The organism is Chelatococcus sp. KU-N122, from assembly GCF_055391085.1.
This window is the reverse complement of sequence record NZ_AP043981.1, coordinates 8,250,840-8,362,954: the sequence shown is the minus strand read 5'-3', so window position 1 is coordinate 8,362,954 and position 112,115 is coordinate 8,250,840. Positions and strand designations below refer to the sequence as shown.

Below are 112,115 nucleotides of genomic sequence, written 5' to 3'. Positions count from 1 at the left end.
TTGTCGTCCGCCCCAAAGCCCGGAGCGCCGGGCGGTCTGCCGGAGCATCGGAGCCAGGCGTGGGCGCCGGCCCTTGGAGCGGTCCAATGCCAGGACAAGGAGCTGGAACGGCTCCTCGCGTGGCATGGATGGTCGCGGGGGGCTGATGGGAACACGGCGACCAGCGGGCCGGCAGCAGTTCGCGTCGGGTCGACCAAGCCTCGCAACACCAGTGGAGAAAGAGATGTCGAACTTTCAGTCGCTCCTTTATGACGTGCCGGAGCCGGGAATTGCGCGCATCACCCTGAACAGGCCGAACACGGCCAATGCCCAGGACACGCAGCTCCTCTATGAGCTGAACGATGCGTTCGACCAGGCTGCGCACGACGACGACGTCCGCGTCATCGTTCTGGCCGCCAACGGCAAGCACTTTTCCGCCGGCCACGATCTTCAGGAGACCGATGGTCATGCAGCCATGCGGGAGCACAAGACCGTCGCGCCCGTCTGCGGCTTCGGTTGCGCTGGTGCCGAAGCGCAGATGACGCGAGAGGAGGAAATCTACTTGGGCTTCTCCGACCGCTGGCGCAACATCCCCAAGCCGACGATCGCCGCCGTGCAGGGCAAGTGCATCGCCGGCGGCCTCATGCTGGCCTGGCCGTGCGATCTCATCATTGCGGCCGATGATGCCGCGTTCGCAGACCCGGTCGTGAGTTTCGGCGTCTGCGGCCACGAGTACTTCACCCATGTCTGGGAGATGGGCCTGCGCAAAGCCAAGGAAATGCTCTTCACGTCCGACGAGATCGGAGCCGAGGAGGCGCTCCGGCTCGGCATGGTCAATCAGGTCGTTCCGCGGGCGGAGCTCATGGAGGCGACCATGACCATGGCGCGCAAGATCGCGAAGAAGTCACGCTTCGCCTTGAAGCTGACCAAGCTCGCGGCCAACGGCGTTCAGGACGCCCAGGGGCGCGAGATCGCGATGCGGAACGCCTTCCATCTTCACCAGCTCGCCCACACGCATAACCTGAAGGTATTCGACATGCTGATCGACCCGACTGGCCTACCTGAGGCCACGCGGAAGGCCTTGGGCTCTCGGCGGCCCTGAGCCGGGGGCGACGGATCGGGCCCGGAGCGGTCTTCAGCGGGTCGCGAGGACGAGCCGCTGGAGAAGGCCCGGACCGTCCCGCCATTGGCGAGGTAGCATGCGAGGGCAGGCGCCGGCGCAGCGCCGACGTGAGGTGATCGTCGCCCCGCGGCGCTCGTTGGACTTCGGTATGATTTATTCATACATTATGCCTTCGTCGTCGTCGCGAGATTTCATCATGTCCACGATCGAGAAGCGCACCGTCAGCCTTCCCGCTGAGCATGCCGCCTTTATCGACGCCAAGATCGCCGCTGGTGACTATGCCTCGACAAGCGAGGTGGTCCGGGCCGGGTTGCGGGCGCTGAAGGAGCGTGATGAGGCCATCGAGCGCTGGCTGCACGACGAAGTCGCCGCGACCTTCGATGCCATGGCGGCGGAGCCGACACGCGCCATTCCAGCGGACAGGGTCTTCGCCGACCTTCGCGCCCGCGACGCGGAGCGGTTCAAGGATCGGCGGTGATCCGCCGCGCGGTCGTCTTTGCGCCCGAGGCACACGCCGACCTGCGGCATCTCCATGACTGGATCAGCGAGGCGGCATCGCCGGCGATCGCATCGCGTTATCTTGAGCGCATCGAAGCTTATTTACGCGGCTTCGATATTGCCTCGGAACGGGGAACGGCGCGCGACGACATCAGGCGCGGCCTGCGCACCGTCGGATTCGAACGCAGGCTGACGGTCGCCTTTACCGTCGATGCCGAGCGCGTGACGATCCTGCGCATATTCTACGGCGGCCCGAATTGGTGATGACATTCGCGGCGGCAAGCGTGGCCCGCCGGCGACCTCAATAACGTGGCGTTGATGGTCGGCGGGAAAGCGGGCGAACGCTGGACTCGGAAGATATATTCTATATTCTTGATCCGTCCGTGAGCGAAGGACGAGCCATGAACGCCCATGCCGAGACGCCGGATCAGAAGCTGCGCGCCCGCGCCCGGCGCGTCATCCCCGGCGGCATGTACGGCCACATGCGCAGCGAGGGCCTGCCGGCGGGCTACCCGCAGTTTTTTGCCCGCGGGGAGGGCTGTTACGTCTGGGACGTGGACGGGCGCCGCTACGTCGATTTCATGTGCAGCTGGGGGCCGGTCGTGCTCGGCCACCAGCATCCCGCCGTGACCGAGGCCGTGCAGCGCCAGATGGCGGCCGGCGACTGCCTGAACGGCCCCTCCGAACGCATGGTGGAGCTGGCCGAGCGGCTGGTCGGCCTGATTCCCCACGCCGACTGGGCGCTCTTCGCCAAGAACGGCACCGACGCCACCACCACCTGCGTGACGCTGGCGCGTGCCGCCACCGGCCGCCGCAAGATCCTCGTCGCCAAGGGCGCCTATCACGGCGCGGTCCCCTGGTGCTCGCCCTATCCGCTGGGCGTCACCGCCGAGGATCGCGCCCACCTGCTGACCTTCACCTACAATGACGTGACGAGCCTGGAGGCGGCCGTCGAGGCGGCCGGCCAGGACCTCGCGGGCATCATCGTCTCGGCCTTCCGGCACGACTACGGCCTCGACCAGGAGCTCCCCGATCCGGCCTTCGCCCGCCGCGTGCGCGAGCTTTGCGATGCCACGGAGGCCGCGCTGATCCTCGACGACGTGCGTGCGGGCTTCCGGCTCACCCTGCGGGGCAGCTGGGACCTGCTCGGCGTCCAGCCGGATCTCAGCGCCTGGAGCAAGGCCATCGCCAATGGCTACGCGCTGGCCGCCGTGACCGGCAACGAGCGCTTCCGCGATGCTGCCTCACGCGTGTTCGTCACCGGCTCGTTCTGGTGCAGCGCCGTCTCCATGGCCGCCGCGCTCGCCACCATCGACGCGCTCGAGGCGATGGATGGACCCGGGCACATGCACGCGATGGGTCAGCGCCTGCGCGACGGCATCGCGGCGCAGGCGGCGGCCGCCGGCATCGGCGTGCGCCAGAGTGGGCCGCCGCAGATGCCGACCGTGCTGTTCGACGACGATCCGGACTGCGCCAAGGGCGACCGCTTCACCCTGGAGGCGCTGCGGCGCGGGGTCTACCTGCATCCGCGCCACAACATGTTCCTGTCGGCCGCGCACACCGCGGCCGACATCGATTTTGCCCTCGAAGCGACCCGGGAGGCCTTCGCCGCGCTGGCGACGGCATGAGCCAAGCCGGCGAGGTGGCACGCAACTTGTTTATGTATGATATATCGGTGCTCGGCCGGCCATAGGGCCTGCGGGCATCCTCACCGCAATCGACGCGGGGCGGCTCGAGCATCGATGCCGAGCTCCGCGCGCAGACGAGGGTGCGCGAGATGACCATGATCGGACGGCGGGACTTCTGTCGCAGCACGCTGGCGCTGGGCGCCCTGGCGACGCTGCCGCTCGGCAGCGGGCCGGCATGGGCGGACCCGAAGCGCGGCGGCACGCTGGTCTACGCCACCGTGTCCGGGCCGGGCACGCTCGATCCGCACGTGTCGTCGAGCGCGGTGGAGCTGGAGGTCATCCATAACCTGTTCGAGGGCCTCGTCGCCCTCGACAACCAGAACGCCACCAAGCCGATGCTGGCCGCCAAGGCGACGCCGTCGGACGACGCCAGGACCTACACCTTCGAGCTTCGGCGCGGCGTCAAGTTCCATACCGGCGAGGAGATGACCTCGGCCGACGTCAAGACCTCGCTGGAGCGCTACCAGCGCGTCAGCCCCAACGCCAAGAACCTGGCCGACGTCGAGGCTTATGAGACGCCCGATCCCTACACCTTCATCATCCGCCTCAAGACGCCGAACGTCGTCCTGCTCGACGTGCTCAAGACGCCGATCTTCCCGTTCATGGTCCTGCCGGCGGCGCAGAAGGACAAGGCGGCCCGCGAGATCGACGTCATCGGCACCGGCCCGTTCTCCCTCGGCGAGTGGGTGAAGGACAGCCACCTCGTCATCAAGCGCTTCGACGGCTACGTGCCGGACACGAGCTCACCCGAGCGTGACGGCTATGCCGGGCGCAAGACGGTCTATCTCGATGCGGTGCGCTACCGTTTCATCCCGGAAGCGACGACCCGTATCGCCGCCCTCCAGACGGGCGAGGTGCAGCTCGCCTCCACCATCCCGACCGAGCTGCGCGCTCGTGTCGAGGAGCGCGGCGATCTCGCCATCCGCCAGGTGTTCCCGGTCGGCGGCACTTACATCATCGTCAATTCGCAATACGGGCTGACAGCGAACGTGCTGATCCGCCAGGCCGTCGCCGCGGCGATCGATGTCGGCGAGATCACCGATGCGACCGGCGGCGTCAACAAGGCCAACCCGTGGATGTCGTTCCCCAACACGCCGTATTACCTTGGCGAGGCGGCCCCGACCCCGTGGTATGACCAGAAAAGCCCCGCCAAGGCTGCGGAGCTGCTGAAACAGGCCGGCTACAAGAACGAAAAGATCATCATCGAGACCAACAGCAACTACCAGTGGATGCGCACGACCATGCTGGTGGTAGCCGAGCAGCTCAAGGCGGCCGGCATGAACGTCGACGTCAAGGTGGTGGACTGGACCACCAACGCCGCGCACATGCAGCAGGGCACCGGCGAGTGGAACCTGTCGACGACACTGTTCGGGCCCGATCATGTGCTGGGACCGCAGCAATGGCGGCCGATGATCTATGCCTTCCCCAGCATCAAGGGCAACGACGCGCTCGACGCGGCCTACAAGGAGTTCTTCACGGCGCCCGACCTCGACCAGCGCCGGGCCGCCTGGCTGAAGATCCAGCAGCAGGTGCTGGGCAACGCCTACATGATCAAGATCGCCGATTCCGGGCGCCTCAGCGGCTATTCGAAGAAATTGAAAGGCCAGTCCGACTATCCCGGCATCCTTCAGCTGTGGGATCTGTATCTGGATTGATCCGATGCTCCGGCTGATCATGCTGAAGCTGCTGCAGGCGGCGCCGGTGATCCTCATCGTCTCGATCCTGGCGTTCCTGCTGATGAGCCTGCTGCCGGGGGATCCCGCCGTGGTGATCGCCGGCGACCAGGCCTCGCCCGAGGCGATCGAGGCGGTGCGCCACAGCCTCGGGCTCGACCGGCCGTTCCTCGAGCGGCTCGGCATCTGGCTGCTGCGCCTGGCACAGGGCGAGTTCGGTTCGTCCCTGATGCTGAACCAGAGCGTGCTGTCCGCCATGGGCGAGCGGTTGCCGGTCACCCTGTCGCTGGCCGGGCTGTCGATCGCCATCACCCTGCCGATCGGCATCCTGATCGGCTCCATCGCCGCCTACTACCGGCAGACCTGGGTCGATTCCCTGGTCATGACCGTGGCGCTCATCGGCGTCTCCATCCCGGGCTTCTGGATCGCCATCCTGGCCGTCATCCTGTTCAGCGTCATGCTCGGCTGGTTTCCCTCCAGCGGCTACGTGCCGTTGGCGCAGGATCCGGTGCAGTGGCTGCGCTCCCTCGTGCTGCCGGCCGGCATGCTGTCGCTGTTCCAGATCGGCTTCCTCGCCCGCATGACGCGCTCGGCCATGCTGGACGTGCTGAGCCAGGACTTCATCCGCACGGCCCGCTCCAAGGGCCTCGGCGAGTGGTCCACGGTGGGCAAGCACGCCTTCCGCAATGCGCTCATCCTCGTCATCACCGCCATGGGCATCCTGGTGTCGACGGCGCTGGGCGGCTCGGTCGTGATCGAGCAGGTGTTCGCCCTGCCGGGCATCGGCCGCCTGGTGGTGCAGGGCATCATGGCGCGCGACTACCCGCTGGTGCAGGGCGTCATGCTGATCTACGGCTTCGCCTTCGTCGCCATCAACCTCATGGTCGATCTGCTCTACACGCTCGCAGACCCGCGGGTGCGCTATGACTGAGCTGGCGCTGGCAGTCGTCCCGGCCGCCACCACCCTCGCGCCCCGCCGGCGTTTCATGCTGGTGCGCCGGCTGCTTCGCCATCGCTCCTTCCAGATCGGCCTCGTCCTGCTCGTGCTGCTGACGCTGGCCGCCATCCTGGCACCGCTCACCGGCATCGACCCGTCCAGCATGAAGGTGCGGCTCAGGTTCAAGCCGCCCTCGCAAGCCTTTCCGTTCGGCACCGACGCCTTCGGCCGCGACGTGCTGACCCGCGTCCTCTACGGCGCCCAGGTGTCGCTGTGGATCGGCTTCGTCGTCGCCCTCCTGTCCGGGGTGCTCGGCGCGCTCATCGGCGTCCTTGCCGCCCAGTTCCGCGGCCTCGACGCGCTGCTGATGCGCGTCATGGACGGGCTGATGTCGTTCCCCGCCATCCTGCTGGCCCTCGGCATCACGGCGGCGCTGGGGCCGCGCATGGAGAGCGTCATCATCGCGCTCACCGTCGCCTACGTGCCGGCCGGCGCCCGCATCGTGCGCGCCTCGGCCCTCGTCGTGCGCGAGCTCGACTACGTCCTGGCGGCACGCATCGCCGGCGCCGGCCCGCTCCGCATCATGCTGCGGCACATCCTGCCCAACAGCGTCAGCCCGCTGCTGGTGCACATGACCTTCGTCTTCGCCTACTCGATCCTGGCGGAAGCCGCGCTCAGCTTCCTCGGCGTCGGTGTGCAGCCGCCGACGCCGAGTTGGGGCAACATCATCGCCGAGGGGCGCGACTACGCCACCGAGGCGTGGTGGGTGATGCTGTTTCCCGGCCTCGCCATCAGCCTCGCCGCGCTCGGGCTCAACCTGCTCGGCGACGGCCTGCGCGATGTCCTGGATCCGCGGCTGAAGGGACCGGGCTAGCCATGGCCGCGCCACTCGTCTCGATCAACGACCTCACCGTCCAGTTCCGCACCGACCACGGCTGGACGACGGCGGTCGACGGCGTCTCCTTCGACGTCGGCGAGCGCGATTGCGTCGGTGTGGTCGGCGAGTCCGGTAGCGGCAAGAGCGTGACCGCGTTGTCGCTGCTGCGCCTGCATGCCCGCGGCACGTCGCGTTTCCCCCGCGGCCAGGTTCGCTTTGCCGGGCAGGACCTGCTGAAGGCGCCGGAGCGGGATCTGCGCCGCGTCCGGGGCCGCGATATCGCCATGGTGTTCCAGGACCCGATGTCGTCGCTGAACCCGGTGCTGTCGATCTGCGACCAGATCTCCGAGACGCTGCGCCTGCATCAGGGCATGGACCGCGCCGCAGCGCGGCGCCGCGCCATCGAGCTGCTCGACCTCGTCCGCATTCCCGACGCGTCCCGACGCGTCGACGACTATCCGCACCGCCTGTCCGGCGGCATGCGGCAGCGCGTGATGATCGCCATCGCCATCGCCTGCCGCCCCCGCCTGCTGATCGCGGACGAGCCCACCACGGCGCTGGACGTGACGATCCAGGCCCAGATCCTGGAGCTGCTGCGCGAGCTCAGGGCCGAGCTCGGCATGGCGGTGATGCTAATCTCGCACGACCTGGGCGTGATCGCCGAGTTCGCCGGCCGGGTCATCGTCATGTACGCCGGCCGCGTCGTCGAGGACGCGCCGGTCGATGTGCTGTTCCGCGCGCCGCGCCATCCCTACACCGAGGGACTGCTGGCCTCCATGCCGGCCCTGGAGGCCCCCGTCGCACGGCTCTACGCCATTCCCGGCCGCATCCCCGATCCGGACGAAGCCATCGCCGGCTGCCGCTTCGGTCCGCGCTGCCGCTATGCCGAACCGATCTGCCGGGCGGCGGTGCCGGAGCTGGTCGCGATCGAGGCGCGCCACCGCGTGCGCTGCGCGCCGCGCACCCGTGCCGCGGGGGTGGCGTGATGGACGCGCTGGTCGCGGTGCGCGATCTCGATATGGCGTTCCCGGCCGGGCGCGCGCACGGACAGCCGGTGCTGCTGCAGGTGCTGCACAAGCTCTCCTTCGACATCGGGCCTGGCGAGACCCTGGGGCTAGTGGGCGAATCCGGCTCGGGCAAGTCGACCACCGGCCGCATCCTGGTCGGCGTCACGGAGCCGACGGGCGGCTCCGTCAAGCTGTTCGGCCGTCTCATCACCGGCCCCGGGCGCCGCGCCAACCTGGCCGCCGTGCGGGCGCGCCTGCAGTTCGTCTTCCAGGACCCGCACGCAGCCCTCGATCCGCGCCTGCGGGTCGGCCATTCCATTGCCGAGCCGATCGACATCGCCGGCACCCATTCGCGGCGCGAGCGCAACGACCGGGTACGCGAGCTGCTCGAGCTGGTCGGACTGCCGCGCGACAGCTCCGATCGCTTCCCGCACGAATTCTCCGGCGGCCAGCGCCAGCGCATCGTCATCGCCCGCGCGCTGGCGCTGGCGCCGGACTTCGTGGTCTGCGACGAGCCGGTGTCGGCGCTCGACGTGTCGATGCAGGCGCAGATCGTCAACCTGCTGATGGACCTCCAGCAGCGCATGGGGCTGAGCTACTTGTTCATTGCCCATGATCTCGCCGTGGTGCGGGCCGTCGCGCAGCGTGTCGCGGTGATGTACGCCGGCGCGATCGTCGAGAGCGCACCGAGGGAGGCGCTCTACGCCGCGCCCCAGCATCCCTATACGCGGGCCCTGCTCGATGCGGTGCCGCGCCCCGATCCGGCCCGCCCCCGGCCGCCGGTGGTCGGCGGCGAGGTGCCAAGCCTGCTGGCGCCGCCACCCGGCTGCCGCTTCCATGCCCGCTGCCCGCACGTGATGCCGCGCTGCCGGGCGGAAATCCCGGTGCTGCGCGAGACGGCGCCGGGGCGGCAAACCGCCTGCCACCTCTACGATTCCGCGCAGGCTGCCTGAGATTTCCATCGACCCGTCGACGAGGCAACCGACATGGCGAGCACCGAACTCCTGTTCACCCCGGCCACCAGGATCGCCGCGCTGATCCGGCGCAAGCAGCTGTCGCCGGTCGACTATATCGATGCGGTGCTGGCGGCGGTCGAACGATTGCAGCCGGCGCTCAACTGCTTCGTCACCGTCACCGCCGAGCGGGCGCGCGCAGCGGCCCAGGAGGCGGAACGGGCGGTGACCTCGGGCCGGCCGCTCGGGCCCCTGCACGGTGTCGCCGTCAGCGTCAAGGACCTGATCCCCACCAAGGGCGTGCGCACCACCTTCGGCTCGGTCGCCTTCGCCGACAACGTGCCCGACCACGACGACGTGCTGGTGACCCGGCTTCAGGATGCCGGCGCCATCGTCATCGGCAAGTCGACGACGCCGGAGTTCGGCATCAAGGGCCAGACCAGCGCGCCGATCTTCGGTATCACCCGTAATCCGTGGGACCTGGAGCGGACGCCCGGCGGCTCCAGCGGCGGCGCGGCGGCCGCGGTGGCGGCGGGCCTCGGGCCGCTCGGCCTCGGCAGTGACGGGGCGGGCTCGACGCGCATTCCGGCCGCCTGTTGCGGTCTCGTCGGCCTCAAGGGCACCACCGGTGCGGTTCCCTACCAGGAGACGCGCGACGCCTTCGGCAACGTCATCGCGGCAGGCCCGCTGACGCGCACCATCGCCGACGCCGCGCTGATGCAATCGGTCATGGCCGGCGCCGATCCGCTCGACCCGTGGACGGTCAACGCGGCGCCCCTCGGCCACATCTCGCCGCGGCTGCTGTCGCAGGACCTGAGCGGCCTGCGGATCGGCTATCTGAGCCGCTCCGGCAGCAAGGCGGTGGCAGCCGATGTGGCGGCGAACACCCGCGCGTCGCTCGACGTGCTGGCGGACCTCGGCGCCGAGGTGGAGGAGGTGACGGCCGAGATCGACTGGATGGCCGAGGACCAGCGCGTGCTCTACCTGTGCTCGATCGCCAACAACCTGGCGTCCGTGGTCGAGCGCTTCGGCGAGCGCACCGATCCCGTGCTCCGCGCCTATGTGGCCGCCGGCAAGCGCTACGACGTCGCCGCCTACATCCGCGCCATCAACGCCCGCACGCGGCTGTTCCGCGCCGTGCAGGCGCTGTTCGACACGTATGATTTCCTGGTCTCGCCGACGCTGACGCGCACGGCCCTGGCCGCCGATTTCGACGGCGCCACCGGCATCGTGGAGATCGACGGCGAGGCGGTCGGGCCGGTGCAGCCCAACTGGACCGGCTTCGTCTACCCGTTCAATCTCACCGGGCATCCGGCGCTGTCGGTGCCGTCGGGCTGGGGGCGCGACGGGCTGCCCACCGGCGTCCAGATCGTCGGCCCCCGCCACGGCGACGGCAACGTGCTGCGCCTGGGGGCGCTGCTGGAGCAAGCGCGGCCCTGGGCCGACCGCAAGCCATCGGTCGCCGCCGGTTGACAGGGCAGCCGCAGCGCCGACGGAAGCGCATCCCGATCGCGTTGAGGGGCATGTGCGCTCTAGGCGCTATGATGCACCGCCACTATAGTTGATCATCCAATGCGTGGCGCCGACATTCGGTGAATGTCGCGCCTGGGCCGCAGCCGCGCTAGTGTGGCGAATCCGAAATTCGCACCACCTCGGGGCATCGTTCGGAGCGAATTTCGGATTCCTAAGCCACACTAGCAACTCTATGATTCTAGTGTGGTTTAATGGATCTGAAGGTCCTGAACATTGATGCCATGTGGGGAGCAGGAACTTCAGATCCACCACACTAGTTGGGTCGAAGACAGAGAATAAGCACGGGAGAGAGCGCGATGAAGATTGGCGTTTTTGGCATCAATATGGGCGCGATCGCCGTCAATCCCACGCTGCTCGCCGAAGTCGCCAAGGCGGCCGAGGACCTCGGCTATGACTCGGTCTGGACCGGCGAGCACATGTGCCTGCCTTCGCCCCGCGTGCCGCCGTCGCCGTTGGAGCCGACCGAGCCGCTGCTCGATCCGCTGCCGGCCCTGACATGGGCGGGTGCGTTCACCTCCAAGATTTTGCTGGGCACCGGCGTCCTGCTTCTACCCCAGCGCAATCCGGTGGCGCTCGCCAAGGAGGTCGCCAGCGTCGACGTGCTGACGGGCGGGCGGTTCCTGCTCGGCATCGGCGTCGGCTACCTCGAGCCCGAGTTCCGCGCCGTCGGCGTGCCGCTGGAGCACCGCGGCAAGCGCGCGGACGAATACTTGGCCGCCATGCAGGCGCTCTGGAGCATGGACGCGCCCGCCTATCACGGGGAGTTCGTCAGCTTCGAGGGCGTCGACGCCCATCCCCGGCCCACGCGGCGCGAGGGCCCGCCGGTGGTCATGGGCGGCCACTCCCCGGCCGCCTATCGCCGTACGGTCCGCTTCGCTGACGAATGGTTCGGGTTCGCGACCGACATCGAGCGCACGAGGGCCTCCCTTGCAGGCCTGGCGGAAGCCCAGCAACGCCATGGCCTGGGGCGCGCGAAGGGCCGCCTTGCGATCAGTGTCACGCCCCCGATGGCGGCCGACCCGCAGGTGGTGGCCGACTATGCGGCCATCGGCGTCGACCGGCTGAACCTCAACATGCGGGGCCGCGACCGCGACGGCTATCTTCGCTTTCTGGAGGACAACGCACCGGCGAAGCTGGTCCGCTGAGCGCCTCCTGATCCATTGCTCCGGGCTCAGACTCCGGCAGGCCTTGCGTAGCCAGTCGCTGGGAAAGACGAGAGCGGCAATGCTTCGGTGTCATCGAAGCATTTATGCACTACCTTGAGCTCGGAGCTATAAAATTGTTCCGTTGGTCATAATAACTTGTAATTTCTATGATAGACCACGGCGTGGTTGCTGAAGGTCAGCAGCATCGTGCGATGCGCCACCATTGCAGTTGACATTCACGCCATTGCCGGCCGGCCCTGAAGCACCCGGCCGATGCGGTCGACAGTCAGGGACGGCAGGAAATCCGGGTCAGCCACGATCGCCATCGCCTCGCCCTCGGTCAGCGCGCGCGGCCGGTCGATGGTGTCGTCGCCGTTGCCGGCAACCCAGGCGCTTTCCCAGAGCACGGCTACGAGATGGGTGCCGTCCTGCATGGCTTCGATCGTGTGGGTGCCAAATTGCGTCCACAGCGCCGCCGACGCCGCCTTGCCGGTGCCGCCGGCCGCAACGAAGGCATCGACGACGGCCTTGGGCGGGATCAGCGAGAATGTGCTGCGCATCAAGCCGATCGTCAGCCTCGCGGCCTCGAAGCCGCTCGTGACGAGTTCCTTGGCCTTCACCTTGGGTGTCTTCGCCAAGCCCTTCAGGATCGCATCCCGGTTGTCGAAGACCATGTCGTCCTCGTAGGCGGAGTGCACGCCCTTGCCGAGCGGACGCAGCTCGCTCTGGCCAGCCCTCTTGCCCCTGCTGAAGGTGTGGGTGACGGGGTGGGCGGGATCGCCGTCGTGCAGATACGAGATGTGCAGGGGCTGGCAGGCGTCGCCGACATAGTGGGTGAGCACGCCCGCGGCGCAGACGAATTGGGGCATGTGGCCGCCGGCGACGAAGGCAACCATGGCATCGAAGATCTGCCACACGCGGAAGGGCAGCAGGCCGCGGTGCTGCGGTGCGATCGGCTCGCCCGTCAGGATATCGGCGACCGTGTCGTAGAACGCCTGCCATCGATCCGGATCGATGAAGGCATCGTCGACGGTCAAGTCGAGCAAGGTCTGTCCGTCCGGATTGGGCTGATCCATATCGGCGAAATGGTTCGGCCCTTCCCGCGGGCGCGCGTGGTGCTGGTGGGCCACGCCCGGCTTCCAGAAGAAATCCGGCACGTCGGCCATGGGCACGAAGGCCGCGTTGCCCATGCCGGTGAACTCACCCGCCGCAAGATCGGCGTCGGGCCGGCTGACGATCTCCGCGTTGGCCTCCATGAGCTTGACCAGCTTCGGATGGCGGCTCGACAGCGCCACCCGGCCGCGGGCGGCAATGGAGAAATGCCCGAGCGCCCCCCAGGTGTCAGGTTGATCGAGGTTCCAGTCCCGGACGAGGTCCACGTCGAGTAGGGCGCAGGCGCGCGACAGCAGGGTCGCCAGCGCGAAGCCCTGCGGCTCCGCCTCGCCGGCGGAGTTGAGCATGTTGCGGCCCCACTGCACCGCGAGCGGAAGGTAATCCTGGGAATGGATCTCGGTCTTCTTCGCTTCGTCCGAAGCGGCAGATCGCGGCTCCAGCATCCACATCGTGCCGGAGTCGCCAGGAAGGGTGATGAACGGCGCAGTTGCCGGATAGGCGTCCCTGCCGCTGCCGGCGCGCGGGCCGATCAGCAGGTCGGCGACATATTCGAAGCCGCCCGACCTCTTGTAGCGATAGAAGAGGGCGAGGATCTCGCCTCGCATGTCGCCGCTCGCCGCACCGATGCCCCGCACCTGGCAACCGACCAGCGACAGCGAGAGATTGGCGTCGGAATAGTCCACCAAAGGGCCGACGACGCCGATGTCACGCACCTGCGTCGTCCACGCCGAGAGATCGTCGATGTCGATCAATCCGAGGTCGAGATTGACGAATGTTCCCCGCCCCGGAAACGATGGATACAGCTCGGAAAACGGCAGCCGGGTCAGCCGGTACGGCGCGCTCGTCCCGATGCGGTCCTCGCTGCCGCCGCGGCGGGCGAAGACGACCTCGCCGTCATCGCCCGCCACATGGCGATTGGTCAGCGCATAGATCTTGTGGCCGTCGCTCACCAGGCAGGCCACCGTCGCGACGTAGTCCCTGCCTTGCACCTTGGCGACGATCGGCCGCCCGGGGCCGATGTTGTTGACCGGGAAGACGACGTTGGGAGCCGTCATCTTCGTTCGATCCTGCCGAGGCGCCTCGACGACGCAGACCGGGATCTTGCGTCCGTCGGGCATGAAGAGGGTGGTGGGAACCATGTCGCCGGGCCGCTGCGCGAACTGCGCCGGGTCTTCCCACTGGGACACGAACACCAGGATGCAGGGCCACGAGTAGGGACGCACCGCGGAGTTCGTGAGCGTGCGGACGCCGGTGCCGTGACGCGCGGGCGTTTCGTTGGGCCAGCTGTCCTCGTGGCGAATGCGATAGCGGCCGATCGCGGTAGCCACGACGTTGGGGTGGCGCGCCAGATGCGCGTGATAGAGGTCCCGCGCCTCGAGCAGGTCCCGCAGGGACAGATGGGCGAAGGCGTTGTCGCTGTCCTGATAGCGCGACAGATCGACAGGTCGCTGGACGTCCTCGAGACTCGGCATGCCGCATCTCCCCCATGGACGCTCTAACTATGATTGTATGTCGGCAATCTGCAAGCGCGCGGATCCGGCTGTTTCCTGGGGGCGAGGCTCGTCGCGCTCCCCGACGATCGCAAGCCGCATCCGCGCAGGACGAGCCCGGGCTTGGGTCTGGAGGCAGCCGGGCGCTCCCGGTGGGCCGCGCATCCCGCTTCGGGCGGAATTTTCTCCTCAGCGGCGGGGTTGGTGAAAACCTATCTATAATTTTATTAAAATTTGTAAATTAAAACTCTAATAAAAATTCTACTGTCAGCCTCAACAAATCAGAGCGCGCGGTGGCGCCGCAGGCGGCTACCCCCGTTCTCCGGAGGCGGAACTCATGATCCCCAATACGACCCAGGTTCGCATGTCTCGACGGCGCGCCGTCACAGCGCTGGCCGCGGCGGCCGGCCTGCTGACCTCGACGACCATCGGCGCACTGGCCGATGACAAAGCCGCCAGCGGTCCCGGCTACACCGCCGACGAGATCCGCATCGGCAACTCGGGCCCCTACAGCGGCCATGGCTCGACCTATGGCGCCGTGGCCAAAGGAATAAAGGCGTACCTCGACTACGTGAACGAGCAGGGCGGCGTGAACGGCCGCAAGATCCGCTTCATCTCCTATGACGATGCGTTCAGCGCGCCCAAGACGGTCGAAAACGTACGCCGTCTCGTCGAGCAGGACGACGTGCTGGGCGTCGTCGGCATCGTCGGCACGCCGACGAATTCTGCGGTTCAGGGCTACCTCAACAAGAAGGGTATCCCGCAGCTGTTCGCCAGTACCGGCAGTTCCAAGTTTTCGCGGCCCAAGGAATATCCCTGGACGACCGGCTTCAATCCGACGTTCCGTACCGAAGGCCTGCTCTACGGCGACTACGTCCGTCAGCACTATCCGAACGCGAAGATCGCCATCCTCTACCAGCACGACGACTACGGGCGGGAGGTGTTGCAGGGGGCGCTCGACGGTCTCGGGGAGGCGGCCGCCAACGTGGTCGAGAAGATCTCCTATGAAGCGACCCAGCCGACCCTGGATTCGGAGGTCCTGAAGGCCCGGGCCTCGGGGGCCGAGGTGTTCATCAACATCTCCATGGCGCGCGCCGCCTCCCAGTCCATCCGCAAGGTGCACGAGCTCGGCTGGAAGCCGGTCCACATCATCAACGCCGTCGGCAACTCGGTCGGCGGCGTGCTGACCCCCGCCGGCCTCGAGGCCGCAGAAGGCCTGATCTCCAGCAACCACCTGCGCGATCCCGGCGACCCGGGGCAGGCCTCGCACCCCGAGGTGGTCCGCTACCTGGCCTTCCTCGACACGTATCTGCCCGGGACGGACAAGAACGATACGTCGTACCTCACGGGCTACGCCATCGCCCAGACGCTCGTTCAGGTGCTGAAGCAGGCCGGCAACGATCTCTCGCGCGAAAACGTCCTGCGCCAGGCAACGTCGCTGCGCGGCTTCCACCCCGAGATGGTGGTCGACGGCCTCACCGTGAATACCTCGCCCGAGGATTACCGCGCGCTCAAGCAGACCCGCCTGATGCAGTTCCGCGACGGACGGTGGAAGCCCTTCGGCGATCTGCGCTCCGGCCTCTGAGGCCGATCGCAAGGCGCTGAGCCGCCCGCACCCTTCCGCAGCAGCAACCGGATGATCCCCATGAGCACCAGCAGCACGCCCGTCGGCCTGATCAGCGCCGTCGACGCCATCGCGGCCCGCGCCGACCTGCGCTTCATCTTCGTCGGCGCAGGCGCCGAGGGCGAGCGCGAGAGCTTCGACCTGAAACACATCCCCGGCGCCGCCTTCGTCGGCGTCCGTGACGCGTTCGCCGGGCCCGCGTCACCGGAGACGGGCAGCTTCCCGTTGCCGTCCACAGGGCAGATCTCAGCCGCCCTCGGTGCCGCCGGCATCGGTGCCGGCGACCGCGTCGTGGTCTACGCGGCAGCCCCGGCCTGGGCGTCTCGCGCCTGGTGGGTGCTGCGCTGGGCCGGCGTCGAGGCGCGCATCCTCGACGGCGGCCTCGCCGCCTGGGAGCAGGCGTCCGGCCCGGTGGCCGGGCCGGACGACACGGGCCCTGCGTCCGTCGCCGCGCCGGCGCTGGCCGGCGGGCAGGGCGCGCAGATCGACATCGACGACCTCCTGGCGTCGCTGGGCAAGCGCTCCATTGTCGACACCCGCGATTCCGCCGCCTTTGCCGCCGGCCACATTCCCGGCGCGATCAACATCCCCGCGCCGGGGCTGTGGGACGGGCAGGGGCGCCTGAAGGACCGTGACGCGGTGCGCGCTGCGTTCGCCGCCGCCGGCGTCAAGGAAGGTGACGAGCTCGTCGTCAGCTGCGGTGGCGGCGTGCTCGCCACCTACGCGGCGCTCGCGCTCGAAACCGTCGGCGTGCGTCCGGTCGTCTACGTCGGCTCCTGGTCGCAATGGGCCGCCCGAGCCGATGCGCCGCGCCAGACCGGCCCCGCGAACTGACAGCCGCCGGCCAGACCATGACAGCATCGTCCACCGGTCAACAGGTCGCCACCGCCGACGTCGTGGTCGTCGGTGGCGGGCCTGTCGGGCTCGCCGCCGCCTTCCTGCTGGGACGCCAGGGCCTCAGTGTGCAGCTCGTCGAACGGCGCCGGACCACGACCCAGCTGCCGAAAGGCCAGTTTGTCCACGCCTCCTCCGCCGAGCTCTATCGGCAGTGGGGGATCATCGACAGCGTGCGCGCGGGCGGCTGGCCTTTCTCGCGCTCGAACGGGCAGGGCATGTACCTGTCGCTGCGCGAGGGGCCGGTGGGCTCGTCCCTGCTGTGGGATGGCGACGAGGCGGGTTTCCGCGACTGGTACCGGGCGTTCACGCCGGAATACCCGCAATTCGTCCCGGCATCGATCTACGAGGCGGCGCTGCATGAGGCGGCCGCCCGATGGCCGACCGTGACGATCGCCTTCGGCCACGAGGCGACGGAGATCGCCCAGGACGATGCCGGGGTGCAGATCGTCGCCCGCGGCGCGGACGGTGCCGAGCTCGCCGTCCGCGCCCGCTATCTGATCGCCGCCGACGGCAACACGTCGTTCGTGCGCCGCGCGCTCGGCATCGAGGAAGACCTCGGCGCAGATTTTGGCCAGCAGGTCGTCACCGAATTCTACGGACCGCTGGAGCAATACGTCGGCACGCATCCCTACTTCCAGTATTGGGTGGTGAATCCGCGCTGCGCCGGATGGTTCGGCAGCCGCCATCCCCAGACCGGCCAGTGGCGCTACAACTACGCCAATCCGGAAGGCGAGCCGTTTTCGCCCGAGACCGTTACCGCACGGATCCGTGCCGCCGTCGGCGATCCCGAGTTCCCGATCGACATCGTCGCCATCAACCAGTTCCGCTACAGCACGGCACTGACGCGGCAATGGCGGCGGGGACGGGTGTTCCTCGCCGGGGATTCGGCCCACCGCTTTGCCCCCTGGGGCGGCTTCGGCGCCAATCTCGGTCTGCAGGAGATCAACAACCTCGCCTGGAAGCTCGCCGCCGTCCTGAAGGGCGAGGCCGGGGAAGCCCTGCTGGACACCTACGAGGCCGAGCGCAAGGGCAAGGCCTCCGCAACCTTGAAGGTCGCCTCCTACAACACCTACGTCACCCAGGGCATGATCGCTGCGAGCCTTGCCATGGAGGGCCCGCATCTGGTCCGAGGGGGCTTGTCGGGCGAGGCCCTGACATTCCTCGAACAGACGCTTCCCCTCGGCCGGGAGGCGGGTTTCGCCCACGTCGGGCACCAGTTCGGCACCCTCTACGAGTCACCCGCGATCGTGGCCGACGGCACGACGCCGCCAAAATCAACGGTTGGCGCCTACCACGAATCCGCCTCGCCCGGCGCACGCGCCCCCCACCTCTGGCTGACGACCGCCGGCGGATCGGAGATCGCCGCGCAGGATCTCTACCAGGGCGCGTTCGTGCTGCTCGTTCACGGCGAGGCCGCCCGCTGGCGCGCCGCCGTCGCAAGGCTCGGGGCCGATGCGACGATCACGGTCCACGGCGTCGGCCGTGGCGGCGCACTGACGCCCGTCTCCGACCGGTGGGAACGGCTCTATGGCCTGGCTGAGGGCGGCGCCGTGCTGATCCGTCCCGACGGTTTCGTCGGCGCACGCTTCGTCGATCCGCCGGCCGACGTCACGGCGGCGCTCGGCCGGGTCATCGACACCATCCTGGCGCGCCGGCCCGCCGATGACGGCCAAGCGATCCATCCGGCGGACGTAGGAGAGGCAGCATGACCGGGCTTCTGGCCAGCAAGAGCATCGTCGTCACCGGCGCCGGTCGCGGCATCGGTGCCGCAGCGGCACGCCTGTTCGCCCGCGAAGGCGCCCGTGTGGTCCTTGCATCGCGCACCGGCGCCGAGATCGAGAGCGTCGCGGCAGCGATCCGGGCGGCCGGCGGCGTCGCGCTGGCACAGACCGCGGACGTGACCCGCGCGGCCGATCTCGACGCGCTGTTCGGCCACGCGACGCAGGCGCTCGGCCGGATCGACGGCGTCTTCGCCTGCGCCGGCATCGAGTCCGAGACCCCCAGCATCCTCGAGCTGGACGAGGCGGCTTACGACCGGATCATCGACGCCAACTTCAAGGCGACCTGGCTGACCATCCGCGCCGCGGCGGCGGTGCTGCCGCGGGGCGGCGCCATCGTCACCACCAGCAGCATCGCCTCGGTCATCACCAACACCCGCACCGGCGTCTACGCCGCGGCGAAGAGCGGCCTCAACCGGCTGACGGAGGTCGCGGCGCGCGAGCTCGGGCCGCGCGGCGTCCGGGTCAACGTGCTCGCCCCGGGCGCCACGCGCACGCAGATGCTCGACGAATGGGAGAAGCGCAAGCCGGGCATCGTCGCCCATTTTGCCGGAGTGACCCCGCTGGGGCGCCTCGCCGAGCCCGAGGAGATCGCCGAGGCGGCGGCCTGGCTGCTGAGCGATCGGGCCTCCTTCGTCACCGGCGCTTTCCTGCTGGTGGACGGCGGCATCACCGCCTGACCTGGGATCGACGGCAACAACGAGGCAGGAGCGGCACGAGCCGCCAGGGACGGGGAGGGGCGAGCCCATGACGACACCCATCGGGGATCAACGGCAAGAGAACGTCGACGTCATCATCGTCGGAGGCGGACCGGTCGGGCTCGCCACGGCCTACCTTCTCGGCCGCCAGGGCCTGCGTGTCGCCCTGGTGGAGCGCCGCTCGGAATCCCAGGTTCAGCCGAAGGGCCAGGGTGTCAATGCCGCCTCGATGGAGCTCTACGCCCAGTGGGGCGTCAAGGAGCGCATCCTCGAACACGCCTGGCCGTTCGAACGGTCCAACGGCCAGGGCCTGTTCGAGACGCTCGCCACGGGAGAGATCGCGGGCTTCAAGAAGTTCGACGGCGACTATGAGGCCTACCGGGCCTTCTACGGCCAGTTCAGCGCCCAGACCCCGCGCAGCATCCCCGCCTTCGCCTATGAGCGGGGCCTGCGCGAGGCGGCGCTGACCTGGCCGACGGTCCGGCTGCATTTCTCGCACGAGGTGACGGACGTCAGCCAGGACAACGACAGCGTCTCGATTCTGGCGCGTCAGGTCGAAGGTTCCGGTGTGCTTGCCTTCACCGGGCGGTACCTGGTCGCAGCGGACGGGGCGAGCAGCATCGTGCGCCGCGCGCTCGGCGTCCAGGAAATCAAAGGACCGGACTTCCACCAGCAGATCGTGACGGAGTTCCACGCCGATCTCGATCGCTACCTCGGCGACGTCTGCTACTTCCACATCTTCATCTCACATCCGAAGTATGTCGGCTGGTTCGGTGCGAAGCAGCCGCATACGGGGCTGTTCCGCTACAATTTCGCCAACCCGGACCAGCGCGCCTATACGCAGGACGAGATCGTCGCACGCATCCGCGGCGCCATCGGCGATCCGGACATGCCGATCGAGGTGGTCCGCTCGGTCGGCTACAGCTACTCCACCGCGATCACCAAGGACTGGCGCGTCGGGCGCGTGTTCTTCGTCGGCGACTCGGCGCACCGCCATTCGGTCTGGGGCGGCTACGGCGCCAATCTCGGCTTGCAGGAAGCCAACAACCTCGGCTGGAAGCTCGCCGCCGTGGTCAAGGGCGAGGCGGACGACCCTCTGCTCGATACCTACGTGGCCGAGCGGCGCAGCCGCGCGCTCTACATCATCAAGATGACCTCCTACAGCACCGTCAAGATCCAGAACGTGATGGAGGTCGAGCAGTTCTGCACCGACGATCGCAGCGCGGGCGGCGATTTCATCCGCGAGCAATGGGCCGAGATGCGGGCGCCCCTGCAGCGCGCCACCGGTATCGAGTTCGGCGCCGTCTACGGCTCCGCTGCGATCGTCAGCGACGGCACGACCCCGCCGATCTCCCCGGTCGGCGACTATCGCCCCTCCTCGTCGCCCGGCGCGCGCATGCCCCACGTCTGGCTCAGGACCAGCGACGGGCAGCGGCTCTCCAATCAGGAACTGCTGCGCGGCAACTTTCTCCTGCTCGTGGCCGGGGACCCCGAACCCTGGCGCGCCGCAGCCGGGGATGGCCCGCGGACCGACATTCACGGAATCGGCCCGGGCCAGTCCTTCGCACCCGCCGACGAGCGCTGGGAGGCGCTCTTTCCGCTCGCGCCCGGGGGCGCCGTGCTGGTCCGTCCCGACGGCTTCGTGGCCGCGCGCTTTCCCAGGCTACCCGTGGACGTCGGTGTGACGTTGCTCGAGACCTTCGATGTAATTCTGGCGCGACCCCAACAGGGCCTGCAAGTTGTTGCCGGTCAAAAGCCGCCGACGATCTCGGCCGTTCGGGCGGAGTTGCGCTCGTAGAGCGCGGCATGCGACGCTCCCGCCAGATCCAACACGGGCAGGCGCGACCTTCCAGGTCTAAACGTCACTCCAGGCGAGCCTTGCTCTGCGTCCCTTCCACAGTTCGGCCTTGAGCGTAGAGGCGCCGCGGCAACAACGGCGCCGGTCCGCTGTAGGAACTCGGCCTGTCTCACACGCCAGCCGAGGTGCTCACCGCGATTGCGACGCGGGGCGCCTAAGGTCCGACCACGAGCGGCAGGTCGGCGCGGGAAGACCATTCGGCGAGCGAGCCGTCGTATTCCATGGTCGGTTCGTAGCCCAGGACGGCGAGGGCCAACGCGCCGAGCACCGACGCGATGCCGCCCCCGCAATAGGTAACGATGAGGCTGCCATCCAGCCTGGCGCGCGCGGCGAACAGCGCCTCGAGCTCCGCGGCCGGCTTCAGCGTGTTGTACGTTTCGTCGACGAGCTGGTCGAACGGCAGGTTGGAGCTGCCGGGGATGTGGCCCGGCCGTGCGCGCACAGAAATGGTGCCGGCATAGTCGTCTTCCTTCAGGAAGCAGATGAGCTGGCCCTGCCGTTCGCCGCGAACGATGGCTTCCACATCGTCCAGCGAGGCGACGATGTGGCGCGAGGACGGCGTTCCATAGTCGACGGGCGCGTAAGGCGTCAGCCGATGTTCGATCGGTCGCCCCTCGTTCATGTGCTTGCGCAGTCCCCCATCGAGGACGCTCACCTTCTCGTGGCCGAACATGCGGAAGACCCACCACAGCCGCGCCGCCCACTGGTTGGCGAGGGTGTCGTAGATGACCACCTCCGTGTCCCTGGTGATGCCCAGACGGCCCGCCGCCGCGGCGAATTGTGCGGCGGTCGGCCGCGTGAACGGCAGCGGCGCGGTCGGGTCCGAGAACTGGGTGAACAGGTCGGCGAAGCGGGCGCCGGGTATGTGGCCGTTCTCCGCGTAGGCGTCGAGCCCGCTCCAGAACTCGAAACGTTCACCGCTCGCATCCGGCCTCATTTGTACACTGGCATCCAGGACGACGAGGCGCGGGTCTCCGAGGCGGCTGCCGAGCGCATCGGTGGCGATGAGTGGGGGGTGCTTTGCCATGTGCCTTAAGGACCCCCGGAGGCCAGCCCAAGCCGTGCGCAGGTGGCTTTACGAATCTGGTAATTATAATTTATATATATAAATCGACTGGAAGGGAGGCAAGCGCCTTGCGGATCGTGATATCCACACCAGGCGGCTAACCGGGACGCCGAATCGTGTTGTCGTTGGATGAGAGCGAACCCGATCCGACCGAGGGCGACGGCTCGACGTTGGTGCGCAGGTATTCGCGGGACCTCCGCGAGCGGGCCGTTGCGGCCGTCGACGAGCGCCGCCTCCGCAACCCGCGCGACCGGACGATCTACCGCGAGGTCGCCCAGGGTTTCGGCGTGGGAGAGCAGTCGCTGCGTCTCTGGGTCAAGAAGAACGACGCTGAGCGTATCGAGGACAAGAGGGGCCGGGAGGCGCAGGCCTCGCCGGAGCCGAACGGGGCCGGAGCCATCTCCCAGGCGGACATGGAGGCCGAGCTGGCGAGCCTGCGCAAGCAGATCCAGAAATTGCGGGCGGAGAACGATGTGCTGAAGCGCGCGTTCGTGGTGTTTTCGTCCGAGTGGGGACGGGACGAGACATAGCGCCGCTGTCTTCACGTGGGTGGATGGCCAGGCTTGACCCGCCCATCCGTCGTCGACCGGTTTATGCCACCGTCGGCACTGGTATACCCAGGTTTTCGCGCAGCGACCGGCCAGTGTAGTCTTCGCGAAACAGCTCGCGCCGTTGCAGCTCGGGCACGATGTGCCTGACGAAGTCATCGTAGCTGCCCGGGATCTGGCCCGCCGCGACGACGAAACCGTCACAGGCGCTGCCGTACCATTCCTCCATCTGGTCAGCGACCTGCTTGGGCGTCCCGAGGAAGACGGGAAATTCGGCGAGCGTGCCCCGCTGCGTGTACTGGACGAAATCGCGCGGCGTCGGGTCGGCGCGGCCGCTGAGCTTGACCACCCGGTCGCGGAACGCCTGCAGGCCGGAGATGCCGTCCATCTCCTCCGCCGTGAACGGCTCGTCGTAGCCCTTGGCGGCGAAGTCGAAGTTGAGCACCTCCGACAACAGCACCAGGCCGTCGATGGGCTTGGCGAGCTTGTCGAGGGCAGCCCGGCGGTCTTCCGCTTCCGCCTGCGTCTCGCCGGTGATGACGTAGACGGCGGGCGCGACCTTCACCGCGTCGCGACCGCGGCCTATGGCGTCGAGGTGGTCCTTGAACGCCTGGTAGGCCGGGCGGCCGATCGCCAGGCTCGGATAGATGACGAAGACCAGGTCGCCCCACTTGGCGGCGAACTCCCGGCCACGGCCGCTCTGGCCGGCCTGGATCAGCACCGGCTCGCCCTGGCGCGAGCGCGGCACCGTGAACGGCCCGCGCGACTTGAACCAGGTGCCCGCGTGATCGAGGCGGCGCACGCGGTCCGCGTCGGCGAACACGCCGCTCGTCTTGTCGATCAGCAGCGCGTCGTCGCCCCAGCTGCGCCAGTGGCCGCGGACCACCTCGATGAACTCGTCGGCGCGGTCGTAGCGGCGGTCGTGCTCGAGCACGACGTCGCTGCCGAAGTTTGCGGCCTCCGAGCCGTTGAGCGAGGTGACGACGTTCCAGGCGGCCCGGCCATCGGTGAGATGGTCGAGCGTCGCAAAGATGCGGGCGACATGGAACGGCTCGTAGTAGGTGGTCGAATAGGTGACGCCGACGCCGAGCCGGGTCGTCGCCAGCCCCATGGCCATGGCGCAGAGCATGGGATCGAGCTTGACGGCGCGGATGCCCTCCCTGACCGTCACCTTGAAGTCGTCTGAATAGACATCGGGAATGGCCAGGCGGTCATCGAAGAAGGCCAGATGAAACTTGCCGCTCTCCAGGGTTCGGCCAATGCCCCCGTAGTAGGAGGCGCTCATGAAGTCGGTCCTGGACTCGGGATGGCGCCAGGAGGCGGGCAGGTTCGAGCAGTTCTGGGCCTGGATGAACGCGATCAGCGCCATCTGTCTCTTGTCCGTCATTGTCGTGCTCCGGAGACCAATGCTCAGATGACCTTCTTGACGGCGAGCGCGTCCAACGCCTCCTCGTCGAGGCCCAGCAGCTCGGCCAGGACCGCGCGGCTGCTGCTGCCCAGCGCCGGGCCGGTGCTCCTGAGCTCCGGCGGTGTCCTCGACAGGCGCGGCAGGGCGGCGGGCAACACCAGCTCGCCGACACGCGGGTCATCGACGGTCTCGAGGTTGCCGCGCGCGGCATATTGCGGATCGCGAAAAATGTCGGCGATGCTGAGCAGCTTGCTGCAGGGCGCCTCGGCCCGCTCGCAGGCGGCCAGCACCTCGGCGAGCGGCAGGCTGCCGACCCACGTCGCGACGATGCCGTTGACCTCGGCGCGCCGGTCGGCGCGTGCCTTGGGCCTGGCGTAGCGCTCGTCATGGGCAAGCTCCGGCCGGCCCATGGCGGCGGTCAGCCGCTCCCACATGCGGTCGTTGGAGCAGGCGAGCGCCACCCAGGCGCCGTCCCTGGTCTCGTAATGGCTGTGGGGCACGACGTTGACGGTATCGGGCCCCATGCGCTCGCGCTGGTAGCCGAACTTGGCGTAGGCCGGGGCGATCTCGTCGAGGATGCGGAAGATGCTCTCGTAAAGCCCGATGTCGACGACCTGGCCCTCGCCGGTCCTCTCTGCGTGGCGCAGCGCGATCAGCACGCCGACGGCGCCGTAGAGGCCGCTCATGTAGTCGGCGAGCGAGGTCGAGCCGGGCACGACCGGCGTGCGGCCGGGCTCGCCGGAGAGATAGGCGAGGCCGCTGAAGGCATGGGCGATGCGGGCGAAGCCGGGCTTCTCGCGCATCGGCCCGGTCTGGCCGTAGGCGCTGACGCGCAGCATCACCAGCTTGGGGTTGATACGGGTGAGCTCGTCGTAGCCGAGGCCCCACTTCTCCAGCGTGCCCGGTCGAAAATTTTCCAGCACCACGTCGGACACGGCGACCAGGCGCCGGAACAGCTCGGCGCCTTCGGGCGTGCGCAGGTCGAGCGTGACGGACTGGCGGTTGCGCGCCTCGCTCAGCCATACCAGCGTGTCGCCGCACTCGGTCATGGTGCCGAAGCGGCGCAGCGAGTCGCCTTCGCCCGGCTGCTCGATCTTGATCACCTCGGCGCCGAAGTCGCTGAGGACGGTGCCGCAGAACGGGGCGGCGATGAAGGTCGCGATATCGAGGACGCGGATGTCCTTGAGCGGCGCGTCGGTCATGAGCGCGCCGCCCCCGCGAGCGCGGCCCGGCGGAGAATCTTGTCGGCGAGCTTGACGTGGGCGCGGTCGATCAGCACGCCGTCGAGGCCGATGGCGCCGCTGCCCTTCTCCGCTTCGGCCTCCATGCGGGCGCGGATGTGGGTGGCCCAGTCGATCTGCGCCTGCGTCGGCGAGAACACCTCGTTGGCGATCTCCACCTGGGAGGGGTGGATCGCCCACTTGCCCTCGAAGCCCAGCGCGCGGGCGCGCAGGCAGCTGGCGCGGAAGCCGTCCGGGTCGGCGTAGTTGGTGAACGGCCCGTCGATCGGCCGCCGGCCATAGGCCCGGCAGGCGTTGGCGATGCGCGCGAGCGCAAAGTGCCACTGGTCGTTCCAGTGGCGCGCGCTCGTGCCATCCGCCCGCGCCAGCACGGCATAGTCGGGGTTGGAGGCGCCGAACACGGTGTCGAAGTTCTCGAGCTCGATCGAATAGTCGCCGACGCCGAAGATGATGCCTTCGAGCCGCGCGGAGGTGGCGGCGATCGGCTCGACGTTGGCGAGGCCCTTGGTGGTCTCGATCAGGATCTCGATGCCGAGCGGGCGGGCGCGCGGCGTCTCGAGCTCGAGCCCGGTCAGCAGCCGGTCGACGAACTCGACGTCGCCAGCGGTCTCCACCTTGGGCAGCAGGATCATGTCGAGGCGCGGACAGCGCGCCACGGCGATGATGTCGGAGATCGCCCACGGGGTGGTCAGCCCGTTGACACGCACCGAGACCGTCTTGTCGCCCCAGTCGATCTCGTTCAGGGCGGCCACCGCATTGGCGCGCGCTTCGACGCGCCGGGACGGCGCCACCGCATCCTCCAGGTCGAGGAAGAGGGAGTCGGCGGGGCCGCGCGCCGCCTTGGCGAAGAACTGCGTCGACGTCGCCGGCACCGCCAGCTCCGACCGCTGAATGCGGCTGACGCCGCTGTCGACACTCCCTGGGATCAAATTCTCTCTCCGTTGGCTCCGGACGCGGGCCCAACAGCACCGTCGCGGCGCGATAGTGCCAGAGCGTCCCGTCCCCTGCAAGAATGGTTCATGATATGGATTTATAATTCATCATAATGAAATAAGAACAGGATCGGCGATCGCGACCACAGATGGACGGAGCCGGGCCTCAGCCTCCGCCAGCCAGCGGAATTCCATCGCTTGATCGCGCCGCTTGACAGCCGGCCACCGGCGTTCTGTAAGCGCCCCATGGATGTGAAAACCGCGGGCCGGACTGTCGATCTCTTCGAGATTTTCGCGAAGGCGAAAGCTCCGATGACATTATCCGAAATCGCCCGTGCGCTGAACGCACCGCAGTCGAGCTGCTTCAACTTGGTTCGTGCGCTGGAGGCGCGCGGTTATCTGTATTCCGTCGGGGGTAACAAGAGGATCTATCCCACGCGCAAGTTGCTCGACATCGCGGAGGCGACGGCGAGCTTCGAGCCGGTGGTTCCGCGCCTCGAGCCGCTGCTGGTCGAGCTGCGCGATGCGACCGACGAGACGATCATCTTCGGCGCCCGGCAAGGGGAGCGGGTCATTTACCTTGCGGTCATCGAAGGCCGGCAGACGATCCGCTACATCTCTCGCGCCGGCGAGTTGAAGCCGATGCATGCGAGCGCCGTCGGCAAGGCTTTGCTGATGGCGATGCCGGTCGGGCAGCGTGTCGACTTTGTCCGCAAGCTGCCGATCTACGTGATAACCGACAAGACCATTTCCAGTGTCGACGAACTGCTTCACGACATCGAGGAATCGGTGGTGCGCGGCTACGCCAGAACATGCGGCGAGAACGTGGCCGACGTCATGGCCGTCGCGTGCCCGCTGCGCATCGAGAGCGTGGCCTACGGCGTTGCCATCGCGGGGCCGATCGGGCGGATCATGCCGAAGCAGATCGAGTATGCGGACAAGATAAAGGCACTTGTCGAAAAGTTCGGATGAGTTGTTTTTGAGATGGATGGCCAGGTCAAGCCCGGCCATGACGTTACAACGAGACACCCTCGTCATGGCCGGCCTTGACCCGGCCATCCATCCACCAGTCAAAGCATACCGGAGCATTGTCACTCGACTGGTGAGACGGCAGGGCAGCCGCCACTGAGCGCCTCCGCGAATCCGCATTGACAAGATACTTCAGAATCGCGAAGTTTCCTTCTCCATTTTGAACCGAGGCCGATGATCTCCGATGGGGACGACAAAAGGCGGCTACGGCTCGAGCTCGGAGGAGACGGCGGATGGGACTGACCCGCAGAAGCGCGCTGGCCGGCTTGGCGGCGCCTGCCATTCTCAGCTTCAGCCGAGCGGCGCTGGCGGCGCCTCGCGTGCTGAAGATCTCGCATCAGTTCCCGGCGTCCAGCGGCAATCAGGGCGATTTTCGCGACCGGCTGTGCCGGCGCTTCGCCGCCGAGGTGGAGAAGCGCTCGAACGGCGAGCTGAAGTTCGAGATCTATCCGGGGTCTTCGCTGATGAAGACCTTCGCGCAGTTCGATGCGCTGCGCAAAGGCGCCCTCGATCTCAGCCTGTTCCCCACCACCTACGCCGGCGGGCAGATCCCGGAGCTCAACCTCACCTTCATGCCGGCCATCGTCACCAGCTACGATCAGGCCTACCGCTGGAAGACGGCGCCGGTCGGCCAGGAGCTGACCCGGCTGCTCGACGAACGGGGCGTGAAGATCATCACCTGGCTCTGGGAATCGGGCGGCGTCGGCTCCAGGGGCAAGCCGCTGATCAAGCCCACGGACGCCGCCGGCCTGAAGATCCGCGGCGGCAGCCGCGAGATGGACATGATGTTCAAGGCGGCCGGAGCGGCGACGGCGAACATGCCCTCCAACGAGATCTACATCAGCATGCAGACCGGCGCGATCGACGCCTGCGCCACGAGCTCGACCAGCCTCATCTCCTTCAAGCTGAATGAGCTCACCAAGTATCTGACGGCGCCCGGGCCGGCCGGCAGCTTCTTCTTCGTCTTCGAGCCGCTGTTGATGTCCAAGCAGATCTTCGACGGCCTGCCCGCGGATCAGCAGAGCCTGATCATGAGCGTCGGCGAGAGCATCGAAAAGGTCGGACGCGACGACTCGATGGACGACGACCGCCAGCTCGTGGAGATCTACAAGGCGGCCGGCAACACGGTGCAGGAGCTCGATGCACCCACCCTCAAGCTGTGGCAGGACCTGGCGCGCGACAGCGCCTGGAAGGATTTCGCCGCCCGCTCGGCCGGGACCGCCAACATCCTGAAGCTCGCCGAGGCCGCATGACGCGGGGAAGCGTCAGCAGCAAGGCGTCGTGACGCCGGTCAGGCCGCCATGACCCGATTCCTGAACGTGCTCGACAAAGTGCTCCTCGTCGTCTGCACGGCGGCGACGGTCGCCGCCGGCCTGGTGCTGACCTATTCGGTCATCGTGCGCCATTTTCTCCACTGGTCCACGGATTGGCAGGACGAGGCCGCGGTCTTCCTGCTCGTCGGCGCTACCTTCCTGTCGGCGCCCTTCGTGCAGGCGATGCGCGGCCATATCGCCATCGAAGCGCTGCACGGCTCGTTCCCGCCGGCGGTGGAGCGGGTCCGGCTGCTCCTGGTCGACCTCATCAGCGTCGCCTTCTGCGGCACCTTCGCCTGGCAGGCGGCCCTGCTGCTCAAGGACGCCATCGAGAGCGGCGAGGTCACCGATTCCTCCTGGGCGCCCCCGCTCTGGCTGCCCTACGGCCTGATGACCGCCGGCATGGTGCTGCTGACGATCCGGCTCGTCGCTCAGATCCTGCCGGCCGTCGCGGGCCTCATCAGCGCTAAGGCTTAGTTAGGGACGGGCACATGCTGGCCACGGGGCTGCTCTACGCGTTCGCCACCTTCCTGGCGCTGTTTGCCGGCGTTCCCATCGCCTTCGCCCTCGGCGCCGTGGCGCTGCTGTTCATGGTGACGCTGCTGCCGCCGGCGACGCTCGGGACGATGGCGCAGAACGTCTACCAGGAAATCGCCAACATCACCCTGCTGACCATCCCGCTGTTCATCCTCAAGGGGGCCGCCATCGGCCGCTCCAAGGCGGGCGCCGATCTCTATGGCGCGCTCTACATGTGGCTGCACCGGATCCCGGGCGGGCTCGGCGTTGCCAATGTCTTCGCCTGTGCGCTGTTCGCGGCCATGGCCGGATCGAGCCCGGCCACCTGCTCCGCCATCGGCAGCGCCGGCATTCCGGAGATGCGGCGGCGCGGCTACTCGCCGGGCCTCGCCGCCGGCATCATCGCCGCGGGCGGCACGCTCGGCATTCTGCTGCCGCCGTCGGTCACCATGATCCTCTATGCTGTCGCCGCCGAGCAGTCGCTCGGCCGCCTGTTCCTGGCCGGCATCGGGCCGGGCGTGCTGCTGACGGTCCTGTTCTCCGGCTATGCCGTGATGCGGTTCCGGACGGAATACCGGGCGGCGCTCGCCGCCGGCCAGCCCCACGCCATCCTCGCCAACGAGCAGTTCACCGCGCGAGACCGGCTGACGGCGCTGCCACGGGTGCTGCCCTTCGTCGTGCTGCTCACCGGCGTGATGGTCGCCCTCTATGGCGGCTACGCCACGCCGGGCGAGACCGCGGGCCTCGGCGCCGTGCTGGCGCTGGTCCTCATCATCGTGATCTACGGCACCTGGCGCCCGGCCCAGCTCAGCCCCGTGCTGGTGGCGTCGCTGCGCGAGTCGACGATGCTGATCATGATCGTCGGCATGTCGCTGCTCTACGCCATGGTGATGAGCTACCTGCACATCAGCCAGAGCGGGGCGGAGTGGATCGTCGGCCTGCACCTGCCGCCCTGGCTGCTGCTCGTCTGCGTGCTGCTGCTGGTGGTCGTCCTCGGCTTCTTCCTGCCGCCGGCGAGCATCATCCTGATGACCGCCCCGATCATCCTGCCGCCGCTGAAGGCGGCGGGCTATGACCTGATCTGGTTCGGCGTGGTCATGACCATCGTCATGGAGATGGGCCTGATCCACCCGCCGGTCGGACTGAACCTGTTCGTCATCAACAACATCGCGCCCGACATCAGCTTCCGCGAGATCATCTGGGGCACGCTGCCGTTCGTGCTGCTGATGGCGCTCGCGGTGCTCGCGCTCTGCGTCGCTCCGGGCATCGCCACCTGGCTGCCCGACCGCCTGATGGGGTGATCCCCCGTGGTCGTCACGGCTGGAGACATGGAGCGCGCAGGGCGATGTTGGCGTCGACGGCGGCGGTCCGCTATGAGTCCGCTGTGATCGAGGAGTTCGTTTCGCGCGCAAGGCGAGCCTGGCGGACGTAAGGCTCGTTCACGCGGCGAGGATGCGATGAAAGGCCAGTACGATGCGGCGCGGGCGCTCGAGCTCCTCCGCATTGGCGCAGGACGAGCGGATGCCGCCTTCAGGCCCGGCCAGGAGGAGGCTATTCGCCACCTTGTCGAAGCCCGGGGTCGCTTGCTCGTTGTGCAAAAGACCGGTTGGGGCAAGAGCTTCGTCTACTTCATCGCGACCAGGCTCCTCCGCGACGGCGGCGGCGGCCCGGCCTTGCTGGTTTCGCCGCTGCTGGCCCTCATGCGAAATCAGATCGCAGCAGCCGAGCGCATGGGCGTGCGCGCCGCCACGATCAATTCGGACAATCTGAGCGATTGGGCCGAGGTTGAAGCCCGGCTCGGGCGCAACGAGATCGACATTCTCCTGATCTCGCCTGAGCGGTTGGCGAACCAGCGGTTCCGGACCGAGGTCCTTGCCGGCATCGCCGCACAGATGTCGCTGCTGGTGATCGACGAAGCTCACTGTATTTCCGATTGGGGCCACGATTTCCGTCCCCACTATCGCTTGCTGGAGCGTATTGTCAGAACCCTGCCGGCCAATGTGCGGCTTCTGGCCACCACGGCGACCGCGAACAACCGGGTCATGGACGATCTCGCCGACGTCCTTGGGCCCGATCTCCAGGTGCTGCGCGGAGATCTGAATCGCACGTCGCTGTCGCTGCAAACCATCGTCTTGCCGAGCCAGGCGCAACGGCTGGCGTGGCTGGCGGAGCAACTCGCCACGCTTCAGGGCCACGGCATCATCTACACGCTGACGGTGCGCGATGCGTATCAAGTGGCCGACTGGCTCAAAAGTCGCGGCTTCCATGTCGAGGCCTACACGGGCGAAACAGGAGATCGCCGCGAAGAGCTGGAGCAGGCGTTGCTCCATAATCGGCTCAAGGCTCTCGTCGCCACCACCGCGCTGGGGATGGGCTACGACAAGCCCGATCTGGCATTCGTGATTCATTACCAGATGCCAGGCTCGGTGGTTGCCTATTACCAGCAGGTCGGCCGTGCAGGTCGCGCTCTGGACAGCGCCTACGGCGTCCTGCTGAGCGGCGCGGAAGACGACGACATCACGGACTGGTTCATCCGGAGCGCATTCCCCACGCCGCGGGACGTCGAGGATATCCTGAACGCGCTCGAGGAGGAGCCCGACGGTCTGTCCGTTCCCGAGCTTCTCGGCCGGGTGAATCTGAGTAAAGGGCGCGTCGACAAGACGATCCTGCTGCTGTCGCTCGAGACACCCGCGCCTATAGCCAAGCAAGGCACCAAGTGGCAGCTCACGGTCGCAGCGCTGAGCCAGGGGTTCTGGGCGCGTGCGGAGCGGCTGACCGCCCTGCGTCGCGACGAGCAGCAGCAGATGCGGGACTACGTCGGCCTGCCCTTCGGCGAGCATATGGGATTTCTCGTCCAGGCGCTGGATGGCGACCGGAGCTCGATCGGCTGGCCGGCATTGCCCCCTCTGCCGACTGAGCCCGACGCGACGCTCGTTCGGGAGGCCGTGGCCTTTCTGCGCCGGACCGATCTGCCGATCGAGCCGCGCAAGCGATGGCCGAATGGCGGAATGCCGCTCTACAAGGTCAATGGCAACATTGCCGGAGGGCGCCAGGCGCAATCCGGACGAGCCCTCTGCGTTTGGGGCGATGCCGGCTGGGGCGGCCTCGTCCGGCGCGGCAAGCACCAGGACGGCCACTTTGACGACGGCCTCGTCGGGGCGTGCGTCGAGATGTTGGAGCGGTGGCATCCCCAGCCCGCTCCCGTCTGGGTCACCTGTATCCCGTCGCTGCGTCATCCCGAACTGGTGCCGAATTTTGCGCAGCGCCTGGCCGTGGCGCTCGGCCTGCCGTTTCACATGGCGCTCGTCAGAACAGACGCCAGGCCCGAGCAGAAGACGCTGGCGAACAGCACCCAGCAGGCTCGCAACATCGATGGTTCGCTTGTCCTCGCCGGCCGGCCACTTCCCCATGGTCCCGTGCTGCTGGTCGACGATACGGTGGATTCGCGCTGGACGCTGACCGTGGCGGCCTGGCTCTTGCGCGCGGGCGGCGGCGGCGAGGTCTGGCCCATGGCGCTGTCGCTGACGGGGCATGACCAATGACGCCGGCTCTGTCGCCCAACACGCAGGCGATCCTGCTGGTGACTGCGCCGCTGATCGTCGGACGCGGTCATGCCTCGACGGACCTGCTGTCGCCGGGCGAGTACAAGCACCTGGCGCGGCGGCTGCGCGACATGCAGCGCCAACCGGCCGATCTCTTGTCGCCAGGCGCGGCAGAGTTGATCCACGACTGCCGACCGATCGTCGACGAAACCAGGCTGCAGCGTTTGCTGGGGCGCGGCTTTCTGTTGAGCCAGGTCGTCGAGCGCTGGCAATCCCGGGCGATCTGGGTGATCAGCCGAGCCGACGCCCCCTATCCCCGCCGGTTGAAGGCCCAGCTGAGGGAGGACGCTCCCCCGGTGCTGTACGGCTGCGGCGACACGGGCCTTCTGGACTCGGGCGGTCTCGCCGTCGTCGGATCTCGTGATGCGGATGACGCGCTGATGGCTTACACGACGAATGTCGGCCGACTTGCCGCCGATGCCGGGACGGCGATCGTCTCGGGTGGCGCGCGCGGCATCGATCAAGCGGCCATGTTCGGCGCCCTCGAACAGGGTGGACAAGCCATTGGGGTTCTTGCCGACAGCCTGGAAAAGGGCGCGATGAATCGGGAGAACCGACGCGCGCTCATGGACGGTCGGCTGGTGCTGATCTCATCCTGCGATCCCAGCGCGGGCTTCAATGTCGGCCATGCGATGCAGCGCAACAAGCTGATCTATGCTTTGGCTGACGCGGCGCTGGTCGTGAATGCCGATTTCAACAAGGGCGGCACGTGGGCCGGTGCGACCGAACAGCTCGATAAGCTTCGAATGGTTCCTGTCTACGTGCGGTCGACCGGGGCAGCCTCCGTGGGAAACGAGGCGCTGCGCAAGAAGGGCGCCGTTCCGTGGCCAGACCCTCGAGGGGTGGACGCGTTCAGGGACATCTTCGACAAGGCGGCGCTGGCCACGCAGGGCGCGTTGCAGTCCGAGCCCGGTCGACTTTTGATGGATCCGCCCGCAGAGCGGATTCTTGGTTCACGTTCCGAAGTTGGATCTGACGTGCAATCCGCGTCGGCGCCTGTGACGGAAATGCCGCCAGCGGTGTCCGTTGGTGGGGAAGCTCCTGATGCGGCCGAGCAGCCCGGCACACCCCTACAAACCAGCCCAGCCGATGCTTTGTTGGTGGCCGTGCGCAATGTGCTCCGGAGGCTTCTTATAACCCCCATGAAGGATGTCGAGGTTGCCGTAGCGCTGGACGTCTCGACAGCACAGGCCAAGATATGGCTGCAACGCTTCGTCGATGAAGGCGTATTGGAAATGCAGAAGAAGCCGAATGTCTACATTGCCAAGCAGGTTCGTCTATTCGAGTGACGGAGCGTGTCGGTAGATCTGGATTACTGACCGTCGACCATTCCGGCGCCGCTGCCGCGCCTGCCTATGTATCGCGTGACGTGAGAAGCTGAATTACGCGCTCCGCGGCTTGGTCGCCGCGGCGGCGCGGCGCCGGCCAGTCGCGGTGCGCGATGGACGGGGCTCGTTTCGCGGGCTCGGCGCAGCCTTTGCCGGGGCAGGGGAGGGCCGCGCCTTCGATCCCGGCGGCATATCGTCGGCCGCCGTGCGATCCGCGGGCAGCTCCGCCACCATGTCGATGAAGGAGACAGCGCCGGCGACGTGGTCGTGCATGGCTTTGGTCGCCGCTTCGTCGTTGCCGGCGACGATCGCTGCCGTCACCGCCTCGTGGCCGGCGAACGAGCGCTCCACACCGCCGGCGCGGGCGAACGGATAGCGGCGGTAGACCTGCAGGCGGCTGCGGATATCCTTTGCCTGGTTCGCGAGATAGTCGTTGCGGCAGCCGGCGTAGATCGCCTCGTGGAAGCGCTGGTTGGCATCGGCATAGGCCGCGATGTTGCCGTTGGTCAGCAGCGCGCGCGCGCCGTCGTGGATCTGCTTCAGCTGCTCCACCTCGGCCGGCGTCATGCGGCGGGCGGCCAGGCCGGCGCAATAGCCCTCCAGGCAGGTGAGGGCCTCCCACATCGCCACGATCTCGCGGACCGACATGCGGGCGACCATGGCGCCCTGCCGCGGCTGGAACGTCACCAGATTGATCGATGCCAGCTGCAGCAGCGCCTCGCGCACCGGCGTGCGCGAGACGCCGAACTGGAGGCAGATCTCCTGCTCGTCGAGGCGCTCGCCGGGCTGGAACACGCCGTCCCGGATCCGCTCCTCGATCCAGGCGCGAACGTCGCCCGGCCGCTCCCGTCCACCCGCCGACTTGGAACCCGTCATCCCTGCCATCTCGCAAATCACGCGGCGAACCTAGGGCGCGGGATCGGCGCGAGCAAGAGGCGGTGGCCCGTCACGATGCCTCATGCGTATACAGATGATCGATCATTTGCATACAGATACTGTGTATCCGTATTGACAAGGCCGGTCGATGCTCTAACGTCCGGCCTCCTCAGCGGCCGGAAGCCGCCTCGCAAACCCGCCCGAGGTCATGTCGAAATCGCCGATGACGAACCGTCTGCCGCTGTCGCGGATGCGGGTCCTGGACTTGAGCCGGGCCCTGTCCGGCCCCTTCTGCTCGACCATCCTGGGCGACCTGGGGGCGGACATCATCAAGGTCGAGCCGACGCCGGCGGGCGATATGATCCGCACCTGGGGGCCATTCGACCGCGACGAGAGCGCCTACTACCTGTCGGGAACGCGCAACAAGCGCAGCATCGGCGTCGACTTTCGCTCGGCCCGCGGCCAGCAGCTGCTGCGCCGGCTGGCGCTCCAGTGCGACGTCATCGTCGAGAACTTCAAGCCGGGAACGCTCGCCAAGATCGGCCTCGATCCCGACGAGCTGCGTTCGATCAAGCCCGATCTCATCATCGCCGGCATCAGCGGCTTCGGCGCCACCGGTCCGCTGAGCGAGCAGCCGGGCTTCGACCAGATCGCGCAAGGCTACTCCGGGTTCATGAGCTTCACCGGCACGGCGGAGACCGGGCCGACGCGCGTCGGCGTCGCCATCGGCGACATGACCGCCGGCATGTGGCTGGCGATCGGCGTGCTCGCCGCCTGGGTGCAGCGGCAGGACACCGGCTGCGGCCAGAGCGTGGAGACGTCGTTGCTGGCGAGCCTCGTCGGCCTGCTCAGCGTGCAGGGCCAGCGCTACCTCAGCCTGGGCCAGGTGGCGGCGCCCACCGGCAACGTGCATCCGGTGATCGCCCCCTACGGCGTCTTCCGCGCTGCCGACGGGGACATGAACATCGGCGCCGCCACGCAGGAGATGTGGCTGAAGCTCTGCGACGTGCTCGACCGCCCGGACCTGAAGACCGACGCCCGCTTCGTCGACAACGCGCATCGGATGGCGCGGCGCGACGAGCTGCGCGACATCATCGAGGGCGAGCTCGCCCGGGGAACACGAGCCGATTGGACGCCGCGCCTCGTCGCCGCCGGCATTCCGTCCGGTCCGATCAATTCCGTGCGCGATGCGCTCGAAAGCGAGCAGGTGGTGCATCTCGGCCTGGTCGAGACGAGCGAGCATCCGACCCTCGGGCCGCTCAGGCAGATCTCCAACCCGCTGCGGCTCGACGGCTCGGGGGCGCCGTGGGTGCGCTGCCCGCCGCCGCTGTTCGCCGAGCACACGCGCGACATTCTCGGCGAGTTCGGCCTGTCCGAAGCGGAAATCGACGAGCTTCAGTCGGACAACGTCATCGTCCAGCGAGCGGAGGCGTCAAGCCCGGCCTGACATGTAATCGAGGCCTTGCGGCGGCATTCGCTGCCGCAAGGCCTCGATTGTTCCGAGATCAACGTCAAGAAGTCCTGGAGGAAGCGATGGTTCTACTGACGAGGCGAGCCGTGAGCGCCGGGTTGCTGGCCATGCCGGCTCTGGTGCGAACGTCGAGCGCCGCCCGGGCCGCCCCGCGCCGGCTCAAGATCTCGCACCAGTTTCCCGGCACCACGGGCGACGAGGGCGATTTCCGCGACCGGCTGGTCCGGCGCTTCGCCGCCGAGGTGGAGCGGCGCTCCAACGGCGAGCTGGCCTTCGACATCTACCCGGGCTCGTCGCTGATGAAGACGAACGCGCAATTCTCCGCCCTGCGCAAGGGCGCGCTCGACCTGTCGCTGTTCCCGATCGCCTACGGCGGCGGCGAGGTGCCGGAGTGCAACATCGGCCAGCTGCCGGGCGTCATCACCTCCTACGAGCAAGGGCTGGCGTGGCGCACCAAGCCCGTCGGTCAGCAGCTCGAGGCTATTCTGGCCAGCAAGGGCATCGTGCTGCTCACCTGGGTGTGGCAGGCGGCCGGCTGCGTCAGCAAGGAGGCGCCGCTCGTCGCGCCGGCCGACGCCAAGGGCGTCAAGGCGCGGGGCGCCTCGCGCGAGATGGACGTGGTGCTGCAGAAGGCCGGCGCGACGGTGGTGTCGTTTCCGTCCAACGAGCTCTATGTCGCCATGCAGACCGGCGTGTGCCAGGCGGCGATCAGCTCGTCGACGAGCCTGCTGTCGTTCCGCATGGACGAGTTGGCCAAGCACCTGACCAGCGGCAGGGGCGAGGCGTACCTGTTCACCTTCCAGCCGCTGTTGATGTCGAAGGCCATTTTCGACGGCCTGCCGGAGGATCAGCGCCGCCTGCTGACGGAGGTCGGCCTCGCCATGCAGGATGTCGGCCTGAAGGGCGCGCAGGCGGACGACGAGAAGATCGAGACCGCCTTCAGGGCCGCCGGTGCCGAGGTCCACCCCCTCACCGACGACGTCGTCGCCCAGTGGCGCTCCCTCGCCAAGGAGACCGCCTGGGTCGACTATTCCGGCCGCAGCGCGGGCTGCGCCAAGCTCCTCGCCATGGCGGCGGAATCGTGAGCCACGTGGTTGCGGAGCAGCCGGCCGCGCCGCGAGAGGCGGCGGGCTCTGTCGGCGGCCGCCTCATGGAGGCCCTCAACCGGCTGATCGTGCTGGCGTCGTCGCTGGCGCTCGCTGCCGCGGCGCTGGTGCTGAGCTCGAGCGTCCTGCTGCGGCACTGGCTCGGCCAGGCCACCTATTGGCAGGACGAGTTCTCCGTGTTCCTGATCGTCGGCGCCACCTTCCTGTCGTGCGCCCACGTGCAGCAGCGGCGCGGCCATGTCGGCATCGAGGCCCTGGCGGAGCTGCTGCCGCCGCGGCTCAATCGCCTGCGCCTGTTGCTCGTCGACATGCTCAGCCTGGCGTTCTGCTGCTTCTTCGCCGCCAAGAGCTGGACGCTGCTGCACGAAGCCTGGGTTGACGGCCAGGTCTCGTCGTCGACCTGGGCACCGCCGCTGTGGATCCCCTACAGCCTGATGGCGGTCGGCATGAGCCTGCTCACCATCCAGATCGGGCTGCAGGTCGCGAGCGCGCTGACGGCGGCCCCGGCTACGAGGACGTCGACGTGAATACGCTGACCATCGCGCTCATGTACGGCGGCGCCACCTTCGCCGCCATGGCGTCCGGCATGCCGATCGCGTTCGCCCTCGGCGGCGTCGCGACGTTGTTCATGGCGATCTTCATGCCGGCCGCATCGCTCGATACGGTGACGCAGAACGTCTACGAAGAGCTCGCGTCGATCACGCTGCTGTCCATCCCCCTGTTCATTCTGAAGGGTGCGGCCATCGGCAAATCGCGAGCCGGGCAGGATCTCTATTCGGCCATGCACGCCTGGCTCCACCGCATCCCGGGTGGGCTCGGCATCGCCAACGTGTTTGCCTGCGCGCTGTTTGCGGCCATGGCCGGCTCGTCGCCTGCGACCTGCTCGGCCATCGGCTCGGCCGGCATTCCAGAGATGCAGCGCCGCGGCTATTCGGGCGGCTTCGCCGCCGGCATCATCGCCGCCGGCGGCACGCTCGGCATCCTGTTGCCGCCGTCGATCACCATGATCCTCTACGCGGTGGCCGCCGAACAATCCCTGGGCCGGCTGTTCCTCGCGGGCCTCGGGCCGGGCGCGCTGATGGTCGCCCTGTTCTCCGCCTATGCCGTGCTGCGCTTTCGACGCGAGCGTCGCCGGGCGCTCGCCGCGTACGCCAGCGACGGTACCCCGTCCGCGCTGCTGCTGCCGGACACGCTGACCTTGCGCGAGCGGCTGGGCACGCTGCCGCGCGTGCTGCCCTTCGTCGTCCTGCTGACGGGCGTCATGGTGGCGCTCTACGGCGGCTACGCCACGCCGTCGGAGACAGCCGGGCTCGGCGCCGTCTTCGCGGTGGCGCTCATCGCCCTGATCTACGGCGTCTGGCGGCCGCGCCAGCTCGGCCCGATCTTCTCGTCGACGCTGCGCGAATCCACCATGCTGATGATGATCATCGGCATGTCGCTCCTGTATTCCTACGTCATGAGCTACCTGCAGATCAGTCAATCCGCGGCGCAGGCGATCGTCGCCCTCAATCTGTCGCGCTGGGTGCTGCTGGCTGCCGTGCTCGGCCTGGTCGTCGTGCTAGGCTTCTTCCTGCCGCCGGTCTCCATCATCCTGATGACGGCGCCGATCATCCTGCCGCCGCTCAAGGCTGCCGGCTTCGACCTGATCTGGTTCGGTGTGGTGATGACCATCGTCATGGAGATGGGCCTGATTCACCCGCCGCTCGGCCTCAACATCTTCGTGATCCGCAACATTGCCCCGCAGATCTCGCTGGCCGAGGTGATGTGGGGAACGCTGCCGTTCGTCGTCCTGATGGTTGCCGCGGTGGTGCTGCTCTGCTTCATCCCGGGCATATCGACCTATGTTCCCGACCAGATCATGGGCGCGCAGCGCTGATGCGGACGAGTCCAAGCCAATTCGAGCAAAGTCAAGTCGAGCGAGATCATGTCGGGTGACATCACGTTGAGCCGCGACGGCGACGTCGCCTCGATCCTCATCAGCCACCCGCGCAGGCTCAACGCCATGACCATCGCCATGTGGCGGAGCCTGCGCGAGATCGTCACCCGCCTCGGTCGGGACGAGGAGCTGCGCTGCATCGTCATCGCCGGCGACGGCGACAGGGCCTTCTCGGCCGGGGCCGATATCTCGGAGTTCGCCGCCACGCGCGCCACGCGCGACCAGGTCACGGCGTTTCACGAGGAGTACGTCGGCGCCTGCCTCGCGGCCCTGCAGCAGTGCGACGTGCCGACGGTGGCGAAGATCCGCGGCATCTGCATGGGCGGCGGCCTCGAGATCGCGTCGGTGTGCGACATCCGCCTGGCCGACGATGCCGCCCGGTTCGGCGCGCCCGTGGGCAAGCTCGGGTTCCCGCTCGCCTTCGGCGAGACGCAGGCGCTGTACGGCCTCGTCGGTCCGGCCGTGGCCGCCGAGTTGCTGATCGAGGGGCGTGTCTTCACGGCCGTGGAGGCGCAGCAGCGCGGCCTGGTCACGCGCGTGTCGGCGCCCGCCGATCTCGACTGCGAGGTCGGCCGCGCCGTGGACGGTATCTGCCAGAGCGGCCGGCTGGCGGCGCGCTCCCACAAGCGCCAGCTGCGCCGGCTGCGGACCGACCCGTCGCCGGTGACGTTGGCGGAGCGGACCGAGGTCTACGGGTTCGCCGACACGGCGGAATACCATGAGGGCTACCGGCGATTTCTGGCGCGCTAGAGCGGGTTGATTTTTCTTCGAACCATCATCCCGCTCTATCTCATTCTTTAAGCATGATCTTTTCCAAAAGCCGGTATCCACTTTTTGGGATCATGCTCTAGAGCTGACCGTCGCCGCCCGGATGGCACAAGCGCCGCGGTCCGGGTGGATCGCGGCGCTCCGTTTGGCCGGTGGGTCCCTGGCGTCCGGCCGCTTACGCCGGGTCTGGAGCAGGGCGCTCAGTAGCAGCGGCGGCGGACGACGACATCGCCGAATTCGTTGACGTAGCGCTTGAGGACGCAGCCGTAGCCGTAGACGACGCGGGGACGGTAACCCCAGCCGTAGTAGCCATGGTGGCGATGGCCCCAGCCGCCCCAGTGCCCGCCGCCCCCATGGCCGCCGCCGTGGTGCCCCCAGCCGCCGTGACCGCCGTGCCCACCGCCGTGGCCGTGGCCGCCGAAGGCGGAGGCGCTGGTCGGGGCGAGGGCGAGAGCGCTGCCCGCGGCGATGGCGAGGCTCGCGGCCAGAACGAACTTGCGAATGGCGATCTTGCGAATGGATTTCGTGTTCATCGGCGTGTTCCTTCTCGGGAGAGAGGGCTGCCCGTCGCATCCCCCACACCCCGTTGGTCGCCGCGTCACGCGATCCGGTTCACGTGGTCGTTCGATTTTTTTTGCCGATGGCCTCCCACCCGTCTCAGGTGGCCGTCCCCGCCGCTTGCAGGCGCAGTCCGACGGATGTCACCTGCGCGCGCAAGGCGGCTCGGGTGAGCGCGATGTGGCGCGCTACCGTCCGCGCATGGGTGGCGATTTCCGGCGCGCCGGTGACCTCGCCCAGGCCGCTGCGCGCCGGTGCGCCGAGGACGAAGAGCGACCGGTTGCAGGTTCCGTCCGCGCCGAAGGCGCGGCCCAGCTCGTCGACATCGAGGCCGAGGCCCAGCGCGTCCGGCCGCACGGCGCCCGCCGCAGCGAGAGAGGCGAGGGCGCCGCTGCCCGTGATGGCGGTGCCATAGGCCGTGCCGGTGCAGTTGACCACGACGTCGAAGTCGAGGTGCTCGATCCGGCTGTCGCCGCGCGGACGAAATGCGATCGACAACGCCGTGCCGGCGCGCACGCCGAGGATCGACCCCGCGCGCACACCGAACTGGCCGTCACGCCGCGCCGCCTCGACGCTGGCCCCGATCTGTGGGGCCGCCTGGAAGCGGTGGGCATCCCAGTACGGGCGCAGATGGCGCAGGAAGCGCCGGCGCTCCGGCAGGCTCCAGCTCTGCCAGATGGCGCCGTTGCCCCGGCGCAGGGCTTCGAGCACATCCGCCCAGGGCAGGGGTTGCTCCGCGCGTAGCAGCGCCCGCAGCACGCGCAGGCCCTGGCTGAGCGGTAGCCCTTCCAGGCCGATCGTGAGCTCCGGCGCATTGATCGGGTCGCGTCGGCGCGGCAGCAACCCACGGCGGGATATGGCGGTGATCGGGCCCGCGTGACCCTGCGTCCGGAGGGACGCCACCGCGTCCGCCATCGTCAGGCCGGTGCCGACGATGAGGACGCGCGCGTGCCGATCGACCTGCGCGAGCGCATCGCCCGACCAGGGATCCACGATGACGCGGCGGTCGCCCGCGACGGCTGCGAGGGATGGGGGCAGGCCCGGTGGGGCATGGCCGGTGCACAGGGCCAGAACGTCCGCGCCGACAACGTGGCCTCGCTCGGTCTCGACGACAAATCCCGTCGGCCGCGATACCACGGCCGCGGCCCGGTCGCGCACGTGCTGAAAGTGAGCGAGAGATGTCGATCGCGCGGCGAGCTGAAGCCGTTCGTGCAGATAGCGTCCGAACAGCGACCGCCGCGGGAAGATGGAGCCGCCGGCGTCCCTGGCCTCGCCGTCGCCGATGAGCTCGGGCTGCGCCCGTAGCCAGCGATCGAAGTCCTCGGGCTCCTCTTCGATCACCGTCATGCGTGACGCGGCCACGTTGAGGCGATGTTCCGGGCGCGCCGCCGAATAGGCGACGCCCGCTCCCAGCGTGGCGGAGGGCTCGACGACGGTGATGCGGCCGCCGTGAAGGCCAGGCTGCCGCAGCAGGTTGAGCGCCAGCATCGCGCCCGCCGCCCCGCCGCCGACGATGGCGATCTCGATGCCGTCGCCGGACGTGGGCAGGCCCGATCCCAGCACGGCTCAGGCGCCGAGAAGTGCTGCGGCTCCGACCAGGAGCGTCATGAGGATGGCGGCGCCGATCAACAGCGCCGGGCTTGGCTCGTGCGGCAGATCGTGGTCCTCGATCGACCGGGCGCGCGCGTGCCGACCCCTCATCGCACCGGCTCCGCGTTCGCCGCGCCGCAGTGCCGGATCCCCTGATGCCGCGTGTGCGTCTCCAGGTGGAGGGCATCCCGATAGAAGCGGTCGTATTGGTCGAGGCCGCCGCGCCGGCCCTGCGCATAGCCCGCCACGGCGACGGAGGGCACCGTCACCGGAAAGCGCCCGAAGCGATCGTGGGCATCCTGTGCAACCGATCCGAGATAGGCGACGAAGCGCTCCGGATCCCGATCAGCCTGCGATTGGACTGCATGTTTGTCCCGGCGGGGGCCAGGCTGCTCCAGCCTGAAAACGCCTTGCGGACCGAACTTGCGTTCGGCGAAGCGCCAGGCCGCCGTCTCCAGGTCCGGCACATAGGGCGGCACCAGCGGCTCGAAGTGACCGTCGAGACCGACCGGGTCGAGCCCGTGCGGACCGGGCTCGAAGCGGAAGCCGAAGCCCGAGAGGCCCTCGTCGGCGAAGGCTCCGAGCAGGCTCTGCGGATGGATGCCGGAGAACAGCCAGCCGCCGAGGCCCATGGCCTGAAGCATCCGCTGGATGTTGGAGGCGGCGATGGTGAGCTCGCTGACCAGGTGCGCGCGGGCGTTCGCCTCGAAGACCGACAACGGTTGCGCCCGTTCGGGCCGCAGCGCCCCCGCCGCGATGAGCTCGGCCGGCCGGCCGAGCAGCCGGCCCTCGTCGTCGCTCACCGGCACACCTTCGCCGAAGGCGTTCCACAGGTGGTTGAACAGGCGGTCCACCTGGTCGCCTAAGGGCACGAACAGCGCGGTTCCGGGCTGGCTCGCGACCCCGCGGTCGTAGGCGTCGCCGTGCGGCACCTCGGCCGGAGCGTCGTCGATGCGGACAATCGACGGGCGCAGCCGCTCCACCAGGGCAAACAGGTCGCCTGGCCCGCGGTAGTCCTGGATGGCCTCCGAGGCGCCATCGCGCAGGCGAGTGATGTAGGAGCCGGTGTCGTCGGTGATCAGCAGCTCCGAGCCGAACGTGGCAGCGGCGCTGGGGAAGAGGTGCCCCGTCGATCGGACCGGATCGCTGCACACGGTGTCCGGCGTGCCGGGCATGCCGAGGTTGAGCCCACGCACGCCGGAGCTCGCCACGACGAGCAGCGTGCGTTCAAGATCGCTCAGCGGCCGCGGCGATGTCGTCGAGGTATACGCCAGCGGTCCGTCGGGGATCGCCATGCCGACGCCGACGCGTGGCGCATGCCGGCCGAGCAGTGCCTCGATCAGCGGAAAGGATTGCATATCCTGCGCCGCCGCGTGCTGATGGTGGTGCTTGGTCACGAAGGACCCCTGTCAAAGACCGACGGGTCGACGTAGGCGGACAGCAGAGCAAAGCCGTATTCGCTGCTGACGCATTGCTCCATTCGCGCCCGGCACAGATCGCGGCGCGCCCGGATCGCGCCGGACAGCAGCCCGCGAGCGGCGGCAAGGCCGCACGGGGGGCACGGGCGCGCACCGGAGCAGCGATGCGCGCCGCGTCGCGATCAGGCCGCGACGGCACGCTGAAGGAGCGGCGCATGGGTGACCAGGCTCGCCTCCTCGTTGACGTCAAAGTAGCGGATCGAGATGTTCGTCGCCCCGCGCGCCTTGAGCCGCTCGGGCAGGATATCGTCGCCCCACGCCTTGGCGCTCTTGAGATCGTCGAACAGATAGATGCCGCCGCGGGTCTGCGAGGCCTCGTCGTTGATCCAGACCTTCCAGCGCAGGCCAGGCTGTTGGGCGATCGCCTTGGCCGATTCGAGCTGCGCCTGCTGCGCGGGACGATCGGGGGTCACGAAATTCACCTGAAGAATAACCGGCATGGCAGTGCTCCTCTCAGCGGAACTCAAAGTCTAGACTTGAGAGGTGTGGCCAGCAATGAGATGGTTTGCCGTTTTACTATGCGGTCTTAGATTTGATTGCTTTATTCGATCGGCGAAATGGAATTGCGTGTGTTCTCGCGACGATGGCCGCGCGGATCAGGTCCGGCCATCGGCCGCAACAACGCTCGCGATCGGGCCGACTCACCCGATCGCGAGCGCTCCGGATGCAAGGGGCCGGAGCATGTCTCGGCAGTTGGCTGATGTGCGCCCAGCTGCGATATGCGCCGGGCGCACCTGCGTCACGAGGCGGCGCGCTGGCGCAGGTGCGAGGGCACCAGCGTGTTGCCGACGATCTCGCCGAACGGCCCCGGTGCGGCGTCGCCGGAGCGGGGCCGCGTGTCGTATCGCGCAGCGGCAGCAGCGGCAGCACCAACTCGGCGAAGCGGTAGGCCTCCTCCAGGTGCGGATAGCCGGACAGGATGAAGGTGTCGATGCCGATGGCCATGTATTCCTTCATGCGCTGCGCCACCGTCCCCGGGTCGCCCACCAGCGCCGTGCCGGCACCGCCGCGCACCAGGCCCACCCCGGCCCACAGATTGGGGCTCACCACCAGGTTGTCGCGGCTGCCGCGGTGCAGTGCCTGCATGCGCTGCTGGCCGACCGAATCCATCCGCGAGAACACCTTCTGCGCCGCCGCGATGGTGTCGTCGTCGGCGTATTGGATCAGTTCGTCGGCGGCCGCCCAGGCCTCCTTGTCGGTTTCGCGAACGATGACGTGCAGGCGGATGCCGAAGCTGATCTCGCGGCCCACCGCGGCGGCGCGGCGGCGCATGTCGGCGATCTTCTCCGCCACCTGCGCCGGGGGCTCGCCCCAGGTCAGGTACTTCTGCACGGTGCGGGCGGCGACGTCCTGGCCGGCTCCTGACGAGCCGCCGAAGTAGAGCGGCGGGTGCGGCTCCTGCACCGGCGGATAGAGCAGCTTGCCCTCCTTCACCTTCAGGTGCCTGCCCTCGAAATCGACGGTCTCGCCGCGCAGCAGGCGCGTGTAGATCTCGAGGAACTCGTCGGTGACCTCGTAGCGCTCGGTGTGGTCGAGGAAGAGCCCGTCGCCGGCATTCTCCACCGGGTCGCCACCGGTCACGATGTTGATCAGCAGGCGGCCGTTCGAGATGCGGTCGAGGGTCGCCGTCATGCGCGCCGCGACGGCGGGTGACATCAGGCCGGGCCGCGCCGCCACGAGAAAGCGCAGGCGCTCGGTGAGCGGCACCAGCGACGATGCCACCACCCAGGAATCCTCGCAGGAGCGCCCGGTGGGCAGCAGCACGCCGAAATAGCCCAGCTGGTCGGCGGCCTGGGCGATCTGGGCCAGGTAGCGCAGCGAGACGTCGCGGGCGCCGTGCGACGTGCCGAGGTAGCGCCCGTCGCCGTGGGTGGGCAGGAACCACAGCACATCGGCCTGGTCGGCGGAAGGATTGCTCATCGTCGGTCTCCTCTCCGGCGCCGCTCACGGGGGCTGCCGGTCGTCAGGGGTGGTCTCAGCCGCGGCCGCTGGCCTGCTTGAGCGGCGCTGCCGGCTGGCGTGCCCGCACGCGCGGCATCACCTCGGCGGCGAAGCGGCGCATCTCGCGCTCGAACGGCTGGAATTGCAGCATGAAAGTCTCGATGCCCAGTGCGTGGAACGCCAGGATACGGTCGGCCACGGTGTCGTAGCTGCCGACCAGGCCGGCGGCGGTGCCGCCGTTGGTGCCGACCCGCGGGCTCTTGGCCATGGTCTGCATCATGATCACCTTGGGATCGGTGTTGGCGGCCTGGATGGCCTTGAGTGGCGCGTCCTTGGCGGCCAGCTCGAGCAGGTGGCGGTGCGCCTCCTCGGCTTCCGTATCGGTCTCGCGGGCGATGACGAAGGCGGACAGGCCGAAGCGCAGCGGCCCTCCACTGCGGGCGCGGGCGGCGACATCGCCGATCAGGGCCTTCACGTCGGCGGGCGACTGGCCGTTGATGAACCAGACGTCGCCCTGGTCCGCGACCAGCCGGCGCGCCGGCTCGGACTCGCCGCCGACATAGACCTGCGGCCGGGCGCGGAACCGGCCAGCCGGCCGCAGCTGGTAGTCGTGCACATTGAAGTGGTGCCCCGCGTGGGTCACGCGCTCGCCGGCGAGCAGCCGGCGGACCACCGAAAGCCATTCGTAGCCGTAGGCGTAGCGCTCGTCGTGCTCGGCAAAGCCGATCCCCGCCTTCTCGAGCTCCGGGCGGTTCCAGGCGTTGACCAGGTTGATGCCGAAGCGGCCGCCGCTGATCTCCTCGATCTGCAACGCCATCTTGGCCAGCACCACCGGGTGGTAGAGGTAAGGCTTGATGGCCGTGATGATCTCGATCCGGCTGGTCAGCGCCGCAAGCGCCGCCGAGGCGGTCCAGGCTTCCAACTGGTCCAGGCGCTCGTCGTGCGGGTTGACCGTGTGCTGGGCGACGAGCGTGGAATCGTAGCCCAGGGCTTCGGCTTCCTGGATCAGCGCACGATTGCGCGCGAAGGAGGCGTCGTAGGGCTCATCGGGGTCCTGAAGCGCGGCGCGGTTGCCGTGAACGAGCGCCCAGATGCCAAACCGAATGGCGTGCGGCAGCAAAAAAATTCTCCCCGAGGCGAGTCAAACAGAATAATCACATTTCTAATCGTGATTAATTTTAATTTACACCACATGAGCGTTGAAGTCGATACGGGCGCGTGCTGTGATCGGTGCGACGTTCGTTCAGGAATACCGAGCTTATGCACCTTACACGCCGCCGTTTCGCTTCCGGACTGCTCAGCCTGCCGCTCATCGGATCGCTCGGGCGCTCCGCTTCGGCCGAGAGCCGCAAAATCCGCTTCAGCTATCAGCGCTCGTCGACGCTGCTGACCTTGCTGAGGAGCGACGAGGTGCTGGAGAAGCGGCTGGCGCCGCTGGGCTTCGAGGTGAGCTGGAACATGTTCACGGCGGTGATCCCGCCGATGAACGCGGGCGCCGTGGATTTCCATGCCGACGTGGCGGACGCCATCCCGATCTTCACCCAGGCGGCCGGCGCCAAGCTGACCTTCTATGCTACCGAAGCGCCGTCGCCCGCCGCCGAAGCCATCATCGTGCACGCCGATTCGCCGATCACCTCGGTGGCCGACCTCAAGGGCAAGAAGGTGGGCGTCTCCCGCGGCTCGGGCTGCCACTTCATCCTGGCCGCGGCCCTGGCCAAGGCCGGCCTCGCCTTCACGGACATCAACCCGGCCTACCTGGAGGCGCCGGACGGAGCGGCGGCCTTCAAGGGCCGCAGCCTCGACGCCTGGGTGATCTGGGATCCGTTCCTGGCCATCGCCCAGAGCCAGTATCCGATCCGGATCATCGCCGACGCCACGGGCTTCTCCGGCTACAGCCGCTACTATCTGGTCAACAACGACTTCGTCGCCGCCCACCCGCAGGCCGTCGCCATCGTCTTCGACGCGCTGGCCGAGCAGGGGCGCTGGGTCAAGAGCCATCCCGACGAGGCTGCCGCCAGGCTTGCGCCGATGTGGGGCGACATCCCGGTCGAGGTCGTCAAGCAGGTCAACAGCCGCCGCAGCTACAGCGTACGGCCGGTCCAGAAGGCGGAGCTCGGCGACCAGCAGAAGATCGCCGACGTGTTCTTCGACGCGGGTCTGATCCCCAAGCGCATCGACGCGACCGACGTGCCGATCTGGCGCCCGACCGCCTGAGTTCGCGGCATGCCGACAGCGAGGTGGACCGCTCGGCGTTGGTTCGCCCCGCGCCTGTTTCCAATACCAAGTCAGGCGGCACCGCCGCTCAGCGGGACGAGCACTGCGATGAACATGCCCTTGAAGGCCGATCTGGCCGAGCTGCGCGAGCGTCCCGTCGCGGCAGACAGCGGCAACGCCATGGTCCGGCTGGAGGCCGTGAGCAAGACGTTCGCCGCGCGCCGGGGCGGCGGCGCCGTCACCGCCCTCGACCACATCGATCTCACCGTCGCGCCGGGCTCGGTGCTGGGCGTCATCGGCCGGAGCGGCGCCGGCAAGTCGACGCTGATCCGCCTCGTCAACGGCCTGGAGCGGGCGACCGCGGGGCGTATCTGGGTCGACGGCACCGATATCGCAGGGCTCGGCGAACGCGACCTGCGCCAGGTCCGCCGCTCCATCGGCATGATCTTCCAGCACTTCAATCTGCTCTCCTCGCGCACGGCCTACGGCAACATCGCCCTGCCGCTGGAGATCGCCGGCGTCGGCCGGGCCGAGATCAAGGCGCGCGTCGAGCCGCTGCTGGAGCTCGTCGGGCTCGCCGACAAGCGCGACCGCTATCCGGCCGAGCTCTCCGGCGGCCAGAAACAGCGCGTCGGCATCGCTCGCGCCCTCGCCACCCGCCCCAAGGTGCTGCTGTCCGACGAGGCCACGTCGGCCCTCGATCCCGAGACCACCCAGGCCATCCTCGATCTGCTCGGCACCATCAACCGCGAGCTCGGGCTCACCATCCTGCTGATCACCCACGAGATGTCGGTGATCCGGCGCATCGCCAAGGAGGTCGCGGTCATCGACAGCGGCCGCATCGTCGAGCGCGGCGACGTCTACGACATCTTCACCCGTCCGGCCCATCCCACCACCCAATCCTTCCTCGGCGGAGCATCGGGCCGCGCGGTGCCAGCCGGGCTCGCGGCGCGGCTCGGGCCGGATCGGGCGGCGGGCGCGGAGGCGGTGGTCCGTGTCGTCTTCCGCGGGCCGTTCGCGGCGGGCGCGGTGGTCTCCAGCCTGTCGCGTGAGCTCCACCTCGACGTGAAGATCCTGTCCGGCGCCATCGACGAGGTCGCCGGGCGGCCCTTCGGCACGCTGCTGCTCGGCGTGCCGTCGTCCGACCGGGCGCTCGCGCCGGCGCTCGCCTATTTCGCCGAGCGCGGGCTCGATACGGAGGTGCTCGGCTATGTCGCCTGAGATCGTCCAGCTCATCGCCGAAGCGACGCTCGACACCCTGTGGATGGTGGCGGTGGCGACGGTGATTGCCACGCTGCTCGGCGTGCCGCTCGGGGTGTTCCTCGCCACCAGCGGGCGGGGCGAGCTGTTCGCGCTACCGGCGGTCAACCGCGTCGTCGGCCTGATCGTCAACGCCACGCGCTCGACGCCCTTCATCATCCTGGTGGTGGCGATCATCCCCTTCACGCGCCTCATCGCCGGCACCTCGATCGGCACCAAGGCGGCGATCGTGCCGCTCACCATTGCCGCCACCCCCTTCATCGCCCGCCTGGTGGAGACGGCCGTGCGCGAGGTGGACCAGGGCCTCGTCGAGGCTGCCCGGGCCATGGGGGCAAGCCCCATCCAGATCGTGCGCAAAGTGCTGCTGCCGGAGGCCGTGCCCGCCATCGCGCTGTCGCTGACGCTCGCGGTGGTCAGCATGATCGGCTACTCGGCCATGGTCGGCGCCGTCGGCGGCGGCGGCCTCGGCGACCTCGGCATCCGCTACGGCTATCAGCGTTTCATGCCCGATGTGATGGCGGCCGTCGTCATCGTGCTGATCGTGCTCGTGCAGGGCGTGCAGACCATCGGCGACACGCTGTCGCGGCGGCTGAACAAGCGCCTGCGCCACAACTGACCGTCCACTGTCCTTCGTGCTCCGGAGTTTCGCCATGGCGAGCCGCCGCCCTGTTGCCTTTGCCCTCGCCGTGCTGACCGCCGCGGGCTTCTTCGCCGCCGGTGCAGCCGCGGCGGACGATCCCAAGACCATTCGCGTCGGCGTCACCGCCGGTCCCCACGCGGAGATCCTCGACGTCGTGCGCAAGGTCGGCGCCGAGCGCGGCATCGACATCAGGCCGGTGGAGTTCACCGACTACGTCATCCCCAACCAGGCGCTCGCCGCCGGCGAGACCGAGGCGAACTCGTTCCAGCACGAGCCGTATCTGAAGAACCAGATCGCCAAGACTGGCTGGAAGCTGGTCAAGGTCGCCGACACCATCGCGTCGCCGATGGGCTTCTATTCGAAAAAGTACAAGACCTTCGCCGACCTGCCGGCGGGCGCGACGCTCGCCATCCAGAACGATCCGACCAACGGCGCCCGCTCGCTGCACATCCTGGCGGCCGGCGGCATCATCAAGCTGCGTGACCCGGCCAACGTCACCGCCAGCGTCGCCGACATCGTCGACAACCCCAAGCGCTTCAAGTTCATCGAGCTCGACGCGGCGCAGATCCCGCGGTCGCTGCCGGACGTCGACGCGGCCTCCATCAACAACAACTACGCGGTCCAGGCGGGACTCGATCCGGTCAAGGACACGCTGATCAAGGAGGCCGCCAACGGCCCCTGGGTCAACGTCATCGCCGTGCGCACCGAGGACAAGGACAAGCCGTGGGTCGCCCGGCTCGTCGAGGTCTATCATTCGGAGCCGGTGAAGCAGTTCGTGCTTGCCCGCTTCAAGGGCGCCTATATTCCGGCCTGGTGAACCGACGTCATTCATGCCGGCGGCGCCGCGGGAGGAAGGATTGGCCATGGCCAAGGAGATCAGGCTCAACGCCTTCGAGATGAATACGGTCGGCCATCAGGCGCCGGGCCTGTGGCGTCACCCGCGCGACCGCTCGGCCGACTACCGCAAGCTCTCCTATTGGACCGGCCTGGCGCAGACGCTGGAGCGCGGCCGCTTCGACGGCCTGTTCATCGCCGACGTGCTCGGCATCTACGACGTCTTCGGCGGCAGCCCCGACGCCGCTCTGCGTACGGCGTCGCAGGTGCCGGTGGACGATCCGCTGATGCTGGTCTCGGCCATGGCGGCGGTGACGCAGAACCTCGGCTTCGGCATCACCGTCAACCTCTCCTACGAGCCGCCGTATCCCTTCGCCCGGCGCATGACGACGCTCGACCACCTGACCGACGGGCGCATCGGCTGGAACATCGTCACCGGCTACCTCGACAGCGCCGCCAAGGCGATGGGGCTCGATCGCCAGCGTGCCCACGACGACCGCTACGATGTGGCCGAGGATTACCTGGAGCTGGTCTACAAGCTCTGGGAGGGCAGTTGGGACGACGATGCGGTCGTGGTCGATCGGGCGGCCGGCATCTTCACGCGGCCCGAGAAGGTGCATCGCATCCGGCACGACGGCCCGTTCTATCAGCTCGATGCCATCCACCTGAGCGAGCCTTCGCCCCAGCGCACGCCGGTGCTCTATCAGGCCGGCACCTCGCCCAAGGGGCGGGGCTTCGCCGGCCGCCATGCCGAATGCGTCTTCGTCTCGGGCCCGTCCACGCAGGTGATCGGGCCGCGCGTCGCCGATCTGCGCCGGGCGGCCGTCGCCGCCGGCCGGCTGGGCAGCGACCTCAAGGTCTTCTCGATGGCGACCGTCGTGCTCGGCGAGACCGACCAGGCGGCGCAAACCAAGCTCGACGAGTACCGCAGCTACGTGAGCCACGAGGGAGCGCTGACGCTCATGTCCGGCTGGACCGGCGTCGACTTTTCGAGGCTGGCGCTCGACCAGGAGGTGCGGCACGTGGAGAACGACGCCGGCCGCACCGCCATGGACAACATCACGCGCGCCGACCCGAGTCGGGTCTGGACCGTCCGCCAGGTGGCTGAGCACGTGGGCATCGGCGGCATCGGGCCGGTGTTCGTCGGCTCCCCCGCAACCGTCGCCGACGCGCTGATCCAATGGGTCGCCGCCACCGACGTCGACGGCTTCAACATGGCCTACGCCGTGGCACCCGAGACCTTCGAGGACATCGTCGATCTCCTGGTGCCCGAGCTCGAACGGCGTGGCCGCTACAAGCGCGCCTACGCGCCGGGACCGTTGCGCGAGAAGCTGTTCGGCCCGGGCCGTGCCCGCCTGGCGGCGCCCCACCCGGGCGCGCACTGGCGCGGCCGGCCCCTGGCGGATGCGGCCGAGTAGAGCGCGAGTCGGCTCGAGCGGCGGTCCACCGCGGCTTCGGGTTGGTCGTGTAGAGATTATTCTTTGAATTAAGTAGAACGTAGTTTTATTTGTTGCATGTCGATCGGGAAAGATAATTCTCAACTCGTTGCCTTAAATTATCTATGATGATTAATGAATTACGGGCATTCGGCTCGGTTCGATTGCTCATTTAAGCCAGGGAGCAGGCCGGATTGCTCGTCGTTAGCCGAGGCGCGGGCGTCCGCTCGGCCGAGCCGGCTTGCCGCTCCCTATAAGCCCGAGGGAAATTGGTCGATGATCATGAAATCCGTTATCCGCATCGCCGTTGCTGCGGCCATGGCGATGGTCGTCGGCGCGGCCGCAGCCGACCAGCCGCTGAAGGTCGGCGTCAGCGCCGGGCCGCTGGCCCAACTGCTGCAGCTCACCGCCACGGCGGCAAAGAAAAAGGGCATCGAGGTCCAGATCGTCGAGTTCACCGACTGGGTGACACCCAATGCCGCCGTCTTTGCCGGCGATCTCGATGCCAACTTCTTCCAGCACGTGACGTTCCTGGGTCAGCAGAACGCCGCTCGGGGCTTCAACCTGGTACCGGTGGATCCAGCCGGCGTGATCGTGCCGGTCGGCCTGTTCTCCAAGAAGATCAAGAGCATTGCCGAGGTGAAGGAGGGCGACAAGGTCGCCATTCCCAACGAACCGCTGAACGGCGCCCGCGCCCTGCAACTGCTCGAAAAGGCGGAGCTGATCAAGCTCAAGCCAGGCAAGGGCATCAATGTCACCAAGCAGGACGTGATCGAGAACCCGAAGAAACTCCAGATCATCGAGCTCGACGCGGCGCAGCTCTATCGCTCGCTCGACGACGTGACGCTGGCCTTCGTCAACCTGACCTATCTGATCCCGGCCGGCGGCGATCCGAACTCGGCGCTGATCAGCGACCGGACGCCCGATGAGCGTTTCGTGCTGCGCTTCGTCTCGCGGCCCGACAAGAAAGACGACCCACGCCTCAAGGCCTTCATCGAGGTCTTCAAGTCGCCTGAGAACAAGGAGTTCGTGGCCGCCAAGCTGCCGGCCTTCATCCCGGTCTGGTAAGCCCCGTGGCTGGAGCGCTTGCTCGTCGGGCGGATCCTCTGCCCTGCGAGAGGCGCACCAGAGCCAAGGACCCGGAGAATCGTTCGCCGGGTAGATGTGCACATCCGATCGCGTGGGAATGCGCTCGGGCGGTGGCGGGTCGCCGGTCTGTCGATTCCGGCATTGCATCGAACGGCAGGCGAGGATTAAACCGCGCGTTCTGGCAATCGCGCGAGCGGGGGCCATGTTCCCTGTAGCGTGGCCCAGGCAAAGCCGCGGGGGCCTTGGGGCCCATCCTCCTGTCCAACGTTGCAAGGCGTTCGCGATGGCCTTTCCCGTCACGCTGATCGATCTCGCCGGCGCCATCGCGCTGCTCCTGTGGGGCACGCACATGGTGCAGACGGGCATCCAGCGCGCCTTCGGCCCCGGCCTGCGCTCGTTTCTCGGCACGGCGCTGAGGAACCGCGTCCGGGCGCTCCTGGCGGGCGTCGGCGTTACCGCCGTCCTGCAGAGCAGCACGGCGACCGGCCTGATGACCGCAGGCTTTGCCGCCGGCGGCCTGGTCGACCTGGTTCCGGCGCTCGCGGTCATGCTCGGCGCCAACGTCGGCACGACGCTCATCGTGCAGGTGCTCTCGTTCGATGTGGCGGCGTTCTCGCCGGTGCTCATTCTGGTCGGCGTGCTCATGTTCCGCCGCGATTCCAGCACGCGGGCGCACGACCTCGGCCGCGTCTTCATCGGCCTCGGCCTGATGCTGCTGGCGCTGCACCAGCTGCTGCAGCTGATGACCGACTACGAGGACACGCCGAGCCTCCGCCTGCTGCTCGGCGCCATTTCGACCACGCCGCTGCTCGCCGTCCTGCTGGGGGCAGGGGTGACGTGGGCGGTCCATTCCAGCGTCGCCGTCGTCCTGCTGATCATGTCGCTGGCGAGCAAGGGCGCCGTGCCGCCGAACGCGGCCTTCGCGCTCGTGCTCGGTGCCAACCTCGGCACCGCCATCAATCCGGTGCTCGAAGGGCCGGCGGGCAACGACCCGGCCGCCAAGCGGCTCCCGGTGGGTAACCTGCTCACGCGCCTCGTCGGCGTGGCCGTCGCGGTTGCGCTGCTGGAGCCGATCGGCCGCTTCATGGTAACGGTAGAGCCGGACAACGCCCGCGCCGTCGCCAATTTTCACACGGCATTCAACGTCGTGATCGCGGTGATCTTCCTGCCGCTGCTCACACCCTATGCCACCCTGCTGAAGCGTTGGTTGCCCAAGCGCGTCGACCCGGCGGATCCCTCCAGGCCGCTCTACCTGGACGCGGCCGCCCGGGAGACGCCGATCGTGGCCCTCGGCGGCGCGACCCGCGAGGCGCTGCGGCTGGTGGATGCGCTGGAGGAGATGCTGGCCGGTGCGCGCGGCGCGCTGGCAGACGGCGACCGCCGCGTCATCGCCGAGACGAAGCGGCGCGACGACGTGCTCGACCGCCTGAACACGGCGATCAAGGCCTACCTGACGTCGCTCGACCCCGAGGAGCTCAGCGACAGCGACCATGCCCGCCTCGCCGCCATCCTGAACTTCACGATGAATCTGGAGCAGGCTGGCGATGTCGTTACCCGCAACCTGCTGCCCCATGCCGCCAAGCGGCTGAAGCGCGGCCTCGCCTTCTCCAAGACGGAGGAGACCGAGCTCATGGCCATGCTCGACCGGCTGAGCGCCAACCTGAAGACCGCGGCGTCCGTCTTCATGACCGACGACGGCCCCACGGCGCGCCTGCTGGCCGATGAGAAGATCGCCTTCCGTGAGGCGGAATCCCAGGCCACGATCCTGCACGTCGACCAGATGAGGACGGGTCGGCTGGAAGCCGCGCAGGCGAGCGCGCTCTATCTCGACCTCCTCAACGACATCAAGCTGATCAACAGCCACATCGTCGCGGCCGCCGCTTATCCGGTGCTGGAGCGCACCGGCGAGCTGCTGCAGAGCCGGATCGCGATCAATCGGTCCGGCGCATAGGCCGTAACGTTGCGCAGGCGTGCGGGCGGAGCCGCGCGGCTTCGTCGATTTAAATCACATAAATTCCGAGTTATAAAAATCTAATACGCATGCTGCACTGCAAAATTATTGACGGCGCGCCAGGGCGCTGTAGATCATGGAGCAGCGTCCCCATCGATCCGTCTGGAGCCACCCATGCAAGCCTTCCGTTCGCTCGTCGGCATCCGGCGGGTCGGCCTCGCCCTTCTGGCCGGCCTGAGCCTGGCGCTGCCCGCGCGCGCCGCCGAGGTGTCCGAGATCCGCATCGACTATGCCACCTACAACCCGGTCAGTCTGGTGCTGAAAGACAAGGGGATTCTGGAGAAGGCGCTGGCCAAGGACGGCATCAAGGTCCGCTGGGTGCAGTCGGCGGGCTCCAACAAGGCGCTGGAGTTCCTGAACGCGGGCTCCATCGACTTCGGCTCGACGGCCGGCTCGGCGGCGCTCGTCGCCCGGATCAACGGCAATCCGATCAAATCGATCTATGTCTACTCCCGCCCTGAGTGGACCGCGCTCGTCACCCGCAAGGACAGCGGCGTCGCGAGCGTGGCCGACCTCAAGGGCAAGCGCGTCGCGGTCACCCGCGGCACCGATCCGCATATCTTCCTCGTGCGCGCGCTCGCCGACGCCGGCTTGAGCGACAAGGACGTGAAATTCGTGCTGCTGCAGCATGCCGACGGCCGTCTCGCGCTCGATCGCGGCGACGTCGACGCCTGGGCCGGCCTCGATCCGATGATGGCCGCCGCCGAGATCGAGAACGGCGACGTGCTGTTCTTCCGCAAGCCGGAGGCGAACACCTGGGGCATCCTCAACGTGCGCGAGGAGTTCGCCAAAGAGCACCCGGATCTCGTCCGCAAGGTGCTGGCGGCCTACGAGGAGGCCCGGCAGTGGTCACTCGCCAACAAGCCGGCGCTCAAGGCGACCTTCGCCGAGGCGACCAAGCTGCCGCCGGCCGTCATCGATCGGCAGATCGACGAGCGCACCGACCTCAGCTTCAGCGTCATCGGCGACGCCCAGCGCCAGTCGATCGTCGCCGCCGGCAATGCGCTCAAGAATGCGGCCGTGCTGCCCGCCGACACCGACGTGACCGCGGCGGTCGACCAGCTGATCGATCCACAATACCTCGGCAAGTCGACGAACTGACCGCATGGCCTCCATCGACCTGATACCGGGGCGGACGCCCGCCGCCGACGCAGCCGGGACCACGGCACCGGCCGCGGCGGGCACGCGCGGGCCGGCCTCGGGGATCTGGCTCGTCGGCGTCGTCCTGCCCCTCGTCGTCGCCCTGGGTTGGGAGGCCGCGGTCCGCTTCGGGCTGGCGCAGGGCCGCCTGCTGCCGCCGCCGAGCCGCATCGCCGAGACCCTGGTCACGCTCGCCCGCTCCGGCGACCTGGCCACGCATGTGCTGGCGACGCTCTCGCGCATCGGCATCGGCTTTGCGCTCGGCGCCGCGGCGGGGACGCTCGTCGGCGCCCTCACCGGCGCATCGCGCCCGCTGCGCCGCGTCCTCGATCCGACGATCCAGGCGCTACGCGCCATTCCCTCGATCGCCTGGGTGCCGCTGTTCATCCTGTGGCTCGGCATCTTCGAAGCCTCGAAGGTGACCCTTATCGCCGTCGGCGTGTTCTTCCCGGTCTATCTGGGCGTGATGAGCGCCATCGCCTCGGTCGACCGCAAGCTCATCGAGGTGGGCCGCGTGTTTCGCCTGAGCCCCTTCGCGCTGGTGCGGCGGGTGCTGCTGCCGGCGGTGCTGCCCGCCTGGGTCACCGCGCTGCGCTCCGGCCTCGGCCTCGGCTTCATGTTCGTCGTCGCGGCCGAGTTCATGGGCGCCTCGGAAGGGCTCGGCTACCTGCTCGTCGACGGCCAGCAACTGGGCAAGCCCGATCAGATCCTCGCCGCCATCATCACCTTCGCCGTGCTCGGCAAGCTCTGCGATAGCTTGATCGTCGCGTTCACAGCGCCGTTGCTGGCCTGGCAGGACACGGCGCGGGACCGGCTCTGATGCTGTCGATCGAGGCGCTATCCAAGGTTTATGCGGACGGGACGCGGGCGCTGGAGGGCGTGTCGCTCGCCGTCGAGGCCGGCGAGATCGTCGCCATCGTCGGCGGCTCCGGCTGCGGCAAGACCACGCTGCTTCGGCTGATTGCGGGGCTCGACCACGCGACACACGGCGCGGTGCGCATCGACGGCGACGTCATCACCCGCCCGCATCCCGCCGTCGGCCTGGTGTTCCAGGAGGCGCGACTGCTGCCCTGGCTCAGGGTCCGCGACAACGTCGGCTTCGGCCTCGAGCACCTGCCGGCGCCGGTCCGCGGCCGCCGGGTCGACGAGGCGCTGGCGCGGGTGGGCCTGACGGCGCACGCCGATCGCTGGCCGCGGGAGCTGTCCGGCGGCCAGCAGCAGCGCGTGTCGATCGCCCGCGCCCTGGTGCCGGGTCCCAAGGCGCTGCTGCTCGACGAGCCGTTCTCGGCACTCGACGCCATGACCCGGGCGAGCCTGCATGAGCATCTGCTGGCGCTCTGGGATGAAAGCCGGCCGACCGTCGTCATCGTCACGCACGATGTCGAGGAGGCGGTCACCCTCGGCGACCGTGTCGTCGTCATGCAGCCCAACCCGGGCCGACTGTTCGAGACCGTCGCCGTTGACCTGCGGCGCCCGCGCCGGCCCCTCGACCCCGGCTTCGACAGCGCCAAGCACCGCGTGCTAAGGGCACTCGATGCGTCGCTCGGCGGACGCGAGCGCTTTCCGGCCGCTGCCGGCGACGATCCGGCCACGGCGGCGCCAGTCATAGGGAGACGACGATGGGGATGAACGCGCAGGAGCTCAGGGCCCTCCAGGCGCCGATCAAGGACCGCTACCGGGAGACGCCGGACGCGGCGGTGATCACGCTGAAGGCGGACGGCTCGATCGACCAGGACGGCATCGCCTGCAAGGTGGAGACCGGCCGCGCGCTCGCCATCGCCGGCCTGCATCCGGCGACCGGCGGCTCCGGGGCCGAGCTGTGCTCGGGCGATATGCTGCTGGAGGCCCTGGTGGCCTGCGCCGGCGTGACGCTCAAGTCGGTGGCGACGGCGCTCGAGGTGCCGCTCAAGGCGGGGCGCGTGCACGCGGAAGGCGACCTCGATTTCCGCGGCACCCTCGGCGTCGACAAGGAGGCACCGGTCGGCTTCCGGGCGATCCGCCTGCGCTTCGACGTCGACACCGACGCGCCGCAGGACAAGGTCGACCTGCTGATCAAGCTGACGGAGCGCTACTGCGTCGTCTTCCAGACGCTCAATCATCGTCCTGAGCTCTCGGTCGAGGTGCGGCGCTAGCCGGTAGTCGGCTGCTTCAGCTCATTTGCAATGCAATGTGCGTTCAGCAGCGACGGCCTGGGTTTTCAAGTCGACGGATGGCCGGGTCAAGCCCGGCCATCCATCCGCCCAAAGACTCAAAACCTCGGTGCAGGGCTCCTCGCAAATTGGCTGAAGCGGGCGACTAACCGACAGGACCATTCGCGACGGGAGCGTCAGCCTGCGGTCAGCATCGCCAGCAGCGGGACTATGACGACCGCCGTGCTGATCATGACGATGGTGTACAAGGCGATCTGAACATTCATCATGGCTTGCCCCCGAGCTGTTCGTTACAGGGGTAGAGCCGTCGTCGCCGGGCGGCGGTGTGTGCACGCACGCGTGGTGCCGGCGCGCGAGCCGTCGGACCATCTGTTCTGCGGCCATATCGGCAGCCTGGCTCGGCTTCACCGTCGTCGGTCCCGCCGTCAGTGAGGTGAGTCGCGTCGCTCCCACGTGCCGTTCCATCGACCGGGACCTGCTGGCGTCGCAGGCCTTTTACGAGGCCCCGGCCCCGGAGCAGCGGCAGGCGTTCGTATCGACGGGCCGCTTCGCGCTGCGCGGCGTCGGCCGCGCCCAGGACCTGTTCACCCTCGACCCGGACGTGCGGTGGCCGCAGCAGCCCGCCGAGAGCTGACCGCAGCCGATGACGGAACCCGGCGGCGAGGACTGCCGTTGCGCATAGGTCGAGGTCGGAGCGGGGTACCATGCGCAGGATTTTCATCGTCTTTTTCGTCATGGCCCAGGCGGGCGCGGGACTCGCCCAGAGCGGCGGAACGGGCGGGGCCGCCGGTGCGGGAGGTGCTGCCGGCGCGGCGCCGGGATCACCGGCCGGTGCCGGCGCCATGGGAACGGGCGCGCCCGGCGGCAGCGCGGCGCCGACCGGCCACCGCCAGCCGCGGCCGTCCGACATTCCCGGCAACACGGCAGAGGACCGGGCGCAGAAGCTGCAGGACCAGAAGAACGTCGAGGGCGACCGGACGACCAAGAGCATCTGCTCGAACTGCGGCGCCAAGTAACGACTCGCGAAGTAACGACTCGCGGAGTAACGACTCGCGGCGTAACGGCCCACGGACGCGAACGACAAATCGTCGCCGATCAAGGCCAAGCGCGTCGATGCGCTCTGCGGCGTTGGCGCGGTGCTCGCCCTCTCAGCTCATGGCACGACCGGGGCTGGCGCCGCGGAAAACCCCATTGACGCTGGCTAAGATCCTGCGAAAGCTGCCGTAAACCGAGGTGAACAGCCACGCTGACGCTGCGCCCGGGGGGTGGCAGCCACGCGCGAAGGCGCGCGGGGCCGTGCGGCGGCTCCACCTGGGGTCGGCGCGGGCCGGGGCTATCCGTCTTTCGGTGCGTTGACACTGAAAACTTTGTTGGTGCAATAATTTCAAGGGTAAGCGCGGCGATTGGCTCCGGGGGGCGTCGGCGCCGCGACTTCGGCGTGGATGGCGGGCGTCGCCCGAAAAGTTGTTGCTTCGGCGCAGCGGCGGTTCCGTGAGGGCCGTTCTGGGCGGGGAGGGCGTGCGTCGGTCGCTGTTCTCCTGTGCCTATGTTCCTAAGGGGTTTCGGATGGAAAGGGACCTCGCCCGCGAGGCCATCGAACGGCTCAAACGAGTCGACAATCAAGCCGGGCTTGCGGAGGAGATCGTGCGGGCGACGTCGTCGTACGGTCTGGACAACTTCACCATCAGCGGGCTGCCGGACGGCGACAATGTCCGCGAGCACGTGCTCGTCGCCGGCTGGCCGGAGTGGAGCGCGCGCTACGAGGCGGCTTCCCATTACCGGCGGGATCCGGTGGTGCGCAGCCTGAGGCAGACGTCCGAGCTGCTGTTGTGGCGCGCCGCCCCGGCCGACGCCGACGGCGCCTCGGTCATGGAGGAGGCCGCCGACTTCGGCCTGCGGGATGGTCTCTCGATCCCGATCTTCAATCTCAGCGGCTTCCAGTCGGCGGTCTCGTTCTCGGCGCAGCATCCGCTCGACCTGCCGCGCGAGCACCTGCTGTCGCTGCATCTGGTCGGCATTTTCGCCCACACCCAGGCCGTGCTGTTGACACGGCGGTCCGACCAGCCGTCGGGCGACGCGCTGACACCGCGGGAGACCGAGTGCCTGAAATGGGCTGCGGCCGGCAAGAGCGCCTGGGACACGTCAGTGATCCTGGGGCTCGCCAACAAGACGGTCGAGCACCATCTCGACCGTGCCATCCGCAAGCTCGGGGCAGTCAACAAGGTGCAGGCCGTCGCCAACGCCCTGCGCCGGGGCTACATCAACTAAAGCGCTTCACGATCGGGTGGGATCACCCGATCGTGAGAGAGCCCGGGATTCGAAAGCCCTCTTCTGAAAGCCTCCTCAGCCGGAGCACGCGAGGTACGCTCGCGCGCTCCGACCTCTCCCCGCAGGTGGGGCGAGGTACGCAGCTGCACCGCCGCATGTCTTTGCTGCGGCCGAGCAAAGCGTCAAAATCACTTTGCAGGGCGACGAGAGCATTGGACCCGAACGTGGGCTCCGGCTTCGGGATTGTTCCGGTGCCCGGACGACACGGCCGGTTGCGCGCATGTCGACGCGAGCGCGCGCAGGATGCCGGTGATGCGCGTCGCAGCACGGAAACGGCTGACCGGCACATGCCCCGGGTTGAGTTGCGCGCGCTAAAGCGGACGACTTGTATTCGGCCCGTTATTCCTTTATCCGGAGCTTCGCCTTTTTTGTGCCGCCGCCTGCCGCCACCGCTCTCCTGGCTGTGGGCGCGCCATGTCCTGGAGCATGATCCCGATCCGATGACCTCATCGCATCGGGCGGAAATACCATATCTATCTGAGTTTCCGGCGCTTTCTGTCCGAATGGCGCGGTTCGCCGGTCGCGCGAGGGACCACGGCGGGCTCCGGGTCAGCCCCCTCCTGACGGCGAACTGCGCCGACTCCGGATGTATTCCGCAGTCAAGAGGGAAATTTCCCCATTATCTGCCGGCGAGCATAATATCTAGATTGCTCCTCCGTACCTCAAGGGGGATGCAATGGCAATTATCTTGTCCGGCCAGAATAGCTCGCGGCCGAGCGAGTTGATGGACGACGTATATCGGTTTCGCCATAAGTATTTTGTAGAATATATGCGTTGGCACAAGCTCCGTAAGCCCGACGGTCGCGAGATCGACGAGTTCGATACGGAAGAGGCGGTGCACATCGTCGAGCACGCGCCGGACGGCTCGGTCGAGGCCTACGCGCGGCTGCTGCCCACGATGAAGCCGCACCTGCTCACCCATGTCTATCCGGAGATCCTTCAGGGCGCTCCAGCCCCGCAAGGACCTACCATCTGGGAACTGACGCGCTGCGCCGTGCCGGTGTCCAAGAGCGAAACCCGCGCCTTCGATCCGCGCACGCGCCGGATCATGCTCGCCATCGTCGAGACGTCCCTGCGCATGGGGATCACCGGCCTGGTGATGGAAGGGCGCCTGTGGTCGCTCCAGCGGCTCATGGAATACGGCTGGGATATCGTGCCGTTGGCCTCGCCGGTCATGTACGAGGGCTACGAGATCGCTCCTTTCTTCGCCTACGTCGACGAAGCCATGCTGGACAGCACGCGCAAGGCGCTCGGGATCTACGAGCCGGTGCTCGAGACCGTCCCATCGCTGCTGGTTGCTTGAGGACTATTATGACCGACCTTATTTCTCTGATTGAGCTGACGGAATCTTGCAATCGCTCGGTGCGCAAGGCCAAACTGCTTGGCTTGCCGATGCTCAGCTATCTTCTGGCCATGGCGACGGAGGAGGCGCGGCAGAACCTCGCCGATCTGCAGAACCACCTCGACGAAGAGGCCGACTGCGCCCTCGAGGAGACGGGCAAAGTGCACGCCGTCGCCTCCAACTGACTCTACGTCACGTCTGCACGCAGGCTTGATCAAGCGCCGCCCGGAGCCTTGCTCCGGGCGGCTTGTCGTCGTCATGGCGGGCTCAGTGGCCGCTCCCAGGCTCCCCCATCTGCTGCATCGGGCGGGGCAGGTCCGGCGGCAGGGGCGCGAGGTCCTGATTCAGCAGCCAAATGGTGCCCAGGAGCAGGGCGACCGTCGTGGCGATGGCAAGGGCGGCGCGCATGGCGTCACACCTGTTCTTCATCCGGAGGGGCATTCGGCCAAGAGGCGTCCGGCCAAGAGGCGTGCGAACCGCGTTTCACCTCGATCATGGCGCACGCCTCCGTGGGCGCGGGAAACCACCGTAGGTTTAACCAGCGAAGCTGCTTGTGGTTCCCAAACCGCGCCACGGGGCGAGGCGCGCACGATCGGCGGAACGAACAGCCGGGCGAACGGATTAGGCCGCGGAGGACGGTGATGATGCATCCTCGGCCTCTCATCGCGTTCCAAGATGCCGGTCGAGCACGATCTTCTCCGGGACTCGATAGCCATTTGGGAGGATCATGTGCGCAGCGCCGATCGGCACTGCCGACAAGTGGGCCGGCGCTGGTTGGGAGGCATTGATGAACACTGCAAATCTGCAGCTCGAAGGCGTGCTGTTGGCACTTGCCGCGCTCACCGATCTCTTGAAGCGCAAGGGACTGCTCACGCACGAAGAGATCGCGTTGGCGCTGTCGCAGGCGGAGCACGCCGCGGCTGACGACGTCCGCCAGCCGCCGGAGCTCAGCTTCGCCAACCACGAGGCGATGGTCTTTCCGATCCGCCTTCTCAAGCTCGCCAACGCGCACAAGGGCAGTGAGCTGCAGACGTTCTCGGCCCTTGCCGCCGCCGTGGGCCAGAGCAAGCCGCCGCGCTGAACCGGTCTGCGGCATCGCCGCGGGGCTTGGCTCGGCGATCGCGCGACCGCGATGCATGACACCGGCCGGCAAGTTGGGCCAGGTTGCCCGGCGGCCGATCGGCGCTGTCGGCGGATAGCGCTTCCCACCGATCCCGGTCCCGCTCTACAGTCCCGCTGGGCGCGCGAGCCGCGATGCGCCGTCGAAATCACTCGGGATGAAACACGGGGAGTGCCCATGGCAACGCAACGTCCGCTCGCCGCCGCCGCAACGAACGGCGCCTTCGGCGGCGCGCTCGCCCAGGCGGCGGGGCTGCTGACCGTCGGCGCCTTGTTCCGCGGGCAGGTCGCTCGCAGCCGCGACGAGGTCGCGCTGCAGCAGGGCGGCCGGCGCCTCACCTACGGAGAGCTCAACGCGCGCGTCAATCGCCTCGCCGCGGTCATCGCCGCGCACGGGGTCGTGCGCGGCGACCGCGTCGCCATCTTCTCGGAGAACCGCACGGAATACGCCGAGCTGCAGCTCGCCGCCGCCAAGCTCGGCGTCATCGTCGCCTGCCAGAACTGGCGCCTGGCGCCGGAGGAGCTGGTGCACTGCCTGACCCTGGTCGAGCCCAGGATGACGTTCGTCTCCGAGCGCCACGCCGGCATGCTGGCGAGCCTCAATTGCGATTGCGGCCCCGTGATCGTGCTGGGCGAGGCCTACGAGCGCGCGCTGGCGCGCGCCGACGAGCGCGAGCCGCCGGACGTGGCCCACCCGGAGGACGGCCTCGTCATCCTCTACACCAGCGGCACCACGGGCCTGCCCAAGGGCGCCGTCATCAGCCAGCGCGCGATGATCGCCCGCCGCGTCATCGGCGAGATCGACGGCACCTTCGCCCACGGCAAGACCTTCGTGGCCTGGGCGCCGATGTTCCATATGGTGTCGACCGACAACATGCTGGCCATGCTGATGCGCGGCGGCAAGGTGATCATCGTCGATGGTTTCGACGTTGAGACGATCGTCGCCGGCGCGGCCGGCGAAGAGGTCGGCTGGCTGCAGGTCATGCCCGGCACCGTCGAGCAGGTGATCGCCGAGCTCAAGCGCAGCGGGGCCCGGCCCAAGACCCTGGGCAGCGTCGGCTGCATGGCCGACCTGGTGCCGCGCCAGCAGATCGCCGAGCTCACCGAGATTTTGCAGGCGCCCTACATCAACAGCTTCGGCTCGACCGAGACGGGTAGCCCGCCCGCCAGCAAGAACCTCATCCCCATCGGCGTGGTGCGGGAGCGGCTGCCCAAGGAGCAAAACTCGCTCTGCGACATCCGCCTGGTCGACCCTGATGACAACGACGTGCCCGACGGCGAGCCCGGCGAGCTCGCCTTCCGCGGCCCCACCCTGTTCAGCGGCTATTGGAAGGTCCCCGACAGCAAGGACTTCCAGAACGGCTGGTTCCACATGGGCGACGTCTTCGTGCGCAATCCGGACCGCACGCTGGAGTTCGTCGATCGCCGCAAGTACCTGATCAAGTCGGGCGGCGAGAACATCTATCCGGCCGAGATCGAGCGCGTGCTGCTGGCCTCCGCGCGCATCGGCGAGGCGGTCGTGGTGCGCCAGGCGGACGCCCGCTGGGGCGAGGTGCCCGTGGCCTTCGTCGTGCGCAACGATCCCGCGCTGACGGCCGAGGAGGTCGTCGCGCTCTGCCGCGGCAAGATCGCCGGCTACAAGCTGCCCAAGGCGGTGCGCTTCGTCGCCGACGCGGAGCTGCCGCGCAGCACCACCGGCAAGATCAAGCGGCACGAGCTCGAGGACGTGCTGAAGAGCGACCAGGCGAGTGCCGGAAAGGCAGCGGGATGAGCGGCGAGGCAGTTCTTTACACGGTCGAGGATCGGGTCGCCTGGATCAGGCTCAACCGGCCCGATCAGCTCAATGCGCTCTCCCAGGAGATGGTCGGCGGGCTCACCCGGGCCATCGAGGCGGTCGAGGCGGACGCGGACGTGCGCGTGGTGGTGCTGACCGGGGAGGGCCGGGCGTTTTCGGCCGGCGGCGACCTCAAGGGCTTCCTGGGGCGCCTGGAGGGGGCCGAATACCGGGAATTCGCGCAGGACCTGCGTCGCTCCATGGACCTGTTCCTGCGGCTGGAACAATTGCCCAAGCCGGTGATCGCCGCGGTCAACGGCGTCGCCGTGGCCGGCGGGCTCGAGCTGATCCTGTGCTGCGACATCGTCATCGCCGCTGCCGGCGCACAGATCGGCGACGGCCACCTGAAGTACGGCGTGCTGCCGGGCTCGGGCTCCAGCGTGCGGCTGCCGCGCAAGCTGCCGGTCAACGTCGCCCGCCGGCTGCTGCTGACCGGCGAGCTGGTTCCGGCCGAGACGCTGATGCGCTGGGGCCTGGTCAACGAAGTGGTGCCGGCGGCCGATCTCATAGCGACCGTGACAGCCCTGGCGCAGCACATGGCCGGCTTGAGCCCGCTCGGCCTCGCCTGGGTCAAGGAGCTCGCGGCCGACGGCCTGGGCCAGCCCCTGGAGAGCGCGCTACGCAGCGAGATCACGACGTTCGAGGCTTACATCCGCAGCGAGGACTTCCTGGAGGGCATGCGGGCCTTCTCCGAGAAGCGCAAGCCGCGCTTCACCGGACGGTAGTCCGCAGGGCAGCCGTGTCGCGGGGGCTGCTGCGCAGCGTTGGTACGATGAGATCTGTCGCCGGTGCCAACGCCTTGGCGATAGTCTGGACACAGGTCCGTTGCGACCGGAGGCGAGGCCGGATCCTGCGGACGTTTGGCATCAGGTGACCGTCTTCTGCTCTAGCCGAGATTGAGGACGGCTGCGGTAGCATCGGAGGCCATGATGAAGTGTCTACGCATCTACGCATCGACGGATGGCGAATCTCATTTCGACGAGATCGACATCCCAACGACGGGGCGGACCGTTTTCCCCGAGGTGCCGCCACTCGAGCTGTCTGCTCAGTACCCGGCGTCACATATTCGCTTTACGCGCATTCCCGCTGCCATGCCCGAGATCGGCTACCATACGGTGCCGGAGCGGGTGCTCACGGTGAGGCTGGACGGCTCCGTGGAATACGAGACGAGCGATGGCGAGGTACGGCAGGCTCACGCCGGCAGTTTCGTCCTGGTGGAGGATACGTACGGAAAGGGGCACATCTCCCGCCATTCGGCCGGGGAACAGACTGTCGTCTGGATTACGCTGCCGGATGGGCTTGATCTGCCATCCGGCTGATCCGCGTGCAGGACTACGAGATCGGGTCGGCGATGGGTCACGCCCCCTGTGAGTTCGCCGGGGTCGCATCGAGGCGGCACATGTCCTCGCCGGAGAAGGCGCGCGAGCGGGTGAGGAAGCGCTGTTCGGTGCCGTTGTCGAGGGAGAACATGCCGCCGCGCCCTGGCACCACATCGATGATCAGCTGGGTATGGCTCCAGACGGCGAATTGCGCGGCGCCGATATAGACCGGCGCGCCGCCGATCTCGCCCAGCAGCACGTCACGGTCGCCGATGATGAAATCACCCTGCGGGTAGCACATCGGCGAGGAGCCGTCGCAGCAGCCGCCTGACTGATGGAACAGGATCGGTCCGTGCGCGGCTTGCAGGGTGCGGATCAGCGCGAGCGCCGCGGGCGTCGCGGTGACGCGGTCCAGACTGTCCTCGGCCATGACGTCCTCCCACACGTGGACGGGACGGCAGGTTCAGCGCCTGCCCACTCTCGTCGTCACGCATTGCGTATTACTGGGTCAGATCCATCACCACGCGGCCTTCGATGCGGCCGCCGCGCATATCGTCAAAGATGGAGTTGATGTCGTCCAGCTTCTCGGTGCGGATGGTTGCCTTCACCTTGCCGTCGCGCGCGAAGTCGAGCGACTCTTGGAGATCGAGCCGCGTGCCGACGATCGAGCCGCGCACGGTGACGCCGTTCAGCACCATGTTGAAGATCGACAGCGGGAAATCGCCGGGCGGCAGGCCGTTGAGGGATACGGTGCCGCCGCGCGACACCATGCCGAGCGCCTGCTCGAAGGCTTTCGGCGAGACCGCCGTCACCAGCACGCCCTGCGCGCCGCCGTCGGTTTCCTTCCGGATGGCGGCGGCCGGGTCGGCCACCGTCTTGGCGTTGACCGTCACCGCGGCGCCGAGCTGGCGCGCCAGCTCCAGCTTCTTGTCGTCGATGTCCACCGCGGCGACGTTCAGTCCCATGGCCTTGGCATATTGCACGGCCATATGGCCCAGGCCGCCGATACCGGAAATGACGACCCAGTCGCCCGGCTTGGTATCCGTGACCTTCAGGCCCTTGTAGACCGTCACCCCCGCGCACAGCACCGGGGCGATCTCGTTGAAGCCGATATTGTTCGGCAGGTGGCCGACGAAGTTGGGATCGGCCACGACATAATCGGCGAAGCCCCCGTTCACCGAATAGCCGGTGTTGAGCTGTGCCTCGCAGAGCGTCTCCCAGCCGCCGAGGCAGTGGCGGCAATGGCCGCAAGCCGTGTAGAGCCAGGGAACGCCGACGCGGTCGCCCTCCTTGACATGCTTGACGCCGCTGCCCACGGCCGAAACGTAGCCGACGCCTTCGTGGCCCGGAATGAACGGTGGCGTGGGCTTGACCGGCCAGTCGCCCTCGGCGGCGTGAAGGTCGGTGTGACAGACGCCCGAGGCCTGGATGGCCACCTGAATCTGTCCGGGCCCGGGCTCCGGGATCGGCACTTCATCGATCGTCAGCGGCTGTCCGAAGGCGCGCACCACCGCGGCTTTCATTGTCTTGGCCATGACGGCCTCCTCACGTTGCCTATCCCGATCAAGATCGGGAGTTAGACGTATAGAGCCCGAGTTCCGTCCGCATCTCCTTGACGTCGATCAGACGCGCACAGCTAGTGAAAAGAAGAGCCCGGCACGAGACCGTGCCGGGCAGGTGCCGGCAGCCCCTGCCGGGTGGGTCCGGGGGAGGGGCCGGGCTGCCGGATTCACCGGATTCAGAAGAAGCCGAGCTTCTTGGGGGAGTAGCTCACCAGCAGGTTCTTGGTCTGCTGGTAGTGGTCGAGCATCATGCGGTGGTTCTCCCGCCCGATGCCGGACTGCTTGTAGCCGCCGAAGGCGGCGTGGGCCGGATAGGCGTGGTAGCAATTGGTCCACACCCGCCCGGCCTGGATCGCGCGGCCGAAGCGGTAGGCCCGGTTGCCGTCGCGGGTCCACACGCCGGCACCCAGGCCGTAGAGCGTGTCGTTGGCGATGGCGAGCGCTTCCTCGTCGTCCTTGAACGTGGTCACCGAGACCACCGGGCCGAAGATCTCCTCCTGGAAGATCCGCATCCGGTTGTGGCCCTTGAACACGGTCGGCTTGACGTAGTAGCCGCCGGCCAGCTCGCCCGGCAGCTCGCTGCGGGCGCCGCCGATCAGCACCTCGGCACCCTCCTGGCGGCCGATGTCGAAATAGCTCAGGATCTTCTCGAGCTGCTCGGACGAGGCCTGGGCGCCGATCATGGTCTGCGGATCGAGCGGATTGCCCTGCTTGATGGCCTTCACCCGCTCCAGCGCCCGCTCGATGAAGCGATCGTAGATGCTTTCGTGGACCAGGGCGCGGCTCGGGCAGGTGCAGACTTCGCCCTGGTTGAGGGCGAACATGACGAAGCCTTCGATCGCCTTGTCGAAGAAATCGTCGTCTTCCGCGGTGACGTCCTTGAAGAAGATGTTGGGCGACTTGCCGCCGAGCTCCAGCGTCACCGGGATCAGGTTCTGGCTGGCGTACTGCATGATCAGCCGGCCGGTCGTCGTCTCGCCGGTGAAGGCGATCTTGGCGATGCGGTTGCTCGACGCCAGCGGCTTGCCCGCCTCCAGCCCGAAGCCGTTGACGATGTTGAGCACGCCGGGCGGCAGGATGTCGGCGATCAACTCAGCGAAGACGAGGATCGAGGCGGGCGTCTGCTCGGCTGGCTTGAGCACCACGCAATTGCCGGCGGCGAGCGCCGGGGCGAGCTTCCATACCGCCATGAGCAGCGGGAAGTTCCAGGGGATGATCTGGCCGACGACGCCGAGCGGCTCGTGGAAGTGATAGGCCACGGTGTCGTGGTCGATCTCGGAGATGCCGCCTTCCTGGGCGCGGATGGCGCCGGCGAAATAGCGGAAGTGGTCGATGGCGAGGGGCAGGTCGGCGGCCGTCGTCTCGCGGATCGGCTTGCCGTTGTCCCAGGTCTCGGCCTGGGCGAGGACCGCAAGGTTGTCCTCCATCACCTGGGCGATGCGGTTGAGCAGCAGGGCGCGCTCGGCGGCGCTGGTGCGGCCCCAGGCGTCCTTCGCGGCATGCGCGGCATCGAGGGCGGCCTCGACGTCACCGGCGTCGGACCGGGCGACCTCGCACAGCAGGCGGCCGTCGACGGGCGAGGTGTTGTCGAAGTAGCGGCCGCTCACCGGCTCGGCCCAGCGGCCGTTGATGAAGTTGCCGTAGCGCGCCTTGAATGGCGTGGCCGCGGCGCGAATGAATTCGGGCTTGTTCATGGGCTTCCTCCTGACGTTTCCCGGCTTGGCCAGGGCGTGCCGGAGGATCGGCGCCGCTCGCGCGGCTGTCAGGAGGGGCGGAACCGTTTGCGCGACCCATGTGTCGCAGGATTGCGACACATCATATGTGCAAACAGAGCGGCCTCAGCGTCGACGATCGAGGCCGAAGCGCGCGAGCTTGCGGTGCATCGTCGCCCGGCTGACGCCGAGCAGGCGGGCCGCGGCGGCGACGTTGCCCTGGGTCCGGGACAGGGCCCGCTGCAAGGCGCCGCGCTCGGCGGTGGCCAGGTCCTCGGACGACTTCGTCGCCTCGCCCGCCAGGATGTCTGCGGCCGGCAGCGGTCGCGCGAGCTGCGCGTCGGTCAGTCCGTAGGCCAACCGCGCCGCGCGGCTGGCGCCGACGACCAGGTCCTCCCGGTCGACGGCCAGCAGGCCGCCCGGGCCACGGTCGGTATCCTGTCCGAGCACGATCCGGGCATGCCGGAAGGTCTCGCGGAAATGGCCGGCCTCGATGCGCTGCGCCGCCTCGCGCGTGGCGGCCGCGATCAGCTTCAGCGTGGCCGGGGTGAGGTCGCCGCGGCAGGTCGACACGTCGAGCGCGGCGACGAGCTTGCCCTGCGCATCCCAGATCGGCGCCACCGTGCAGCTGAGCTCGATGTTGCGGGTCAGGAAGTGCTGGTCGCGGTGGATGGTCAAGGCCCTGCCTTCGGCAAGGCAGGTGCCGACGCCGTTGGTGCCCTCGCTCGCTTCGCTCCAGACCATGCCGGTCCACAGCCCGAGCCTGAGGAAGTCGGCGTCGTCGCCGGCGACGCCGCGCCGGTCGAGCGGCACGCCGTCGCGGTCGGTCAGCAGCACGCAGCACCCGGCTTCGCCCACGGATTGGAACAGGCGGTCGAGCGTCGGCTGCGCCAGCCGCGCCAGGTTCTCCATGCGCTCGAAGGCCACGTCGAACTCACGCTCGCTGAGGCGCCGGGGCGGGCGGGCGTGGTCCGGGTCGAGGCCGTAGGTCCTCAAGGAGCGAGACCAGGATGCGGCCAGCGCCGACTGGGCCGTCGCAGCGCCATCCCTCAGGGTCGAATAGATCCGATCGGCGTGATGCACCTTGGTTTCGCCCATGCCGGACACCCGTTTCCGCCCCCCGTTCTGTATTCTTTGAAGCCGCGTGCAGACGAGCGGTATCGACGCAGTTGCCGCATCTTCCGATTGCCATACGCACAAAGTCAATCGCCGGCCAGCGACCGGCGATGGTGCGGCCACGCCCATGGCCGCTCGACGAGGCCCCGCCGCCTGCTCGTCAGCGGCAATCGCAAGCCGTTGGGGCGAGGTCTCGACGGCTTGGAGGCTTCGCCGGGCTCGTCAGGTCAGGATCCCGGCCAGTGCCGCGGCGAAGAGCAGTGTGTCGTGCGCCGCGACCGTCAGGCGTCCCGCGCGGAGCTCGGCCAGCCGCACGGACGTCGCGACCGTCACGATGCACCAGCCGAACCCGACGGCGACCAACGCCGCTTCCATCGCGGCCGCGTCGGCGGGCGCGAGCAGCCATACGGCGCCGGCTCCGATGACGATGATCAGGCCCGCCGCCACCGTCGGCGCCGCTCCGAGGCCGGCGATCAGCCGCGGCACGGCGAAGGCCGGCGCATACATGGCGATGACGTGCCAGGCGACCACGCTCGACACGGCGGCGAAGCCGAGCCCGCAGCCGCTGAGGCCGACCGGGACGTGGGCCATGAGGTGGCCCATGACGAACCACGCGGCGGCTGCGGCCGCGGCGAGCGCCAACATCGGCCGGAGCGGTGCCGACGCGTCCAAACGGGCATCGTCGGCGGCCTCGGCGGCCGGCAGCGCGGTTGCCGCCGTCAGGCCGAGGACGTGGCACAGCGCGGCCGCCAGCAGCACGGCGGCGAAGCCGAAGGGGGCGGCCCAGGCGTCGGCGGCGGCAACCACGGACGGCGCGAGCAGCCCCGCGGCAGCGCCCGCACCGAAAATAACCGCCACGGCCCTTGGGCCGCCCGATGCCGCGGCCCCTTCGTGGCGGTAGAAGAAGCCGAACCCTTGGGCGATGCCGAGCCAGAAGGCGCCGAGCACCAGCGCCGCGAACTGGCGTTCAAGCACCGCCCAGGCGGCCACCAGCCCGCCGGCGATGCCCAGCGCGGCGCCGAGCGCGAAGGCGGCGCGCCGCCCGAAGGCGTCACGCAGGAGCGAGGCCGGGACCGTGGATGCCACCGAGCCGGCGATCAGGGCAGCGAAGGGCCACGCCGCCAGCCCCGGCCGCGGCGTCAGCATGGCGCCGGCGAGCGGCAGCACCGCCAGGCTCAGCACCTGCGAGAGCACCGCGCAGGCGAAGCCGCCGGCCAGCGCCGCCAGTGCCGGCGGGCGTGCCGATGCGCCGGTGTCGTCCGGTGCGAGCAGCGGCCCGCACAGGCATTGGATCAGGCCGGCCCGCGCCCGGGCGGATGCCTGCTCAAGGTTGGTCACGGGAGTCCACGTCGTCGTCGGACAGCATCCGGACGGCGGCGCCGTCCAGGTCTTCGTACTGGCCGGAGCGCACCGACCACAGGAACGCGAACAGCCCGGCGAGGCCCAGGCCCAGGGCGAGAGGCACCAGATAGATCAGCACGCTCATGACGACAGCGCTCCCACCGTGGTCGTCGCGGCGCCGGGCAGAGGCTCATCCGTCCGCTCGCCGCCGGGGCGGCGGCCGGCGCGCAGCGCATTGAGCGTGACCAGCAGCGAAGAGCCGGACATGGCGGCTGCCGCGACGAGCGGCGTCACGTGGCCGGTGACGGCGAGCGGCACGGCGATGGCGTTGTAGACGACCGCCAGCCACAGGTTCTGGCGCATCAGCCGGCGCGCCGTGGCGGAGACGGTGACGGCTGCCAGCACCGGCCGCAGGCGCTCGCCGAGGAAGAGCGCGTCGGCGCTGGTCTGGGTGATCCCCGCCGCCGCGACCGGCGACAGCGCGGCGTGGGCCGCGGCCAGCGCCGGCGCGTCGTTGACGCCGTCACCGACCATCAGCACCCGGCGTCCCGCCGCCTGCAGCGCTTCGACGGCCGCGATCTTGTCGGCCGGCGTCTGCCCGGCGAGCCAGGTGCCGATCCGCAAGGCGCCGGCCACCCGCGCGACCGGGGCGGCACGGTCGCCCGAGAGGATGCGCACGTCGAGGCCGCGCGCGGCGAGCGCCTCGACGGTGGCGGCCGCATCCGGACGCAGCATCTGGCGCAGCCGGAACACCGCGCGGGCGCTGCCGAAGGCCAACGCCACCAGGGACGCGTCCGGGTCGGCTGCCATGGCCGCCTGGGCCTCCGCTTCGGCGCCGCAGAAGGCGGGGCTGCCGAGGCGCGCCTCGACCCCGTCGATCACGGCCTCCACACCCTGGCCGGCCAGTTCCACGGCGCCCTCGCAAGGCCGCCGGTCCGGCGCCTGCCGCGCCAGCGGCGCCGCGAGCGGATGGTGGCTCGACAGCGCCAGGCGTCCGGCCACGGCGAGCAACGCCTCCGGGATCTCGGCGGCGTTGGCGATGCCGGCCTCCGGCAGGGTCAAGGTGCCGGTCTTGTCGAACACCACGGTGTCGATTTCGGAGAGACGCTCGATGGCATCCGCGCCCGCCACGAGCAGCAGGCCGGAGCGGAACAGGGCGCCCGCGGCGACCACCTGGACCGCCGGCACGGCGAGGGCGAGCGCGCAGGGGCAGGTGATGATCAGCACGGCGATCGCCGTGACCAGGGCATCGTGCAGGGAGGCGCCGGCCAGCAGCCAGCCCATGGCCGTCAGCGCGGCGGTGACATGCACCACCGGCGCGTAGAGCCGGGCCGCCCGGTCGGCGAGCAGGACATAGCGTGAGCGCGCCTCGCCGGCTCGGGCGAGCAGCCGTTCCACCTCGGCCAGCAGCGTGTCGTCGCCTGCCGCGGTGACGGCGACGGTGAGGGCGCCGCCATGGTTGAGCGAGCCCGCATGGATCTGGCCGCCTACGGCAACGGGCCGCAGCGCCGTCTCGCCGGTCACCAGGCTGTCGTCGATCTCCGAGGCGCCGCTGCGGACGACGCCGTCCACCGGGCAGCGCTCGCCCGGCCGCACGAGGACCAGGTCGCCGGGCGCCACTGCGGCGATCGGCACGGCGACGGCCTCGCCGCCGGCGTCGAGCCGCAACGCCAGATCCGCCTTGAGCGCAGCGAGGTTGCCGGCGACGGTGCGCGTCCGGCGCCGCATCGTCAGATCGAGGGTGCGGCCGCAGAGCAGGAAGAAAATGAGCATGACGGCGCTGTCGAAATAGGCGTGCTCGGCATGCCGCGTCGTCTCCACCACCGAGAGGCCCAGCGCCAGCAGGATGCCGAGCGAGATCGGCACGTCCATGTTCATGGCGCGGCTGCGCAGGGCCGCGAGCGCGCTGCGAAAGAACGGCTGGCCGGCGTAGGCCGCGGCTGGCAGGGCGATCAGCGCCGACAGCCAATGAAAGAAATCGCGCGTTTCCGGGGTGATGTCGGTGACGTTGCCGGCCCACACCGAGACCGACAACAGCATGATGTTCATTGCTGCGAAGCCGGCGACGGCGAGGCACGACAGCAGCCATTTGGCCTGCCGCGCTTCGTCGTCCTCCGCTGGCGTCGCCAACGGATGGGCGCGGCAGCCGATGGCCTGGAGCGCCTCGATCAGCCGGGCCGGCGCCAGCGTGCCCGTCGGCCAGCGCACCGTGAGGCGCAAGGTCGAGAGATTGAGGCGCGCCGACAGCACCTTCGGGAGCGACCGGGCGGCGCCTTCGATGGCGGCGAGGTCGCAGCCCGCGCCGATCGGCTCGATCGCCAGCACCAGCTCGTCGACGGCGTCCTCGCGGGTGCGGATGAAATGCGAGAGATCGAGCGTGGTCATGGCCATTGGCCCTAGTGGAGGACGATCCGGTTCTTGGACTGGAACACGCGCTCGTCGGCCTGCATCAGGTCGACGATCAGCTCCCACTGGCCTGCCGGCGCGTCACCCGTCGCACGGTAGCGGCCGCCGCCGAGCGGGCTCAGCGCCATGCCGACGTCCCGCCGCTCGTCCGTCGGGTGCACCAGGCGCGCGTTGCCGCCGAGCCCCGACAGCGGGCGGCCGTCGGCATCCGCCACCGCCAGGGTGAGGACGCGCCGGTCGCCGTCGGCGGCGGCGATGCTCACGTCGAGGCGCCAGTGGCGCTCGTGCCGGCGCTTGGCCGCCGCGGCTTCCTCTGCGAAGGCGAGGCCCGCCTTGTAAGAGCTCGCGACCTCGACGCCGCCGAACGTGGTGATCGCGAAGCGCGCCATGACCACGTTGACGACGACCACCACGCCGAAGAAGGCGAGCAGACAGACCAGCACGAACCGGCCGGTGATCTCGCGAGGCTCGCGCCGCATCGTTCTCGCCATGGTCATGGCCCTATGAAGTGGTCGCCGACCGAAGCTTCGGCGCCGGTCTCGTTGTCGCGAATGGTGAACGTCACCGGCAGCGAGGCGCCGGGCGGCTGCTTGGCGTGGGACGTCACCAGGACGCGGATCTCGCGTGTTTGGTCGGCGCCGATCTCGAGCGCCTGGGCGCTGTCGCCGACCACCTCCAGCTCCGCTCCGGGCAGCCCGTCGAGGCGCAGGCTGAAGCTGCGACCGGTGAGCTGCTTGTTGACGAGGCGCAGGGTGTAGGCGTTGCGCAAGGAGCCGTCGGAGAGCCTGACATAGAGCGGATTGCGGTCGTGGATGGCCGCGAGCCCCTCGGTGCTGCGGCCGACGATCGCGGTCAGCATCAGCCCGCCGGTGAGCAGGATGAGCGCGGCGTAGAGGAGGGTGCGGGCGCGCAGCACGGCGCGGACGGGGGGCTTGCCGGCGGCACGGGCCGCGAGGTTCGCTTCGCTGTCATAGGCGATGAGCCCGCGCGGCTGGTGCACCTTGTCCATCACCGTGTCGCAGGCGTCGATGCACAGGCCGCACTGGATGCAGGCGAGCTGCGAGCCGTTGCGGATGTCCACGCCGGTCGGACAGACCGCGACGCACTGGGCGCAGTCGACGCAGTCGCCGGCCGGTTCGCCCGCCACCCTGAGCGCCGCCGCCTTCTTCAGCGAGCCCCTGGGCTCGCCCCGGTCGTAGCGGTAGGTGACGTTGAGCGCGTACTCGTCCGTCAGCGCGGCCTGGATGCGCGGCCACGGGCACATGTAGGTGCACACCTGCTCGCGCATGTGGCCGGCGAGCGTATAGGTGGTGAAGGTGAGGATGCCGATCGCCCAATAGGCCACGGCGGGCGCCTGCAGCGTGGCGAGCTGCTTCACCAGGGTGGGCGCGTCGGCGAAGTAGAGCACCCAGGCACCGCCGGTCCACCAGGCGATGATCAGCCAGATGGCGTGCTTGGCACCCTTGCGGGCGTAGGTCGAGGCCGTCCAGTGGCCGGCGTCGTGCCGCATGCGCTCGCGGCGATCGCCCTCCAGCATCCGCTCCACCGCGTAGAACAGATCGGTCCATACGGTCTGCGGGCAGAGATAGCCGCACCAGACCCGGCCGGCTACGGCGTTCATCAGGAACAGGATCAGGGCGGCCAGGATCAGCAGGCCGGCGACGTAATAGAACTCCTGCGGCCAGATCTCGAGGAAGAAGAAGTAGAACCGCCGCGTCGAAAAGTCGATCAGCACGGCCTGGTCAGGCGCGTGGGGGCCGCGGTCGAAGCGCACGAACGGCAGCAGATAGTAGACGCCGAGCGTGGCGATCAGCACCGCCCATTTGATGGTCCGGTAGCGGCCTTTCACGGCCTGCGGATAGATGGCGCGACGCGCCACGTAGAGCGGCGTGTCGTCGGCGTCGAGGGGGCCCGGCGCCGGTGCGGGGCGCGCGGTCATGACGGCGCGGCCTCCCGATGCCGCCGCCCGCCGGGCCGCGGCCGGGGCCCGGCCCGCCTGGGGAGCCTGCGTCTCATTGGCCGCCTCCGAGGCTGTGGATGTAGACGGTGAGCGCCTTGATCGTCGTCGGATCGAGGCGGCCGCCCCAGGCCGGCATGACGCTGCCGCGGCCGTTGGTGATGCCCTGCACGATCGTCGCCTTGTCGGACCCGTAGAGCCAGATGCCGTCGGTCAGGTTCGGGGAGCCGACATCCTTCTTGCCCTTGCCGTCGGGGCCGTGGCAGATGGCGCAATTGGCCTCGAAGACGGCCCGTCCGGCCTCGTGCGTGGGGCCGGGCGCTTGCAGCCCCGACAGGGTCCGCACGTAGTCCGCGACCGCATCGATCTCGCCCGGCTTGAGCATGCCGTCGCGCCCGAAGGCCGGCATGGTGCCGAGATGGCCCGCGTCGTCGCCGGAGCGCACGCCGTGGGTGATGGTCTGCTGGATCTCCGCCAGCGTGCCGCCCCACAGCCAATCGTCGTCGTTGAGGTTGGGATAGCCCTTGGCGCCACCGCCTCCCGATCCGTGGCAGGGCGCGCAATTGTCGGCGAAGGCGACCCGTCCCTGGGCCCGCGCCAGCGCCAGCAGCTCCGGCGTCTGCTCAAGCTGCTCCAGCGAGACCGTGGTGAGCTTCTGGGCCGACTCGGCCCTTAGCGTCTTCAACTGGCCGAGCTGCTCGGCCAGGGCGGTGCGGGAGTTCCAGCCGGCGACGCCGGGCGTGGCGTTCCAGATCAGCGGCCAGGCGGGGTAGACCACCCAATAGGCCACGGACCAGGCGATACAGGCGTAGAACATCCACAGCCACCAGCGCGGCAGTGGGTTGTTGAGCTCCTGGATGCCGTCCCACTCGTGTCCGGTGGTCGACACGCCCTGGCCCGGCTCCGTCATACCGTGACGGTGGTCGTCGCTGCTGCTCACGGTCTCAATCCTCATTGAGCGGGATGCGGGCGGCGTCCTCGAAGGCCTGGCGCCGCTTGCGCGACGGCCAGAAGGCGTAGGCGAGGACGGCGAGAAAGCCCAAGACGAAGAGCACCAAGCCCCAGGTCTGCGCGAAGGCGGCGAGCCTCACGTAGGTGTCGGCCATGGCTCACCTCACGTTGGCGCTGTTGTCGTAGCGCTTGAAGTCGACGAGCGTGCCGAGCATCTGCAGGTAGGCGATCAGCGCGTCGGCCTCGGTCGGCGCCCCGGGGGTGCCGTCGAAGTCGCGCACCTGCGCCTTGGGGTAGCGGGCCTGCAGAGCGTCCGTGTCGGTGTCGTCGGTCGTCGCCTGGGTCGCCAGGTCGGCCTGGGCCTTGCTGATCATCTCGTCCGTATAGGGAACGCCGAGCGTTTGCTGGACCTTCATGTCCTCGGCGATGTGGGCGGCGTCGAGCGGCGTCCTGGCGAGCCAGGGATAGCCCGGCATGATCGAGGCCGGCACGACCGCGCGCGGATCGTTCAGGTGCTCGAGTTGCCACAGGTCGGAGTACTTGCCGCCGACGCGGGCAAGGTCGGGGCCGGTGCGCTTGGAGCCCCATTGGAACGGCCGGTCGTACATGCTCTCGGCCGCCAGCGAATAGTGTCCGTAGCGTTCCACTTCGTCACGCAGCGGCCTGATCATCTGCGAATGGCAGTTATAGCAGCCTTCGCGCAGGTAGATGTTGCGGCCGGCGAGCTCCAGCGGCGTATAGGGCCGCATGCCCTCCACCTGTTCGATGGTGCCTTTCAGGTAGAACAGCGGCGCGATCTCCACGAGGCCGCCAATGGCGATCACGATGAGGACGCCGATGAGGAGTATCAGCGCGTTCTTCTCGAAGATCTGGTGCTTGATCCACAGCGAGGTGCGGGCGGTGCTCATCGTCGTCTCCCTCACTCGGCCGGCACGGCGACGAGGTCGCGGGCATCGGCAGGCGCCCGCTCTGGCGTGCCGATCGTGCGCATCACGTTCCAGACCATGATCAATGCTCCAACCAGGAACAGGATGCCGCCGACGGCGCGGATAATGTAGAGCGGATGCATGGCTTCCACCGTCTCGATGAACGAGTATTCAAGGAAGCCAAGGCTCGTATAGGCGCGCCACATCAGGCCCTGCAGGACGCCGGCCACCCACATCGACGAGATGTAGAGCACGATGCCCAGGGTCGAGATCCAGAAATGCCAGTTGATAGCCCGAACCGAATACATCTCACGCTTGTTCCAGAGCCAGGGCACGAGGCAGTAGATCGCACCGAAGGAGATATACGCCACCCATCCCAGCGCGCCCGAATGCACGTGCCCGATGGTCCACTCGGTGTAGTGGCTGAGCGAGTTCACCGCCTTGATCGACATCATCGGACCCTCGAAGGTCGACATGCCGTAGAAGGCGACGGAGACCACCAGCATGCGGATCACTGGGTCGGTGCGCAGCTTGTCCCAGGCGCCGGACAGGGTCATCAGGCCGTTGATCATGCCGCCCCAGGACGGCATCCACAGCATGATCGAGAAGGTCATGCCCAGGGTCTGCGCCCAGTCGGGCAGGGCGGTATAGTGCAGGTGATGCGGGCCGGCCCAGATGTAGAGGAAGATCAGCGCCCAGAAGTGGACGATGGACAGCCGGTAGGAATACACCGGGCGGTTGGCCCGCTTGGGGATGAAATAGTACATCAGGGCGAGGAAGCCGGCGGTGAGGAAGAAGCCGACGGCGTTGTGGCCGTACCACCATTGCACCATGGCGTCCTGCACGCCCGACCAGACGATGTAGGACTTGGGCGAGAACACCGAGACCGGAATGGTGGCGTTGTTGCCCAGGTGCAGGACGGCGATGGTGACGATGAAGGCGATGTAGAACCAGTTGGCCACGTAGATGTGCGGCTCGGTGCGCTTCAGGATCGTGGCCATGAAGACCAGGAAATAGGTGACCCAGACCACCGTCAGCAGCAGGTCCGAATACCATTCCGGCTCGGCGTATTCCTTGCCCTGGGTGATGCCGAGCAGGTAGCCGGTGCCGGCGATGACGATGAAGAAGTTGTAGCCCAGCACCACGAACCAGGGCGCCAGATCACCGGCGAGCCGCGCCCGGCAGGTGCGCTGCACGACGTAGAACGAGGTCGCGATCAGCACGTTGCCGCCGAAGGCGAAGATCACCGCCGAGGTGTGCAGCGGCCGCATCCGGCCGAACGATGTCCACGGCAGGTCGAAGTTGATGGCCGGGAAGGCGAGCTGCAGCGCGATGATGACGCCGACGAGAAAGCCGGCGACGCCCCAGAACAGGGAGAGCAGCGTCGCCACCTTGACCGGCGCCATGTTGTAGTTCGGCTTGCCGCCGATCGTCTGCGGCGGCAGCGTGGCCGGGCGTTCGAAGTAGCGGTTGCCGATGACCATCACCGAGGCCAGGCTCGCCGCGCAGAACAAATAGGCGTGGAAGGCGTAGGCGCTGGTATAGGCCTTGGCCGCGACCACGATGGAGAACAGGGCCAGCAGAGCAAAGACGGCGATCAGCCCCATCTCGCCGGTCGTCATGGTCTTCGTCGGCGGTTTGCCCACGTCCTGCATCGTCGCCATCAGCCTGCCTCCGGCCCGGCGGCGCAATCCGCGGGACCCTCGCGCGGACCTTGCGCGCGGCTGCGGTCGAGCTTTTGATGCAGGTCAAAGAGCCCCGGGGCCCGCGGCGCGGCGTGTTGGCGCGGGTGGCCGGGGCAGCCGACGATCGGTGTGCCGTCGGCAACCGGGCCGGTGCCGCGACGTCATGGCGCTTTCGTTGACGGGCTCGGGGCCGCAGTGGGTCGCGTGACCAGATAGATGCCGAGCGCGACCGGCACGATGCCCAAGAGGTCCTGCGCGACGATATGCTCGCCGAGCACCAGCCAGGCAAACAGCATCCCGAGCGGCGGCATCAGGAAGTGGAAGGAGCTCGCCGCCGTGGCGCCGCACACGGTCAGCAGGTGGAACCACAGCAGGAATGCCAGGATCGAGCCGCAGAACACCAGGAAGGCGAAGGCGCCCAGCAGCCGCGTGCTCGGCACGATGTCGCCGAAGCTCGACAGCGCCAGGGCGAAGGGGGCCAGCGCCACGCCGGCCGACAGGTTCTGGATGCCGTTGCCGATCCACAGGTTGCCCTTTGGCGCCAGCCGCTTGAACAGGATCGTCCCGGCGACGATGGCGGCGAGCGAGGCGAGCGTGAACAGGATGCCACCGGATGCGTCGGTGCCGGCCGACATGCGGTGGGCGACGATGAAAGCGACGCCCGCGACGCCCAGCGCGAGCCCCGCGACCTTGCGCCAGGTGAGCGCCTCGCCGAGCACCAGGGCCGCCAGGAGGGCGGTGAAGACGGGGTTGGCGCTGACGATCAGGCCGCCGAGGCCGGCCGAGACCGTCTGCAGCCCGACGTAGCCCAGGCCGAGGTAGAGCGCGTTGTTGGCGACCCCGAGCAGCGCGAAGACGCCGATGTCGCGCGCCGACAACGACCAGGCGTCTCGCCGCGCGAGCGTGAAGCCGAGGATCAGCACGCCCGCCAGCAGGAAGCGGGCGGCGAGCAGGATCAGCGGCGGGCAGTCGGTGACGCCGATCTTGCCGGCCACGAAGGCGAAGCTCCACAGCAGGCAGAAGGTGCCGATGTAGATCGGCAGCAGATTGAGGGTGGCACGCGGCAGCTGCACGGTGGAGGCCAAGGGCATGGGTCGACTCCTTTGCCTCCATATGCGCCCGCGACTTTTCATTTAGAAATTAAATGATAAAATTATATCTAGTGGAAAATCGAATGGAAACGGCCATGTTCGACCTCGACCTGTTGCGCAGCTTCGTGTCGGTGGTCGACGCCGGCGGTTTCACGCGGGCTGGTGAGCGCGTCCATCGCTCGCAATCGACGGTCAGCCAGCAGATCAAGCGGCTCGAGGACGGCGTGGGGCGGCCGCTGCTGCACCGTATCGGCAAGCAGGTGACGCCGACCGAGGACGGCGAGGTGCTGCTGTCCTACGCGCGGCGCATCCTGGCCCTGGCCGAGGAGGCGCGCGACGTGCTGGCCCGGCCGAGCCACGAGGGCGCGGTGCGCCTCGGCATACCCGAGGATTTCGCCGCCTACCGGCTGACCGAGCTGCTGGCGAGCTTTTCGCGGTCTCGGCCTGGCCTGCGACTCGACGTGCGCGCCGACCAGAGCAAGTATCTCGGGCGCGATCTGGAGCGCGGCGAGCTGGACCTGGCGCTGCTCAAGCGCGACGCCGGCGAGAAGGGCGGCATCGCCGTGTGGCCGGAGCGCGTGCATTGGGTGACCAGCAAGGCCCATCCCGTCGACCTTTCCTGCACATCCATACCGCTGATCGGCTTTCCGGCCGGCTGCCTCTACCGGACGCGCGCCATCCACGCGATCGAGGCGGCCGGCAAGGCCTGGCACATGGCCTATTCCAGCTCCAGCCTGGCCGGCATCCAGGCGGCCGTCGCCGCAGGGCTCGGCCTCAGCATCCTGTCCGACATCGCCATCCTGCCGCAGCACCGGGTGCTGACCGCGCAGGACGGCTTCGCGCCGATCGACAGGACCGAGATGGCGCTGGTCGCCGCCCCCGACGCGAGCCCGGCGACGCTGCGGCTGGCCGACAGCCTCGCCGATTTCTGCAGCACGGTGCAGGCGGAAGCGGCGTAGGGGCCTCAGCCGCAGGCCGGCGCCGGGGAAGCTCCGAAGGCGCTCGCTTTCCCCATCCGCCGGGCCGGGCTATGAGGGGCCGGAGACGGCACCGGAGAGACAATGGCTGCGCGCCGAACGGCCACGGGCGAGGCGAATTCCAGGTACGAGCAGCGGCGACTCGAAGTGCTCCGCGCGTCGGCGAGAACCTTCAACCGGCTCGGGTTCCACATCGCGACGCTCGACGACGTCGCCCACGAGCTCGGCTTCACCAAGCCGGCGCTGTACTACTATGCCAAGAGCAAGGACGAGCTGATCTTCGCCTGCGGCACGATGGCGCTCGATGCGCTCGCCGTGGCGCTCGACAGCTCGTCCGGGCCGAACATGAACGCGCTAGAGCGCCTGTGTCGGTTCTTCACGCTCTATGCGGAGGTGATCTGCGAGGATTTCGGCCGCTGTCTGGTGCTGATGGAGCCGGGCGATCTTTCGCCCGAGTCGCGCGAGAAGACCGTGGTCCGGCGGCGGGCGCTGAACCATTCCATTCGCGACATCATCCGTGACGGGTTCAAGGACGGGTCGATCCGCGTCTGCGACGAGCGCGCGCTGTCCATGGCGCTTTTCGATGCCTTCAACGGACTGGCCAGGTGGTTCGACAGCAACGGCTCGCAATCGCTGCCCGACGTCGTCGACCAGTACTTGACCATATTCCTGTACGGCGTTTCGACGGCGGAGAAGGCCGCCGCGGCCGGACTCAACGGCGCCGAGGCCCCGTCACGGCGCCGTGGACAAGGCGCGAAAGCGAGCCAGCCAAAGCCGTGACCCCATCTGCAAGGGACCAGGAACGCGCCATTCACAGGCGTTCGGTCTCGGCGCTCTCGACCTCAACTGTCGTGACGACCTGAGGAGCACGAGACGACCCGAAAGTGTGTGACGTCTGCTTCTCCAGACAGTTTGCTCACAAAGGTGGCAAGGAAAGGCTGGAAATCCGGGCTGTTGGCGAAGTGCTGTGTATGGGCCTCGAGCGTATCCCATTCAACTTCAAGAACATATGCGGAGGGGGTCTCGACATAGCGACCTAGCCGATGCTTGATGTATCCCGGTTGCCTCATCAGCGTGGGCTCCGCCTCTCGCCACGCGCGCTCGAAGTCCTCGGAATTTCGCGGATCGACTTTGAGGTTGGTGAGTTCGACGATCATTTGATCTCGGGGGCCTCCTCGTAAGATACATGGGCCGCTACGATACGCCATCCTTCGGGCAGCTTGAGCCACGTCTGGCTTTGCCGCCCGAGGCGCCGATCGCCTGCAAGCCTGAACTCTGCATGCGTCGTCGCGGTGTCGCGGCCGAACGTTGAAACAAGCGTGCGGATCAGCTGGCGCGGCCGAGGGCTGGCCGGCCGGCCGGCGCGAAAGGCGTGAATGGCGTCCGCACCGTAAAGCCGTTCCGACGGGCCGTATCGGACAGTCAGCGGCGACGCCCAGAACAACCGACGCAGCGTCTCGATGTCGTTCGAGCACAACGCCTTCTCGTAGGCCTCGAACGCAGCGGTCACGTCCGCGACCACGCTCGGCTCGTTGATCATCATGCCGCCCGCGCTCCTTGCAGGTGGGAGGCTTCAGGACATTCGCCAGAATCGCCGCTAATCTAGCCTGGCGAGGACGCGATCACGTCCCGTTCGACCCAGTGAATGTGGCGTTGAACCGACAGCTCGAGAGCTCGCTTCGCGTCATGGGGGATGACGCGATCCCACAATGCACCGTAGATCGCATCGAACCGCAGGCTCTCCACGGCCGCAGCGACGGACCTTACGGCGGCGGTGCTGAGCGGGATGAAGTTCGGATAGCTCCGCATGAAGGCCAGGAACTTGTTGTCCGCCGTGACCTGAATGACGTCGCCCGTCAGCAGCGCGCCTTTCCCGTCAACTCCGTCTTCCCAATGCAGCACCTGGCCACCCTCGAAGTGTCCGCCGGCGCGCACCAGGGTCAAGCCTGGGAGAACCGGCTTCGCGTCGCCGTCCCAGAACTCGATCTCTGGTCCCTCCCGCATCACCCACTGGCGATCCGCAGCGTGAAGATAGATCGGCACGCCGCCGAACGCGCGACTCCAGTCGAGCATGGTGGTGTAATAGTGGGGATGGGAGATTGCGATGGCAGCAAGGCCGCCGAGCGCCCTGATGATGTCGATCAAGGCGTTGTCGATGAAGCTTACGCAGTCCCACAGCACGTTGCCCGCGGGCGTGCGCACGAGAAGGGCCCTCTGGTTGATCGCGAATGCGGGGGATGTGCCGATCCCGAGAACGCCGGCCTGATAGCGCAGCGCCGCCATATGTGTGCGCTGGAGCCTCTCGAGGGTCGTCCACGCCTGACCGCTCGGCGGCACGAACTGCCGCTCTTCTTCGCAGATCGTGCAGGACAGCTCGGCGGGGCGGGAAAACTGGGTACCGCAGGTCACGCAGAGCGCGAGATTGCTCATGCCAGCCACCTCCGTGCCGCTCATTCCGCGGCGGCCGCTGCTTTGGCGGCCTCGCGCTCCTTCAGCCGCGGCAGGACGTTGTCGCCGAAATCGCGGATTCCGGTGATGAAGTCGGGGAAGGTCATGAGCAGGCCGCTGACGCCCGCCTCCTCCTCCATGACCCGGATCTTCCTCGCAACGGTCTCGTAGGAGCCGTGGATCACGGGGAAGCCCATGAACGCCATGTTGCCTTCCTCGACCGGCGCGCGGACACCTTCGAGGAACTGCTGGCTCGTCCCCTCCTTGCTCGTATCCTCCGACGCGCTCCTGATGACGCCTTCGATCGCTTCCTGGTCGGCGCCGGCGACGATGTCGTCGCAGCGATCCCGGGCCTCCTTGTCCGTCGGCGCGGCAATGATGACCACCAGTGCGAGCATCCCGACCTTTCGGCCGGATGCCCTGGCCGCCTCCGCCAGCGGCGCCGAGATGCGCTTCAGCTTTTCGTTGCCGCCGAAGACGAAGTTGTACTCGGCGTGCCGTGCCGTGAACGCGATGCCGGGCTTCGACTGTCCGGCGGACACGATGGGAATCTCGCGCGGGCACGTGGGGGCGCAACGGCAATCGTCCAAGCGATAGAACTCGCCGTCGAACGTCGCTTCGCCGGTGCGCCACAACGAGCGCATCACCTGGATGTACTCCTCGGTGAGATCGTAGCGGCGGGCATGATAGTCCTGGCTCGGCCACAGCCCCATCTGGCTGTACTCGGGCTTGTTCCAGCCGGTTACGATATTCACCCCGGAACGTCCTTTGCTGATGTCCTCGAGCGTGGCAATCTGCCTGGCCGCTATGGCGGGGTGCAGACCGAGCACCGGCAGCGTCGCATAGAGATCGATGTTGCTGGTGGCGGACGCGAGGCCGCATGTCATCGCAATGGAGTCGAGGCAGGATTCCCAGTAATTCGTCTTGCCGCCGAAGCCGCGATACTTGATCATCGACAGGACGAAGTCGAGCTGGAGACGCTCCGCCTCCTGCGTGATGGCCAGCATCAGATCGAATGTCGGAGCGTATTGGGGGCTGCGTTCAGATAGGATATAGCCGTTCTGGCCATTCGGAAGAAAGACGCCGAGCTTCATTCCCTGGCTCCGGAGTTCCGTGCGCTGTGTCGGCATGCTTGGTGACACAGCGGCCGACAGCGATAAACCCGCCTGCAGCGGCTGTGCGCAGATCGGCAACACTACGCGCGCCGACGAACAACTGACGATCGCCACGGCGATTTGGGGTGGCACTGGCGTGCCGGCATCTTGCCCCACCGTGGTGCAAAGCGCAGAAATGCTTTGCGACCTCCAAAGGAGGCGGCCGAGCCGGACGGTGGGTACGAGTCTTGCTTCGGGAGAACGAAAGCTGGCAAAGGGAGCATTCGATGTACAGCTTCGCGACCCAGACGCGCCCTTCGGGGCAGCAGATGCAGCAGTGGACCGATGCCGTATGCGATGTCTTGTTCCCGATGTACGCCTCGTGCCAGGAGCCCGCGTTCAACGGCCTGATGCGATCCTGGGACGTCGGAAAGGGGCGGGTCGCGCATTTCAGATCGGGACCTGTCACCTACCGGCGCGAGCGGCATCACGTGGCGCACAACACTGCCGAGGACCTGCTGATCAGCATCGCCGTTTCGAACGATCTCGTCTTCTCGCAGTACGGGGCGACGCTCGACTGCCCGCGGCATCACTTCGTGGTTCAGCGCGGCCGCGACCCCTATGAATTCCAGCAGCTCTCGGACAACGACGTGCTGGTGCTGAAGGTGCCGGCGGCGATGCTGGAGACGCGGCTTCCATCCCTGGAGCGCCTCTCGTCGCACGTCTTCAGCGCCAAGACGGGGGCGGGAGGGCTCTTCTTCGACACGCTCCGGTCGTTGCCGAAGCGCGTCGCCGAGTTTGACGGCAGCAGCCTCGACGCCGTGCTGAGCTGCCTCATCGAATTTCTGGCGATCGCGCTCGAAGGCAATCCCTCGCTCAGAGACAGCCAGCTCAGCTCGGTTCGCCAAGCCCACCTGATCCGGGCTCAGCGCTTCATTCGGCAAAACCTTGCCGATCCCTCCCTGTCTCCGGAAGCCATTGCCCACGCTTGCGGAATCTCGGTCCGCTACCTTCATCAGATTTTCTCGACGGAGCGGCAGTCCGTCGGTCACTTCATCCGCGAGCAGCGCCTATTGGCGTGCGAAAAGCAATTGAGGTCGTCCGCCCGGAAAGAAAGCATCGCGGAGGTCGCGCTTCGCTGGGGGTTCGGCGACCAGGCGCAATTCTGCCGGCACTTCAAAGCGCATTTCGGCCGCACGGCCAAGCAGTTCCGCGCCGAGGTGCGTGCCGCGCGAGCGACGGGCGACGGCTGACGGAGCGCCGGCAGGGAACGCCAATCGGCAACGTTTTGCGCCGAATTCGACAAGAAGCCCCACCGAGATGCGCTCTAGGCTCGGCGGGCAGCAACGGTGTGGCTCTGGAGCATCGGACCCCATCGGATCGGAGCGTCCGCTCATATCCAGCGGGGCTGCATGTGCACGCCAACGTCTCCGCGTTGGAAGGAGGAGCAGTGGCCGACATCCGTTCTTCGACCGATCGCGACGTCTACGAGCGCCAGGGCTTTGGCGGCGGCCTCGGAGAGATCAGCAGGCCTGCGCTCCTGATCATCGACTTCGTGAACGGCTTCGCCGATCCGGCCGTCTTCGGCGGCGGCAACATAGCTCAGGCGCTCGCGAACACGGCGCCACTGCTCGCAGCCGCGCGGCGGGCGCGAATTCCCGTGGCCTTTTCCCGCATCGTCTATCCGTCCGGCGCCCCGCCGACCGCCTTTCAGCGGAAAATACCGGCCCTTCGGGGCCTAATCGAGGGGGCGCACCAGATCGAGGTGGTCTCCGACCTCGCTCCCCGGCCAGGAGAGCTCGTCGTCGACAAGCAGGCGGCATCGATCTTCTTTGGAACGTCGATCATGCCCTGGCTTATAGGCCACCGCGTGGAGAGCCTGCTGATTGCCGGCTGCACGACCAGCGGCTGCGTCCGGGCAAGCGTCGTGGACGGCATGAGCTGGAACTACAAGTGTTTCGTGGTCGGCGACTGTTCGGGCGATCGAAGCGACAGCGGGCACCACAACAGCCTGTTCGAGATGAGCCAGAAATATGCAGATGTCATAGGATCATCCGCGGCCATCCACGCGCTCGAGGGCCTGACCGTGGGAGAATGATCGGGCGCATGGACGCGGGAACTCCGCGATTGGGTGATTTCACCCAATCGCGAAGCGCTTCGGTCAAACCGTTGCAGGTGCCGTTCGACGTATCAGGGCCGCGTACAGCGTGAAGCTGATCACGGCCGACGCGGGCCCGGAGAAGCTCGCTGTGGCGGCAATATTCTGCAGCACGACCCCGACGATCACCGCGCCGAACCAGACCCCCAGTCCAGTCCAATTGAAGGCAGGAAACTGGTCATCGGCGTCGGCAGCGCCGCTCTGCGACGGCGCATCCGAGAGCATGTAGGCCATCGCGATCCCCACCCAGGCGACGACGAATATCCCCTGGTAAGCGAGCGCTGTCAGAAGATAATGGAAGACGTCCGCCAGCATCAGCACGTAGACGACGACCCCCACCACGGTCGCCCACACGAATTTCGGCAGCTCCAGGCCGAACAGCAGATGAGAGAGCGATTCGAGGTTGACCGCCGCCAGATAGTAGTTCGCAGTGTTGATGCGGGTTTGCGTGATCCACACGAACAGGAGGCCGAGGCCGCCCATCATGACGATGATGGCCTTGACGGCGGACACCTCGCTCAACGCCCCTTCGAGGGGGATCGTGTTGACGAGGAAGATGCCGGCCAGGCCGCTGACCAGGAAGGCAACGACGTAGAACGGCAGCCCGAAGTTGACCAGCGCATGATAGCTTTCGTCCTCGACTTTCCCAAACCTGGCGTAGTCGAAGCAGAACATCATCAAAATCCACGCACCCATATAGGCCACGTAGACGTTCCACCAACCGCCCGCCGGCGCACCAGAGGGCGGGCCGGCCGACAGCCACGCGTTGCTGTAGCCATGCGTGGCAGCTGCGAGCGCCACGACGATCAGCAGGCCGACGATATAGAAAGGCAAGAGCACGCCATTGAACTTATCGAGCCAGTTCTGCACGCTGCCGAAGACCAGCGGAACCGAGTACAGCACAACGATCAGAGCGGCGATCTTGTAGCTGAGGCTCGGGGCTAGAAACGTGGCGGCGATGGCGATCACCGAGCCTTCGAACACGGCGTAGTAGATTGCGGTCGCAGCGAAGATGAGGGTCGCCAACGCCGAGCCCGTCGTACCGAACAGAATCCGTGAGAACAGTGCCACGGAAAGGCCGGTGCGGATCGCGTAGCGCGCGATGACGGCGTTGATTGCAGAATAGGATATCACCGACAGTATGATGCCGACGATCGCGTTCTTCGTTCCATAAGCGGACGCCAGCGTCGCCGATATGACGATGAAGAACATCGCGCTACAGCAGCTCCACCAGGCCATCGTCAGGCTGAAGGCGGGCATGCGGCTCGCTCGAGGAACCGCCGTCTTGGCGTAGTCGAGCGATTCTGCGGGTCCGGCGGAGATTGTTTCAGCCATCTCTGTCTTTCTGTGATCAGAATGGTTGTTTTTACATGAGAGATCGGATTGCATTGCCTCGACGCAATGCAATGGCAAGCATAGAATATTGCTTGGCGAGTTCTGCTTCTTGGTCGCTAACGCGAGAATCGTTGGTGGTGCGCGTACATCATGCCGGAGGCGTCGCAAGCACCTTGGCGCAGCTCACGCGGTGGCTATCCCGGGTGATCACCGGAAGAATAGCGCCGCCACAGGCCGTGCCGATCTCCGCGGAGGCCCTGACCGCTGTGCGCCGGGCACGCCCTTCGGGATGGATGGCCGGGCTTGACCCGGCCGTCCATCCGCTCAAAGGCTCAAACCGCGGTGCAGTGTTCCCAGCAGATAAGCTGAGGTGGGCGACTACCGGCCGGCGAAGCGCGGCGCCCGCTTCTCCATGAAGGCGGCGGCTCCCTCGCGCAGGTCCTCGGTGACGAAGGCGCGCGTCTGGGCGCTGGCCTCGCCGTCCAGCGCCGCCGCCAGGTCGGCGCTCCAGGCGGACTCGAGCTGGCCTTTGATCAGGCCGAGGCTGACGGGCGGGCCGTCGGCGAGACGCTGGGCGGCGGCGAGGGCCTCGTCGAGCAGCGCCGCGTCGTCGACGCACTTCCAGATGAGGCCCCAGTCCGCGGCTTTCTCCGCGTCGAGCGGCTCGCCGAACAGCGCCAGCGCACGGGCGCGCGGGGCGCCGATGGCGCGTTGCAGCAGCAGCGAGGTGCCGGCGTCGAGGGCGGCGCCGAGGCGCACGAAGCTCAGGATGAAGCGCGCCGAGCGGGCGGCGATGACGATGTCGCCCGCGAGCGCGATGCCGACGCCGGCGCCGGCCGCGGCGCCGTTCATGGCGACCACGATCGGCTTGGGGCAGGCGCGCATCTTCTCGACGAGCGGATTGATCGACTCCCGCATCTTATCGCCGATGCTGCCGCCGCTGGCGAAGGTGTCGCCGCCGAACTGGGCCCCGGCGCAGAAGCCCTTGCCGGCGCCGGTCAGGAGGATGGCGCGCACGGCGGCGTCCGCGGCAGCAGCATCGATCGCTTCGCCGAGGTCGGCGATGATGGTGCCGCCGAGCGCATTGTACCGCTCCGGATTGTTGAGCGTCAAAACCAGGACCGGCCCCCGCCGCTCCGTCAAAATCATCGACATCATCTGCTCCCTACGCGTGATCTGACCGGCGCCGGCCGGCCCGGGTTGTCGGCGGATACGACGTCCGCTTTAGCTGGCCTGCGCGCCGCTGCCCATGGCGTGGCAGTCACAGGCCGTCCTGCATGGTGAGGCGGATGTCGCGGTCGGCCGGCCACTTCATGCGGTAGGCGACGCGGACCTCCTTCTTCTCGTTCGGTCGCATCTCCCAGGACCACGCCATGACGCCGCGCTTATCGCCGACCTGCTTTTCGGTCGGCGCCGTCGTCTCGCGCAATTGCTCGACGACGATCGCCGTGTTCTCCGACACCGGCACCCGGTCGACGATGGTGACGCGCATCGGCTGCGGGTGCAGGTTGGTGACCACGGTCCTGACGTCGCTGAGCTGGTACTTCGATGCCGTGAACCAGCTCGGGTCGTTCTCGCGCCGGCGCACCGGCGCCCGCTCGATCTTGACGCGGTCGTCGGCGCCGAACCCCAGGTCGAGCTGATCGCCGGCCGCGGTCAATCCGATGCGGGTCTTGCCGACGAAGGCGCCGTCGCGGTACAGCAGCACCTCGCCGGGCAGCAGCGCCGCCTCGTCGGCGTTGGCGAAGCGCGCCGTCAGGTAGGCGGTGGTGTCGATGGCGGGCGACGCCTTCACCTGCAGCTCCGGCTCGATCTCGCGGGAGGCCAGGCGCACGGTCTTCGGCGCGCCGTCCTTGCCGACCGAGATGCGGCCGGGGATGCGATACTCCGCCGAGAAGCTGGCTGCCGCGGCCGTCGCCTCCTGCTCCTCGGCCGGGCGCTCCGCCTCCTTGGGGGCCGTCTGGTCCGCCAGTTGCGGACGGGCCGCCGCCGGCGGTGCCGGCAGCGGGGCTGCGGCGTCGCGGCTGGAGCGGCGGAGCATCACGGGCGGCTCGTAGATGGTGGCGACCAGCGTGCCGAGATCGGGCGCTGCCACGCCGCCGGCGACGCGTGTCGTCGACAGCACGACGGACGCATCGGTCCAGTCCTCGCCAGAGGTCTGCGTGATGCTGGCACGCCGCACGAAGTCGATCTTCGGCTTGGCGCCGTCGGCGCCCGTGCTGAGGCGCGCGTCGTAAAGCGGCGACCAGCGCGCGTTGCGCACACGATAGACGATCTTCAGCCTGGCCTTGGCGTCGGCTTCGGCGTCGATCGCGACGGTGACGCCGCGGCGCGGGGCGAGGCCGGGCCGGGAGCGGTCGAGCGTCGCCTCGATCGACTTGATCTCCCGGTCGATCTCGGCGGCGCGGGCGCGGAGCGCGACGAGCTGGGCGTTGATGTCCGCCGCGCCCTCGCCGATGGCCGTCCACGCCGCTCGCCACTGGGCGATGTCGATCGGCTTGCCCTCCTTGGCCGAGGCCTCCGGCGTGGCGGTGGCGAAGCGCTCGATCGCCCGCCGCTGCATCTCGGCGGCATCGATCCGGCCGCTGAGGCCGGCAAGCTCGGCACGCAGGTCGCGCAATTGCCGCTGCGCGTCGGTGTCCGGGACAAGGGCGGCCGGGATGGTCCTGATCTCGGCCGAGCCGATGACGATCGCCCGGTCGGCGTTGCCCTCGACGCGGATCGAGGCCGGGTCCAGGTCCGGCGGCAGCCCGGCGACGGTGAGCTGATGCGACCCGGCGGGAATGGCGATCTCCCCCGAGCGCGTCACCAGCGCCCCGTCCGGGAACACGGTGACGTTGTCGATCGCGGTGGTCAGCGGCAGATCGGCGGCGAGGGCCGCCGGGATGAACGCAAGCGTCGATACACTGGCAAGGGCGGCGGCGAACAGCGCTTTCATGGGCATCTCCTCACTCGATCGGTGCCGCGCCGTTTCAGCCTGAACCGCCGGTTTTTTCGGGGCGCTCGTGGGGCGGGCCGCGGACGGCCGCTTCACAGGACCGTGGACGGCGGGGGCCGTCCACGGGCGCCCGCGTCCGTCAGTCGATGTCCACCCAATGCTTGCCGTCGAAGCGCTGGAGCTGCAGCGTCTTGAAGGCGCTGAAGTCGTCCGGCGTGGTCTTGAGCACGATGTTCGACAGGTGCAGCGGCACGTGCACGCCGTCGATGTTGCCGACCACGCGCATGAGGTTTTCGCGGGTGAGATCGTCGCCCGCCGTCTTCAGCACGTGGTGGAGCATGGCGGCGTTGGTGTAGGCGACGGTGGCGTAGAAGTCGAAGGGATTGTCCTGCGGGTTCCAGGTCTTCATGAAGGCAATGTAGTCTTGCACCTCCTTGTCGTTGGACCAGCGCGGATCGCTCGGGAGCTTCAGAAAGGCGCCGGTGACGACGCCGATGGAGTTGTCGAGGCCGGCGGGCTCCAACACCGCGCTGACCGAGCTCGAGGCGTTGGCGACGAACTGGAGCGGGTTCCAGCCGAGCTCCCTGATCTTGCGGATCGCCTGGGCCGCGAACTTCGGCGTCGTCGCGCTGATGAAGACGTCGGCTCCGGAGGACTTGAGCGCCAGGATCTGGCTGTCGATGGTGGCGTCGGAGCTCTCGTAGCCGGCCTGGGCGACCAGCGTCACGTCTGTGGCGCCCGCCAGCGCGGCCACGACGCCGGCGAGGTGATCCTTGCCGTAGTCGTCATTGGCATAGAGCACCGCAATCTTGGCGCCGGGCTTCGCCTTGCGGATGTAGTCGACGTAGGTCTTCTGCTCGACGGCATAGGTCGGCCAGAACGGCATCGTCCAGGGGAACGCCTTGGGGTTGTTGAACTTCGCCGCGCCGGTGGCGATCAGCATCTGCGGCACGCCCTTGCCGTTCAGGTACTTTTGCGTGGCGGCATTGGTCGGCGAGCCCGACACGCCGTAGATCGCCAGCACCTCGTCCTGTTCGACGAGCTTGCGCGTCTGCTCCACGGCCTTGGGCGGGCTGTAGGCATCGTCGAGCGAGATGATCTTGATCTTGCGGCCGTTGATGCCGCCGGCGGCGTTGACCATGTTGAAATAGGCGACCAGCGTGCGGCCCGCGGCGCCGAAGGCCGATACGGGGCCGCTATAGGCCGTCGTGTGGCCGATACGGACCTCCGTGTCCGATGCACCGGTGCTGTATTTCTTCTCCGCCGCGAACGCGCCGACGGATGCGCATGCCGCCGCCATGACAACGGCGGCTCCAACGCGAAGCCTCATGGTGTCCTCCCGATGGGGCCTCGTGAGGCCCGTCGCCGGCTCCTCCGCGCTCGCGGGGCCGGCTTGCTCTGGCCGACCGCGCGAACGAGGCGCGGCCCTCCGGTTATTTTTGTACTTAACGGTCAGTAAAATATATGGGGGCGGCAGGTGAGTCAACGCGCCGGCGGCCGAACGATCGCCCCGGCAATGGGGTGCCGCCAAAGCAAATGGCCGGGGCGAGCCCCGGCCATCCGCAGTTCAGAGGTGACGCCTTCGACGGTCCGGCGTCAGCGGCTGAGCAGTGCCTCCGGCCGCTTGAACTCCTTGCCGTCGTACTCGCCGAGGTAGAGCGAGCGGATCGGCTCGTAGTCGGTGGGCGACATGTTGTAGCTGATGCCCGGCAGCAGGTGGATGGCGCTGAAGTCCTTGAGATTGGTGGCCTGCTTCAGCAGGTTCTCGTGGGTGAGGTCGTCGCCGCAGCGCTTGAGCAGCTCCGCCAGCACCGTGGCGCCGGAATAGGCGAGCAGGCCGACGCCGTCGGCGGGATCGATCGTCGGCGTGTATTTGGCGCGGAACTCCTGGTAGGCCTTGATTCCCGGGTCGTTGGCCCACTCGGCGGCATCGGGCTGCTTGGCGTAGATCAGCGAGCGCAGGCCCTTGGCGTTCTCGGGGCCGCCGGCGTTGATCAGCATGTTGCTGGCCGAGGAGCCGACGAGGTATTGCAAGGGCTTCCAGCCCAGCTCGGCGGCCTTGCGGATCGACTGGGAGACGAACTTGCCGACGGTGACGTTGAAGAACAGGTCGGCGCCGGAGGCCGAAAGCTTCACCATCTGGCTGTCGATCGTGGGGTCGGTGATGTCGTAGGTCGATTCCGACACGACCAGCGTCGCCGCCTTGTCGCCGAGGCCCGCCTTGAAGTCCTTGACGTAGTCACGGCCGAGGTCGTCGTTCTGGTAGAGAATGGCGATCTTGGCGTTGGGCCTGTTCTGCAACACCCATTTGGCGAAGAGCTTGGCCTCGGTGGAGTAGAGCGCCAGCGCCGAGGTGGACCAGGGGAATTTCCCCGGGTCGTCCCACTTCGCCGAGCCGGTGGCGACCATGAGCTGCGGCACCTTCTTGCCGTTGAGGTACTTCTGCACCGCCGACTGCGGCCCCGTGCCCATCGAATAGTACGTGGCGAGCACGCCCTCGTTCTCGACCAGCCGGCGCGTCGCCTCCACCGTCTTGGGCGGGCTGTAGCCGTCGTCGAGCGAGATCAGGTTGACCTTGCGCCCATTGATGCCGCCGTTCGCGTTGAGCTGCTCGAAGTAGGCGGTCTGCACCCGGCCGATCACGCCGCCGTAGGAGGCGGGGCCGCTGTACGGCACGGTCTGGCCGATCCGAATCTCGGTGTCGGACGCCCCCTGGTCGTACTTCTTCTCGGCGGCGATGGCGGCGCCCGGCACGGTGATGGACAGAGCGAGAACCGCCGTCAGGACGGACTTCATGCGTTACCTCCCAACCGAAGCTGCTGCCCCGCATCGACCGCTCGGGCCGGCCGGGGGCAGCCCGGTGCTGTTCGTTGTCGGCTGCGACCATGAGCGGCCGCGTCGCCACCATAGCGTCGCCAGCGGCGGTTAGAAGCCGTCCGCGCGTGCCTGCGACTCAGTGGCTGTGCGGCTGCCGGGTCCGGGATGGCGTGCCGGAAGGTCGTGGGTGGCGTTTCGCGGCGCGTGTGGTATTGCGAAAACGTATTTCAAAAAAGCCAGGAGGTGGAACGTGTACCCGTTCGTCGCTCGATTCGTGCTGTCAGGTCTGCTCGCCGCGGCGTGCGCCGCACCGGCGCTGGCGCAGAAGAAATACGATCCGGGCGCGTCCGACACGGAGATCAAGCTGGGCCAGACCGTGCCGCACAGCGGACCGGGCTCGCCCTATGGCGTCCTCGGCCGGGCGCAGGTCGCCTATTTCGAGATGCTCAACGAGAAGGGCGGCATCAATGGGCGCAAGGTGACGCTGCTGTCCATGGACGACGCCTACAGCCCGCCCAAGACGGTGGAGGCGACGCGGCGACTGGTGGAGCAGGACGAGGTGCTGGCCCTGTTCAGCTCGCTCGGCACGGCGACCCAGTCGGCGGTGCAGAAGTATCTCAACGCCAAGAAAGTGCCGCAGCTGCTGCTGAACACCGGCGCCGGCCGCTGGAACGACCCGGAGAAGTTCCCGTGGACCACGCCGGGCCTGCCCATGTACACCACCGAGGCCCACATCCTCGGCAAGCACATCCTGGCCTCGGTGCCGGACGCCAAGATCGGCATCCTGGCCCAGCACGACGAGCTGGGTAAGGAGTACGTCAAGGCCTTGAAGGAGGCGCTCGGCGACAAGGCCGGGAAGATGATCGTGGCCGAGCAGAGCTACGAGCTGGCCGACCCGACCGTCGACAGCCAGATCATCGCGCTGGCCAATTCCGGCGCCAACGTCTTCTACAACATCAGCACCGGCAAGGCGACGTCGCAGTCGATCCGCAAGGTGGCCGAGATCGGCTGGAAGCCGCTGCATCTCATCATGAGCGGCTCGACGGCGTCGGAGCTGATCACCGCAGCGGGGGCCGACAAGGCCATCGGCCTGACCACGGTCAAGTACCGCAAGAACGTGGGCAACCCGCAGTGGGCGGACGATCCGGAGATGAAGGCCTACGAAGCCTTTCGCGCCAAGTACCTGCCGAACGTCGACCCCACCAACGACCTCGCCTTCGCCGGTTATTCCCAGGGCGTGCTGATGGGCAAGATCCTGGAGGCGTGCGGCGACGAGCTGACCCGCGAGAACGTGCTGAAGCAGGCGACCAACCTGAAGAGCGTCACGGCGCCGGCCCTGCTCGACGGCCTCACCTACAGCACCACGCCGAGCGACTACGCGCCGCTGAAGACGCTCTACCTCGCCACCTACGACGGCAAGGACTGGAAGCTCGGCGACAAGCCGATCAGCGACTGAGCGGCCCGATCACCGGCATGAGGGCGCGCGCCGGGCGGCCGTTGTCGCCCGGCGTCGCCGCCGCAGCCGGAGCGGTGCGCGAGAAGCGAGCGGGCCCCGCAGCCGCGCTCATTCGCCTTGTTGCGTGCGCTTGCTCCTGCCCGTGAAATTGCGGACCACGTTGGCCAGCAGGCGGGCGACGTTGTTGTCGCCGCCGTTCACCGGCAACGCACCGGCGAAGATGATCGAGCCGACGGAGAAGACGGCCCCGCCGCCCTCCCGCTCGATCAGCACCATGTCGGAGCGGACGTTGCGGTTGTGGACGCCGTTCAATTGGTTCGACACGGTGGTCACGTCCTCCGGCACCGGCACGTACCATTCACTGTGCGGCTCGGAGGAGGCGAGCACCACGGTCTCGCGCGGCGTGCCGTAGCGATGATCGATGCGGTCGATCTCGTCGCCGCTGGTGCCGTTCATGATGAGGCCGAAGTCGCCAACGACCTCCTCGCCGATGCCGTCGAACACCCAGGCGATATCGGCGCGGTACGATTCCGGCGTGCGCCGGTAGCCCGGCGCCTTGCGGTCCCAGCCGTTGGCCGCCATGCCCACGCCGAACAGCTTGTGGGCGCTGCGGCCGCGCGAGCGCCACAGGCCGCCGAGCTCGCCGGTGCTGGCATGGTAGCGCTCGCCGGGCTCCGCATCCCAGTGCCTCAGCCCTTCTGACTTGCGCACCTCGATGACGTGCGCCAGGTCGCGCAGCAGCGTCGTCACCCAATAGAAGCCGTCGCCGCCGAGATAGAGCAGGCCGCCGCCGCGCTCCACGTGCGCCTCGAAGGCGTCGAGCATGGCGCCGCTGGTGTATTCGGGATGCGAGCCGGCGATGACGGTCTGATACGGCGCCAGGATCGTCTCGGCTTCGAGGTGGAGGTCGTGCTCGGTCAGGACGTCGAACGGGATGCCCAGCCGGTGCAGGAAATGGACGATGTAGAGGTCGCAGGAGAAGCGGCGCGGCGCCCCAAAACCCCAGAAGTTGTAGCTCGGACGCAGGTTGGGGATGGGGCGCAGGGCCGTGGCGTAGGCGACGCCGGAGCCGTCGCCGTGCAGGTCGTAAACGCTCTTGCCCCACTCCTGGTGCGCCGCCGCCAGTGCTTCCCAGACGCCGGTCTTCACCTCGATCTCGCTCGCCTGCTCGAAGTCGCCCTCGGTGAGGTGCTCGTTGGCGTAGGCCAGGTAGGTGAAGGTGCTCAGCACCAGGGCGATCCTGGCGGGCTGGGCCGTGATCGCCGGCCGGACGGCGAGGGGGATGTGGTCGGGCTCGGCCCCCTCGGCGCGGAGCCGCACCGCGTAGACGCCGCTCGGCAGGCTCTCGGGAATGGTGAGCGTCGCGGAGACCGGCCAGCAGGCGTCGGCGAGGTCGTCGTCGTGGAAATGGATGGCGTCGTACTGGGACGGCGCCTGCTCCCAGCAATGGACGCGGCCGGTCCAGGTCGGGCCGGTCATGGCCCGTGTCGGCGCGTTGACCAGATCGAGGTGCCAGCCGTGGCCGCCGCCATCGAGCGCCGTCTGCCCGGCCATGTCCTGCTCGAACATCCAGCGCGCCGTCCTGCCGCCCACGCTCAGGGTCGGGGCGGCGATCTTGCCGTTGTAGAGGCCATCGGCGAACCATTGGGCGCCGTCCTGGCGCAGCGAGGTGGCGGCGAGGAGGATGTGGCTCGGCGCGTGCAGGGCGAGCGCGGGACCGGTCGCCCGGTCGCGCAGCCGCGAGCGTGTCGCTGCCGCGTCGAGCTCCGTCACGGCCAGGGAAACCTCGCCGCCGCCGATGACGACGTCGATGCGGTACCAGGCGCGCGCCAGCAGCTGGCAGCCGCTCCGTGCGAGCGCCACGCCGGCGTGGCGGACGACGGGGCGTCCCTCAGCGTCGAGCGACAGGTCGACGGCGACGTCCGGCAAGCCGACGAGTGTTTGCAGGCGGCCCGCCGCCGGCGTCGTCGGCCACACCGCGAGCGACAGCGACAGCTCGCCCGTCAGGTCGACCGCACGGCGGCTGACCGCATAGGAGCCGATCGGCGTATCGACCTCGCGCGTGGCGACGACGATCGGTTGAACGGCCGCGATCTCTTCGTAGAGGAAGCCGGGACCGAGCGGATTGGTGTCGCCGTGCAGCAACCTGACCAGGTCGATGGTGGCCGTAGGGCCGGCATGGCTGACCATGACGTCGACGCGCTCGCCGGCGCGGCAGCCGAGCGTGGACAGATAGCCGATCAGCATCGGGACAGCCTTCTGCAAGAGACCACGAGTGGAGGTGAGGACCGGCGCCTGGAGACGTCCATGGTCAGACGTCGTCAGCTCACCTTGCGGATGTAGAGGCGCACCGCTTCCAGTGCGGCGGCCAGGATGAGCACGGCGCCGGTGATGATGCCGCTGAGCTCGGTGCCGACGTTGAGCAGCGTCAGCCCGTTCCTCAGCACGCCGATCAGCCAGACACCGATCAGCACGCGCCAGATGCTGCCCTTGCCGCCGGTGAAGGGGATGCCGCCCAGCAGCACCGCGGTGAGGATGGTGACCTCGAAGCCCGACCCCAGGGTGCCGGACGGCGCGCTGTTGAGCCGTGCGATCTGCAGCAGGCCGGCGATGCCGACGGCGAGCCCGGTCAGCGTGTAGAGCACGGCGACCGTCGCCTTGACGGGGATGCCCACCAGGAAGGCCGCGCGCGGGTTGACGCCGATGGAGACGATCCAGCGGCCGACCGGCAACCACGAGACGGCGACCATGCACGCAGTGCAGACGATTGCCGCGACGATGACGAGATTGGGGATGCCGAGGGTCGAGCCCGAGCCGAAATCCACGAACGGCTCGGGGAAGCCGAAGATCGAGCCCTGGCCGAGGAACTGCGCCAGCCCCCGGGCCGCGGCGAGGCCGCCGAGGGTGACGACGATGGGCGACAGGCCGAGCAGCCCGATCAGGATGCCGTTCGTGGCGCCGACCGAGAGACCGACGCCGAGGCCGATCAGCATGCCCGGCACCATGCCCCAGGCATTCATGGCGAGACCGGCGGTGACGCCGACCAGCGCGAGCAGCGAGCCGACGGACAGATCGACGTAGCCGGACATCAGCAGCATGGCGAAGACGGCGGAGACGATGAAGGTCGGCGCGTTCTGGGTCGCCACCGCCAGCAGGTTGGCGGGGCTGAGGAAGACGCTGCTGCGGCTGGCGAAGAAGGCCATCAGCGCGACAGTGGCGACCGGCAGCAGCCACCGGATCGCCAGCAGCGACGCGCGCTTCAGCTTCCTGCCCGCGGGCATCGGCTCGCGGCTTCGGAGTGCGGCGGCGTCGAGCCCCTTGGCCATCGTGTCCATGATCGTGATCCTGTTCGCGTGGCTCGTCGGCGGCCGTGTCGATGCTATCCGTGGGCGAGGGTGATCAGCGCTTCCTCGCCGACCGACGGGTCGACGATGTCGGCGACCGCGCCGTCGACGAGCACCAGCACCCGGTCGGCCAGGGCGATGATCTCTTCGGGATCGCTCGATGAAAAAATGACGGCGTGTCCGTCGGTGGCGGCGTAGCTGCGGAAGAGATCGTAGAGGTCCTGCCGCGCGCCGACGTCGACCCCCTGCGTCGGCTCGTCGAGCACCAGCACGCAGGTCTCGTCGATGCCCGTCATCCAGCGGCCGACCACCAGCTTCTGCGCGTTGCCGCCGGACAGCGTCCCGGCATCCTTGTCCGGGTCCGGTGGGATCAGCCCGATGAGGTTGGCCGTGCGCTCGAAGATCGCCGCCTCCCGGCGCTTCGAGCGCAGCGGGTTGGACAGCGCCGGATAGTGCGGCACGAGCAGGTTCTCCTGTGCCGCGAGCTCGTTGAACAGAGACTGTTCCTTGCGGTCGGAGGCCACGAAGGCGATGCCGCTCTTCTGGGCACGGCCCGGCGTGTCGACGCGGATCGGGCGCTGCCTGAGCCTGATGGCCCCCGTGCTCCTGCGGACGCCGGCGATGCCTTCGAGCAGGTCGGTCCGCCCTGAGCCGAGCAGCCCGAAGACGCCGACGATCTCGCCGCTGCGCACGCTCAGCGTCAGCGGGCCGGTCCAGGCCGAGCGGAAGTCGTCGAGGGCGAGAAGCTCGTCGCCGAGGGTGCGCTCGCGCTTCGTCCGCTCCGTGCCGGTCGCCGGCGAAATGGCGTGAACCAGGTCGCTCAGGCTCAGCTCGCCGATGTTACGGCTCCACAGGACGTTGCCGTCGCGGATGATGGTGACGGTATCGGCGACCTCCAGCACCTCGCGCAGCAGGTGCGTGACGTAGATGACGGTGAGGCCGTGATCGCGGGCGAGCCGCCGCACCAGGTCGAGCAGCAGGGTCACTTCGCTCTCGCTGAGCGCCGCCGTCGGCTCGTCCAGCACCAGCACCGACGGCTCCTTGAGGATGGCCCGGGCGATCTCGACGATCTGCTGTTCGCCGACGCTCAGGTCCTCGACCAGGCGATCCGGATCGAGCTCGACGCCGAGCGATTCCAGCATCTCGGCCGCACGCAGCCGGTGGCTGCGGAAGTCGATGGTGCCCCAGGGCCGCCGCACCTCGTTGCCCAGGAACATGTTGTCGGCGATCGACAGCTGACCGATCAGCTGGAAGTGCTGGTAGATGATGGCGGTGCCGGCGACGAAGGCGGAGGCCGGCGTGAAGCTCTGGTAGGCGCGTCCGCCGATGACGATCTCGCCCGAGTCCGGCGTCACGGCGCCGCTGAGGCAGCCGAGCAGCGTCGACTTGCCGGCGCCGTTGGGGCCCAGGAGGGCGTGAACCTGCCCCGGCTCGAGCCGCAGGTTGACGCCCTTGAGCACCTCCTGGCCCTCGTAGCTCTTGCGCAGCCGCCGGATGGCGAGGCCGTCGGCGGGCGGCTCCTCGAGCATCGATCAGTTCCCGTATTGGGCGATGAGCTGGTCGAGCTGCTTGGGGTCCCTGAGGGTGCCCAGCACGACCGGCGTCTCGTAATTGGTCTCGCCCTTGCCGGTGATCGCGGCGATCGAGTTGTTGATGATCGATTTGGCCAGGTCGTCGAGCAGGATGGCGGCGGACGATCGGTAGGCGCCGCCCTTCTTGACGGCCTGCAGTCCCTCGACCGTGCCGTCCTGCCCGGCGATGTACACCGCGTCGGGCGGGATCTTGGCGTTGGTGAAGGCGCGTAGCGCGCCGATGGCGGCGTCGTCGTTGATGCCGATGAACACCCTCAGGTCCGGGTGCTGGCGCAGCGCGTCCTCGGCGATCTGCAGGCCGCAGGACTGGTCGGCGCAATCCTGCTTGGAGACGACCTTGAGATCGGCCTTGGCGAATTGTTGCAGCGGCTCGTCCCAGCGGCCGGCGAAGCCGACGAGCGGCGTCAAGGTCGTCACCGCGGCGGTGACGCCGCCGTTGGGATAGCGCTGCTTGACCCAGGCGAGGGCGTCCTTGGCGACGAGGTCGCCGCTTTGGACGTTGTCGAAGCCGACCGAGCCGTCGGAGTGCTTGGTCGCGCCGGCATAGGTGAGCCACTTGGTGCCCTGGGCCTGGGCCTGCTTGCGCAGGCCGTCGAGGGCGGTGGCGTCAACGGCCAGCACGACGATGGCATCGACCTTGCGTATCACCCAGCTTTCCAAGGTCGCGCGCTGCGATTCGAGATTGCTCGATTGGGTGTTGTCGATGAGGGCCGTCACACAGCCGTTCTCGCCGGCGTACTTGACCACCTTCTTGCGGAGCGCCGCCGCGAACTCGGATTCGCCCACCGGATGACTGAAGCCGATCGTGTAGCGCTTCGGGCAATCCGCAGCGACGGCCGGCCTTGCGAGCGCCGTCAGGGCGCATGCCGCGAGCATCGTCGACGCAACCGTCGTCCAACAGAACCTGGGAGCGAGCTTCGGTTTCATGCCTGGGTCCCTCGTGTCACGCGCCGGCCGCGCGGTTGGGGCGCGAGGCGACAAGGAGCGGATGGAGGCCATGCAATCACATTGTTTGCGGCATTGCAATATAGAACGTGTACCAGTCATATGATTGCATGATCGACCGGATGTGCCGCGCCGTTGCCCCCCGCGAGCGAGCCGTGCTACTCAGCTGCAGGTGGCCACCAGCACTTTCGAGCTCTGGATGCCGGACGAGAATTGACATCGTAGACGGGCCATATCGGGCTCTGCGCTGACGGTGGGCATTCGCCGCTGTTGGCGTCAGGTATGGGCATATTTGATTGGTACACGTTCTTATTGATCTGCCGCGTGGCGGCGTTTGTTCGGGGCGGTGTGAGGCGTGGCGCAGGATCCGATAGCGGCTCGCAACGACGCCGTGAGCCCATCCCGCAACCTCTCGAACCTGGTCCCGTCGGTCCTGGCCACGCCCGGCTTCGCGCTGGGTGTCGCCGATCAGGTCGGCTCGGCCCTGTGGCGCGAGGTGGTGAGCACCACCGTGACCCAGCCGCAGTTTCTGGCGCTCATCGAGCTCCGCCATTCGCACGGCACGAGCCAGTACGAGCTGGCCGAGCGGGTCGGCATCGACAAGGTGACCATCGGTCCGATCGTCAAGCGGCTGAGCGAGCTCGCGTGGATCGAGCGCCGCAAGGATGACCGCGACGGGCGCCGCTCGATCCTGACCATCGATGCGCCGGGCAGCGATCTGCTGCGCGGGCTGCTGCCGGCGGTCGATCGCATGACCGACGCCTTCATGTCGCCGCTCACCACGACGGAACAGGCCGTCGTGGTGCAGAGCTGGGCCACCATCGCCCGCATCGCCACCGTGGCGCGCCTCGAGCCGCCGGGGCCGGCGGCGATCCCGGGCATCCCCGTTCCCGCGCACTATCCCTGGTTCTTCCTGCGCATCGCGCGCAGGAGCTACCGCCGGATCTGGCGGGACTTCGCCGGCGAGGACATCAGCCCGTCGCAGTACGCATTGCTGAGCGTCGTCGGCTGCTCGCCCGACGTCGACATCCGCACCGCGGCCGAGATGTCGTCCGTCGAAGAGACCACCGCGGTGCGGATCGTCATGCGGTCGATCCGGCTGCGGCTGATGCGCGACCGGCGCGATCCGCAGGACGCCCGCCGCTCGCTGCTGCGCCTGACCGAGGCCGGGGCGAACGAGGTGGAGCGGATCGGCGCGCACCTGACGGCGATGCAGGCCACGCTGTGCCTCGGCATCCCGCCGGGTGCGCTCGGCGAGTTCCACCGCCTGACCCGCGCCGTCGCACGCCTGCCGCCGATCCCGATCTGACGGGAGGGCTGCCGCGCGGGGGCCTCGCCCTGGCACCTGAGCATCGCCCTGCACGTGGCCGTGCGGACGTGCAAGGGCCGCCGCTGCCCGCCTCTTTAACCGCCGAACCATGGCCGCCATATTTCGTTGAACAACCAACAGTGATTGCAGCCATGCTCGACTTCACTCCCCACTTTCTCCTCAATGACGACGACACGGCCGACCTTGGGGCGCCTCAGCCCGCCGCCGTGGCCGACGGCCCGCTGCTGGACGCCTATTCGACGGCCGTGGCCGACGTCGTCGACCTGGTCGGCCCGGCGGTGGTCAAGCTCGATATCCGCCAGAACGGCCGCCCGGCCGGCTCCGGCTCGGGCGTGATCCTGTCGCCGGACGGGCTGATCCTCACCAACAGCCACGTGGCCCGGGGGGCCGTGCGCGTCGGCGTGCAGATGGCCGACGGGCGGCATTTCGATGCGCGCCTGATCGGCGACGACCCCGACACGGACCTCGCGCTCGTGCACGTCGAGCAGCCGGTGAACCTGCCGGCGGCCCGCCTCGGCAACAGCGGCTTGCTCAGGCGCGGCCAGATCGCCATTGCCATCGGCAATCCGCTCGGCTTCGAGGCCACCGTCACGGCCGGCGTGGTGTCGGCCCTCGGCCGCTCGCTCCGCGCCAAGAACGGCCGGCTCATCGACGACGTGATCCAGACCGACGCGGCCCTCAACCCGGGCAATTCGGGCGGCGCGCTCGTCTCGTCGCGCGGCGAGGTCATCGGCATCAACACGGCCATGATCATGGGCGCGCAGGGCATCAGCTTCGCCGTCGCCTCCAACACCGCGAGCTTCGTCATGGGCGGCCTGATCCGCCACGGCCGGGTGCGGCGGGCATCGATCGGCATCGCCGCCCACCCGGCCGTGATCGCGCGGCGCGTCCAGGTCGTCGCCGGCCTGGAGCAGGCGACCGGCGTGATGGTCGACTCCGTCGAGAGCGGCGGCCCGGCGGCCGCGGCGGGGCTGCGAGCGGGCGACGTCATCGTGGCGGTCGACGGCAGCCGCGTCACCGGCGCCGACGAGCTCATCCGCGTGCTGACCGAGGACAAGATCGGCCGGCGCGTGCCGTTCGACCTGCTGCGCCAGGGCCGGGCCCAGGCGCTCGACATCACGCCGCAGGAGCGCAGCGGTTCGTAGGGCGAAGGCATCCGCGACGGCGAGGCGCGAAAGACGGCGGGCCTGCCGCCGCCTTTCGCAGGGACGGCGGCGCCATCGATCGCCATAGAGGCGGTGCGGTGGATCTGCGCCGCGGCAGCGCGATCTTCTGGGTTGGTCGAGCCTCGCGGAAGAAATCGTCCTCGGGGCCGCCGCCCCGACGCCATGCCTACATTGGCGACCCAGTGGGCAATAGGCGCATCAACGGTCGGACTTCTGCGGGCGGGCGTCGCTACGCTTGCATAGTACATCCGCTGCTCCTATCCAGGACGTTCACTCTGGAGGCCGGATCGAAAGTGGATGCAGTGCCCGCCAACACCGTCAGGACAGACCCGGCGCCCGCGACCACCGGCCAGCGCGAGCGGGTGCAGCGCGCCCTCGAGGACGACATCGCCAGCGGCTTCTACAAGGCCGGCCAGCGCCTCGACGAACGCGAGATCGGCGCGCGGCTGAACGTGTCGCGCACGCCGGTGCGCGAGGCGCTCAACCGCCTCGTGTCGGCCGGGCTGGTGGAGGCGCGGCCCAAGCAGGGCTGCTTCGTCGCCTCGCTGTCGTTCCAGGACTTCCTGCAGCAATACGAGTTCATGGCGGATCTCGAGGCTCTCTGCGCCAAGCTCGCGGCGCGGCGCATGGATGGTGTCCAGCGCGACCGCTTGCGCCAGCTGGCCGAAGCCGGCCGTCAGGCGGCGGAGGCCGGTGACATCGAGGCCTACGTCCAGGTCAATCTGGACTTCCACCAGACCATCTACATGGGCGCGCGCAACCGCTTCCTCGAGCGCACCATCATGGAGCTGCGCCGGCGGATGGCTCACTACCGGAGCTACTCGTTCCGGCTGCCGGGGCGCCTCAAGGCCTCGGCGGCCGAGCATGAAGCGGTGATGGAGGTCATTCTTCGCGCCGATGCCGAGGAGGCCCATCGCCTGATGCGCTGGCATCTGGAGATCGGGCGGCCGGAGACGGCGGACTACCTGATGGCGGTCTCGCAGGCGCTGTTTCCGGCGACGGACGCCTGACGGAGGGCGGTCGCTACGGCGGTGTCGTTGCGCCGCTCCGCAGCCGCGCCATGCGCCTGACGATGCCGGCCAGCCCTTGCGGCCAGACGATCAGGACGAAGGCCAGGACCGCGCCCAGTATGACCTTGTTGCCGTCGCCGCCGATCGAGATGTAGTTCTGCTGCAGCAGGATGAGCGCGACCCCGAGCAGCGGCCCGAGCAGGACGCGTCGGCCGACGACGATGACCGCGGTCAGCATCAGGGTGAGGAAGTACATGTCGAACATGTCCGGGCCGACGTAGGCCCGCTGATAGCCGTAGAGCCAGCCGGCCAACGCCGTGACCGGCGCCGACACGACGAAGACCTGGAACCTGACCCGGCGGATATCCAGCCCCGAGGCGACGGCGAGCGGCGGGTTCATCTGCACCATCAGCGCCTCGGTGCCCAGGCGCGACCGGCGGAAGCGGTCGACGAAGCCGATGGACAGCACGAGCAGGAGCAAGGCGAGCGGCCACAGCTCCTGGCTCGACCGGCCGGAGAACTCCGCGAAGCCCAGGGGCAGGCGAAGCGGGGGGATGCCGACGATGCCGTCGGAACCGCCCAGCGCGTCGGTGTTGAAGGCGATCTCGCCCGCCACCACCGCCGCGGCATAGGTGGCAAGCGAGAACACGAACTCGCGCGTCTTCAGGGTCGCCCAGCCCAGGAACGCCGCCGCCGCCAGCGCCAGTCCGATCGCCGCCGCGGCCGTGACCCAGCCGTTGGCATCCCAGGTCGTCGACAGGATGGCGGCCGAATAGCCGCCGATCGCCCAGAAGATCGTGTGGCCGAGGCTGACCTCGCCCAGATACGAGAGCACGATGTCGACGCCCACCGCCATGACCGCGAAGATCGCCAGCGTGACGAAGAAGCCGTAGGTCAGCGGCGAGCCGCCGAGCCACCCGGGCAGGCCATAGGCGACGGCGATCGCAGCCGCGATCAGCAAGGCCTTGGCGGCGGGCGGAAGACGATTGCGGTGAGCGGCAGGCGGGTCGAGGGCGATGGAGTGTTCGGTCATCGAAACGAGAAGCCTTCCGGACGCAGGGTCAGAAACGCCAGCAGCACCGCGAACGAGGCCGCCGTCGCGTAGGCGGGCGACACCAGCGCGCCGAAGAACGCCGTGAAGATGCCGAGCAGCAGTCCGGCCACGAGGGCGCCGCCGACGTTGCCCACGCCGCCGAGCACGACGACGACGAAGGTCATGATGACCTCCTCGAAGCCCATGCTGGTCAGGATCGGCGTCTTCGGCGCCACCAGCACGGCAGCGACCGCCACCAGCACCGCCTCCAGGACGAACACCATGGCGTAGACGATCCAGGTGTTGATGCCGAAGATCTGCGCCAGCTTGGGGTCCTCGGCGATGGCGCGGACCATGGCCCCCTGGCGCGTTCGGTTGAGTAGCAGCCAGACGCCGGCGTAGAGCGCCAGGGTGACGACGACGATCAGCAGGTCCTGGCCGGTGAACCAGATCGGGCCGACCTCGAACTGCACCTGGTCGGCTGGGCTGGCGAGCGGGTGCGGCGAGCCGCCGAAGCCCAATCCGGCCGCCCCCTGGATCATGTAGCCGAAGCCCAGGGTGACGATCATCAGGCTCGTCAGGTTCTGGGACATGACGAGCCCGCTCATCATCGACTGCATGAGGACACCGAGGACGGCCATCAGCAGCACGGCGATGACGGCGGCTACGGCGAAGCCGAGCCCCCACCGGGTCAGCACGAACCAGCAGATGAACGCCGCAAGCATGTACATCTGGCCGTGCGCGAAGTTCACCAGGCGCGCAGCACCAAGCAGGATGGTCCAGCCGAGCGCCACGCAGGCGAAGCCGGAGCCGATGATGAGGCCGTTGACCAGTTGCTGGGGAACGTTCACGGCTCCACCTCCGTCAGGCCGCCGAGGTAGGCTTGGGCGATGCGGTCGTCCTTGCGCATCGTCTCCGCATCGCCGTGGCCGACGATGCGGCCGCGCTCGAGCAGGTAGAGCTCGTCGGCCACGTCCAGGGCAGCGCTGACGTTCTGCTCGACGAGCAGCACCGAGAGGCCGCGGTCGACCAGGCGGCGGACCACGGTCAGCACGTCCAGGATCAGGCGCGGCGCCAGGCCCACCGAGGGCTCGTCGAGCAGCAGGACCCGCGGTGCGGCCAGCAGCGCCCGGCCGATGGCGAGCATCTGGCGCTCGCCGCCGCTGAGCGCCGAGCCCTTGTGCGTGCGCCGCTCGTAGAGGCGCGGAAACAGGCTCAGCACGTCGTCGCGGGTGAAGGCGTGGCGGCCGGACTGTGGCGGCACCGCCGGCACCAGCGCGAAGTTCTCTTCCACTGTCAGCTCGCCGAAGACGTTCTTGCCTTCGGGAACGCATTGAATGCCCAGACGCGCGCGCCGGTAGGCCGGCGCACGCGCCATGCTGCGCCCGTCGAGCCTGACGTCGCCGCCGACCGACGGGGTGCCGCGGGACCAGCCGGCGCAGGCGTTGACCAGCGTGCTCTTGCCCGCCCCGTTGGCGCCGGCGACGGCGACCAGACGCCCGGCGCCGACGCCGAGCGTGGCGTCGCGCAGAGCGACGCTGCCGCCATAGCGGACAGTCAGATCGTGCGCGTCGAGGACGTTCATTGCGTACGCCCCAGGTAGGCTTCGAGCACGGCGGGGTTGGTCCGGATGGCGGCGGGGGCGCCCTCGGCCAGATGCCGGCCGGATTCGATGACGACGATGCGGTCGGCCACCGCCATGATCAGATCCATGTGATGCTCGATGACGACGAGCGCCAAGCCTGCGCCCTTGAGGTCGAGCAGGATGCTGGCGAGATGGCGCATGTCGCGGCCGCCGATGCCGGCGGCCGGCTCGTCGAGCAGCAGCGCGCGGGGGCCGTCGCCATAGGCCAACGCGACCGACAGCAGCCGCTGGATGCCATAGGGAATCTCCCCGGGGCGCTTGTCGTAGTGCACGGCGGCGATGCCGAAGCGATCGAGCAACTGCCTGGCGGCGCCGGTCGCGGCCCGCCGCGTCGCCGCTTCGCGCCACGGCAGCAGCAGGCTGGCGCAGAGCGGTGTGGAATGGCCCCGCACGAGAACGCTCATGGCGTTCTCCATCACCGTGAGGTCGCCGAAGAAGCTGTTCTGCTGAAAGGTGCGGCGTAGACCCTTCCGCGCCAGCTCGTGCGTCGGCACCGACGTGATGGTTTCGCCGGCCAGGTAGCTCTCGCCGCCGTGGCGAACACTGTTGGTCACGGCGGCGAAGCACGAGCTCTTGCCGGCACCGTTCGGGCCGATGATGCCGAGGATCTCGCCGGCCGCGACCGACCAGCTGACGTCGTCGAGCGCCTGCAGCGCGCCGTAGCGCACGGACAGCCGGTCCACGTGCAGCACCGCGGCGTGAGGGGCCGACGCCATCATTCGACCAGCTTGAGCTTGCCGGAGGTGCCGTCGACGACCTCGAACATCCGCGGCTTGACCGTCATCTGCCCGTTGGCGGCAAAGCCGACGTCGCCGAAGTTGGTGTCCTTGACCGTGTGGCCGCGGATGGCTTCGGCCAGCTTGAGCCGGTCGAGCGACTGCGTCTGCGCCACCGCGCTCGCCCACACGCTGACCGCCTGGGCCGCGACGCCGGCCTCCTCGCCGGGCGGACGGCCGATCGCCTGCCGATAGGCGTCGTAGAATTCGCGGGCGCGCGCGACGCCGTCGAGCGGGGGCAGCTCGGGCAGGTAGGCCGAGCCGCTGACGATGCCGTTCAGCTGGTCCTTGGCGACATTGAAGACCTCGGGCGTGAGCAGGGCGATGCCGGCCACGAACTGCGACTCGATGCCGGCCTGGCGGTACTGCTGGACGAGGGCCGACATGCCGGAGGTGGCGGCGTTGATGACGACGACGACATCGGCCTTGGCCGACTTGACGGCGGTCAACGAGACGCGAAAGTCCGTCTGCTTGAACGGGAACTTCTCCGTCAGGACGATCTCGAACGGCTTGCCGAGTTCTTTGCCGAGCGCCTTCATCTTGTCTTCGATGAGCTGGCGGAAGTCGTTGCCGTAGGCATCGTTCTGGATCATGAAGGCGATGCGCCCGGCGCCCTTGGTCTCGATGACGTAGCGGGCGATGGCCTCGGCATCGATCTCGTTGGAGCTGATGATGCGGATGCCGTAGGGGTTGCCTTTCCCGGAGAGCACCGCCTCGGCCTTGGCCGAGCAGGTGATGTCGAGGATGTCGGCGGCCGCGATGACCGGCTGCATGGCCAGCGCGACCGGGGAGTTGCGCCCCTCGAAGACGACATCGACCTTCTCGCCGATCAGCTCGTTGGCCCGGCTGATGCCGACGGCGGGCGTGCTCTCGTCGTCCTTCTGGGAGATCACCAGCCTGCGGCCGAGCAGGCCGCCGCGCTTGTTGATCAGCTCGACCTGCACGCGGGCGCCGGCGGCGGCGTCGATGCCGCTCGTTCCCGCCGGGCCGCTCATGGGAAAGATCGTGCCGACGCGGATCGGCGGCTCCTGCGCGGCTGCCGGGGACAGGCCGAATACGGCGAGGCCTAGGGCCGCCAATACTCCTCGGATCACGTCAAACCTCCCTGTTCAGTTTTATTGTCGGCCGGCTTTTACTTGTGTTGTCCGGTCTCGACCGTTCGTCGTTCGATATTCAGCAGTGTCTCGAGCCCGATGGTGTGGTGAATGAGCTTCTGAAGCTCCGCCGCCGCCTGGGGCGTGGCCGCGGTCGGATCGGCGTCGCCCGCTGCCATGGCGCGGTAGGAGGCGCGCATGGCCGCGTAGGCGGCGAGCAGCGGGCTCGCCGGATCGACGAGCAGCCGGTAGCCGGCGGCGTGCAGGTCCTGCACGCTCATGCCGCCGGCGGTGAGGCCGCCGCCCAGGGTCATGTACATGAGGGGGCCACCGAGGCGTTCGCCGATGGTCCGCACCTCCTCCGGCGTCTTGGGAACGACGAAGAGCATGTCGGCGCCGGCGCGCCGATAGGCCTCGCCCCGCCGCAGCGCCTCGTCGAGGCCCACCTCGCGTGCCGTATTGGTGCGGGCGATGATGACGAAGTCGGGGTCGGAGCGGGCGGCCACGGCCTCCCTGATCTTGCCGACCATCATGTCGAGGGGGATGGCGTGCTCGATGCCGACGTGATGGTGGGCGCGCTTGGGCGCCAGCTGGTCCTCGATCTCGATGGCGGCGAAGCCGGCCGCTTCGCTGAGCGCGATAGTGCGGCGCAGGTGCATGGCGTCGCCCCAGCCACAGGCGCCGTCGAGGATCAGCGGGGCACGGCTGACGCTGCGGATCTCGAGCCCGGCCTCGACCATTTCGGTCAGCGTGAGATTGGCCTCGGTGACGGCCTTGACGTAGCCCATCGAACCGCCGCCCAGGTAGAGCGCCTGAAAGCCCGCTTCCTCCGCCAGCCGCGCGGTCAGCGGATTGAAGACCAGTGGCGCGATGAGGGGCTTGCCTCCCGCCAGAAGCTCACGAAAGCGGCTCACGATCATCCTCCCCGTCGACTGTTCTTGTTGGCCGCGTCACCTGCCCCTGAAGGTCGGGCGTCGCTTCTCGGCGAATGCCCGCCGGCCCTCCGCATAGTCCTCGCTGGCAAAGCACGCGCTGACGGCTCGCGCGCATGCGTCGAGGTCCCGCTTGTCCGGATCGGCGACAGTATTGGCGATGCAGAGCTTGGCGGCTGCGATCGTCATCGGCGCGTTCTGCGCGATCGTGGCCGCGAGCTCGGCCGTGCGCGCCGCCAGTTCGGCCTTCGGCACGACCTCGTTGACGACGCCGAGCCGGAGCGCCTCCTCCGCGCCGAATTGTCGAGCGGTGAAGAAGATGTGTTTGGCGGCGGACGGGCCGACGAGATCGACGAGCCGCTGGATGCCGCGATAATCGTAGCCGAGCCCCAGCTTGGCGGCCGGGATGGCGAAGCGGGCGTCGTCGGCGGCGATCCTGAGGTCGCAGCTCAGCGCCAGCGCCATGCCGCCGCCGATGCAATAGCCCTCGATCCGGGCGATCGTCGGCTTCGGGAACACCGTGAGCCGCACCAGCGCGCCCTTCGAGATCTCGTCGTAGCGCGCTACGTCCGCTTCGCTGGAGCGGCGCTTCTCGAACTCGGAGATGTCGGCACCGGAGGCGAAGGCCTTGCCGCCCTGGCCGGCGATGACGACGCAACGGATCGCCGGGTCGGCCTCGAAGCCGCTCAAGGCGTTCTCGAGGTCCTGCCACATGCCGAGCGAGAGCGCGTTCAGCTTGCTCGGGTTGGCGATCAGCGCCTGGCCGACCGGGCCTTCCACATGGTGCTCGATGCGGCCCACGGGCACCGCGGCGTCGGCCGATTGCGTGTCCATCACACCACCCCGTTTCGTTTGAGATCGTCGATCTGCTCGAGATCGTAGCCGAGGCTCTGGAGGATCTCGGCGGAGTGCTGGCCTTTCTCGGCCGCCGCCGTCTCGACGCGGCTCGGCGTTCGGCTCAGGCTGACGGGCTGGCCCACGACC

Annotated in this window: 103 protein-coding genes and 2 pseudogenes (1 of these 105 only partly in view); 56 read left to right on the top strand and 49 right to left on the bottom strand. The window is 68.3% G+C overall.

All coding sequences use genetic code 11. The features are described 5' to 3' along the window. Nucleotides 1–223 precede the first annotated feature (223 nt). The 11 genes from ACZ5PO_RS37705 (at nt 224) to ACZ5PO_RS37655 (ending at nt 11,413) form a co-directional block, all read left to right on the top strand. Complete coding sequence (locus ACZ5PO_RS37705; protein ID WP_464188204.1) at nt 224–1,081, top strand: enoyl-CoA hydratase; 858 nt, start codon at nt 224–226, stop codon at nt 1,079–1,081. 97 nt (nt 1,082–1,178) lie between these two features. Then, nucleotides 1,179–1,580 carry a type II toxin-antitoxin system ParD family antitoxin gene (locus ACZ5PO_RS37700; protein WP_464188202.1) on the top strand — a complete coding sequence of 134 codons (402 nt, stop codon included), beginning with the start codon at nt 1,179–1,181 and terminating at the stop codon, nt 1,578–1,580. After that, on the top strand, nt 1,577–1,864 hold the full coding sequence (locus tag ACZ5PO_RS37695) for a type II toxin-antitoxin system RelE/ParE family toxin (protein ID WP_464188200.1): 288 nt from the start codon (nt 1,577–1,579) through the stop codon (nt 1,862–1,864). The genes ACZ5PO_RS37700 and ACZ5PO_RS37695 overlap by 4 nt, the downstream gene beginning before the upstream one ends. Before the next feature lie 137 nt (nt 1,865–2,001). Next, nucleotides 2,002–3,228: an aspartate aminotransferase family protein gene (locus ACZ5PO_RS37690; protein WP_464188199.1), complete on the top strand. Its 1,227-nt coding sequence runs from the start codon at nt 2,002–2,004 to the stop codon at nt 3,226–3,228. Nucleotides 3,229–3,377: 149 nt separating this feature from the next. Next, complete coding sequence (locus ACZ5PO_RS37685) at nt 3,378–4,943, top strand: ABC transporter substrate-binding protein (RefSeq protein WP_464188197.1); 1,566 nt, start codon at nt 3,378–3,380, stop codon at nt 4,941–4,943. 4 nt (nt 4,944–4,947) lie between these two features. Further along, nucleotides 4,948–5,892, top strand: coding sequence for an ABC transporter permease (locus tag ACZ5PO_RS37680; protein ID WP_464188195.1), 945 nt, complete (start codon nt 4,948–4,950; stop codon nt 5,890–5,892). Next, nucleotides 5,885–6,772, top strand: a complete 888-nt coding sequence (locus tag ACZ5PO_RS37675) for an ABC transporter permease (RefSeq protein ID WP_464188193.1) — start codon at nt 5,885–5,887, stop codon at nt 6,770–6,772. Before ACZ5PO_RS37680 ends, ACZ5PO_RS37675 begins: the two co-directional genes overlap by 8 nt. Nucleotides 6,773–6,774: 2 nt before the next feature. Then, nucleotides 6,775–7,761, top strand: a complete 987-nt coding sequence (locus ACZ5PO_RS37670) for an ABC transporter ATP-binding protein (RefSeq protein ID WP_464188191.1) — start codon at nt 6,775–6,777, stop codon at nt 7,759–7,761. Further along, entirely contained in the window at nt 7,761–8,735 is a 975-nt protein-coding gene (locus ACZ5PO_RS37665; RefSeq protein WP_464188189.1) for an ABC transporter ATP-binding protein, read from the top strand. The genes ACZ5PO_RS37670 and ACZ5PO_RS37665 overlap by 1 nt, the downstream gene beginning before the upstream one ends. A 33-nt stretch (nt 8,736–8,768) precedes the next feature. Further along, nucleotides 8,769–10,208: an amidase gene (locus ACZ5PO_RS37660; RefSeq protein WP_464188187.1), complete on the top strand. Its 1,440-nt coding sequence runs from the start codon at nt 8,769–8,771 to the stop codon at nt 10,206–10,208. Nucleotides 10,209–10,564: 356 nt separating this feature from the next. Further along, nucleotides 10,565–11,413 (top strand): TIGR03619 family F420-dependent LLM class oxidoreductase, encoded by an 849-nt coding sequence (locus ACZ5PO_RS37655; protein WP_464188185.1) that lies wholly within the window; start codon nt 10,565–10,567, stop codon nt 11,411–11,413. A gap of 236 nt (nt 11,414–11,649) precedes the next feature. Here the strand turns inward: ACZ5PO_RS37655 and ACZ5PO_RS37650 are convergent, their stop codons facing one another. After that, a complete protein-coding gene (locus tag ACZ5PO_RS37650) occupies nt 11,650–13,998 on the bottom strand; it encodes a hypothetical protein (protein WP_464188183.1) in 2,349 nt (782 codons plus the stop codon). Nucleotides 13,999–14,353: 355 nt separating this feature from the next. Here ACZ5PO_RS37650 and ACZ5PO_RS37645 point away from each other — a divergent pair, with 355 nt between their 5' ends. The 5 genes from ACZ5PO_RS37645 to ACZ5PO_RS37625 all read left to right on the top strand — a co-directional run bounded on the left by ACZ5PO_RS37645 (nt 14,354) and on the right by ACZ5PO_RS37625 (nt 20,811). Further along, on the top strand, nt 14,354–15,601 hold the full coding sequence (locus tag ACZ5PO_RS37645; RefSeq protein WP_464188181.1) for an ABC transporter substrate-binding protein: 1,248 nt from the start codon (nt 14,354–14,356) through the stop codon (nt 15,599–15,601). A gap of 60 nt (nt 15,602–15,661) precedes the next feature. Then, nucleotides 15,662–16,474: a sulfurtransferase gene (locus tag ACZ5PO_RS37640; RefSeq protein WP_464188179.1), complete on the top strand. Its 813-nt coding sequence runs from the start codon at nt 15,662–15,664 to the stop codon at nt 16,472–16,474. 17 nt (nt 16,475–16,491) lie between these two features. After that, nucleotides 16,492–18,246, top strand: coding sequence for an FAD-dependent monooxygenase (locus ACZ5PO_RS37635; RefSeq protein WP_464188177.1), 1,755 nt, complete (start codon nt 16,492–16,494; stop codon nt 18,244–18,246). Then, on the top strand, nt 18,243–18,995 hold the full coding sequence (locus ACZ5PO_RS37630) for an SDR family NAD(P)-dependent oxidoreductase (protein WP_464188175.1): 753 nt from the start codon (nt 18,243–18,245) through the stop codon (nt 18,993–18,995). The genes ACZ5PO_RS37635 and ACZ5PO_RS37630 overlap by 4 nt, the downstream gene beginning before the upstream one ends. 67 nt (nt 18,996–19,062) lie before the next feature. Beyond that, nucleotides 19,063–20,811 (top strand): FAD-dependent oxidoreductase, encoded by a 1,749-nt coding sequence (locus ACZ5PO_RS37625; RefSeq protein WP_464188173.1) that lies wholly within the window; start codon nt 19,063–19,065, stop codon nt 20,809–20,811. Between the two features lie 214 nt (nt 20,812–21,025). Here the strand turns inward: ACZ5PO_RS37625 and ACZ5PO_RS37620 are convergent, their stop codons facing one another. Further along, nucleotides 21,026–21,898, bottom strand: a complete 873-nt coding sequence (locus ACZ5PO_RS37620; protein WP_464188171.1) for a sulfurtransferase — start codon at nt 21,896–21,898, stop codon at nt 21,026–21,028. Nucleotides 21,899–22,053: 155 nt separating this feature from the next. Between ACZ5PO_RS37620 and ACZ5PO_RS37615 the strand changes: the two genes are divergently transcribed. After that, nucleotides 22,054–22,467 (top strand): transposase, encoded by a 414-nt coding sequence (locus ACZ5PO_RS37615; protein ID WP_464188168.1) that lies wholly within the window; start codon nt 22,054–22,056, stop codon nt 22,465–22,467. A gap of 61 nt (nt 22,468–22,528) precedes the next feature. On the opposite strand, the gene ACZ5PO_RS37610 is transcribed toward ACZ5PO_RS37615, so the two are convergent. From ACZ5PO_RS37610 to ACZ5PO_RS37600, 3 genes are read right to left on the bottom strand one after another with little or no spacing between them, the layout of a single operon-like run. Continuing rightward, entirely contained in the window at nt 22,529–23,872 is a 1,344-nt protein-coding gene (locus ACZ5PO_RS37610) for an NtaA/DmoA family FMN-dependent monooxygenase (protein WP_464188166.1), read from the bottom strand. 23 nt (nt 23,873–23,895) lie between these two features. Continuing rightward, nucleotides 23,896–25,095 carry a CaiB/BaiF CoA transferase family protein gene (locus ACZ5PO_RS37605; RefSeq protein WP_464188164.1) on the bottom strand — a complete coding sequence of 400 codons (1,200 nt, stop codon included), beginning with the start codon at nt 25,093–25,095 and terminating at the stop codon, nt 23,896–23,898. After that, entirely contained in the window at nt 25,092–26,063 is a 972-nt protein-coding gene (locus ACZ5PO_RS37600; protein WP_464188162.1) for an HpcH/HpaI aldolase/citrate lyase family protein, read from the bottom strand. The genes ACZ5PO_RS37605 and ACZ5PO_RS37600 overlap by 4 nt, the downstream gene beginning before the upstream one ends. A gap of 249 nt (nt 26,064–26,312) precedes the next feature. Between ACZ5PO_RS37600 and ACZ5PO_RS37595 the strand changes: the two genes are divergently transcribed. From ACZ5PO_RS37595 to ACZ5PO_RS37570, 6 genes are all read left to right on the top strand, one after another. Then, nucleotides 26,313–27,038, top strand: a complete 726-nt coding sequence (locus ACZ5PO_RS37595) for an IclR family transcriptional regulator (protein WP_464188160.1) — start codon at nt 26,313–26,315, stop codon at nt 27,036–27,038. Between the two features lie 290 nt (nt 27,039–27,328). Continuing rightward, nucleotides 27,329–28,348: a TRAP transporter substrate-binding protein DctP gene (dctP, locus tag ACZ5PO_RS37590; protein ID WP_464188157.1), complete on the top strand. Its 1,020-nt coding sequence runs from the start codon at nt 27,329–27,331 to the stop codon at nt 28,346–28,348. Between the two features lie 48 nt (nt 28,349–28,396). Beyond that, nucleotides 28,397–28,885, top strand: a complete 489-nt coding sequence (locus ACZ5PO_RS37585; protein WP_464188155.1) for a TRAP transporter small permease — start codon at nt 28,397–28,399, stop codon at nt 28,883–28,885. Nucleotides 28,886–28,899: 14 nt separating this feature from the next. After that, nucleotides 28,900–30,225: a TRAP transporter large permease gene (locus ACZ5PO_RS37580; RefSeq protein WP_464188153.1), complete on the top strand. Its 1,326-nt coding sequence runs from the start codon at nt 28,900–28,902 to the stop codon at nt 30,223–30,225. A 156-nt stretch (nt 30,226–30,381) separates the two neighbouring features. Further along, complete coding sequence (locus ACZ5PO_RS37575) at nt 30,382–32,466, top strand: DEAD/DEAH box helicase (protein WP_464188151.1); 2,085 nt, start codon at nt 30,382–30,384, stop codon at nt 32,464–32,466. Further along, complete coding sequence (locus tag ACZ5PO_RS37570; protein ID WP_464188149.1) at nt 32,463–33,815, top strand: DNA-processing protein DprA; 1,353 nt, start codon at nt 32,463–32,465, stop codon at nt 33,813–33,815. Before ACZ5PO_RS37575 ends, ACZ5PO_RS37570 begins: the two co-directional genes overlap by 4 nt. A 93-nt stretch (nt 33,816–33,908) precedes the next feature. On the opposite strand, the gene ACZ5PO_RS37565 is transcribed toward ACZ5PO_RS37570, so the two are convergent. Beyond that, on the bottom strand, nt 33,909–34,730 hold the full coding sequence (locus ACZ5PO_RS37565; protein WP_464188147.1) for a GntR family transcriptional regulator: 822 nt from the start codon (nt 34,728–34,730) through the stop codon (nt 33,909–33,911). Nucleotides 34,731–34,953: 223 nt separating this feature from the next. Between ACZ5PO_RS37565 and ACZ5PO_RS37560 the strand changes: the two genes are divergently transcribed. From ACZ5PO_RS37560 to ACZ5PO_RS37540, 5 genes are all read left to right on the top strand, one after another. Next, nucleotides 34,954–36,177 (top strand): CaiB/BaiF CoA transferase family protein, encoded by a 1,224-nt coding sequence (locus tag ACZ5PO_RS37560; protein ID WP_464188145.1) that lies wholly within the window; start codon nt 34,954–34,956, stop codon nt 36,175–36,177. A gap of 86 nt (nt 36,178–36,263) precedes the next feature. Further along, nucleotides 36,264–37,286 carry a TRAP transporter substrate-binding protein DctP gene (gene dctP, locus ACZ5PO_RS37555; protein WP_464188143.1) on the top strand — a complete coding sequence of 341 codons (1,023 nt, stop codon included), beginning with the start codon at nt 36,264–36,266 and terminating at the stop codon, nt 37,284–37,286. Further along, on the top strand, nt 37,283–37,834 hold the full coding sequence (locus tag ACZ5PO_RS37550) for a TRAP transporter small permease (RefSeq protein ID WP_464188141.1): 552 nt from the start codon (nt 37,283–37,285) through the stop codon (nt 37,832–37,834). The genes dctP (ACZ5PO_RS37555) and ACZ5PO_RS37550 overlap by 4 nt, the downstream gene beginning before the upstream one ends. Nucleotides 37,835–37,854: 20 nt before the next feature. Further along, nucleotides 37,855–39,183 (top strand): TRAP transporter large permease, encoded by a 1,329-nt coding sequence (locus tag ACZ5PO_RS37545; RefSeq protein ID WP_464197202.1) that lies wholly within the window; start codon nt 37,855–37,857, stop codon nt 39,181–39,183. Between the two features lie 48 nt (nt 39,184–39,231). Next, on the top strand, nt 39,232–39,993 hold the full coding sequence (locus tag ACZ5PO_RS37540; protein ID WP_464188139.1) for an enoyl-CoA hydratase/isomerase family protein: 762 nt from the start codon (nt 39,232–39,234) through the stop codon (nt 39,991–39,993). A 218-nt stretch (nt 39,994–40,211) separates the two neighbouring features. On the opposite strand, the gene ACZ5PO_RS37535 is transcribed toward ACZ5PO_RS37540, so the two are convergent. The 7 genes and pseudogenes from ACZ5PO_RS37535 to ACZ5PO_RS37505 form a co-directional block, all read right to left on the bottom strand. After that, a complete protein-coding gene (locus tag ACZ5PO_RS37535) occupies nt 40,212–40,544 on the bottom strand; it encodes a hypothetical protein (protein WP_464188137.1) in 333 nt (110 codons plus the stop codon). Between the two features lie 124 nt (nt 40,545–40,668). Next, complete coding sequence (locus ACZ5PO_RS37530) at nt 40,669–42,132, bottom strand: FAD/NAD(P)-binding protein (protein WP_464188135.1); 1,464 nt, start codon at nt 42,130–42,132, stop codon at nt 40,669–40,671. Nucleotides 42,133–42,135: 3 nt separating this feature from the next. Next, complete coding sequence (locus tag ACZ5PO_RS37525; RefSeq protein WP_464188133.1) at nt 42,136–42,270, bottom strand: hypothetical protein; 135 nt, start codon at nt 42,268–42,270, stop codon at nt 42,136–42,138. After that, the gene (locus ACZ5PO_RS37520; RefSeq protein ID WP_464188131.1) at nt 42,267–43,556 is read right to left on the bottom strand and encodes a hypothetical protein; all 1,290 of its coding nucleotides are present in this window, start codon (nt 43,554–43,556) and stop codon (nt 42,267–42,269) included. The genes ACZ5PO_RS37525 and ACZ5PO_RS37520 overlap by 4 nt, the downstream gene beginning before the upstream one ends. Nucleotides 43,557–43,759: 203 nt before the next feature. Further along, entirely contained in the window at nt 43,760–44,077 is a 318-nt protein-coding gene (locus ACZ5PO_RS37515) for a YdhR family protein (protein WP_464188129.1), read from the bottom strand. Nucleotides 44,078–44,376: 299 nt separating this feature from the next. Continuing rightward, nucleotides 44,377–45,557, bottom strand: a pseudogene (ssuD, locus tag ACZ5PO_RS37510) (FMNH2-dependent alkanesulfonate monooxygenase). Between the two features lie 55 nt (nt 45,558–45,612). Next, the gene (locus ACZ5PO_RS37505; RefSeq protein ID WP_464197200.1) at nt 45,613–46,695 is read right to left on the bottom strand and encodes an LLM class flavin-dependent oxidoreductase; all 1,083 of its coding nucleotides are present in this window, start codon (nt 46,693–46,695) and stop codon (nt 45,613–45,615) included. A gap of 143 nt (nt 46,696–46,838) precedes the next feature. On the opposite strand from ACZ5PO_RS37505, the gene ACZ5PO_RS37500 reads away from it, so the two are divergent. The 16 genes and pseudogenes from ACZ5PO_RS37500 to ACZ5PO_RS37425 all read left to right on the top strand — a co-directional run bounded on the left by ACZ5PO_RS37500 (nt 46,839) and on the right by ACZ5PO_RS37425 (nt 62,207). Then, entirely contained in the window at nt 46,839–47,792 is a 954-nt protein-coding gene (locus ACZ5PO_RS37500; protein ID WP_464188126.1) for an aliphatic sulfonate ABC transporter substrate-binding protein, read from the top strand. Nucleotides 47,793–47,900: 108 nt separating this feature from the next. Next, entirely contained in the window at nt 47,901–49,013 is a 1,113-nt protein-coding gene (locus tag ACZ5PO_RS37495) for a methionine ABC transporter ATP-binding protein (protein WP_464188124.1), read from the top strand. Continuing rightward, a complete protein-coding gene (locus tag ACZ5PO_RS37490) occupies nt 49,003–49,668 on the top strand; it encodes a methionine ABC transporter permease (protein ID WP_464188122.1) in 666 nt (221 codons plus the stop codon). The genes ACZ5PO_RS37495 and ACZ5PO_RS37490 overlap by 11 nt, the downstream gene beginning before the upstream one ends. A gap of 34 nt (nt 49,669–49,702) precedes the next feature. Then, entirely contained in the window at nt 49,703–50,509 is an 807-nt protein-coding gene (locus ACZ5PO_RS37485) for a MetQ/NlpA family ABC transporter substrate-binding protein (RefSeq protein WP_464188120.1), read from the top strand. Nucleotides 50,510–50,555: 46 nt separating this feature from the next. Then, entirely contained in the window at nt 50,556–51,944 is a 1,389-nt protein-coding gene (locus ACZ5PO_RS37480; RefSeq protein ID WP_464188117.1) for an LLM class flavin-dependent oxidoreductase, read from the top strand. Nucleotides 51,945–52,238: 294 nt separating this feature from the next. Continuing rightward, nucleotides 52,239–53,030 (top strand): MetQ/NlpA family ABC transporter substrate-binding protein, encoded by a 792-nt coding sequence (locus ACZ5PO_RS37475; protein WP_464188115.1) that lies wholly within the window; start codon nt 52,239–52,241, stop codon nt 53,028–53,030. Between the two features lie 304 nt (nt 53,031–53,334). Beyond that, nucleotides 53,335–55,002, top strand: a complete 1,668-nt coding sequence (locus tag ACZ5PO_RS37470; RefSeq protein WP_464188112.1) for a Na/Pi cotransporter family protein — start codon at nt 53,335–53,337, stop codon at nt 55,000–55,002. Nucleotides 55,003–55,176: 174 nt separating this feature from the next. Then, nucleotides 55,177–56,163: an aliphatic sulfonate ABC transporter substrate-binding protein gene (locus ACZ5PO_RS37465; RefSeq protein WP_464188110.1), complete on the top strand. Its 987-nt coding sequence runs from the start codon at nt 55,177–55,179 to the stop codon at nt 56,161–56,163. A gap of 4 nt (nt 56,164–56,167) precedes the next feature. Beyond that, nucleotides 56,168–57,022: an ABC transporter permease gene (locus tag ACZ5PO_RS37460; protein WP_464188107.1), complete on the top strand. Its 855-nt coding sequence runs from the start codon at nt 56,168–56,170 to the stop codon at nt 57,020–57,022. After that, the gene (locus tag ACZ5PO_RS37455; RefSeq protein WP_464188105.1) at nt 57,022–57,831 is read left to right on the top strand and encodes an ABC transporter ATP-binding protein; all 810 of its coding nucleotides are present in this window, start codon (nt 57,022–57,024) and stop codon (nt 57,829–57,831) included. Before ACZ5PO_RS37460 ends, ACZ5PO_RS37455 begins: the two co-directional genes overlap by 1 nt. Then, on the top strand, nt 57,828–58,334 hold the full coding sequence (locus ACZ5PO_RS37450) for an OsmC family protein (RefSeq protein WP_464197198.1): 507 nt from the start codon (nt 57,828–57,830) through the stop codon (nt 58,332–58,334). The genes ACZ5PO_RS37455 and ACZ5PO_RS37450 overlap by 4 nt, the downstream gene beginning before the upstream one ends. Before the next feature lie 415 nt (nt 58,335–58,749). Then, a pseudogene (locus tag ACZ5PO_RS37445) lies at nt 58,750–58,986 on the top strand (adenylate/guanylate cyclase domain-containing protein); the annotation flags it as partial. A gap of 70 nt (nt 58,987–59,056) precedes the next feature. After that, complete coding sequence (locus ACZ5PO_RS37440; RefSeq protein ID WP_464188102.1) at nt 59,057–59,368, top strand: hypothetical protein; 312 nt, start codon at nt 59,057–59,059, stop codon at nt 59,366–59,368. A 550-nt stretch (nt 59,369–59,918) separates the two neighbouring features. Beyond that, nucleotides 59,919–60,620, top strand: a complete 702-nt coding sequence (locus ACZ5PO_RS37435) for a LuxR family transcriptional regulator (RefSeq protein ID WP_464188100.1) — start codon at nt 59,919–59,921, stop codon at nt 60,618–60,620. A gap of 736 nt (nt 60,621–61,356) precedes the next feature. Further along, entirely contained in the window at nt 61,357–61,983 is a 627-nt protein-coding gene (locus ACZ5PO_RS37430) for an acyl-homoserine-lactone synthase (protein ID WP_464188098.1), read from the top strand. A gap of 8 nt (nt 61,984–61,991) precedes the next feature. After that, nucleotides 61,992–62,207 carry a hypothetical protein gene (locus tag ACZ5PO_RS37425; protein ID WP_464188096.1) on the top strand — a complete coding sequence of 72 codons (216 nt, stop codon included), beginning with the start codon at nt 61,992–61,994 and terminating at the stop codon, nt 62,205–62,207. 82 nt (nt 62,208–62,289) lie between these two features. Here the strand turns inward: ACZ5PO_RS37425 and ACZ5PO_RS37420 are convergent, their stop codons facing one another. Beyond that, the gene (locus tag ACZ5PO_RS37420) at nt 62,290–62,451 is read right to left on the bottom strand and encodes a hypothetical protein (RefSeq protein WP_464188094.1); all 162 of its coding nucleotides are present in this window, start codon (nt 62,449–62,451) and stop codon (nt 62,290–62,292) included. Between the two features lie 358 nt (nt 62,452–62,809). On the opposite strand from ACZ5PO_RS37420, the gene ACZ5PO_RS37415 reads away from it, so the two are divergent. The 4 genes from ACZ5PO_RS37415 to ACZ5PO_RS37400 all read left to right on the top strand — a co-directional run bounded on the left by ACZ5PO_RS37415 (nt 62,810) and on the right by ACZ5PO_RS37400 (nt 66,294). Then, entirely contained in the window at nt 62,810–63,103 is a 294-nt protein-coding gene (locus tag ACZ5PO_RS37415) for a hypothetical protein (RefSeq protein ID WP_464188092.1), read from the top strand. Nucleotides 63,104–63,319: 216 nt separating this feature from the next. Beyond that, the gene (locus ACZ5PO_RS37410) at nt 63,320–64,912 is read left to right on the top strand and encodes a class I adenylate-forming enzyme family protein (RefSeq protein ID WP_464188090.1); all 1,593 of its coding nucleotides are present in this window, start codon (nt 63,320–63,322) and stop codon (nt 64,910–64,912) included. Beyond that, on the top strand, nt 64,909–65,700 hold the full coding sequence (locus ACZ5PO_RS37405; RefSeq protein WP_464188087.1) for an enoyl-CoA hydratase/isomerase family protein: 792 nt from the start codon (nt 64,909–64,911) through the stop codon (nt 65,698–65,700). The genes ACZ5PO_RS37410 and ACZ5PO_RS37405 overlap by 4 nt, the downstream gene beginning before the upstream one ends. A 204-nt stretch (nt 65,701–65,904) precedes the next feature. Continuing rightward, a complete protein-coding gene (locus ACZ5PO_RS37400) occupies nt 65,905–66,294 on the top strand; it encodes a cupin domain-containing protein (RefSeq protein ID WP_464188085.1) in 390 nt (129 codons plus the stop codon). 37 nt (nt 66,295–66,331) lie between these two features. Here the strand turns inward: ACZ5PO_RS37400 and ACZ5PO_RS37395 are convergent, their stop codons facing one another. From ACZ5PO_RS37395 to ACZ5PO_RS37330, 14 genes are all read right to left on the bottom strand, one after another. Then, entirely contained in the window at nt 66,332–66,724 is a 393-nt protein-coding gene (locus ACZ5PO_RS37395; RefSeq protein WP_464188083.1) for a DUF779 domain-containing protein, read from the bottom strand. 70 nt (nt 66,725–66,794) lie between these two features. Next, nucleotides 66,795–67,829 carry an alcohol dehydrogenase AdhP gene (gene adhP / locus ACZ5PO_RS37390; protein ID WP_464188081.1) on the bottom strand — a complete coding sequence of 345 codons (1,035 nt, stop codon included), beginning with the start codon at nt 67,827–67,829 and terminating at the stop codon, nt 66,795–66,797. A gap of 203 nt (nt 67,830–68,032) precedes the next feature. Beyond that, entirely contained in the window at nt 68,033–69,550 is a 1,518-nt protein-coding gene (adh, locus tag ACZ5PO_RS37385) for an aldehyde dehydrogenase (protein ID WP_464188079.1), read from the bottom strand. 144 nt (nt 69,551–69,694) lie between these two features. Next, nucleotides 69,695–70,666, bottom strand: a complete 972-nt coding sequence (locus ACZ5PO_RS37380) for a GAF domain-containing protein (RefSeq protein ID WP_464188077.1) — start codon at nt 70,664–70,666, stop codon at nt 69,695–69,697. A gap of 240 nt (nt 70,667–70,906) precedes the next feature. Continuing rightward, nucleotides 70,907–72,022 carry a hypothetical protein gene (locus ACZ5PO_RS37375; RefSeq protein ID WP_464188075.1) on the bottom strand — a complete coding sequence of 372 codons (1,116 nt, stop codon included), beginning with the start codon at nt 72,020–72,022 and terminating at the stop codon, nt 70,907–70,909. Next, complete coding sequence (ccoS, locus tag ACZ5PO_RS37370) at nt 72,009–72,170, bottom strand: cbb3-type cytochrome oxidase assembly protein CcoS (protein ID WP_464188073.1); 162 nt, start codon at nt 72,168–72,170, stop codon at nt 72,009–72,011. Before ccoS ends, ACZ5PO_RS37375 begins: the two co-directional genes overlap by 14 nt. Continuing rightward, nucleotides 72,167–74,416, bottom strand: a complete 2,250-nt coding sequence (locus tag ACZ5PO_RS37365) for a copper-translocating P-type ATPase (RefSeq protein ID WP_464188071.1) — start codon at nt 74,414–74,416, stop codon at nt 72,167–72,169. Before ACZ5PO_RS37365 ends, ccoS begins: the two co-directional genes overlap by 4 nt. Before the next feature lie 5 nt (nt 74,417–74,421). Then, entirely contained in the window at nt 74,422–74,910 is a 489-nt protein-coding gene (locus ACZ5PO_RS37360) for a FixH family protein (RefSeq protein ID WP_464188069.1), read from the bottom strand. Nucleotides 74,911–74,924: 14 nt separating this feature from the next. Beyond that, nucleotides 74,925–76,370 carry a cytochrome c oxidase accessory protein CcoG gene (ccoG, locus tag ACZ5PO_RS37355; protein WP_464188067.1) on the bottom strand — a complete coding sequence of 482 codons (1,446 nt, stop codon included), beginning with the start codon at nt 76,368–76,370 and terminating at the stop codon, nt 74,925–74,927. A gap of 73 nt (nt 76,371–76,443) precedes the next feature. Beyond that, nucleotides 76,444–77,298 (bottom strand): cytochrome-c oxidase, cbb3-type subunit III, encoded by an 855-nt coding sequence (ccoP, locus tag ACZ5PO_RS37350; protein WP_464197196.1) that lies wholly within the window; start codon nt 77,296–77,298, stop codon nt 76,444–76,446. Between the two features lie 34 nt (nt 77,299–77,332). Continuing rightward, a complete protein-coding gene (locus tag ACZ5PO_RS37345; protein ID WP_464188065.1) occupies nt 77,333–77,494 on the bottom strand; it encodes a cbb3-type cytochrome c oxidase subunit 3 in 162 nt (53 codons plus the stop codon). A gap of 3 nt (nt 77,495–77,497) precedes the next feature. Then, nucleotides 77,498–78,247: a cytochrome-c oxidase, cbb3-type subunit II gene (gene ccoO, locus ACZ5PO_RS37340; RefSeq protein WP_464188063.1), complete on the bottom strand. Its 750-nt coding sequence runs from the start codon at nt 78,245–78,247 to the stop codon at nt 77,498–77,500. 11 nt (nt 78,248–78,258) lie between these two features. Further along, nucleotides 78,259–79,929 (bottom strand): cytochrome-c oxidase, cbb3-type subunit I, encoded by a 1,671-nt coding sequence (ccoN, locus tag ACZ5PO_RS37335; protein WP_464188061.1) that lies wholly within the window; start codon nt 79,927–79,929, stop codon nt 78,259–78,261. Between the two features lie 182 nt (nt 79,930–80,111). Beyond that, a complete protein-coding gene (locus tag ACZ5PO_RS37330; RefSeq protein WP_464188059.1) occupies nt 80,112–81,041 on the bottom strand; it encodes a DMT family transporter in 930 nt (309 codons plus the stop codon). Nucleotides 81,042–81,136: 95 nt separating this feature from the next. On the opposite strand from ACZ5PO_RS37330, the gene ACZ5PO_RS37325 reads away from it, so the two are divergent. Beyond that, the gene (locus tag ACZ5PO_RS37325; protein WP_464188057.1) at nt 81,137–82,000 is read left to right on the top strand and encodes a LysR substrate-binding domain-containing protein; all 864 of its coding nucleotides are present in this window, start codon (nt 81,137–81,139) and stop codon (nt 81,998–82,000) included. A 102-nt stretch (nt 82,001–82,102) separates the two neighbouring features. Then, on the top strand, nt 82,103–82,798 hold the full coding sequence (locus tag ACZ5PO_RS37320) for a TetR/AcrR family transcriptional regulator (RefSeq protein ID WP_464188055.1): 696 nt from the start codon (nt 82,103–82,105) through the stop codon (nt 82,796–82,798). A gap of 62 nt (nt 82,799–82,860) precedes the next feature. On the opposite strand, the gene ACZ5PO_RS37315 is transcribed toward ACZ5PO_RS37320, so the two are convergent. Genes ACZ5PO_RS37315 through ACZ5PO_RS37300 form a run of 4 tightly spaced genes read right to left on the bottom strand, consistent with a single transcriptional unit; the run spans nt 82,861 to nt 85,560 of the window. Continuing rightward, complete coding sequence (locus ACZ5PO_RS37315) at nt 82,861–83,175, bottom strand: antibiotic biosynthesis monooxygenase family protein (protein WP_464188053.1); 315 nt, start codon at nt 83,173–83,175, stop codon at nt 82,861–82,863. Continuing rightward, nucleotides 83,172–83,561 (bottom strand): oxalurate catabolism protein HpxZ, encoded by a 390-nt coding sequence (hpxZ, locus tag ACZ5PO_RS37310; protein ID WP_464188051.1) that lies wholly within the window; start codon nt 83,559–83,561, stop codon nt 83,172–83,174. Before hpxZ ends, ACZ5PO_RS37315 begins: the two co-directional genes overlap by 4 nt. Nucleotides 83,562–83,620: 59 nt before the next feature. Beyond that, entirely contained in the window at nt 83,621–84,448 is an 828-nt protein-coding gene (locus tag ACZ5PO_RS37305; protein WP_464188049.1) for an MBL fold metallo-hydrolase, read from the bottom strand. A gap of 20 nt (nt 84,449–84,468) precedes the next feature. Continuing rightward, the gene (locus tag ACZ5PO_RS37300; protein WP_464188047.1) at nt 84,469–85,560 is read right to left on the bottom strand and encodes an LLM class flavin-dependent oxidoreductase; all 1,092 of its coding nucleotides are present in this window, start codon (nt 85,558–85,560) and stop codon (nt 84,469–84,471) included. A gap of 287 nt (nt 85,561–85,847) precedes the next feature. Between ACZ5PO_RS37300 and ACZ5PO_RS37295 the strand changes: the two genes are divergently transcribed. Then, nucleotides 85,848–86,813 carry an AraC-like ligand-binding domain-containing protein gene (locus ACZ5PO_RS37295; RefSeq protein WP_464188044.1) on the top strand — a complete coding sequence of 322 codons (966 nt, stop codon included), beginning with the start codon at nt 85,848–85,850 and terminating at the stop codon, nt 86,811–86,813. A gap of 197 nt (nt 86,814–87,010) precedes the next feature. Continuing rightward, entirely contained in the window at nt 87,011–87,658 is a 648-nt protein-coding gene (locus ACZ5PO_RS37290) for an isochorismatase family protein (RefSeq protein WP_464188042.1), read from the top strand. A 63-nt stretch (nt 87,659–87,721) separates the two neighbouring features. On the opposite strand, the gene ACZ5PO_RS37285 is transcribed toward ACZ5PO_RS37290, so the two are convergent. From ACZ5PO_RS37285 to ACZ5PO_RS37265, 5 genes are all read right to left on the bottom strand, one after another. After that, nucleotides 87,722–89,053 carry a purine-cytosine permease family protein gene (locus ACZ5PO_RS37285; RefSeq protein WP_464188039.1) on the bottom strand — a complete coding sequence of 444 codons (1,332 nt, stop codon included), beginning with the start codon at nt 89,051–89,053 and terminating at the stop codon, nt 87,722–87,724. Nucleotides 89,054–89,431: 378 nt separating this feature from the next. Next, nucleotides 89,432–90,208, bottom strand: a complete 777-nt coding sequence (locus ACZ5PO_RS37280) for an enoyl-CoA hydratase-related protein (RefSeq protein ID WP_464188037.1) — start codon at nt 90,206–90,208, stop codon at nt 89,432–89,434. 106 nt (nt 90,209–90,314) lie between these two features. Continuing rightward, nucleotides 90,315–91,991 carry a mucoidy inhibitor MuiA family protein gene (locus ACZ5PO_RS37275; RefSeq protein ID WP_464188035.1) on the bottom strand — a complete coding sequence of 559 codons (1,677 nt, stop codon included), beginning with the start codon at nt 91,989–91,991 and terminating at the stop codon, nt 90,315–90,317. 139 nt (nt 91,992–92,130) lie between these two features. Continuing rightward, nucleotides 92,131–93,321 carry an ABC transporter substrate-binding protein gene (locus tag ACZ5PO_RS37270; RefSeq protein WP_464188032.1) on the bottom strand — a complete coding sequence of 397 codons (1,191 nt, stop codon included), beginning with the start codon at nt 93,319–93,321 and terminating at the stop codon, nt 92,131–92,133. A 266-nt stretch (nt 93,322–93,587) separates the two neighbouring features. Further along, nucleotides 93,588–94,787, bottom strand: a complete 1,200-nt coding sequence (locus ACZ5PO_RS37265) for an ABC transporter substrate-binding protein (protein WP_464188030.1) — start codon at nt 94,785–94,787, stop codon at nt 93,588–93,590. Nucleotides 94,788–95,058: 271 nt separating this feature from the next. Here ACZ5PO_RS37265 and ACZ5PO_RS37260 point away from each other — a divergent pair, with 271 nt between their 5' ends. Next, on the top strand, nt 95,059–96,264 hold the full coding sequence (locus tag ACZ5PO_RS37260) for an ABC transporter substrate-binding protein (RefSeq protein ID WP_464188028.1): 1,206 nt from the start codon (nt 95,059–95,061) through the stop codon (nt 96,262–96,264). Between the two features lie 108 nt (nt 96,265–96,372). On the opposite strand, the gene ACZ5PO_RS37255 is transcribed toward ACZ5PO_RS37260, so the two are convergent. The 4 genes from ACZ5PO_RS37255 to ACZ5PO_RS37240 all read right to left on the bottom strand — a co-directional run bounded on the left by ACZ5PO_RS37255 (nt 96,373) and on the right by ACZ5PO_RS37240 (nt 102,127). Next, the gene (locus tag ACZ5PO_RS37255) at nt 96,373–98,511 is read right to left on the bottom strand and encodes a N,N-dimethylformamidase beta subunit family domain-containing protein (RefSeq protein ID WP_464188026.1); all 2,139 of its coding nucleotides are present in this window, start codon (nt 98,509–98,511) and stop codon (nt 96,373–96,375) included. Nucleotides 98,512–98,585: 74 nt separating this feature from the next. Continuing rightward, nucleotides 98,586–99,599, bottom strand: a complete 1,014-nt coding sequence (locus ACZ5PO_RS37250; RefSeq protein ID WP_464188024.1) for an ABC transporter permease — start codon at nt 99,597–99,599, stop codon at nt 98,586–98,588. A 44-nt stretch (nt 99,600–99,643) separates the two neighbouring features. Then, complete coding sequence (locus ACZ5PO_RS37245) at nt 99,644–101,137, bottom strand: sugar ABC transporter ATP-binding protein (protein WP_464188022.1); 1,494 nt, start codon at nt 101,135–101,137, stop codon at nt 99,644–99,646. 3 nt (nt 101,138–101,140) lie between these two features. Next, nucleotides 101,141–102,127, bottom strand: coding sequence for a sugar ABC transporter substrate-binding protein (locus tag ACZ5PO_RS37240; RefSeq protein WP_464188019.1), 987 nt, complete (start codon nt 102,125–102,127; stop codon nt 101,141–101,143). Between the two features lie 409 nt (nt 102,128–102,536). On the opposite strand from ACZ5PO_RS37240, the gene ACZ5PO_RS37235 reads away from it, so the two are divergent. The 3 genes from ACZ5PO_RS37235 (at nt 102,537) to ACZ5PO_RS37225 (ending at nt 105,651) form a co-directional block, all read left to right on the top strand. Beyond that, a complete protein-coding gene (locus tag ACZ5PO_RS37235) occupies nt 102,537–103,454 on the top strand; it encodes a MarR family winged helix-turn-helix transcriptional regulator (protein WP_464188017.1) in 918 nt (305 codons plus the stop codon). A gap of 152 nt (nt 103,455–103,606) precedes the next feature. Next, entirely contained in the window at nt 103,607–104,620 is a 1,014-nt protein-coding gene (locus tag ACZ5PO_RS37230; protein WP_464188015.1) for a S1C family serine protease, read from the top strand. Between the two features lie 314 nt (nt 104,621–104,934). Further along, nucleotides 104,935–105,651, top strand: coding sequence for a GntR family transcriptional regulator (locus ACZ5PO_RS37225; protein WP_464188013.1), 717 nt, complete (start codon nt 104,935–104,937; stop codon nt 105,649–105,651). A gap of 13 nt (nt 105,652–105,664) precedes the next feature. On the opposite strand, the gene ACZ5PO_RS37220 is transcribed toward ACZ5PO_RS37225, so the two are convergent. The 8 genes in view from ACZ5PO_RS37220 to ACZ5PO_RS37185 are tightly spaced (at most 38 nt apart) and all read right to left on the bottom strand, a layout consistent with a single transcriptional unit that may run on beyond the window. Next, the gene (locus ACZ5PO_RS37220; protein ID WP_464188011.1) at nt 105,665–106,684 is read right to left on the bottom strand and encodes a branched-chain amino acid ABC transporter permease; all 1,020 of its coding nucleotides are present in this window, start codon (nt 106,682–106,684) and stop codon (nt 105,665–105,667) included. Then, entirely contained in the window at nt 106,681–107,535 is an 855-nt protein-coding gene (locus tag ACZ5PO_RS37215; protein WP_464188009.1) for a branched-chain amino acid ABC transporter permease, read from the bottom strand. Before ACZ5PO_RS37215 ends, ACZ5PO_RS37220 begins: the two co-directional genes overlap by 4 nt. After that, a complete protein-coding gene (locus tag ACZ5PO_RS37210; protein WP_464188006.1) occupies nt 107,532–108,269 on the bottom strand; it encodes an ABC transporter ATP-binding protein in 738 nt (245 codons plus the stop codon). Before ACZ5PO_RS37210 ends, ACZ5PO_RS37215 begins: the two co-directional genes overlap by 4 nt. Next, nucleotides 108,266–109,048 carry an ABC transporter ATP-binding protein gene (locus tag ACZ5PO_RS37205; protein WP_464188004.1) on the bottom strand — a complete coding sequence of 261 codons (783 nt, stop codon included), beginning with the start codon at nt 109,046–109,048 and terminating at the stop codon, nt 108,266–108,268. The genes ACZ5PO_RS37210 and ACZ5PO_RS37205 overlap by 4 nt, the downstream gene beginning before the upstream one ends. Next, on the bottom strand, nt 109,045–110,199 hold the full coding sequence (locus ACZ5PO_RS37200) for an ABC transporter substrate-binding protein (RefSeq protein WP_464188002.1): 1,155 nt from the start codon (nt 110,197–110,199) through the stop codon (nt 109,045–109,047). Before ACZ5PO_RS37200 ends, ACZ5PO_RS37205 begins: the two co-directional genes overlap by 4 nt. 38 nt (nt 110,200–110,237) lie before the next feature. Further along, complete coding sequence (locus ACZ5PO_RS37195) at nt 110,238–111,113, bottom strand: isocitrate lyase/PEP mutase family protein (RefSeq protein ID WP_464188000.1); 876 nt, start codon at nt 111,111–111,113, stop codon at nt 110,238–110,240. 36 nt (nt 111,114–111,149) lie between these two features. Further along, nucleotides 111,150–111,965, bottom strand: coding sequence for an enoyl-CoA hydratase (locus tag ACZ5PO_RS37190; protein ID WP_464187998.1), 816 nt, complete (start codon nt 111,963–111,965; stop codon nt 111,150–111,152). Then, nucleotides 111,965–112,115 carry the 3' portion of a CaiB/BaiF CoA transferase family protein gene (locus tag ACZ5PO_RS37185; protein WP_464187996.1) on the bottom strand. The gene runs 1,040 nt beyond the window's last position, so only the last 151 of its 1,191 coding nucleotides appear in the window; its start codon lies beyond the right edge, outside the window — the gene reads right to left on this strand; the stop codon is at nt 111,965–111,967. The genes ACZ5PO_RS37190 and ACZ5PO_RS37185 overlap by 1 nt, the downstream gene beginning before the upstream one ends.

What these genes read in the sequence shown, in the direction of transcription:
- ACZ5PO_RS37705 (WP_464188204.1), top strand. Translation starts at nt 224, where the DNA reads ATGTCGAACTTTCAGTCGCTCCTTTATGACGTGCCGGAGCCGGGAATT.
- ACZ5PO_RS37700 (WP_464188202.1), top strand. Translation starts at nt 1,179, where the DNA reads ATGCGAGGGCAGGCGCCGGCGCAGCGCCGACGTGAGGTGATCGTCGCC.
- ACZ5PO_RS37690 (WP_464188199.1), top strand. Translation starts at nt 2,002, where the DNA reads ATGAACGCCCATGCCGAGACGCCGGATCAGAAGCTGCGCGCCCGCGCC.
- ACZ5PO_RS37685 (WP_464188197.1), top strand. Translation starts at nt 3,378, where the DNA reads ATGACCATGATCGGACGGCGGGACTTCTGTCGCAGCACGCTGGCGCTG.
- ACZ5PO_RS37680 (WP_464188195.1), top strand. Translation starts at nt 4,948, where the DNA reads ATGCTCCGGCTGATCATGCTGAAGCTGCTGCAGGCGGCGCCGGTGATC.
- ACZ5PO_RS37675 (WP_464188193.1), top strand. Translation starts at nt 5,885, where the DNA reads ATGACTGAGCTGGCGCTGGCAGTCGTCCCGGCCGCCACCACCCTCGCG.
- ACZ5PO_RS37670 (WP_464188191.1), top strand. Translation starts at nt 6,775, where the DNA reads ATGGCCGCGCCACTCGTCTCGATCAACGACCTCACCGTCCAGTTCCGC.
- ACZ5PO_RS37665 (WP_464188189.1), top strand. Translation starts at nt 7,761, where the DNA reads ATGGACGCGCTGGTCGCGGTGCGCGATCTCGATATGGCGTTCCCGGCC.
- ACZ5PO_RS37660 (WP_464188187.1), top strand. Translation starts at nt 8,769, where the DNA reads ATGGCGAGCACCGAACTCCTGTTCACCCCGGCCACCAGGATCGCCGCG.
- ACZ5PO_RS37655 (WP_464188185.1), top strand. Translation starts at nt 10,565, where the DNA reads ATGAAGATTGGCGTTTTTGGCATCAATATGGGCGCGATCGCCGTCAAT.
- ACZ5PO_RS37650 (WP_464188183.1), bottom strand. Translation starts at nt 13,998, where the DNA reads ATGCCGAGTCTCGAGGACGTCCAGCGACCTGTCGATCTGTCGCGCTAT.
- ACZ5PO_RS37645 (WP_464188181.1), top strand. Translation starts at nt 14,354, where the DNA reads ATGATCCCCAATACGACCCAGGTTCGCATGTCTCGACGGCGCGCCGTC.
- ACZ5PO_RS37640 (WP_464188179.1), top strand. Translation starts at nt 15,662, where the DNA reads ATGAGCACCAGCAGCACGCCCGTCGGCCTGATCAGCGCCGTCGACGCC.
- ACZ5PO_RS37635 (WP_464188177.1), top strand. Translation starts at nt 16,492, where the DNA reads ATGACAGCATCGTCCACCGGTCAACAGGTCGCCACCGCCGACGTCGTG.
- ACZ5PO_RS37630 (WP_464188175.1), top strand. Translation starts at nt 18,243, where the DNA reads ATGACCGGGCTTCTGGCCAGCAAGAGCATCGTCGTCACCGGCGCCGGT.
- ACZ5PO_RS37625 (WP_464188173.1), top strand. Translation starts at nt 19,063, where the DNA reads ATGACGACACCCATCGGGGATCAACGGCAAGAGAACGTCGACGTCATC.
- ACZ5PO_RS37620 (WP_464188171.1), bottom strand. Translation starts at nt 21,898, where the DNA reads ATGGCAAAGCACCCCCCACTCATCGCCACCGATGCGCTCGGCAGCCGC.
- ACZ5PO_RS37610 (WP_464188166.1), bottom strand. Translation starts at nt 23,872, where the DNA reads ATGACGGACAAGAGACAGATGGCGCTGATCGCGTTCATCCAGGCCCAG.
- ACZ5PO_RS37605 (WP_464188164.1), bottom strand. Translation starts at nt 25,095, where the DNA reads ATGACCGACGCGCCGCTCAAGGACATCCGCGTCCTCGATATCGCGACC.
- ACZ5PO_RS37595 (WP_464188160.1), top strand. Translation starts at nt 26,313, where the DNA reads ATGGATGTGAAAACCGCGGGCCGGACTGTCGATCTCTTCGAGATTTTC.
- dctP (WP_464188157.1), top strand. Translation starts at nt 27,329, where the DNA reads ATGGGACTGACCCGCAGAAGCGCGCTGGCCGGCTTGGCGGCGCCTGCC.
- ACZ5PO_RS37585 (WP_464188155.1), top strand. Translation starts at nt 28,397, where the DNA reads ATGACCCGATTCCTGAACGTGCTCGACAAAGTGCTCCTCGTCGTCTGC.
- ACZ5PO_RS37580 (WP_464188153.1), top strand. Translation starts at nt 28,900, where the DNA reads ATGCTGGCCACGGGGCTGCTCTACGCGTTCGCCACCTTCCTGGCGCTG.
- ACZ5PO_RS37575 (WP_464188151.1), top strand. Translation starts at nt 30,382, where the DNA reads ATGAAAGGCCAGTACGATGCGGCGCGGGCGCTCGAGCTCCTCCGCATT.
- ACZ5PO_RS37570 (WP_464188149.1), top strand. Translation starts at nt 32,463, where the DNA reads ATGACGCCGGCTCTGTCGCCCAACACGCAGGCGATCCTGCTGGTGACT.
- ACZ5PO_RS37565 (WP_464188147.1), bottom strand. Translation starts at nt 34,730, where the DNA reads ATGACGGGTTCCAAGTCGGCGGGTGGACGGGAGCGGCCGGGCGACGTT.
- ACZ5PO_RS37560 (WP_464188145.1), top strand. Translation starts at nt 34,954, where the DNA reads ATGACGAACCGTCTGCCGCTGTCGCGGATGCGGGTCCTGGACTTGAGC.
- dctP (WP_464188143.1), top strand. Translation starts at nt 36,264, where the DNA reads ATGGTTCTACTGACGAGGCGAGCCGTGAGCGCCGGGTTGCTGGCCATG.
- ACZ5PO_RS37545 (WP_464197202.1), top strand. Translation starts at nt 37,855, where the DNA reads ATGTACGGCGGCGCCACCTTCGCCGCCATGGCGTCCGGCATGCCGATC.
- ACZ5PO_RS37540 (WP_464188139.1), top strand. Translation starts at nt 39,232, where the DNA reads ATGTCGGGTGACATCACGTTGAGCCGCGACGGCGACGTCGCCTCGATC.
- ACZ5PO_RS37535 (WP_464188137.1), bottom strand. Translation starts at nt 40,544, where the DNA reads ATGAACACGAAATCCATTCGCAAGATCGCCATTCGCAAGTTCGTTCTG.
- ACZ5PO_RS37525 (WP_464188133.1), bottom strand. Translation starts at nt 42,270, where the DNA reads ATGAGGGGTCGGCACGCGCGCGCCCGGTCGATCGAGGACCACGATCTG.
- ACZ5PO_RS37515 (WP_464188129.1), bottom strand. Translation starts at nt 44,077, where the DNA reads ATGCCGGTTATTCTTCAGGTGAATTTCGTGACCCCCGATCGTCCCGCG.
- ACZ5PO_RS37500 (WP_464188126.1), top strand. Translation starts at nt 46,839, where the DNA reads ATGCACCTTACACGCCGCCGTTTCGCTTCCGGACTGCTCAGCCTGCCG.
- ACZ5PO_RS37495 (WP_464188124.1), top strand. Translation starts at nt 47,901, where the DNA reads ATGAACATGCCCTTGAAGGCCGATCTGGCCGAGCTGCGCGAGCGTCCC.
- ACZ5PO_RS37490 (WP_464188122.1), top strand. Translation starts at nt 49,003, where the DNA reads ATGTCGCCTGAGATCGTCCAGCTCATCGCCGAAGCGACGCTCGACACC.
- ACZ5PO_RS37485 (WP_464188120.1), top strand. Translation starts at nt 49,703, where the DNA reads ATGGCGAGCCGCCGCCCTGTTGCCTTTGCCCTCGCCGTGCTGACCGCC.
- ACZ5PO_RS37480 (WP_464188117.1), top strand. Translation starts at nt 50,556, where the DNA reads ATGGCCAAGGAGATCAGGCTCAACGCCTTCGAGATGAATACGGTCGGC.
- ACZ5PO_RS37475 (WP_464188115.1), top strand. Translation starts at nt 52,239, where the DNA reads ATGATCATGAAATCCGTTATCCGCATCGCCGTTGCTGCGGCCATGGCG.
- ACZ5PO_RS37470 (WP_464188112.1), top strand. Translation starts at nt 53,335, where the DNA reads ATGGCCTTTCCCGTCACGCTGATCGATCTCGCCGGCGCCATCGCGCTG.
- ACZ5PO_RS37465 (WP_464188110.1), top strand. Translation starts at nt 55,177, where the DNA reads ATGCAAGCCTTCCGTTCGCTCGTCGGCATCCGGCGGGTCGGCCTCGCC.
- ACZ5PO_RS37460 (WP_464188107.1), top strand. Translation starts at nt 56,168, where the DNA reads ATGGCCTCCATCGACCTGATACCGGGGCGGACGCCCGCCGCCGACGCA.
- ACZ5PO_RS37455 (WP_464188105.1), top strand. Translation starts at nt 57,022, where the DNA reads ATGCTGTCGATCGAGGCGCTATCCAAGGTTTATGCGGACGGGACGCGG.
- ACZ5PO_RS37450 (WP_464197198.1), top strand. Translation starts at nt 57,828, where the DNA reads ATGAACGCGCAGGAGCTCAGGGCCCTCCAGGCGCCGATCAAGGACCGC.
- ACZ5PO_RS37440 (WP_464188102.1), top strand. Translation starts at nt 59,057, where the DNA reads ATGCGCAGGATTTTCATCGTCTTTTTCGTCATGGCCCAGGCGGGCGCG.
- ACZ5PO_RS37435 (WP_464188100.1), top strand. Translation starts at nt 59,919, where the DNA reads ATGGAAAGGGACCTCGCCCGCGAGGCCATCGAACGGCTCAAACGAGTC.
- ACZ5PO_RS37430 (WP_464188098.1), top strand. Translation starts at nt 61,357, where the DNA reads ATGGCAATTATCTTGTCCGGCCAGAATAGCTCGCGGCCGAGCGAGTTG.
- ACZ5PO_RS37425 (WP_464188096.1), top strand. Translation starts at nt 61,992, where the DNA reads ATGACCGACCTTATTTCTCTGATTGAGCTGACGGAATCTTGCAATCGC.
- ACZ5PO_RS37420 (WP_464188094.1), bottom strand. Translation starts at nt 62,451, where the DNA reads ATGAAGAACAGGTGTGACGCCATGCGCGCCGCCCTTGCCATCGCCACG.
- ACZ5PO_RS37415 (WP_464188092.1), top strand. Translation starts at nt 62,810, where the DNA reads ATGAACACTGCAAATCTGCAGCTCGAAGGCGTGCTGTTGGCACTTGCC.
- ACZ5PO_RS37410 (WP_464188090.1), top strand. Translation starts at nt 63,320, where the DNA reads ATGGCAACGCAACGTCCGCTCGCCGCCGCCGCAACGAACGGCGCCTTC.
- ACZ5PO_RS37405 (WP_464188087.1), top strand. Translation starts at nt 64,909, where the DNA reads ATGAGCGGCGAGGCAGTTCTTTACACGGTCGAGGATCGGGTCGCCTGG.
- ACZ5PO_RS37400 (WP_464188085.1), top strand. Translation starts at nt 65,905, where the DNA reads ATGAAGTGTCTACGCATCTACGCATCGACGGATGGCGAATCTCATTTC.
- ACZ5PO_RS37395 (WP_464188083.1), bottom strand. Translation starts at nt 66,724, where the DNA reads ATGGCCGAGGACAGTCTGGACCGCGTCACCGCGACGCCCGCGGCGCTC.
- adhP (WP_464188081.1), bottom strand. Translation starts at nt 67,829, where the DNA reads ATGGCCAAGACAATGAAAGCCGCGGTGGTGCGCGCCTTCGGACAGCCG.
- adh (WP_464188079.1), bottom strand. Translation starts at nt 69,550, where the DNA reads ATGAACAAGCCCGAATTCATTCGCGCCGCGGCCACGCCATTCAAGGCG.
- ACZ5PO_RS37380 (WP_464188077.1), bottom strand. Translation starts at nt 70,666, where the DNA reads ATGGGCGAAACCAAGGTGCATCACGCCGATCGGATCTATTCGACCCTG.
- ccoS (WP_464188073.1), bottom strand. Translation starts at nt 72,170, where the DNA reads ATGAGCGTGCTGATCTATCTGGTGCCTCTCGCCCTGGGCCTGGGCCTC.
- ACZ5PO_RS37365 (WP_464188071.1), bottom strand. Translation starts at nt 74,416, where the DNA reads ATGGCCATGACCACGCTCGATCTCTCGCATTTCATCCGCACCCGCGAG.
- ACZ5PO_RS37360 (WP_464188069.1), bottom strand. Translation starts at nt 74,910, where the DNA reads ATGCGGCGCGAGCCTCGCGAGATCACCGGCCGGTTCGTGCTGGTCTGT.
- ccoG (WP_464188067.1), bottom strand. Translation starts at nt 76,370, where the DNA reads ATGACCGCGCGCCCCGCACCGGCGCCGGGCCCCCTCGACGCCGACGAC.
- ccoP (WP_464197196.1), bottom strand. Translation starts at nt 77,298, where the DNA reads ATGACGGAGCCGGGCCAGGGCGTGTCGACCACCGGACACGAGTGGGAC.
- ACZ5PO_RS37345 (WP_464188065.1), bottom strand. Translation starts at nt 77,494, where the DNA reads ATGGCCGACACCTACGTGAGGCTCGCCGCCTTCGCGCAGACCTGGGGC.
- ccoO (WP_464188063.1), bottom strand. Translation starts at nt 78,247, where the DNA reads ATGAGCACCGCCCGCACCTCGCTGTGGATCAAGCACCAGATCTTCGAG.
- ccoN (WP_464188061.1), bottom strand. Translation starts at nt 79,929, where the DNA reads ATGGCGACGATGCAGGACGTGGGCAAACCGCCGACGAAGACCATGACG.
- ACZ5PO_RS37330 (WP_464188059.1), bottom strand. Translation starts at nt 81,041, where the DNA reads ATGCCCTTGGCCTCCACCGTGCAGCTGCCGCGTGCCACCCTCAATCTG.
- ACZ5PO_RS37325 (WP_464188057.1), top strand. Translation starts at nt 81,137, where the DNA reads ATGTTCGACCTCGACCTGTTGCGCAGCTTCGTGTCGGTGGTCGACGCC.
- ACZ5PO_RS37320 (WP_464188055.1), top strand. Translation starts at nt 82,103, where the DNA reads ATGGCTGCGCGCCGAACGGCCACGGGCGAGGCGAATTCCAGGTACGAG.
- ACZ5PO_RS37315 (WP_464188053.1), bottom strand. Translation starts at nt 83,175, where the DNA reads ATGATCGTCGAACTCACCAACCTCAAAGTCGATCCGCGAAATTCCGAG.
- hpxZ (WP_464188051.1), bottom strand. Translation starts at nt 83,561, where the DNA reads ATGATGATCAACGAGCCGAGCGTGGTCGCGGACGTGACCGCTGCGTTC.
- ACZ5PO_RS37305 (WP_464188049.1), bottom strand. Translation starts at nt 84,448, where the DNA reads ATGAGCAATCTCGCGCTCTGCGTGACCTGCGGTACCCAGTTTTCCCGC.
- ACZ5PO_RS37300 (WP_464188047.1), bottom strand. Translation starts at nt 85,560, where the DNA reads ATGAAGCTCGGCGTCTTTCTTCCGAATGGCCAGAACGGCTATATCCTA.
- ACZ5PO_RS37295 (WP_464188044.1), top strand. Translation starts at nt 85,848, where the DNA reads ATGTACAGCTTCGCGACCCAGACGCGCCCTTCGGGGCAGCAGATGCAG.
- ACZ5PO_RS37285 (WP_464188039.1), bottom strand. Translation starts at nt 89,053, where the DNA reads ATGGCTGAAACAATCTCCGCCGGACCCGCAGAATCGCTCGACTACGCC.
- ACZ5PO_RS37280 (WP_464188037.1), bottom strand. Translation starts at nt 90,208, where the DNA reads ATGTCGATGATTTTGACGGAGCGGCGGGGGCCGGTCCTGGTTTTGACG.
- ACZ5PO_RS37275 (WP_464188035.1), bottom strand. Translation starts at nt 91,991, where the DNA reads ATGAAAGCGCTGTTCGCCGCCGCCCTTGCCAGTGTATCGACGCTTGCG.
- ACZ5PO_RS37270 (WP_464188032.1), bottom strand. Translation starts at nt 93,321, where the DNA reads ATGAGGCTTCGCGTTGGAGCCGCCGTTGTCATGGCGGCGGCATGCGCA.
- ACZ5PO_RS37265 (WP_464188030.1), bottom strand. Translation starts at nt 94,787, where the DNA reads ATGAAGTCCGTCCTGACGGCGGTTCTCGCTCTGTCCATCACCGTGCCG.
- ACZ5PO_RS37255 (WP_464188026.1), bottom strand. Translation starts at nt 98,511, where the DNA reads ATGCTGATCGGCTATCTGTCCACGCTCGGCTGCCGCGCCGGCGAGCGC.
- ACZ5PO_RS37250 (WP_464188024.1), bottom strand. Translation starts at nt 99,599, where the DNA reads ATGGACACGATGGCCAAGGGGCTCGACGCCGCCGCACTCCGAAGCCGC.
- ACZ5PO_RS37245 (WP_464188022.1), bottom strand. Translation starts at nt 101,137, where the DNA reads ATGCTCGAGGAGCCGCCCGCCGACGGCCTCGCCATCCGGCGGCTGCGC.
- ACZ5PO_RS37240 (WP_464188019.1), bottom strand. Translation starts at nt 102,127, where the DNA reads ATGAAACCGAAGCTCGCTCCCAGGTTCTGTTGGACGACGGTTGCGTCG.
- ACZ5PO_RS37230 (WP_464188015.1), top strand. Translation starts at nt 103,607, where the DNA reads ATGCTCGACTTCACTCCCCACTTTCTCCTCAATGACGACGACACGGCC.
- ACZ5PO_RS37220 (WP_464188011.1), bottom strand. Translation starts at nt 106,684, where the DNA reads ATGACCGAACACTCCATCGCCCTCGACCCGCCTGCCGCTCACCGCAAT.
- ACZ5PO_RS37210 (WP_464188006.1), bottom strand. Translation starts at nt 108,269, where the DNA reads ATGAACGTCCTCGACGCGCACGATCTGACTGTCCGCTATGGCGGCAGC.
- ACZ5PO_RS37205 (WP_464188004.1), bottom strand. Translation starts at nt 109,048, where the DNA reads ATGATGGCGTCGGCCCCTCACGCCGCGGTGCTGCACGTGGACCGGCTG.
- ACZ5PO_RS37190 (WP_464187998.1), bottom strand. Translation starts at nt 111,965, where the DNA reads ATGGACACGCAATCGGCCGACGCCGCGGTGCCCGTGGGCCGCATCGAG.